A 115,343-nucleotide genomic window follows, 5' to 3' on the forward strand; every position below is an offset into this window, starting at 1 on the left:
CTGCTCACCTCGCAAATCGACCAGAACCTGGAAATTGATTTCAACATCAACGGCATTACCGCCGAGCAGTTGCAAGCGCTACAGGTGCGCCTCAGCTACTCGTTCCTGAACGGCCGCCTACGCGTGACGCGGGAGGGCGGCTTCACCAGCAATTCTAACCTGGTAAACAGCACAACGCCTGGCGGTTCTACCACACCTATCAGCACCGGCAATACCGCCGGCCAAGCCTCCCTGCTCGGCGACCTCAGCCTGGAGTATTACCTGCGGGCCGACGGCAAGTTCCGGGCAAAGCTGCGCTATGAGACCACCCCGCGCGACCTGGAAACCATCAACCAGCCCCGGGCGGGCCTGTCGCTGCTGCACACCGAGCAGTTTAATACCTTCGGCGAGCTGTTCACGCGCAAAAACCCGAAGAAGAAGGAGCGCAACACTCAGAAAGCCCGCGAAGGCAAAGAGGTGATGACCGTGGACGACGACCCACGCACGAACCTGTAGGTAGTAAAGTACCGGTCAACTCCCCTCCTTAGCCAAGGAGGGGAGTTTTTGCGCAGCACAAACGGGGGTGGTTGGATTCGTTGAACGACACCCGCACCTGGATTGCCGCCGCGCAGCACCTCCTGTTCGGGTGTTGTTCAACGAATTCAACCACCCCAGCCAAAGGCATCCCCTCCTTAGCTAAGGAGGGGAGTTGTCGTTCTACTAGCCCGGTTTGTTACCTTTGCCGGATATGGCTGCCCCAACCACTTCCCATTCCCGCAAGAAAAAGCTCGGCTCCTACCCTACTTTGCTCGTGGTGTTCAGCATTACGCTGGCTCTGGTGGTGATTGGCTTATTCGGCCTGCTGCTGGTGCACGCCCAAAAGCTAAGCGAAGTGGTGCGCGAAAACCTGGAAGTGCAGGTGTACCTCGACCGCGACCTGCCTGAAACTGAATTGCTGCGCCTGCAGCAGGACCTCGGCCAGCAGCCCTTCGTGGCCGAGCGCAACGGCAAGCCCCAGATTCGCTTCGTGAGCAAGGAAGAAGGTGCCCGCCAGCTGCTGCAAAGCACCGGCGAGGACTTCCGCCAGTTCCTTGGCGACAACCCGTTGCGCGATGCCTACGTGCTCAAAATCAAGCCCGAATTCACCGACACCACCCACCTTGGTCAGCTCAACCGCAGCATTTCAGCCCAGCGCGGCGTGTTTGAGGTGCAGTACCCGCAGGACTTATTCGCCAGCATCAACAACAACCTGACGCGGGTGAGCCTCGTGCTGCTGGGCTTCGCGGCGGTGCTGGTGCTGGTGGTGGTCATTCTGATTAACAATACGATTAAGCTGGCGCTGTTCTCGCAACGGTTTCTCATCCGGTCCATGCAACTGGTGGGCGCTACGCGGCTCTTTATACAGCAACCTTTTTTGCGGCGGGCTACGTGGCAGGGCCTCGCTAGTGGCCTGCTGGCCGCCCTGATTCTGGTGGCGCTGCTGCAATACGCCTACCTCGAAGTGGAGCCGCTACGCCTGCTGCGCGACGACCTGCGCCTCGGCTTGCTGCTGCTCGGCGTCATCGTACTGGGCGTGGTTATCGGCTTTTTCAGCTCGGCCCGCGCCGTGCACAAATACCTCAAAATGTCGCTCGACGACTTGTATTAACACCTTCAGAGCCTTGTGCTTTGCTTCCATTCAGCATCAGGTTCTAACCGACAACGAATAACTGACAATACTATATGCAACCCACCAAACCCGCCTTCCGCTTCGCCTTTGGTCCCCGCAACTACCGCCTGATGTGGGCGGGCCTGGCCCTGCTGGCCGCCGGCTTCATCACCATGATGTTTGGCGACAAGTCCAACTACGGCGAAGATTTCGTGGGTATTACGCTCGGGCCGCTGCTGCTCATCGCCGGGTTTATCGTGGAGTTTGCGGCCATCATGGTACGCGATAAGTCGGTGGTTGCGGCTCCTGAAGCTCACGCGGTCACGCCCGCTTTCACTGCCGATACGGTAGCTGCGACCAATGCGCCCGCTGCCGCGCCAGCCTACAAGCGCCCTTATTAGCACTTACGCTGAGCTGTTTATCCGTTTCCCTGAATCGGTACAGCTCATCAGCAATTGCTTTCTGACACCTGATTACCTGTTAAATGACCTATTGGCACGCGCTGCTCCTCGCCATCGTGGAGGGCATTACCGAGTTTCTGCCCGTTTCCAGCACCGGGCACATGATTATTGCATCGGCCCTGCTGGGCATTCCGCCCACGCCGTTTTTTAAGCTCTATCTGGTGGTCATCCAGCTGGGCGCGATTCTGTCGGTGTTTGTGGTGTACTACAAGCGCTTTTTTCAGAATATTGACTTCTACCTCAAGCTGTTGGTGGCCTTTCTGCCCATTGTGCTGGTGGGGTTGCTATTCAAAAAGCACATCGACGCGCTGCTCGAATCGGTGACGACCGTGGCAGTGATGCTCGTGATTGGCGGCGTGGTGCTCCTGTTCATCGACCGCTGGTTTCCGCAGGAAGACCCGCAGGAAGGCGGCCACCCCGTCACCAATCCCAGCTTCAAGGAAGCGCTGATTATCGGCCTGTTCCAGTGCCTGGCCGTGGTGCCAGGCACCAGCCGCTCGGCCGCTACCATCATCGGCGGCCTCACCCAGAAGCTCACGCGCAAGGCGGCGGCCGAGTTTGCCTTTTTCCTGGCCATGCCCACCATGGCGGCGGCGGCCGTGAAGGACATTTACGATTATTATAAGGATGCCAAAGCGCAGGGTGTAGACGTGGCGCACCTATTCTCGGGCACCGAGCTGAAAATGCTGGCGCTGGGCAATGCGGTGGCCTTCGTGGTGGCGCTGCTGGCCATCCGGCTGTTCGTGGGCTTTGTGGCCAAATATGGCTTCCGGGCCTTTGGTGTTTATCGCATCATTGCGGGCGGTATTTTGTTGATTATGTTGGCGTTGAAGCTGCCCTTAAATCTGGTATAATGACGAAGACCCTGGCCGATTTCGACTTTGAAACGGGGGAAGTCCTGCTCCTGGACAAGCCCCTGACGTGGACTTCTTTCGACGTGGTGCGCAAAGTAAAAAACACGCTGCGCATCAAGAAAATCGGCCACGCCGGTACCCTCGACCCTTTGGCAACCGGCCTGCTTATCCTCTGCACGGGCAAGAAAACCAAGGAAATCGACCTCATTCAGGCCCAGGAAAAAGAGTATACCGGCACCTTCCGCCTCGGTGAAACCACCCCCAGCTTCGACCTGGAAACGGCCGTGGACATGGCCCGCCCCTATGCCCACCTCACCGACGAGCAGATTACGGCTGCCACGGCCCAGTTCACCGGCCAAATCCAGCAAACACCGCCCATTTTCTCAGCCGTGAAAATTGACGGCAAGCGCGCCTACGAGCTGGCTCGCACCGGCCAGGAAGCCGAAATCAAAGCCAAAACCGTCGAAATCAAGGCCTTCGAGCTCACGCGTATTGCGCTGCCCGAGGTGGATTTCCGGGTGGTATGCTCCAAGGGCACCTACATCCGAAGCCTAGCCCGCGACCTGGGTGTGGCTCTGGGTTGCGGCGCGCACCTCACGCGCTTGGTCCGTACCCGTATCGGCGAGTATCGGGTGGAGGATGCCTTCACGCTGGATGCCATTGAGGCCCTGCGCCCGCCCCGGCCCGAGGGCGAAGCATCTACTCGCCCTCGCCATGAGCGGCCGAAAACGGCTCCTAACCGCGCTGGGCTGCAGTATTTTGCCGCGCTTCAGGCTGATGCTCTGGCGGCGAAGGAACACCAGGCGCACGAGGAAGCCCCTGAAGCCAGCCCGGAGTAGCACCGCCGGATTATTGCGTCGTTGCGGCGTCTCAGGCCCATGCCCGCTACCTTCGTGGCGGTTTTTATCCCTTCAAATACGCTTCTCCGGCGCCTTATGCACGTCATCCGCGACCCGGCCCAGTTTCCGTTTCTTGGCAACGCCGTTGTTACCAGCGGCACCTTTGATGGGGTGCACGTGGGGCACCAGCGCATTCTGGCGCGGCTGTGTGAGGTGGCCCAGACCAGCGGCGGGCCGTCAGTGGTGATTACCTACTGGCCACACCCGCGCCTGGTGCTGGGGCCGCCTCCCTCCCACCCCGAACTGCTGGATTTGCAGCTGCTTAATACACTGGATGAGCGCATTGCCAAGTTAGCCGAGCGGGGTGTGGATTACCTGCTCATTGTGCCGTTCACCAAGGAATTCGCGCAGTGGACTTCGGAAGAATACATCCAGAACCTGCTGCTGAAAACCGTAGGAGCCAAGCAATTGGTTATCGGCTACGACCACCGCTTTGGTAAAAATCGTGAGGGCGGTTTCGACTATCTCAGCCAAAATGCTGACCGCTACGGCCTGACCGTGGAGGAAATTCCACGCGAGGATGTGGATGCCGTGGGCGTGAGCAGCACCCGCATTCGGCAGGCCTTGCGTCAGGGCGATATCGCCACGGCCAACCGTTACTTAGGCTACCATTATCCGCTCACGGGGCTGGTGGAACACGGCCAGAAACTCGGCCGCACCATCGGGTATCCGACGGCTAATCTGGCTGTTCAGGAGCCGTTGAAGCTGGTGCCGGCCCGGGGCATTTATGCGGTGTGGGCCACTACGGCGGCGGGCACGCGGCATCAGGCCATGCTTAGTATTGGGGTGCGGCCCACAATTGGCACTGATTTGGCCCAGACGATTGAGGTGAACCTACTTGATTTCAGCGGCGATTTATACGACCAACTGCTGACGCTGGAGTTTGTGGCTTGGCTGCGGGCCGAAGAAAAATACGACGGTCTGGACGCGCTAATTGCCCAGCTGGCGTTGGATGAGCAGAACACGCGGGCCGCGCTGGCTTAGCCGGCCGTCATTATTTTACCTTATTATTTCATAATGAGATATTTGCAATTATTGCTAATTTGCTGCTTGCTGGGAATGGGGAGTGCGGCGCAGGCCCAGGGCAAGCTCACCGGCGTGGTCATGGATTCGGTGACGCACGAGCCGCTGGCGTTTTCCAGTGTTTTCTTGGCCAATACCACGCTGGGCGTGACCACGACCGAGCAGGGCAAATTTGAATTTCCCAAGGTGCCGGCCGGCACTTATGACGTGGTGGGCTCCTACGTGGGCTACCGCTTGGGCAAGCAATCGGTGACCATGACCGCGGCCGCGCAGCAGATTACGCTGCAGTTGGCACCTACCGGCAACCAGCTGGGAGAAGTGGTAGTGAAGCCGGAGCCCAACAAGCCCGAGGAGTATCAGAAATTCGCAAAGTTGTTTCTGGGCGGGAGCACGTTTTCGGCGCAGTGCCGCATCAGCAACCCCGATGATGTGCGCGTTTTCTTCGATGACTCGACCAAAACGCTGACGGCGCAGGCCAAGGAATTTGTGCAGATTGACAACGAGGCGCTGGGCTACCGCCTGAAATATTACGGGCTCTATTTCGCGGCCAATGACGAGGATGGTTCGATTTCCTACTACGGCCAGCCGGTGTTTGAGGAGCTGAAACCGCGCGATGAGCGCCAGCGCAAGCAGTGGATGGCCAACCGACTAACGGCCTACACGGGCTCCTTCATGCACTTTCTGCGGAGCGTGTACAACAACCGCGTGCAGGCCGAGGGCTTCCTGACCCAGCAGATTATTGTGGGGCCAAACCCACGCTTCGAGCGCGCCGACGAGAAGCGTCGCGCCCTGCTGGCTAGCCGGCCCGATAACAAATTCACGGCCGCCGAGCAGGATTCGCTCGACAAATGGGAGGACATGGCCCCGGTTATCGCCACGCTCAACCAGGCACCGCTGCCGATTGATAGCATCCGCCGGGTGGGGCCCAACGGCAAGCGCACGTTCCTGCGCTTCACGGGCGAGCTGCAGGTGGCGCACTTCGGCGAGGCTCCCGACCCGCTTTACAAGAGGCCGATGTCGCCGCTGGGCTACCCCAAAATCCCGTATCCGGTCAAGCGGCAGGTGTCGCGCCTGAAGCTGCAGGGCCGCGAGGCTGCCATTCAGGCCAATGGCTCGCTGCTGAATCCGCTCGACGTGTACAATGGCGAATACTGGGGCTTTGAGAAAATCGGGGAGTTTCTGCCGTTTGACTACATGCCGCCCACGGCATCCACGGCAGCGCCCCGGCGGTAAGGGACCAGTTTTATCTTCATTCTACTCTTGGTCTGCCCGAATGCGCTTCTTCCCGGTGCTTCTGCTGTTTCTGGCGTTGCTGGTGCGGCCCGATAGCATTCGGGCACAGGGCCGGCTGAGCGGCGTAGTACTGGATTCGGTGACGCGCCAGCCGCTGGCGTTTGCCAGCGTGTTTCTGGCCAATACCACGTTGGGCGTGACGACGACTGAGCAGGGACAGTTCAATTTCCCCAGCGTGCCGGCCGGTAATTATGACGTGGTGGGCTCTTACGTGGGCTACCGGTTGGCCAAGCAGTCCGTAATAGTCGGCTTGGCGGCGCAGCAGCTTACGCTGCCGCTGGCTCCCACGACCAACCGCCTCGGTGAAGTGGTGGTGCGCCCCAACCCGAACCGCGCCAGCGACTACCAGAAATTCACAGAGCTGTTTCTGGGTCGCACCACGTTTTCGAGCCAGTGCCGCATTCGCAATCCTGATGACGTGCTGGTCGACTTCGACCCGGAGGCCAACGAGCTGACGGCCACCGCCATCAACTTTGTGCAGGTTGATAACCAGGCCCTCGGCTACCGCATCAAATACTACGGGCTGCGCTTCAACACCAACTTTACGCAGCACGTCGTCAGCTTCTACGGCCAGCCGGTATTTGAGGAAATGACGGCCCGCAATGCTCGCCAGCAGCGCCGCTGGGAAGCCAACCGGGCGGCAGCTTACCACGGCTCGCTCACGCATTTTCTGCGGAGCGTGCGCACCGGCCAGATAGCCGAGGAAGGCTTCACGGCCCAGCGCCTGCGCATCGTGGCCAACCCGCGCTTCGCCCGCGCCGACAGCCTGCGCCGCCAGTTACTACGCGAGCATTTTAATTCGGCCTTTACGCGGGCCGAACAGGATTCCATCGGGCGCTGGGCAAAAATGCCCCGGGCGTTTTCGCTGCTCTACACGAAAGTGCTGCCCGTGGATAGCCTGCGCCGCGTGGCGGCTGGGGGCGAGCCGGTGTTCCTGCGCTTTCGCGACAACCTACAGGTGAGCTACTTGCGCGAAGGCCCCGACCCATTGTACCGGGTGCGCACGGCGCTGCCCACCAATGTGCCCTTCCCGCCGGCCGACCGGCAGGTGTCGCAGCTGGTGCTGATGGTGCGCGAAATTGAGATTCAACCCAACGGCCAATTGACGAACCCGCTGGCCGTATTTACCGACGAATACTGGGGGTTCGAAAAAATGGGTGAATTTTTACCCGTGAATTACCTGCCGCCGGCTTCGGCCGCCTCCCCCCAAACCCACCCATGATAGACAAAACCGTTCCCAACGTACAAGCCGCCCTGCAAGGCCTCGCCGATGGCATGACCCTGATGCTCGGCGGCTTCGGCCTGTGCGGCATCCCCGAAAACTCGATTCAGGAAATCCTGCGCCTCGGGGTGAAAAACCTCACCTGCATCTCCAACAATGCGGGCGTTGATGACTTCGGCATCGGCCTCCTACTACAAACCAAGCAGGTGCGCAAGATGATTTCCAGCTACGTGGGCGAAAACGCCGAGTTTGAGCGCCAGCTGCTGAGCGGCGAGTTAGAAGTGGAATTGATTCCGCAGGGCACGCTGGCCGAGCGCTGCCGGGCGGGCGGCGCGGGCATTCCGGCCTTCTTCACCCCCGCCGGCTACGGCACCGAGGTGGGCGAAGGCAAGGAAAGCCGCGAGTTCAACGGTAAAATGTATTTGCTGGAAACGGCATTGCACGCCGATTTCGCTTTCGTGAAAGCCTGGAAGGGCGACACGGCCGGCAACCTCGTCTACAAAGGGACGGCTCGCAACTTTAACCCGATGATGGCCACGGCCGGTAAAATCACGGTGGCCGAGGTGGAAGAGCTGGTGCCCGCCGGCGAGCTCGACCCCAACCAGATTCATACGCCGGGCATTTTCGTGCAGCGCATTTATCAGGGCGAGAAGTATGAGAAGCGCATTGAGCAGCGCACGGTACGGGCCGCCTCGTAAGCAGTGACGCTATGCATGTTGCACTGCGTATCCGCCTGATACTGCGACTGCTGGTGTTGCTACTGGCACTGCTGCCGGTGGCTTTGGGGGTGTACATTAATGAAACCAGCCCGGCCCCAACCACCGCCCGGCTTGCCGGCCGTTGCTCGCGCTACTGCGAAACATACGGCTGCCCGCACGCAACGCCTGTTAATAGCCCGGCCTACTTTCGGCTGCGGCCGCTGTTCGTGGCTACCATTCAGGGGCTGATGAAGGGCGGCCGGGGTTGGTATGCGGCCGTCAACATTGCCTTCTACCTGGGGTTGATTCCGCTGCTGTTGCTTGGCCTCACGTATGGGGCGTTGCGCAACATGGTCCTGATTCGGCAGTTTAAAGCCCTGCGTCGTGAATAGCCTGCTTGCGTGGGGTGCCCGCTTTATTCATTTCGCGTTTTGGTATTGCACTGATTTCATGGTGAATCTGGCCAACCGCACCCACACTTCCTACAACGAAGCCAATACCTGGGTACTGTTGCTGTTTATTCCAGGAGTGCTCGCACTGCTGGTCGGTGTGCGCATCGCCCAGTGGTTTCAGCTGCGCCGCCTTACGGCTGCCCGCCGGGCATCCCACTCCCTACCTCGCTCCTGAACCACATCAAACAACTTGCTTATGATGGCTTTACGCAAAAAATACCTGGCGCTGGTGCTACTACTGGGCAGCTATGGTGCGGCGGCCCAGGTGGCGGCCACCACCCGGAAAGCCCCGGCCCGCCCGGCAATCACGGGCAAGCTCCGGCCGGCCATCGTCGCCCCCGGCACTGTTGACCCGGCCGAGGCCCGGCGCATTGATGAGCTGCTGACTCAGTACACCGCTGACGTGGGTACGCGGGGCGCGTATGGCCCATTATCACTGCCGACGGCCGAAGGCTCCATCCGCCGCTACGACAAGCACGTGCCCGGTGCCCTGGCGCTGGTGCTGCGCGATGGCAAGGTGGTGTACCGCAAATCTTTCGGCGTGGACAATATGTTCACCCAAAGCCCGCTACGCACCGATGCCATCTTTCGCATCGCCTCCCAGACCAAGGCCCTCACCAGTGTAGGGCTGATGATGCTGTTTGACGAAGGTAAATTCCAGCTCGACGACCCTATTTCGAAGTACCTGCCGGCCTTTGCCAATGCGCAGGTGCTGGCCAACTTCAACCCGAAAGACTCGACCTATACCACCGTGCCGGCCAATGGCCCGATTACCATCCGGCAACTGTTTACCCACACCTCGGGCATCAGCTACCCGGTCATTGGCAGTAAGGAAGCCACGGCCATTTATGCCAAAGCGGGCATCCCGAGTGGTATTGGCACGCCTTCGGGCACCTTGGCTACCTCAATGGATGCGCTGGGCAAGCTGCCCTTGATGCATCAGCCGGGCGAACGGTTCACCTACGGGCTGAGCGTGGACGTGCTGGGCCGGTTGATTGAGGTGCTCTCGGGCCAGTCACTGGACCAGTTTCTGCGCCAGCGCCTGTTTCAGCCACTGGGCATGAAGGACACTTATTTCTACCTGCCCGCCGATAAGCAGGCCCGCTTGGTGCGGCTGTACACCGAAAACGCCGCCAAGCAAAGCGTAGAAATGGAGCCACAGGGCCGCATGATACCCAACTACCCCAAGGCCAAGGGCACGTACTTTTCGGGCGGCGCGGGTCTGTCGTCCACCATCGACGACTACGCCATTTTCCTACAGATGATGCTGAATAACGGCACCCACCAGGGCCGCCAGCTGCTCAAGCCCGCCACCGTGGCCATCATCACCCAGAACCAGATGGGGGCCGTGAGCCAGGGCGGCAATAAATTCGGCCTGGGTTTCAGCATCACCACGCCCGAGAATGCCAAGGTGCCGGGCCTGTCGGCCGGCTCCTACGAGTGGGGCGGCATCTTCGGCACTACGTATTGGGTCGACCCGCAGCAGAAGCTGGTGGGCCTGATTTACACCCAGAAATACCCCAACAGCACCGGCCGCGACCTGGCTGGCAAATTTAAATCCGCTGTTTATGAATCGTTTGTTCCTGACCAGCAAGCTCCGGCCAGCATGGCTGCGCCAGCCGCCTCGGGCACCCGGTAATTTCAGTTTTCCTCCTAACTCCCACCCACAAAATCCGCGAAATCCGACCAATCCGTCGAATCCGTGGTCCAGAAAATTATGTTAGACAAACACGGCATCGCCCGACGCATCGCCCAGGAAGTGAAAGACGGCTCCTACGTCAACCTCGGCATCGGCATTCCCACGCTGGTGGCCAACTACATCCCCGCCGGCATCAACGTCGAGCTGCAATCCGAAAACGGCCTGCTCGGCATGGGCCCCTTCCCCACCGAAGACCAAGTCGACCCCGACCTCATCAACGCCGGCAAGCAGACCGTGACCACGCTGCCCGGCTCCAGCATCTTCTCCTCGGCCGATTCGTTCGGCATGATTCGCGGCGAGCACGTGGATTTGACCATCCTCGGCGCGATGGAAGTATCCGAGCGCGGCGACATTGCCAACTGGAAAATTCCCGGCAAGATGGTGAAAGGCATGGGCGGCGCGATGGATTTGGTGGCTTCGGCCAAGAACATCATCGTGGCCATGCAACACGTGGCCCGCGACGGCTCCAGCAAGCTATTGTCTGACTGCACCTTGCCCATCACCGGCCTGCGCTGCGTGAAGAAAATTGTGACCGAGCTGGCCGTCATCGACGTGACGCCCGACGGCTTCGTGTTGCGCGAGCGCGCCCCCGGCGTGACTGTGGAGCAGATTGTGGCCGCCACCGCCGGCAAGCTGGTGGTGCCCGAGGGGGAGGTGCCGGAGATGGTGCTGTAATATCCCGAAACGAAGGCAGCAGGTGTATCTTCGTCACCACCCTTCACTGCTGACTCTATGCGCCAACTCTTACCCCTGCTGCTACTCGTTGCCCTGCCCGCGCTGGCCCAGGCCCAGGTTTCGCCCATCATCGACCGGACCGATATGCCGGCCACCACAACCACCGTGGATAGCCTGCGGCTGAGCGTGGCCAGCCCGGTGCTGCCCGCCACCGTGCCGCCCCTCACGCGGCGCGGGGCCAACCAAACCTGGAATTACAGCACCCTCATGCCCGCCTCGCAGCGGGTCGAATCCTTCGTATCGGTGAGTAGCGTGACGGCTACTTCGCTCACGTATGCCTTCATCTTTGGGCCGTTCGGCGGGGCCAACCGGGCCACGGTAGCCTCGCCGCAGGCGCTGCCGCTGCCCGTGGCGGTGCCCATTCCCATCACCGATTCTTACCAGTTCTACGCCACTTCGGTGGCGGGAGCGGCGCAACAAGACTTCCGTTCTGTAGGTTTTGGCGCGTCGCTCAGCGGCACGGCCATTCCCGTCACGTATGCCAGCGCGGCCCAGCAGGACGTCATTTATCGCTTCCCGCTGAGTTTCGCCAGCCTGCCCGATTCCAGCAATTCCTACTTTTCGACGCCGGCGGCTATTGCCACAGTGGGCTACCTGAGCCAGAAGCGCAAGCGCGTGAACAAGCCCGATGCCTGGGGCACGCTCACCACGCCCTTTGGCCAGTTCCAGACGGTGCGCGTAGTCACCACCCTCATCGACCACGACAGCGTGGCCTTCGGCGGCACGGCCGGCCAGGGCTTCGATATTCCGCTGACCCGCGAGTATAAGTGGCTGGCCAAAACCCAGCACGTCCCGCTGCTCACCATCACCACCCGGATGGTAGCCGGCACCGAAACCGTGACCGGCGTGGAGTACCGCGACATTTACCGCCGCATTATCCGCACCGCTACCCGCGACGCGGCCACCGACGCCGTGCTCACCGCCTACCCCAATCCCTCGGCCATCGGCACGCCGCTCACCCTAACGGTACCCGCCGGCAGCGGCCCGCTCACGGTTTCGGCCACCGATGTGGTGGGCCGGCAGCTGTTTCGGCGCAGCTTCAGCGGCCATTCGGGCAGTCTGCGCATTGATGCCGACGCCTTTGGCACCTTCCGGGGCGTGCTGCTGCTGACGGTGCAAACGGCCCAGGGTACCGCTACCCGCCGGCTGGTGCGCGAGTAGCTTTGGCGGAACATTGCACCGTTTTGACCGTTTTTCCGTTGAAGTACCCGTTGGCGAACGCCGCCAACGGGTTTTTTTACGGGTAATTTTGTTGGGCTGAGTCCATGACCGGCCACCGGGCCGGCTCGCGGCCCAATCCCTTACACAGCGCTTTTTCGATTTTATGGCAACTTCTTCCAACGGCAAACCTGCCGCGTCTGTGGCTTCCAACGGCAAGGCCGCGCCCGGCGGCGCGCACGCCAAAAAAGTGGGCAAGCCCGCCCCGGCCGCGGCCATCGAGCGCCTCACGCCCACCGCCGTGCCCGCCCATAAGTTGGTGCTGCGCACACTGCGCCGCTCCGATTTCAAGGCCATCAAGGACATCATGGACCAGGTGTATTCCAACATGGAAGGCGCGTGGTCGGCCGACGAGTTCAGCGCCCTCATCCGCAAGTTTCCGGAGGGCCAGATTGGCATCGAGGACAACGGCCGGCTGGTGGCTGCCGCGCTGGCCATCATCGTGGACTACGACAAGTACGGCGACAAGCACACCTACGCCAAAATCACGGGCAACGGCAAGTTCGATACCCACGACTCCGACGGCGATACGCTCTACGGCGTCGACGTATTCGTGGACCCCGAATACCGCAGCCTGCGCCTGGGTCGCCGCCTCTACGACGCCCGCAAAGAGCTGTGCGAGAATCTGAACCTGCGCGCCATGGTAGCAGGCGGCCGCATTCCCGGCTACGCCACCTACGCCAACGAGATGACGCCGGCCAAGTACGTGGAAAAGGTGCGCAATAAGGAGCTCACCGACCCCATTCTCACCTTCCAGCTCTCGAACGATTTTTACGTGCGTAAAATCATTCGCGGCTACCTGCCTTACGACTCCGAATCAAAGGCTTACGCCACGCTGCTGGAGTGGATTAACGTGTACTACGAGGAGACGGAAAAGCTCATCGGCAACACTAAATCCAACGTTCGCATCGGCATTGTGCAGTGGCAGATGCGCGCCACCCGCTCGCTGGAGGATTTGCTTCAGCAAATTGAGTTTTTCGTGGACACCGTGAGCGGCTACAAAGCTGACTGCGTGATGTTTCCGGAATTCTTCAACGCCCCGCTCATGGCCCTCACCAACGAGGACTCGCCGGCCGTGGCCATCCGGGCCATGGCAGCTTTCACCGAGCCCATCAAGGCCAAGATGATGGAGCTGGCCGTGAGCTACAACATCAACATCGTGGCCGGTTCGATGCCCGTTTATCTGGACGAGAAGCTACACAACGTGGCTTTCCTCTGCCGCCGTGATGGCACTGTAGATGAGCAGTATAAGCTGCACGTGACGCCCGACGAAGCCAGCTACTGGGGCATGCGCGGCGGCGACAAGCTGAAGTGCTTCGACACGGATTTTGGCAAAATCGGTATTCTGGTGTGCTACGACGTGGAATTCCCCGAGCTGTCGCGGATGCTGAGCGACGAGGGCATGAAAATCCTGTTCGTGCCCTTCTGGACCGACACCAAAAACGCCTACCAGCGCGTGCGCCTCTGCGCCCAGGCCCGCGCCATCGAGAACGAGTGCTACGTGGCCATCACCGGCTCGGTGGGCAACCTGCCCCGCGTCGAGAACATGGATATTCAATATTCGCAGTCGGCCGTATTTAGTCCTTCCGACTTCGCCTTCCCGCACGATGCCATCGTGGCCGAAGCCACGCCGAACACGGAGATGACGCTAATTGCCGACCTCGACCTTGACCTGCTCAAAGACCTGAACACCAGCGGCGCGGTGCGCAACCTGCGCGACCGCCGCAAGGACCTTTACTCGGTGAGCTGGGTGAAGAAAACAGAACGCGACGACGAGCTGCTGGCCCAGGGCGAGGAGCGGCTGCCCAAAACCAGCTCGCGCCGCAAGGCCATCGCGGCGGGGTAGTTTTCAGCATTTCGTTAGCTCAAAAGGCGGCAGTCATTCCGATGACTGCCGCCTTCTTTATTTAGCGGCTAATAATTTATAATACACCGCCGTAGCGTGCGGCTGCCCATCGAAGTTGATGAAATAAGCCGGGATAGCGCCCACAAACTGATAACCCATTGATTGATACAACTGCTCAGCAATGTCGCCCTGCCGGGTATCAAGCACCAGCGTGGTGCGGCCCAGGGTGCGGGCGTGGTCTTCCAGAGCCACGAGCAGTTGCCGGGCCAGGCCCTGGCGGCGCGCCCGGCGGTGCACCAGCAGCTTCGATACTTCGGCGCGGAGCAGGGAGTTGGGGCGGGTGGCCAGGTCGAGCTGTACAGTGGCGAGTAGGTCGCCAGTGCCGGGCTGGCGGGCCACCAGCAGCACCCGGTGCCCGGCTTCCACGGCTTCGATGACGCTTTGCCAATAGTCCTCCGACTCGGCGGCGGGTAATGGCGGCAGGAAACCGACGGAAGCACCCGAATCGACGGCATCGTGGAGCAACTCGTGGAGCTGGGGCAGTAGGGCACGAGCTTCAGAAGCCGAGAGACTGGAGATTATAGCGGCCATACAGGACAGTGATTTCGGGATTTCCGGTGGTTGAAAGAAATGCCAAATTAGGGCTGTTTTTAAAAAGCCTTTTGCGCAAACGTTGCCACAGGTTGGGCTTTTGTGCGTAAACTTCGGCCCCAAATCTTCAAGCTAAATCTTCAACTCACCACATGCGCGCTTTCATCACCGGAGCCAACCGGGGCCTGGGCCTCGAACTTACCCGCCAATACCTGGAGCGCGGCGACCAGGTATTCGCCGCCAGCCGGCAGCCCGCCCAGGCCGCCGAGCTGCAATCCCTGAAGCAGCAATATGCCGACCGCCTCGTGCTGCTGCCCCTCGACGTGACCGATGCGGCCTCCGTTTCGGCAGCCGTGCAAGCCGTGCAGGCCAATACCGATGGCCTCGACGTGCTCATTAACAACGCCGGGGTGTACCCGCACGCGGGCTCCGGCGATGCCCACCAACGCCTGGGCCAGCTCACCCACGACGATGCGATGGAAACCATGCAGGTGAATGCCATTGGGCCGCTGCTGGTGTCGCAGGCGCTGCTGCCGCTGCTGCGCGCCGGGCGCAAGGGGCGCATTCTTAGCATCTCATCGGGCCAGGGCTCGCTGACGTGGAAAGCCACCGGCGACCCCTATCACTACAGCGCCAGTAAGGCCGCTCTGAACATGTACATGCGCAGTCTGGCGGCCGAAATCGGTAAATACGGCCTAATTTCGGTGATAGTGGACCCCGGCTGGATGCGTACCGACATGGGCGGCGACCACGCTACCCAGGAGCCGGCCGACTCGGCCCGCGGCATCATCCGCCTGGCCGAGCAGCTGCACGCCGAGGAAAACGGCAGCTTCGTGACCTGGCAGGGCAAGCCCGTGCCGTGGTAGCCGCCGGGAACGCAGGGCTGGATATGCCCAGGTCATTTGCGAAGAATTAGAATACCAGGCAGCTTAATTGCTGAAGCCCGCCCAGTTGAGAAATCAACGGACGGGCTTTTTTTTATAGTCACTATCCTACTGCCGCCTCCTGACTGAGCCATCAGCACAACCTGACTTTATGAATAAATATTTTAGCAAATATTTTCACTGTCAATTTTTCCAAATTATGAGCACAATATTTATGCAAAAAATACCCAATTGGCATCATCACTGACAATAAAGCACCTTAATTAGAAAATCGTAATTACATTCGGCAATTCAGTTACTCCATTTATCACCAACCAATCACTCACATGACAAAACGCTTACTCTTATTTCTGTTCATGGTCCTGGGCCTCGCGGCGCACGACCTAAGGGCCCAGGACCGGACCATCACCGGCACGGTGGGCGGCTCGGATGGGGCTTCTATTCCGGGCGTGACGGTGCTCGTGAAAGGCACCAAACTGGGTACCTCCACCGATGCGGACGGCAAGTTTTCCCTGACCGCCCCCGCCACGGCCACCGCGCTGGTGTTTTCCTACGTGGGCTACGCCACCCAGGAAGTCGCCATCGGCAACCGGACATCTTTCAACGTCAGTCTGGTAACCGACACCAAGAGCCTCGAAGAGGTGGTGGTGGTGGGCTACGGCACCCAGAGCCGACGCGACCTTACGGGCAACGTGGCCACCATTACCGGCAAAGAAATTGCGACCGCGCCGGTACAGAGCTTCGACCAGGCCTTGCAGGGCCGCGCGCCGGGCGTGAACATCACCACGCCCAACGGCGTGCTGAACAACCCGCCCGTTATCCGCATCCGGGGGGTAAACTCCATCAACCTGAGCTCGACGCCGCTGATTGTGATTGATGGCATTCCGACTTTCACGGGCAATACCTCGGCCTTGGGCAGCGTGCCGAACAACCCGCTCAGCAACCTCAACCCGGCCGACATTGAGAGCATGGAAGTGCTGAAGGATGCCTCGGCCACGGCCATTTACGGGTCGCGGGCCGCCGGCGGGGTTATCCTCGTTACCACCAAGAAGGGCAAGAAAGGCCAGAGCCACGTGTCTTACGACACCTGGGCCGGCTGGTCGAAACCCGTGAAGCTGTACGACGTGATGAACGCCCAGCAATACGTGGACCTGAAAAATGAAGCCGTGCGCAACCTGAACGCCAACCGGCGTGCCATCGGCGCGGCGGCCACCAACGTGGAAGGCTTCAAGCTGGCCGATGCCAACGGCAACGCGGCCGACACCCGCTGGTATGACTACATCTACCGCACGGGCTTTTCGCAGTCGCACAACCTGAACTTCTCGGGCGGCACGGACAAAACCAGCTTCTATTCGTCGGTGGGCTACACCACCCAGAAGGGCATGATTGTGAACAACGAGTTCAAGCGCGTTTCGGCCCGCCTGAACGTGGACCACAAGGTGTTTAAAAACTTTACGGTGGGCATGCGCGTGGCCTACTCCAGCACCATGAACTCCTCGCCGAACACGGGCTCGGTGGGCGACAACTCCTTTGGCTCGGCGGGCCTGGGCCGGGTGCCCATTCTGCTACCGCCCAACCTGGCCGCCTACAACCCCGACGGCAGCCCCAACGTGAGCGGCACCAGCATCGGGCCCGGCCCCAACCTGAACCCGGCCAACGGCCTGCCCTTCGTGATTGGCTTCATCAACCCGGTGGTCGACATCAAAAACAACAAGTTCACCTCCGATGGTGCCCAGATTGAAGGCAGCGTGTACGCCGACTGGGAGCTCCTCAAAGGCCTGAACCTGCGCACCACCTACGGTGTCAACAACCTGAGCTTCGAGGACAAAGCCTTTTATACCTCGCTGGCCGGCTCGCTCACCCCCACCGGCGAAGCCGACAACTACTACCGCACCAATAAGCGCTGGAACTGGCAGAACACTCTGCAGTACGACCATACGTTTGGTGAAAACCACAACGTGTCGCTGCTGGTGGGCAACGAGCAGCAGAACACCGACGTGCAGCGCTGGGGTGCCTCGCGCACCGGGGTGGCCGACGACTTTTTCACCACTTTCCAGGGCAACTACACCAACATTGCGTCGTCGGGCCAGTTCCAGGGCACCAATTACCTGGTGTCGTTTTTCGGGCGCGTGAACTACAACTACGCCCACAAGTACCTGGCCACCGTGAACGTGCGCCGCGACGGCTATTCGGCCTTTGCCAAGAAGTACGGCAACTTCTACGGGGCTTCGCTGGGCTACGTAGTGTCGGAAGAAGAATTCTGGAAGAAATCGTCGTTTGGCTCGGTCTTCTCCACTCTCAAGCTCACGGGCAGCTACGGTGTGGTGGGCAACAACCAGGGTATTAACGACTTTGTAGCTCTTTCCACCTATACCTCGGGGCTTTACGCCGCCAATCCGACGCTGTATTACAGCAACGCCGGCAACACGAACCTGACCTGGGAAACGAGCAAGAAAACCGATGTCGGCTTCGCATTCGGCTTCTTGCAGGACCGCCTGCGCGGCAACTTTGCCTACTATGAAAACCTGGTCGACGGCCTGATTCTGGACGTGCCCCAGGCCCCCTCCAAGGGCATTCCCAACAACTCCATCTCCGCCAACGTGGGCTCGATGCGCAACACCGGCGTCGAAATGGATGTGTCGTACAACGTATTCCAGGACAAAGCCTTTAGCTGGACGGTGAGCGGCAACCTGACCACGCTCAAAAACCGGGTGCTAACCCTGGCCACCGAAGGCCAGCGCATCTCCACGGGCACGGGTGGTCTCGAATTCCCGAACTATACCCAGGTGGGCAACTCCGTGGGTGAAATTCTGGCCGTGCAATCCCTGGGCGTGAACCCCGACAACGGCCAGCGCATGATTCGGAAAGCGGACGGCACCGTGGTGCAGTACAACCACCTGGGCACCAATCCCGGCTCGTTGGGTACGCCGGGCTGGACCACGCTGGACGGCAAGCCCGCCTTCGCCCCCACGCCGCTCGCCGACGGTGTGTACTACGGCCCCGTGCTGCCCACCTGGTACGGCGGCTTCGACAACACTTTCCGCTACAAAAACATCGATTTGGGCTTGTTCGTGCAGTTTTCGGGCGGCAACTACATCTACAACGGCACCAAATCGGGCCTGCACGACCAGCGGTTCTGGAACAATGAAGTGGACATCCTCGACCACTGGACCGACAACAGCCGCACGGCCAAATGGCCCCGGGTGGTGTACGGCGACAACGTTTCCAACGGCTCGGCCCTGGTAATGTCGTCGAACGTGGAAAAGGGCGATTTCGCCCGTCTACGGCAGGTGTCGCTGGGCTATTCGTTTGGCCAGACGCTGCTGAGCCGCGTCAACGTGGCCAGCGCCCGCCTCTACGTGCAGGTGCAAAACGCCTTGCTGTTCACCAAATACTCGGGCATCGACCCGGAGATTTCGACCAACGGCACGAGCGGCGTCAACGCCGGGGCCAACATCGGGGCCGGCGTCGACCGCAACTCGGTGGGCCAGGCCCGGACCTACACCGTGGGCTTCAACATTGGCTTCTAATTCGTATTTATTCCGATGAAACTATTTCTTCAAACGAAAGCAACCGCCGCCCTGTGCGCGGCCTTGCTCGCGGCGGGTGCCTTCTCGTCCTGCCAAACCGATAAGCTCTCCCCGGTTCCCGTCACCCTGTTCTCCGACAAGGTGGTATTTGACACTCCCGCGCGAGTCGAGCTGCAGGCCAACGGCATGTACAGCTACGTGAAAGTGGGGACTTTCCTGGGGGGGCGCTTCCAGATTTTCAACGACATCCGGGCCGAAGAATTCCTCAACCGCGCCTCCAACCTAGTGACCGGCACGGCCGTGTGGAACCACACGCTCTACGAAGGCTCGCAGAACGATGTCATCAATACTTGGGGCGCGGGCTATGCCGCCATCAACCAAATCAACGTGTTTCTGACTGGCCTCGACGCCAATGCCGCGAAGTTCGTGCCCCCCATCTTTCCGGCTGATTACGCCAACAAGGTTAAAAACTACCGCGGCGAGGCCCAGTTTCTGCGTGCGCTGTGCTACTACTCGCTGCTACAGCTGTATGCCCGGCCCTACGCCGACGGCAACGGCGGCAAGCTGGGGCTGCCCCTGCGCCTGCGGGGTGAGGTCGACGATACCGGCAACGACCTGGCCCGCAGCTCGGTGGCCGAGGTTTATACCCAGATTCTGACCGACCTGGACGCTGCCGAAGGCAACCTGCCGCTGACCAACGGGGCCTCGCTTTTCACCAACACCACGCGGGCACACCGCAACACGGCTATTGCGCTGAAAACGCGGGTGTACCTGAGCATGGGCCGCTACGCCGATGTGATTCGGGAAGCCAACAAGCTGGTGCCCGCCACTGCTCCTTTTGTAGCTTCCAGCGGGGTGGCCAACGGGCTCAACTCGTCGGTAGTCACCGTATTCACCCAGGAAAACACGGAAAGTATTCTTTCCTCGCCTTTCACCACGGCGGATGGGCCCGGTACCCAGAACCAGCTGGCTTACTACTACCTCCCCCCGGGCTCCACCAACGGGGTTCCGAACGGTGGCAACGGCGAATACGGCCTGAACACCGCCGCCGGCGGCATCCTGGCCAGCCCCGCCTTTGCCGCCACCGATGCGCGCCGCACCAATTTTGTGCAGGTGGTGGGCGGAGAGTCTTTCCTGAAGAAATACCCCAACGGCTCCAACACCAGCACGCCATACGTCGACAAGGCCCCGATTATTCGCTACGCCGAGGTGATGCTCAACCTAGCCGAAGCCCGGGTGCGCTCCACCAACAGCGTCGACCCACAGGCGCTGCTGCTGCTCAACGCCGTGCGCACCCGCTCGAACCCCACCGGGGCCTACACCACCTTCGCCTCAGCCGCCGATATGCTGACGGCCATGCTGCTGGAGCGCCGCATCGAGTTTTTGGGCGAAGGCCTGCGTAACATCGACATCATGCGCCTCCTGGTCCCCATCCCGGGCAAAGGCTCAGTGTCGGCCGTGAACCCCACTGATTTGCTCTACGTGTGGCCCATTCCTGCCTCGGAATTGTCCACTAACAAGCTCATGGTCCGCAACTAAGCCGAGCTTATTAGCCGTCGTGCCGTAGCTGGTTCGGTTTCCATGCTACCCGGCTGCTTGCTTTCTGCCCTCCACTGCCCGGTTGCCGAGCGGTGGAGGGCTTTTTGTTTTGGGTAAAGTGGGAAACCAGGAACCGCCGTGTGATGAGGCAACTCACTGAATTAAAACGCTATTAAAATGAATCCGCTTTGGCGATGGGCGCGTACCTCATTTCCAAACACTTCACTGATTCTTCACAAACGTTTTACTTTTTACTCATGCAACACTTTTCCACTTCCTCCCGGCTGGCGGCCGCTGCAGCGCTGCTGCTGGCAACGTCCGCAGGTGCCCAGGCCCAGACGGCCTACGGCCTGCAAACTTCGGCTACCGCTACCAGCCTCGTCACGTTTCAGGTGACGGCCCCGGGCACGTACACGGCCACCGCGGCCATCACCGGCCTGGGTGCCGGCCAGACGCTGGTGGGCCTGGACAGCCGCCCCAATACCGGCCAGCTGTTTGCGCTGGGCTACGCCGCAGCCACCACGCAAGTGCAGCTCTACACCGTGAACGTGACCACCGGCGCACTCACGGCCGTGGGCGCGCTCCTCACCCTGAACCTGGGCACTAACACCGCCCGCATCGGCTTCGATTTTAACCCGACCGTGGACCGCATCCGGGTGACGGGCAGCAACAACACCAACTTCCGTCTCAACCCCAACAACGGCGCGCTGGCCGCCACCGACACCAACCTGGCCTACGCCACCACCGACCCCAACGCCGCCCAGACACCTGGCGTAGGCGCAGTAGCCTACACCAACAGCTACATTGGGGCCTCGGCCACTACGCTCTATAACGTGGACGAGGCCAACGCCCGCCTGACCACCCAAATTCCGCCCAACAACGGCACCCTGAACACGGTGGGCGCACTGGGCTTCGCAAATTTTGGCAGCTCCGACCTCGACATCTACTTTAATGCCAGCACAGGTGCCAATGTGGGCTACCTCACGGCCCTGCCCAACGTGACGCCGGGCACCACCACCAGCAACCTCTACACCGTGAACCTGACCACGGGCGCGACCACGCTGGTGGGTGCCGTGGGCGGCAACCTCACGCCGCCGGTCACGGACATTGCCCTGCAAATCACGCGCACGGTACCGGCTACCGTAACCGGCAACCTAGCCTACGCCCTGTCGGGCACCAATTTGCTTACGTTTGATACCGTCTTGCCGGGCACCATTCGCACCTCGCTGGGCATCACGGGCGTAGCCACTACCCAAACCCTGGTGGGCCTGGACGTGCGGCCCTTCACCAATACGCTCTACGCGCTGGGCTACGACGCGGCGCTGGCCACGCCTGGGCTGAATGCGCAGGTGTATTCGATAAGCGCCGTGACGGGCGTGGCCACGGCCGTGGGCTCGGCCATTCGCCTGGAGTTGGGCACGGGCAAAGTCGGCTTCGACTTCAACCCGACAGTGGACCGCATTCGCGTAACCTCCTCTAACCGCGCCAACTACCGCCTGAACCCCATCGATGGTACCATTGCCGCCACCGATACCCAGCTGGCCTACGCCACCACCGATGCCAACGCCGCCGCCACGCCCAACATCGGGGCCGTGGCCTACACCAACAGCGTGGCCGGCCCCCTCGCCACCGCCACCACTCTCTACAACTACGACCTGAGTCTGAACATTCTCACCACCCAGAACCCGCCGAACAATGGTACGCTGAATACGGTGGGAGCCTCAGGCATCACGGCTAACGCCACAGCTTCCAGCCTGGATTTGGATATTTATTCGCCCGTAGCTGGCACCAACACGGCCTACCTGGTAGCCAACCCCGGCACCACGGCCAACACCAACCTCTACACTGTGAACCTGACCACGGGTGCCACCACGCTGGTGGGGGCCATTGGTAATGGCCTGGCGGCCCGCGACATTGCCGTGGCCGGCCCGGCCGGCGTGAACACCGCCGTGCGCGACCGCGCCGACCTGGCTGCCGGTGTGAGCCTCTACCCCAACCCCACCAACGGCCGCACCGCTCTGGCCTTTAATCTGAGCCGCGGTGCCCGCGCCGAGCTGAATGTATTTGATGCTGTGGGCCGCCGCGTAGCTACCGTAACGTCGGCCATATTACCGGCCGGGCCGCAGGAGTTGCGCTGGGAAGCCGGCACGGCCAAGCCCGGCCTGTACCTGGTGCGCCTCGTGGTGGATGGCCAGCCCGCCGCCACCCGCCAACTGGTGGTAGAGTAGATTTGCTCAATAGCTTAAGTACTGCTATGGTCGTGCATAAGCAAGCCCCGTCGGAACCACCCGGCGGGGCTTTTCTTTATTCCCAAATAGGAAAAGCACGAGTTTCAGGCATTTTAACGCAATGGTTTGCCTGCCTTCATCGGGGAAGCCCTTGGGATGTTGTACTTTTAGTCTTCTAGTTTCAAATCGTTTCATCACCACATATTCTTTGCCCGTGAGCAAACCTTTTACGATTCAAAAGCTAAGCCTGGCCCTGCTTGGTCTGCTACCGCTGTCTGCATTACACGCGCAGTCCATCCCGCCCCAGCAGGCCATGGAAAAAGCCCTGGCCGTGCGCAGCCAGTGGGTCGGTCCCGGCTTCGCGCCCGCCGACCTGCGCATAAGCAGCGCCTACGCCGATGCCAACGGTCTGGAGCACATGTATGTGCAGCAGCTGTACCAGGGCATTCCGGTGTTCAATAAGATTCAGTCGCTGGCCTTTGTGGGCACGCGACTGGCCTCGCACACCGGGGCTTTTGTGCCGGCCAAGCAGCTGGCAGCCGTGTCTGCCACGCCGGCCATCACGGCTGCCGTGGCCGTGAGCCGCACCTTGCAACACCTGGAGCGGCCCTTTGGCGCTACTCCGCTCCGCGTTAAGGAGGAGAATGGCCCCGAAGCCCGCCAGACCTTCGCTGCCGACGGCGTGGCCCGACGCGACATTGTGGTTAGCCTGACCTGGGCTTTTGACGAGGCCGGCAAGCCCCACCTGACCTGGAACGTGAACATTGACCTGCTCGGCTCGCCCGACTGGTGGAACGTGCGCGTGGATGCCGCCACAGGTGCCATTGTGAGCCAGGACAACTGGACCGTGAGCGAAGCTGCCGTGCACCACGCCCGGCCCGCTGCCACGGCCACTCAAAGCGCAATAGCCAAGACGGCCAAGGCGGCGCAGTTTCTGCCCCCGCCCCCGCCGCCCACCACTACCTCGTCCTCGTACCTAGTAATTCCTTTCCCGCTGGAGCGGCCTTCGGCCAGTGGTTTTCAGACTGATACCGACCCGTGGCTGAAAGCCGGGGCTACCAACAACGCCACTACCTACGGCTGGAACTTCGACGGCACCACCAACTACGCCTTCACGCGGGGCAACAACGTGTCGGCCTACGACGATGCCGCCAACACCAACGCGCCCGGCAGCTACGCCAACTCGCAGACGGCGGCGCCGGCCCTCAGCTTCAACTACACGCCTAACTTCACCCTCGCCCCCAGCGCTGCCAATAACCGCAACGCGGCCGTGGTGAACCTGTTCTACTGGAACAACATCATCCACGACGTTACCTATCAGTACGGTTTCACGGAGGCTGCCGGCAACTTCCAGGCCGATAACCTAGGCCGGGGCGGCAGCGGCAACGACTACGTGAAGGCCGAAGCCCAGGACGGGGCCGGCACCAACAACGCCAACTTCAGCACGCCGGCCGATGGCAGCAGCGGCCGCATGCAGATGTACCTCTGGAGCGCCGCTACCCCAGCTTACTCGCTGACAGTGACGGCCCCTAGCACCGTAGCCGGTAGCTATCCGGCCGTAGAAGGCGGCTTCAGCACCAACAACAGCCTCGCCACGCTGGGCCCCATTTCGGGGCAGCTGGCGCTGTACAACGACGCAGGTAACCAGGGCTGCACGGCAACCACCACAGCGCTCACCGGCAAAATCGCGCTGATTTACCGGGGCAACTGCAACTTCTCGGTAAAGGTAAAATATGCCCAGCTGGCTGGGGCTATTGCCGCCATTGTGGTGAACAACGTGGCCGGTGCTCCTTCGGTAATGGGCGGCAGCGATAACACGGTGACCATTCCCTCGGTGATGATTTCGCAGGCCGATGGCGCCACCCTGGTGGCCCAGATTGCTAACAACGTCCAGGTAACGCTGCCCCGTGCGGCCGCATCCGGCCCGATGATTGACGGCGACCTCGATAACGGCGTGGTGGTGCACGAATACGGCCACGGCGTGAGCACCCGCCTCACGGGCGGCCCCGCCAACAGCAGCTGCCTCAACAACGCCGAGCAGGGCGGCGAAGGCTGGAGCGACTACCTGGCCCTGATGCTGACCACCGACTGGACCACGGCTGCCCTCGCCGACGGCCCTAACGCCCGCCCCGTGGGCACCTACGCCAACGGCCAGGCGGCAGGCGCCAGCGGCATCCGCCGCTACCCCTACTCCACCAACCTCACGGTGAACCCGCTGACCTACGCCAATGTGGCCACCAACCCCGAAGTCCACGCCATTGGCGAAATATGGTGCGCGGCCCTTTGGGACATGACCTGGAACATCATTCAGCAGCGCGGCCGCATCGAGCCCAACCTGTATAACGGGGCCGCCAACGGCGGCAACAACATTGCCCTGCAGCTCGTGTTGCAAGGCATGAAGCTCCAGCCCTGCCAGCCCGGCTTCCTCGATGCCCGGGACGCTATTCTGGCCGCCGATTCGCTACTCTACCAGGGCCAGTACCACTGCACCATCTGGAGCGCGTTTGCCCGCCGCGGCATGGGCTACAGCGCAGTGGAAGGCTCTTCGGGCAGCGCCACCGACCAAACGGCCGCCTTCGACATGCCGCCGCCCGTGACGCTGCAGAAGGTAACGCCGCTGGTTTCCGGCAACACCTTCACCAACGAGTACAAGCTGACATGTAATTGCAGCGTGCCCACCGCGCCCTACACTCTCACCACCGAGCTGCCCATGGGCATGCAATTCGTGAGCAGCACCACCGGCGGCACGCTGGTGGGCAACAAGGTGACATTCAGCAACCTCACGTTCACGGCTCCGGGCCAGACGCGCACGCTGCGCTTCCTGGGCCAGGCCGCCGCCGCCAGCGCCTGCGCGCCGGTTACGCCCGTCAACGACAACCGGGAGGCTAATACGGTCGGCGGCTTCGTGGCCGCGCCCATCACCAGCACTTCTACCTGGGCCACCAGCACGGCGCACGCCAACAGCGGCAGCACCTCGTGGTGGGCCACGGCGCCGGCCATCCCCACCGATTTCGTACTAACCTCGGCTCCGTTCACGCCCACGGGCCTGTCAGTGCTCTCGTTCTACCACTACTTCGACTTTGAGGGCAGCTACGACGGCGGCACCGTGGAAATCTCCACCAACAACGGCACCACCTGGCAGAACCCGGCCACCCTCTGGCTGCAAAACGGCTACAACAGCACCTTCGATGCCAGCACCACGGCCCCCGGCCAGAAATGCTTCTCGGGCCGGAGCGTGACGGGTACCGCCGGCTTCATCCGCTCGGCGCTCGACCTGCGTTCTTTTGCCGGCACGCCCATGCTCGTGCGCTTCCGCACCCGCACCGACAATGGCAGCCCCGGCACGTTTGAGGGCTGGTTTGTTGATGACATTCAGGTTATCAATGGCTGCGGCGGCAACCAGATTGTGGAGCTGCGCAACGGTGCCAACGTGCTGCAAGGCACCCAGACGGTGACCACCTACCTGACCAGCAATGCCGTAACAGCCTCGAAAGCCGGCTTGGCCCAGGCCAGCGAGTTCACGGCCCAACCCAACCCCTTCGGCGCGCAGGGCCTGCAGCTTCGCCTGAGCCTGCCTTCAGCCCAGCCGCAGATGGAGCTCAACCTCTACGACGTGGCCGGCCGCCTGCTGCTGCACCGCACCGTAGAGCGCGTGGCCGACGGCACCAGCACCCTCACCTGGAACGAAGCCGCCGCCCTGCGCGCCGGCCTCTACCTGGTGCGCCTGCAACTGCCCGACGGCAGCAGCACCATGCTGCGCGTTGAGCGGGAATAACCGCCGGTTAATCAGTTACAAAAAAGGCCCGCTGAAATTCAGCGGGCCTTTTTTGTGGGGTTTATTTCCGGAGCTTAAACGGAACCGTGCACTGCCAGATGGGCGTGGTCGCGCAGAATAGTTTTCAGAAACGGCTCATCCTGCAAGCTGGTTTGGATGCCGGTGATGGCCTTCACCTTATTCGCCACCTCATTCAGCAGCATATAATTCTCCTGCTTGCTGCCGTGGTAAAGCAGCTTGCGGATAAGCGCCACGTCGTGGTCGGACAGCGCGGCGGCCTGGGCAAATACCGGCTGGTAGCCCGCAATGGCGGCCACCTCCCCGGCCAGCGGCGTGGCATAGCCGGGCCGCTTTTTGAGGCTGATTACGGTGGTGCCGGCCGCGAGGTCGCCCAGGCGCTGGCCCCGGCCGTTGAGCAGGATAGTAACCAGGGCCACCACGCCCGACGTAGCCACGATTTCGATGGGCCGCAGCAGCCAGCGCAGCAGGTAGTCGCCGAGGCCGGCGCGGGTGCCGTCCAGCCGCACCACGCGCAGGCTGAGGGCTTTTTTGCCCAAGGTTTGGCCGTTGAAAAACACCTCGCAGGCCAGCATGTAGAACGTGGTGGGCAGCATGGGTATCACCTGGCCGGCCCGCCCGCCGGGGCTGAGGTGGTATTCGCCATTGAGCAAAGTCCAGGCGATAAACCACACGAAATACAGACCATAGTCGATAAGCGAGGCCAGGATGCGGTCGCCGGCACTGGCGATTTCATATTCCAGCGAAACGTTTTGGGTGGTCTGAATGCGGATGGTACTCATGAGCGGGCAGCAGCAACGGGATAATGTGGTGGTAAGGATTCGGCCGGGAAAAGTACGGCGGAGCCGGGCATATAACCAGCCGGGCGGCAAGCTGAGTTCGCCGCCTTTTTTTCTGATATTCTGCTACTATCGCCGCTTTTGCTACCTTTAAGGTCCTATTCCACGCCCCATGCGCGAAGCTCTTTTCCTGCGGCAAAACCAGGCCCGCTGGCAACAGTACGAAACCCGGCCCGCTGCCAATCCCGACGAGCTGGCCGCCCGTTTCGTGGCCCTGACCGATGACCTGGCCTACGCCCAAACCTTCTACCCGGAGTCGCCCACCACGGCCTACCTCAACGGCCTCACCGGCAAGCTGCACCAGGCTATTTATAAGAACAAATCCGAGGCCCGGGGCCGCTTCGGCAACTTCTGGGTGCGCGAGCTGCCGCTGGTGGTGAGCCGCCACCAGAATGTGCTGGCCTGGACGCTGCTGTTTTTCGTGCTATGCACGGCTCTGGGAGCCCTTTCGGCGGCGTATGACGACACCTTCGTGCGCAGCATTCTGGGCGACAGCTACGTCAACCAGACGCTGGAAAATATCCACCGGGGCGACCCAATGGCCATTTACAAGAGCGACGAGGAAACGTCGATGTTCCTATTCATCACCTTCAACAACATCAAGGTGGCGCTCACGGCCTTTGCCATGGGCATCACGGCGGGCTTGGGCACGGGCGTAGCACTGTTCTACAATGGCCTGATGCTGGGCTCGTTCCAGTATTTTTTCTACAAGCAGCACGTGTTGGCCGCCTCGGTGCTCACCATCTGGATTCACGGCACGCTGGAGATTTCAGCCATTGTGCTGGCCGGCGGCGCGGGCTTTGTCATGGCCAAAGGCATCCTGTTTCCGGGCACGCATAGCCGGACCGAGTCGTTCCGCCACGCGGCCCGCGAGGGCAGCAAGTTGGCGCTGGGCTTGGTGCCCATTTTCATGCTGGCCGGCTTTCTGGAGAGCTTCGTGACGCGCCACACCGAGATGCCGGTGGCGGCCAGCGTGGCCATCATTGGCGGCTCGGCGGCGTTTATTCTGTGGTATTTCGGCTGGTATCCGTGGCGGCTGCGGCAGCAGCAAAAAGCTGCACTCACAGCTCCCCAAACCTGATTCCCCCCCTTCCTTTTTCCGTTTTTATGCTCCCACGTACTACTGCGCGCTTCTCCCAGGAATCTGATTTCCGCCGGCAGCGCGATTTCGGCCAGAAGTTTTCGGCCGCGTTTGAATTCATCGGCGCTCATTGGCGGGGACTGGGCCGGGCGCTGCTCTACATTGTGCTGCCGGCCGCCATTTTGCAGGGCATCGTGATGGCGCTGATGCAAAAGGAGTTTATTTCTAAATCCCTCCACGTATCCGATACCGGCATTAGCAAGTTGCGGCAGCTGGCCATGTTCAATGAGATGTACCAGTCGCCGTTTTATTGGGTAAACATTGCCGTGAGTGGCATTTTTATTATGCTGTTGGTACTCACCGTGTACGGCTACGTGAAATGCTGCCTGCGCCCGGTGACTTCATCCGAGCCCATCACCGTGGGCCAGGTCTGGGAAGAAGTGAAGCAGGAATTTCTCGGCTCCTACCTGTCGTATTTCGGGCTGATGGTGCTGGTGCTCATCGGGTTTGTGTTTCTGGCCATCCCCGGCCTTTACCTGATGGTGGCCTTCAGCTTGTTTTATATTACGAAGGTGGTGGAAGGCACGGGCTTTAGCGATACCTGCCGCCGCTGCCTGCAACTGGTGCGGGGCAAGTGGTGGTCCACCTGCGGGCTGATTGTGGTGATGACCATGGTGCCGGGCATTGCCCTGGGCATCATCGGCAGCATGGTATCCTGGCTGGTGTATTATCTGGCCGATAATTTCGGCTTGTTCCATGCCACCGAAGCGGGCTCTTCGATGGGATTGTTTGCGGTTATTACGTCGGCGCTGAGCGGGTTATTAAATCTATTGATTTACCCGCCGCTGCTGCTGGCCCTTGCCTTCCAATATTTTAACCTGGTAGAGCGCCGAGATGGCGTGGGCCTGCGCCACATGGTCGACCAGCTTGGGCGGACTCCCGTTCCCGTTCACAGCACCAACTACCGGCCCGATGACGAAGGGGAATACTAGCTTTCACTCCGGCTGATAAATCGGCTTCTTTCCTACAACCTCCTTTCTTCGTGGCTGCTTTTTCTTCCTGGTTTCGGGCCTTGTTGCTGCTGCTGGTGTTGGCCGCCCCCGTCCGGGCCGCCCAGCCCGACGCACCCAAACACACCGTCGCCACCCGCCCCCTGCCGCCCGATGCCGGCCCGGCCCCGCAACAGCGCCGGCCCGATGCCGCCCGCCTGCGGGAGCTGCGCGGGCAGCGCGAGTTTCAGTACGTGGAGCCCGCCACCCGTGCCGAGCAAAGCGCCTGGAGCCTGTTCTGGGCGCGGGTGTGGCAGACGGTTTTGGATTGGCTGAACAGCCGCAGCTACAGCCACTTCTGGCGCTGGGTATTCTACGCGCTGTTTCTGGGTGCGGGCGTGTTTGTGGTGCTCAAGCTGCTGCAAATCGACTTTACGGCCCTGCTGGGCCGCTCGCCCCGGCGTGCGCCGCTGGCGTACGACACCGCCGCCGAGAACATTCACGAAGTGGATTTTGCCACCCGCCTGGCCGAGGCCGAGGAAGCCGGTAATTGGCGGCTGGCCGTGCGCCTGGGCTATTTGCAGCTGCTGAAAACGATGTCGGACCGCGGCCTCATCAACTGGCAACCCGACAAAACCAACCACGCCTATTTGACCGAATTGCCGCCCACTGGTTCAATTAAGGGCGATTTCCGCGAAATCACCCGGCAGTTTGAGTTTGTGTGGTACGGCGAGCTGGCCTTGTCGGGGCCGCTGTATGAGCGGGTGCGGGCCGGGCAGCGGGCTTTCCAAACGCTGGTGAGCAGCCCCGCCCGCCGCGCCGCCTGAGTTAATTTTCCTGTCTCATGACCTCGACCTTCCGCTGGTATCTGCTGGGTTTGCTGGCCCTGTTTGGGGCCTACGTGGCGCTGGAATACTACCGGCCCAAGCCGGTGGACTGGCGCCCTACGCTCATCAATAAGGACAAGATTCCCTACGGCACCTACGTGCTGTACGACCAGCTGCCGCGCCTGCTCGGCACCGATTCCGTCCAGACCACGCGCCTGCCCATTTACAACCAACTCACCGGCCTCTCGCTGGAAGAAACCGATATGCTGGCCGAGTCGCAGGCTCGCACTATCACCACCGAAGCCACCCAAGAGCCGGCTGCTGACTCGACGGCCACCAGTTCCGATTCAACTTCCTCAGAAACCACTTCCTCAACACCAGATTCGGATTCTGAAACTGATTCCGACGCTACGACCACGGCTTCGACCAACACGCCGGCTGCTTCGGAGGGAAACGCTGATGCCGACGAAACTACGGCGATGGACAGCACCGCCCAAAATGAAAATTCAGACGACGAAGAGGAGCCGGAACACGACTGGGTAGAAGAACACCTGCGCCAAGCCCGCGCCAACTATCTGTTTGTGAACACCGAATTTGCGGCGAGCAAGGCCGACGCACACGCCCTGCTGCGCTTCATCGCTAATGGCAACGACGTATTCATCGTGGCCGAGAATTTTGGCGATTCCACCAGCGCGCTGCTCGATACGCTGGGCATCCGCACGCGCCTGGTGAAGCTGCCCACCCACGCCGGCCCGCGCGGTCTGCCCGTGCCCGATTCGGTGACGGTGCGCTTCACCAACCCCGCGCTGGCGGGCCCGCGCTACCGCCTGCCGGGCGGCGATGCTAACGTGCGCTTCTTGGTAGATTCGGGCCGCGTGGGCCGCGCCCTGGCCACCGATGCGCAGGGCCGCCCCGTGTTTGTGCGCCTCGATTACGGCCGGGGGCACGTGTATATGTGCTCGGTGCCCATTGCTTTCACCAACCAGTTTGTGCTGCGGCCCGCCAGCAGCCAATTTTCGGCCACGGCTCTCTCCTACCTGCCCGCCCGGCCCACTTGGTGGGATGAATACCAGAAGCAGGGCCGCCTCGGCAACCAGTCACTGCTGCGTCTCGTGAGCGGCCACGAAGCCCTGAACACGGCCTGGTACCTGCTCATTATCGGCGGGATATTGTTTGTGTTGGTGGAGGCACGGCGGCGGCAGCGCATTATTCCCACACTCAAGCCACTGCCGAATACCACCTTGCTATTTACGCGCACTGTCGCCAGCCTCTACCGCCAGGGCAGCAGCCACGCGCTGATTGCGGAGAAAAAGGTCGGGCTGTTTATGGATTACCTGCGCACCCGCTTCCAGGAAACGAGCCCGGATTTTGGCGATGAGGACTTTCGGGAACGGCTCAGCCAGAAATCCGGCCTGACCCGTTCCCGCGTTGATGAGCTGCTGCGACTGGTGAATTTCGCCCGCACCGCCCCGCAGATGAACGACCAGCAATTGCTGCAATTGAGCAGGGCGCTAACTGATTTCAAACGCGAAGCCCGCCGCTAACTACTTTTCGTCATGCTTACCGTGGCCAAACTTGCCATCCTCATCAAGTACCGCTGGGATAATCACCTGTTCAAAAAACAAGCCCTGGCGCAGGAAAAGGAATTGCTGGCCGATATCGACTGGTACGATATCGGCGAATTATTGCAGGACCTCAAGCTTTACCATAAAAACCTCGTTGCGGCCGAATACGCCAAAAAAATTCTTACTGACCTACGGCAGGTTTGCGCCGACGACGAAACCGCTCAGACCTTACTTGGCTACGCCAGCACTTTGTAGATGGAACCCGAAAACCTCGACCTGACTCCCCAATCGCCCATCACGGCACCGCCTGAATCTGTTGCCGCTTCGGTAACCACCGAAACTGCCAGTGCAACAGCCGCCGCTCCCGAAGCAGCTTTCGCCCCGCGCACCGATTTCGCCCGCCTCACGGCCCAAACTGAAGCCATCCGGCAGGAAATCGGCAAAATCATCGTCGGCCAGACCGATTTGCTGGAGCTGCTGCTCACCGCCGTGCTGGCCGATGGCCACGTCCTGCTCGAAGGCGTGCCCGGCGTGGCCAAGACCCTTATGGCCAAGCTGCTGGCCCGTACGCTGGCCGTGCCGTTCAGCCGCATCCAGTTCACCCCCGATTTGATGCCGAGCGACGTGCTGGGCACCTCCGTGTTCCGGCAGAACAAGGCCGATTTCGAGTTTCGGCCCGGCCCCATTTTTGCCAGCGTGGTGCTGATTGACGAAATCAACCGCGCCCCCGCCAAGACGCAATCGGCTCTGTTTGAGGTGATGGAGGAGCGCACTGTGACCCAAGACGGCACCACTTACGCCATGCAGGAGCCCTTCCTGGTACTGGCCACCCAGAACCCCATCGAGCAGGAAGGCACCTACCGCCTGCCCGAGGCCCAGCTCGACCGCTTCCTGTTTAAGCTACACGTGGGCTACCCCACTTTGGCTGAGGAAGTGCAGATTCTGACCGGCCACCACGGCGGCCAGGGCAGCACCAACCTGGAGGCCGTGCAGCCCATCCTCAGCGCCACCGACCTGGCCCAGCTGCGCCAGCAAGTGCGCCAGCAGCGCGTGGAGGCTAATATTCTGGAATACATCGCCAAACTGGTGGGTCAGACGCGGGCGCACAAGTCGCTGTACCTGGGCGCGTCGCCCCGCGCCTCGCTGGCCCTGCTGAACGGCGCCAAAGCCCTGGCCGCCCTGCGCGGCCGCGACTTCGTGACGCCCGAAGACGTGCAATTCCTGGCCCCCAGCGTGTTGCGCCACCGCATCATGCTCACGCCGGAGCGCGAGATGGAAGGCGGCACGCCCGATGAGGTGGTGAAGCAGATTGTCCAGAGTGTGGAAGTGCCACGGTAAGCATGAAGTATTCCACCGAGTGGCTGCTAGACCAGCTGGCGCAGGATGTCCGCGTCAAGTACCTGTTCTTCTGGGGTAACCAGCCCAGCAAAGACGGCAGCATCACCAAATCCTGCCTGAGCCAATGGTGGCTGGCCGATTTTGTGGTTGCGGGTATCACCTACCGGTCAACCGAGCATTGGATGATGGCCGAAAAGGCGCGGCTGTTCAATGACGATAATACCTTGGCCCAAATTCTGGCTGCCAAAAGCCCGGCTGAAGCCAAAAAGCTGGGTCGCGAAATCCAGAATTTCGAAGCCGAAACCTGGGAGGCGCGCAAGGTAGAAATCGTGATAGCCGGCAACCTTCACAAGTTCGGGCAGCACCCGAATCTGGCGAAATTTCTGCTTTCCACCAATGACCGGGTGCTGGTTGAAGCCAGTCCGGTGGATACCATTTGGGGCATTGGGCTGGCCGCTGATGCGGCCGATGCCGCAAATCCTAGTCGCTGGCTGGGGCCGAATCTGCTAGGCTTTGCCCTAATGGAAGTGCGGGACGAATTGCGGCGGCGATAACCGGGGACGGCCGTCGCGGGTTATCCCTCATTCAGCCCGCATTTCGGCCGGCTATTCTAATCCCCACTCGCCGCATCATGGACGTTCAACTCACCGATAAAACCGTTCTCATCACCGCTTCCACCGGCGGCATTGGCCTGGAAATGGCCCGCGCCTATGCCCGCGAAGGAGCCAAAGTCATCATCAACGGCCGCTCCGAGGCCAGCGTGACGCAGGCCATTGCCGAGCTGCAACAGGAGTTTCCAAAGGCCCAATTGCTGCCCCTGGCCGCTGATAACGGCACGGCGGAAGGCACCGCCCGCACCATCGCGCAATACCCTGAAGTGGACGTGCTCATCAACAACCTGGGCATCTACGAGGCCACCGATTTCTTCGACACCACCGACGAGGCCTGGCAGCGGCTGTTTGAGGTGAACATGATGAGCGGCGTGCGCCTGAGCCGCCACTACCTGCGCGGCATGCTGGCCCGCAACACCGGCCGTATCCTGTTCATCAGCAGCGAATCGGCCCTGAACCCGGCTCCCGAAATGGCCCACTACAGTGCTACCAAGCTCATGCAGCTCTCCATTTCGCGCAGTCTGGCCGAGCTGACAAAAGGCACCGCCGTGACGGTGAATACGCTCATGCCCGGCTCGACGCACACGCCCGGTGTGGAAGAATTCATCCGCCAGGTATTCCCCGACGAAACTGACTACGCCGCCGCCGAGCGCCGCTTCATGGCCGAAAACCGGCCCACGTCGCTCATCGGCCGGCTCATCCAGCCCAAAGAAATTGCTGATTTTGCGGTGTTCGTAGCCAGTCCGCTCGCCGGCGCCATCAACGGCGCGGCGCTGCGCGTGGACGGCGGCATCGTGCGTAGCGCGGTGTAAAGTATTATCGTGTAGACTTGAGGTGAAATTGCCGAATATTGCCTTTCCCTTCACCCCGGCTACCCTTGACGCTCTTTCTTACTTCCCGATTTTTCCAGGTGCTGGGGGCTATTGCCACCGGTTTCGTGGTGGCTTTTTTTCTGCCGTGGCTGCTGGGACCGATGAAAATCGCGCTCGGCCTGTTTGTAGTGTTGGCGCTGCTCGATGCGCTGCTACTCTATGCACCGGCTAAAGGGCAGACTGCGCCGGTATTTGGCCGGCGGGTGCTGGGCGAGAAGCTGGCCAACGGCTCGGACAACGACGTGCGGATTTACCTCGAAAACCGTTACCGGTTTCCCATCCAGACCGAGACGATTGACGAGATTCCGCACCAGTTCCAGCGGCGCGATGTGCTATTTAAAACTAGTATCCGGCCCGGCGAAACGCAGATTATCGACTACCAGCTGCGCCCTACCAAGCGCGGCGAATACGAGTTTGGGGCGCTGAATATTTACGCGGCCTCGCCGCTGGGGCTGGTGCGGCGGCGGTTTCGCTACGCGCAGGGCAAGGTGGTGCCGGTGTACCCTTCCTTCCTGCAAATGCGGCAGTACGAGCTGCTGGCCATTCACAACCGCCTCACGGAGGTGGGCGTGAAGCGCATCCGGCGCGTGGGCCACAGCATGGAATTTGAGCAAATTCGGCCCTACGTGGCTGGCGACGACCCGCGCAGCATGAACTGGAAGGCTACCGCCCGCCGCGCCGGCACCGGAGCCGATGACGCGCTGGTGGTGAACCACTTCCAGGACGAGCGCGCCCAGCAGGTATATTGCCTGATTGACAAAGGCCGCGTGATGCGCATGCCGTTTGACGGGTTGAGTTTGCTCGACTACGCCATCAACGCCACGCTGGTCGTCAGCAACATTGCCCTGCTCAAGCACGACAAGGCTGGCCTGCTCACCTTCTCGAACCGCCCCGGTGCCGCGCTGGCCGCCGACCGTCGCCCCGGCCACCTGCTGAAGCTGCTCGAAATCCTCTACCGCCAGAAAACCAAGTACCTCGAAACCGATTTCGAACTGCTCTACGCCACGGTGCGGGCCAAAATCAAGCAGCGCAGCTTGCTGATTCTGTTCACCAATTTCGAAACGCTGCACGGCATGCAGCGCCAGCTGCCCTACCTGCGCCGCCTGGCCAAGGACCATCTGCTGCTGGTGGTGTTCTTTGAGAATACCGAGCTACGGGCCTTCCTGGAAACTCCAGCCGCCACTACGGAAGAAGTGTACAACCAGACCATTGCCGAGAAATTCGCCCAGGAGAAACACCAGATTGTGCTCGAATTGCAGCGCTACGGCATTTATTCGCTCCTGACCGCGCCAAAGGACTTGACGGCGAATACCATTAATAAATACCTGGAATTCAAAGCCCGGGGACTAATATAGACCACGAATTCGCTCGGATTTTCGCGGATTTTACAGATTTTAGCTTGCGCTGACCTGCGGTTGTGGACGACTATTTGTAGGCGGTGGGGAAATCATAGATAACTGAATACAATGTGGAAGGCCGGTAAAGCAAGCGAATGGATGAAATGGCTGGTGCTACTGCTGGTGCTGACGACGCGCCCAATTGCGGCCCAAACTGCGCCCACTACCCTGCTGCCACTGCCCGCCGAAGCCAATTACGGTCAGGGCCGGCTGCTACTGAAAGCGACTTTGAAACCGCTGTTGCCAACTCCTGTGGACCCGGCGGTGGCAGATGCGGTGAGACGTACCATCGGCCGCCTCTCGCCAGCCACGAAAGTGATTGGTTCGGCCACACTGCAAATCCGCTATGGCCGCGTGGGCCGGCCCGAGCTGTTTGACGAGGAACGGTATTCGCTGCGCGTGACGCCGATGGGCGTGAGCATCGACGCCCCCACCAGCCTGGGGGTGCTGCGGGCGCTGGCCACGCTGGAGCAACTGCCGCGCACCGATAAAAAAGTGCGCTATTTGCCCGAAGTCGACATCCGCGACCAGCCCCGCTTTGCCTGGCGCGGGCTGTTGATTGACGCGGCGCGGCACTTCATGCCCGTGGCCGTCATCAAGCGCAACCTCGACGGTATGGCGGCCGTGAAGCTGAACGTGCTGCACTGGCACCTCACCGATGACCAGGGCTTCCGCATCGAGAGCAAGGTTTTTCCGCGTTTGCAGACGGTGGGCAGCACCGACGGGCTTTTTTACACCCAAGCCGAAGTGCGCGAGGTGGTGGCCTACGCGGCGGCGCGCGGTATTCGGGTGGTGCCGGAGTTCGACATGCCCAGCCACACCACCAGCTGGATTGTGGCCTACCCGCGCCTGGCTTCCAACGACTCAGTGTACGCGCCTTACACGCGCTGGCGCACCACCAACGTAGCCATCGACCCCACCCGCGAAACGACTTACACGTTCATCGATTCGCTGCTGACGGAGATGACGACGCTGTTTCCGGACCCTTATTTCCACGCCGGCGGCGACGAGAACGACGGCCGCAACTGGCGGCGCACCCCGCGCATCGTGGCCTGGATGCAGGCCCACAAAATGGTGAAGGCCGACGGCAAAACCGTGGACAAGCACCAGCTGCAAACCTACTTCAACCGCCGCGTGATGGTGCTACTGCAAAAGCGCGGCAAAACCATGATTGGCTGGGATGAAATCCTCGGCCCCGACCTGCCGAAAGAAGCCGTTATCCAAAGCTGGCGCGGCAAAAAAGGCCTGAACGATGCCGCCAAACTCGGCCACCCGGTACTGCTCTCGAGTGGCTATTATCTGGATTTGAACCTGACCGCGGCCAGTTCCTACACCACGGACCCGCTGCCACCCGACACGCCCCTCACCCCCGCCGAGCAAAAGCTGGTGCTGGGCGGTGAGGCCGCTATGTGGGCCGAATACGCCGACTCGGTGGTGCTTGATTCGCGTATCTGGCCCCGGGCGGGGGCCGTGGCCGAGCGGCTGTGGTCGCCGCAAGCGGCTACCCAGAGCGTAGCCGATGTGTACCGTCGACTGAACATATTGTCGCCCCAGCTGGAAACGCTGGGATTGCGCCATCGGCGCGTGCCTGAGCTACTGTTGAAGCAAATGGCCGGCAGCAGCAACGTGGTTCCTCTGCGCACGCTGGCTGAAGTTATTGAACCGGTGAAGGAGTACAAGCGCAATTTTCAGGGCTTCAACTACACGACGGCTACTCCGCTAAACCGCCTAGTGGACGCGGCCCCGGCCGAGTCTGAAGTGGCCCGCCGCTTTGCCGGGCTGGTGGATAGCGTGGTGGCTTTCAAGCCGGCTGCGCCGAACTGGCTGCCCGCCTCGCTGCGCCAAATGGCCACATTGCGGGCCCAGGCCGTGCGCTGGCAGGCGAATGATGTATTGCTCCAACCCCTGCTCGCTGCTAATCCAAGCCTGACCGAGTACGGCCCTCTCTCCACCCGGCTTGCCGCCGTGGCAACTGTTGTGTTGGAGCGCCTCACGCAACTGCAAACTGGCCAGACGCCCTCCTTGGCCTGGCTGGCCGCCGCCCGCGCCACGCTGGATGCCACGCAGGCCCCCGCCGGCCAAGCCGAGCTTGCCGTGGTGAAAGCCGCCCGCAAGCTGGCGGGGCTGTAGAGACGCATATTTGCGTCTCGTCGTTGAACGGCGACGTCTGTATAGTGCCCCCCATCGTTCGACGACGAGACGCAATTATGCATCTCTATACCAATCTTGCTTTGCCTACTTCTCCGTTACGTTTAGTACTTCCGCGCCTGGGCATCATCTTGGCGCTGATGCCCTTCCTGCTGCTCTGCGCCTTCAATCAGCCGTTTTTCGACGACTTCCGCAATGGGTACTGGATGCGGGAGCACGGCACCTGGGGCGTGCAGCTGTGGCTGTTTCAAACCTGGACCGGGCGCTTCACCACCACCTTCATCATGACGGTGCTGAACCCGGTGGCCTATGGCTGGCTGGGCGGCGTGAAGGTGGTGGCGGCTGGTGCGTTTGCTGCGCTATGGACTAGTCTGGCGCATTTGCTGCGGGCGCTGTGGCATACGGCTTTGCGCCGCGCCTGCTCTTGGAGCCAGGCACTTTGGGCGGCGGGGCTGCTATTGGCACTGTTCTGCAATGCTGCGCCCTCGCCGTTCTCGTTCCTGTACTGGTTTTGCGGCATAGTGGCCTATCAGTTGCCTCTGATGGGTTTGCTGAATTTCACGGCGCTGGCCCTGCGGGCGGGCTGGGGCCCGGAGGCAGCGAGGTGGCGTAATGCAGGACTGGCCTGCCTACCGCTGGTGCTGGCCCTCACTGGCAATGAGCTGACGCTGGTGCAGGCCGTACCCGTGCTGGCGCTGCTGGGTTTCGCCCTGCCAAAGGTGGCCCGGCCCAAGCTGGTGCTATGGCTGGGCATCGGGGCAGCGGCTACGGCGCTGGCGGCGGCGGCCCCCGGCAACTGGGCGCGCATAGCCGCCATGGCCCCGCCCTCTGACCCCTACCACACCTACCGCTGGCTCGTGCTGCTCCCTCGCGCCGCTTATTCGATGCTGCAGTTTCTTGTCAAGCCGCTGATTGTATCGAGTATGCTGGCTGCTGGGCTAACCGGGGCATGGATTGGCCGACATCAATTAAAGTATAGCCAAGCCTTGGTTTCGCTTTCCCGTTGGCAATGGGTCGCGATAATGTTGGCTTTTGGCACAGTGAATTTTATCGGTTTTCTGCTGTTCCGTCACCTTGTAGTTGGGCCTCCGCTGCCCCGGGCACAGAACGAAATTTTGCTTGTGCTCCTGCTCTCAACGGCTGGGCTGGGGTGGCTAGTGGGGCAGCAGCTTCTGTCTTCATCTAGTGGGGACAAGGCCCGGCAGCTACCGCTGCAACTGCTTTCACTCCTGCTTTTCATCGGCTTGTTCGGGGCCGGCCATACCCCGGAAGCCTGGCGGGAGCTGGCCACTAGTGCTGCTCCATTTGATGCTCAGATGCAGGCCCGCTTTGGCGCGTTGCGGACGGCGCACCGCGCTGGCACGCCTCAAGTAACGCTGCCGCCGCTACGCCTGCCCTACGGCCGGGTGCTGGCTCCGCTCCGGCAATTCAGCTCCGATATTGAGTTTGATATCGACCTCACGCCGGGCTGTGCGGGCAATATTAACGGCGTGATGGAACGCTACTTCGAGGTGCCCAATGTGTGCTGCGACGCGGCCACGCCGCCCCTGCCCGCCGCTCAATTACCTCGGGTCAATAGCTCAGATTAGCCCCGCAACGGCTAACTTGCCTATTATGCAAGCAGAAATTACCCGGGCGCTGGCCAACCTTGACTTTACGGCCATCGACTTTGAAACCGCCAACGAGCGCCGCGACAGTGCCTGCGCCGTGGGCGTAGTGCGGGTGCGCGGCGGTCAGATTGTGGAAACCTACGCCACCCTGCTCCGCCCCCGCGTGCTACGCATGGACTGGCGCAACCAGCAGGTGCACGGCATCTCGGAAGCCGAGCTGCACCACGCCCCCAGCCTGGCCGATGTATGGGCCCAGCTCCTGCCCTACCTGCACCAGCAGCCCGTGGCGGCTCACAATTCGGCCTTTGACGTGAGCGTGCTCGAATACACTTGCCGCGATTTCGGCCTGCCCATTCCCGCCTTCCACGCCCTGTGCTCGGTGAAGCTGGCCAAGGTGTGCTGGCCCCACTTCGAGCGCCACAAGCTCGACCACGTAGCCGGCCAGTTCGGCATTCCCCTCAGCCACCACGATGCGCTGAGCGACGCCCGCGCCTGCGCCGAAATCACAGTGCGGGCCTTCCGTTCGGGCACGGCCCTGCCGCTGTGCTTCAAGCAGCGTGAGCTCACGGCCGGGCTGGCGGCCCGGGCGGCGAAGCAGCGCATGGCTTTGGCCCGCTAGTTTTTCGGCTTTAAAACAGCACGGCCACCTGCATGCGGCCGGTGTGCACGGTGTTGAGGTTGCTGGCTTTGCGGCCGTCGTAGGCCAGCGTGATGTTGAGGCCGTTGCTGAGGCGCTGCTCCACGTTCAGGTTCCAGGTGAAGTTGCTGCCGGGGCGCAGGGCATTGAGGATTTCAATGGCCACCACGGAGTTGAGCGCGGCGGGGTCCACGTCGAACTGCACGCGGGTGAAGTGTGTGGCGGCCGAAATGGTGCGCTTACTTACCTGACTCAGGCGGGCTTCGAGGCCGAGGTCATCGAAAAGGCCGGGATGGGTTTCGGCCGGCGTGGGCGTAGGCAGCGTGGCCAGGGGCGCATCGAGGGTATTTTGCTTGAAGGTGTGGGCGTAGGTGCCCGTCAGGCGCAGGGAGGGCGTGGGCTGGTAGCTGATTTCGGGCTGGATGGCGTAAATCAGCAGGCGGTAGTTGCGGGCCAGCAGGTAGCTGCTAGTGGCTTCGCGAATGTCGCGCGAGCCAGTGAGCCGACCCGTGAACGAGGTAGCCAGCGTGCGGCGCAGCAGCAGGCTCTGGGTGGTGAGGTTGCGCAGGTCGGAACCTTGCGCCAGCAGCGTCTTCTGCTGCGTCTGCTGCACCGTGAATTCAGCCCCGAAAATGGGGTTCGACCGATTAAAATACAGCGTATTCCGAAACAGCTGATTGAAGGCCAGCAGCTGGTTATCCTCTTTATCGAAGCTAAACGGGCTGAGCCGTTTGAGCACCGACGGGTCGGTGGTGCGGCGGTCCACGGTGATGCTGGTGAGTGTGGCGAAGCGTGAGGCCGCGGCCCGCCAGCCGCCGGCTTCGCGCCAGCCGCGCGGGGCGGCCGTGGTGAGGCGGTAGGCCAGCCGGTTGGTGAAGGCGGTGATGTAATCGGTGGTGGGCAGGTACACTTTGATGTAGGTGCGGTACTGCGCATCCGGCGTCTGGGCCTCGAAAAACTCGTCCTTATCCTCGCGGTTGTTGCCGTTGAGGTCGCCGGCGTAGTAATGCGTGCCCTGCCCCGCCGGCACGGCCAGAAACGAGTAGTCGCGCTTCAACTCGCGGCCGGTGGCCACGCTGTAGTTCAGCTCGGAGCGAATCTGGTTTTGCAGCAGGCCGGCGTTGTAGAACACCTGGCCGAGGACGGTGCGGTTGCGGGCCAGCCCTAGGGAATCAAGGTCGCGGAAGGTGCCCAGTACCCGGATGTCCTGCGTTTTTCCTAAGCGCGAGGCCAAGGTGCCCTGCCAGGTTTGGGCGGTGCCGCGCCGTTGCAGGGCGTTTTGCTCGGCGTTGGGGGTTTGGTCCCGGCGGTAGGTATAGTCGAGGCGGAACTGGGTGCGGGCCGAGTCGCGGCTCTGGATAAACACGTCGTGCTCATCGAAATAATTGGCCGAGCGAATCGTATCCGTGGTGGCCGACGTGACCCGGTTTTTATCGAACCGATAGGCGTAGCCCGGCACAATTCTACCGCCCACGAAGCGGCCCGTAGCCTCCCCCCGCGCCCAGTTGGAATGGAAGCGGCCGGCATCCGAATTCAGCAGAAACAGCGAGCCGCGCATCTCCAGGTTGCCCACTTTCTGGGCCGCGTCCAGCCAGTGCTGCAGCCCGTTCACCTCGCCCGGCCGGAAGCGGCGGCTCAGGCGGTAGTTCACGCCATTGTTCGCGTCTTTATTAACCCCCGCGCTGAAATTGAAGATATTATCCTCCCGCGCCACCGGGGTGGTGCCGGTAGTGGCCGTGGTGCTTACGTTGCTCCAGTTGCGGTCAAACTCAATGTCGCGGTAGCGGTCTATCGGCGAAAAACGCTTGCCCGTGTACTCATAATCCAGGGTCGAGCGCAGGCGGTAATCCTTCAAAATACCCGTGACCAGCGCGGCGGGCAGGCGGCGGTCCTGCACCGCGTAGCCCACGTGCATGGCCCCGTCCTGGTCGCTCTCGGTCGAGAAGCGGTTGCGGTCGAGGCGCGAGCGGGCCACGTCGGCGAAAACCGTGGTGCTGCTGTCCAACTGGTAGCTGAGGCCGGCGGTCACCATCTGTTTCAGCAGCGGCGTGGGGATGAGGCGCACCGGGCGGTAGCGGCCCAGGCCCGGCCCCAGATACTCGTACACGGTGCCGTTAGTGGTGAGGAAGCGCGGGTTAGTACTACGGACATAATCGCCGTTGCCCTGGCCCACGTCGGTGAAGCGCACCGTGTAAGAGCCGCGCAGCGAGTCAATCGGCACATCGGCCCCCACGTAGGTAAACACCGGCACGCGCTGGCTGCCCGATACGCGCAGCTCGCGGTGGTACTGCACAATGCGGCGGTCATAGGCCACCGAATCGCCGCCGGTGGCGGTGGCCACGGCCACGTTGCCGGCCCGGCGCAGGGCGGCGCGCAGGGTGTCGTTCAGGTTGAGGTTGGGGGCATTGTCGGGGTTGTCGGCTTCCTGGTAGAGGTTGGCATGCACGTTCAGGCGGCCCAGCTGCTGGTAGTGGCTGGCGGCCACCAGCGAGCGGGAATAGTTGAGGTCGGAATACTCGAAATCAATCTTGATGCGCGAGTTGCGGGTGATGAGGTGGCGCGGCGTGAACGTGACTTCGGCCAAATTGTAGTCGATGGTGTAGTCGGCATCGAAGCCCCGGGTTTGCAGGCGGCCATCCAGATACACCTTCTCCGAGTTGGCCAGCACGATGATGAACTGCTCCCCATTCGGCCCATTGAGCCGGTACGGCCCCTGCACGTTCTCGATGGGCGGCACCTGAATACTGGCAAATTTGCCCTTCGCCACTCCGCCCGCTATCGACGTGGAGGAGCGCCACGCCAGCCCCTTGCGTACCCCGGCGCTGCTCACCGTCGTGCCCGTCACACCGGTCTGGTCGCCTCCAAGCGGCGCGCCGGTGCCGGGCACCTGCCGGTTAGGGTCCGTGAGCTGGGGCTGGCTGATGGCCGGCGGGTTGAGCGTGGCCGGCGACGGCCCGGCCACCCCACTGCCCGGCACCTGCCCGGCCACGCCGTTCAGAAACACCGCGTTGGCCACGCCCTGCGTTGCCCCGAAGCCGCTCAGCCCCACGATGGGCGGGCCGAAATTGGCCTCCACGGCCGCGCCCTGGATGTTTTTGTAGTAGCGCAGGAAGTAGTCGGGCTTGTTGCGCAGCACCACGTCGCCGGCCGTCAGGTTCCAGTTGGGGTTGGTGAGGGTGATGTAGATTTTGTCGAACTGCTGGAGCTGTTGGGTATTTCCTTCGGGCTGAAAGGGTACGTTCTGGTCAGAAATAGCGGCCGTGAGGTGAATATTCTCGGCCAGCTGGCCTTCCAATTGCAGGTTCAGGGCCGAGTTCACAAACACGTTCTGGGTATTGCCAAAGCTCAGCCCCCGGCTCAGATTCCCCGTTTTACTCACGCCCGGCGTGTTCAGAATCTGCTCTTTTACCGAGAAATCCTCGAACCGCGAAATCACCTGCCGGAAGCCCAAACTGTCCATCAGGCTGCGGGGCCGCCGGAAGCGGGCCGCCGTGAGCCGTAGCGGCAGCACCCGATAGCACACCAGAATGGAATCGGGCCGCGCCGCGCCGCTTCTGTCGCGCGGCGCGGCGCGCACCCAGCGGTAGCGGTCGGTGCGCCCGTCATAGTCCGCCCCGCGTCCATTGATGACCACCGACGACGGCACCACCGTGAGCGAATCCAGGAGCGCGAAGCTGGTCGTATCGCGGCCCGGCGCGAGGCGCACCCAGCGGCAGCGCCGGGTGCTGGGCGGCGGCGCTTCGCCCGTTTTAGCCGGCCGCGCCTGCGCCCACGCCTCCCGATTCATAAAAAACAGCGCCGCGACGAGCAGGCCCACCAGGGGGAAGCACAGGCGTAAGCGACGAATCATGTGGTAAAGGTCGGGGTTGGCAGGCGCACAACGCTCCACCCGAGAAGTTTGGTGCCCGGCCCCTGCGCACAGCTTGCCGGGCCTTTCCGCCGGCTTGCCCGGCTCTCCCGATGCCTTGCCGGCTTCATCCGACCACTTGCCGGGCCTGTCGGACGACTTGCCGGAGCTTCCGGATGCCTTGCCGGCGGCATCCACAGGCTTGCCGGGCCTTCCGGATGGCTTGCCGGGCCTTCCGGACGACTTGCCGGGCCTGTCGGATGCCTTGCCGACGGCATCGGACGACTTGCCGGAGCTTCCGGACGACTTGTTGCCAGCACCCGCTTACCCCGCCAGCGGCAGCTCGATGAAGAAGTCCGTCCCCTCCCCCACTTCGGTTTCAAACCAGATTTTGCCCCCCGCGCTCTCAATGCCGCGCTTGGCCACCGCCAGCCCAATGCCCGAGCCGCTGGCCTTGGTAGTGAAGTTGGGCACGAACACCTTCTCGCGCACCTCCTCCGGAATGCCCGCGCCATTGTCGCGGATGGCCACCCGGACACTGCCCGCGCCGGCCGCTTCCAAACTCACGTCGATGTGCGGGGCGCGGCCTTCGGGCACGGCCTGGCGGGCGTTTATCAGCAGGTTGTTGAAGGTACGGACCAGCAGGTTTTCATCGGCAAACACCACGTAGCGGCCGGTTTCGGCATCAGGCGGCAGGTGCAGGGCCAGCGCGCCGTCGTCGGTATCGGGCTGATGCAGGCCGGCGCAGCGGCGCAGCACGGCGGCCACGTCCAGCCGCTCGGGGCGCATGGTAGGCAGGTTGGTGAAGGTGCTGAAACTAGTGGCGATGTCGCTCAGCACGTCAATCTGGGTGATGAGCGTCTGGCTGATGCGCCCGATGAGCTCCTCGGCATTGGGCCGGCGCTCGGCAATGGCTTTTTGCAGGAATTGCAGGCTCAGCTTCATGGGCGTGAGCGGGTTCTTGATTTCGTGGGCCACCTGCCGGGCCATTTCGCGCCAGGCCGCCTCTTTTTCCTGGGCGGCCAGCTCGCGCTTGCTGGCCTCCAGCTTGGTGAGCATGGCGTTGTACTCGCGCACCAGCAGGCCGATTTCGTCGTCGGAGCTACGGTAATCCAGCAGCTCGTTTTCGCCGGTAAGCGTGGTCTTCGTAAGCTTCTCCGTAATGAGCTTGAGGGGAGCCGTGAGCTGCCGCGCCGCCACATACGCCAGCCCCAGAAACAGCAGAAACATCAGCGTGAAGATGTTCAGAATAGTCGTAAACAGCTCCGTCAGCTTGGTATTCAGTGCCTTTTCCGAGTCGAAAAACGGAATGCCCACGTACCCCAGAATCGGGCCGGTCGGCATGTCCATCTCATCAGCCGCCGACCCATCATCGTCGTCAAATGGCGAGCTGACCGAATATTTCACTGCCTTATCAGTAGCTGCGCCCGCCGGCAGCCCATGCCCCAGGGCGTGGCCCGCCAGGTCGGTTGCCACCTTTTCGCTAGCCCCGGCCCGCACCGGTAGGTACAGCGCATTGAACGACAGCGACCCGGCCCGCTCCGTGAGCAGCGCCCGCGGCCGGTTGCGCTCGCGCAGCGCCACCATGGCCTGCGGGTTCACCAGCGGCCCCAGCAGCCCGGCATCGAAAATGAGGGGCTGACTGCTGGCCAGCAACTCGCCGTGGGCATCGTAGAGGTTGAGGTCGGTTTCGGTGAGCGCGGCCACGTTTTTGGCTAGCGCGGCCAGCGTGGGGCGGGCAGTACTGTCGGAGAGCAGGTGGCGCTGCCGGCGCAGGCTTTCCAGCGCCAACTGCCCGCGCCGCTCGTAGGTCCGGGCCAGGTCGCGCTTGTACGAGTCGATGAGCTGGCTGGCCGTGGCCACGCTCACCACCAGCAACGGCACCACAATGCCCACGTTTAGAAGCAGCTGAATGCGGGTGCTGAAATTGAGCCGGGGCAGCGCCCGGCCGCGCACCAGCAAAGCCGCCCCACCCAGCAGCAGCCAGAAAAACGTCGACAGCAGAAACTGAAACGAAAAATTAGCCAGCCAGTCGCCCGCCGAATAGGTCGCCGTGGTCACCACCACGGTGCGGTCCAGGGAGCCGCGCACGGCAAACTGATGGAAGCCCTTGCGCGTAATGCCCGTTGTGTAGAGGCGCGGCTCGGCCAGCAGGGCCGTGGGCAGGCGGTTGGCGTAGTCGAAATCACCTTCGCTGTACACCAGCCGGCCGTGGTTGTAGCCGGCGTAGCTCAACTCAGTAGCCAGGCCAGGCTCGAAGAACTTCTGGTCCACCAGCAGCTCCGGCAGCACGCTATAGGAGGTGAGCTTTTTGAGTGTCAGCTCTACCCGCACCGCGCCCAGCGGCAGGCCAAAGCCCCCTACGCGCTGCCCCGGCACGGTGATGTGCGCCACGTAGCGCCGCGAGCCAAACGGATTATCGGACTGCACCAGAAACACGCCCGCCTGCCCCGTGGGCGTGGCAATGCGGGCCGTGGCCGCGCGGGCTTCGCGCAGGCTGGGCGTGCCTTTGGCGGCCCCCACCGGGTCGCCGGCCGCGTCATACAGCGTGATATTGCTTTCGTACTTGTCGAAATAGTGGCTCAGGTATTGCCGGGCAATGCGCTCGCGCACCGCCTCGGGCCGCCCAAAAGCGGCGGTGAGAGCGCGGCGCACAAAGGGGTCGACCGCAATTTTGTGCATCTGCTCACTCAGTAGAAACTCTCCCTGAAAATCGTTATCCACGAGCAGATTACCCGCCAGACGCTGCTTATCAACCAACACCTGCTTTTCGAAACAGGAATATAAAGCCAGCGCCCCGGTGGCCGACGTGAGGGCCAGCAGCAGCACCAGCAGCACCGAGGACTGGTAGTTGCTGATAGTGGACTCGGCCCGCAGGTTCACGGCCCGCACCAGTGCCGCAAACATTAACAAAACGCCCACCAGCAACAGCCACGGCTGCCCCAGTACCAGGCCCGCGCCCAGCACCGGCAGCGTAGCCAGCGCGGGGGCCAGCAGCAGCAGGCGGCGCGGCACGTGTTGGAGCAAGGCCCCCGCCAGCTGCGTCAGGCCGAACAGCCCCACCAGCCACGCGGCCGTGTGCAGCAGCACCGCCAGCGCCAGCACCACCCAGAAACCCGTAATCTGCACGCTCCGGCTCACATCAAGGCTCAGCTGCGAGCTACCAAAAACCGTGGTGTAATAGCTGAACAACAGCCCCAGCCAAACACAGAAAGCGCCCCCCACTACCACGGCGACCACCACCTGCCGGCTCAGCGCACGCGGGGCCCGCACCCGCAGCGGCACCTGAAAGTACCGCCACAACGCCCCGCCTCCCACGGCGGCGAGCAAGGCCAATAAGGAATCCAGCAGCAAGTCCCCCAGCGAAGGAGCCCACCACGCCGCCGCATACACGCGCGGGTCAAACAACGGCAGCTCAATAAAAGAATAAGGCAGCCCCAGATACAGCAGCAGTGCCCGCAACACCACCAACGGCAGCACCAGCGCGGCCACGGCAGTAATAGCCCGTCCGGCCCGCCAGCAGCGCCACGCCAGCAGCAGCCACCCCAAAGCATACAGCAGGCTGCCCAACGCCAGCAAACCCAGCGGCACGTACTGCCCGGTGAGCGGGTTGGGCTGCAAGCTCCTGATGGAAAACAGGTAATGCCCATCGGGAGCTTCAAACCGAGCCGGGCCGTGGGCCGCGCTATCCGCCACCACCTTTAGCTCCAAGCCCCGAAACAGCGCCTGCTCGCCGCCCTCCCGCAGGTAGCGGTTGCTGATGCTGTAGTGCCGTTCCAGGGGCAAATAAATGAGAATCAGATACCGCCCCGCCAGTCGGCGCAATTGCAGGAAATGCCCTCCCCGCGTTTCTACCAGCCGTTCGGCGGCAGTTGTAGCCGCTTCCGCCTCGGGCCGCAGTGTAGCATCGGACCAGTAGCGTAGTGCTCCGTTTTCCAGCACGCAGGTGGGGTACGTAGTTTGGGCAATGAGCTTTTGGAAGCTGTAGTTGCCGCGTGGCAGCTCGGCGGCTACCGTATCAGCTTCGCGGCGGGCCGTGGCTTCGGCGTTGCGCACCAGCTGTTGCAGGCGGGCCACGTCGGTGCGCTGCACCACGCCCGGCGTTTGCGCGTAGCGGCTGGCCAGATATCCGCCCACAAAGCACAAAACAGCCCCCAGCAACAACAGCCAGGGCAGCCGCCGCCACGAGGAAGCTGATTTTACGGATGGGCCAAGGGCAGAAGTCGGGCGCAAAAAAGAAGAGATGAAATCGTTAATCCGGCGCACCGTCGGCAGCACGCCCAAAGTAAACACGTTACCTAGTCACGAAGCCCCTCTATTCTCCGAAGCATCATCATTATTCAAATGAAATGCCTGATGCGGAAGGGCTGCAATGTAAGGAACCTGCAAAATCCAAGCCTAATAAAAAATGCTGCCCTTCGGCAGCATTTCCACAATCCACAATACTTTTATTTCTACCGACTTAGATAGCGGGGGTCGAAGCTAGCGCCGCCAAAACCGTAGAGCATCACGGCCCGTGAGTAACGGAACAGCAGCGGCGTTATGACCAGCACGGCCGCCGCCACCGTTGTCACATACACCCACAGCGGCGGGTCGCTGGCGAAATAATAGAGCAAAAATCCAATAGCCAGCAGCACGCCCGTCGAAAAACCCGAGCTGATGTACATCGCGCCGTAATAAAAACCTGGCTCCGGCTCATAGGTCTGCCGGCAGACCGGGCAGGCTTCGGGCATTTCCATAAACTTGGTGCTCAGCGCCGGGTGCGTAAACAGCTTACCGGTATGGCAGCGCGGGCAGCGCAATTCCAGCAGTGCCCGGCCCGTCGATGGAATAGCCGTAGTGGGGTGCTCCACTAGGCTTTGGCCGCCTTGGGATGCGTGCGACGGTACCAGAAATAACCTACCGCCCCCATCAGGATGTAGGGCACGGTCATCATGTACACGATACCCTTGTTAAGACCGGCCACATCGTAGTCGTCGCGCTCCTGCCGGGCCGCTTCTACCTGTGATTTACACATGGTGCATTGCGCCCGGGCCGCTAATGGGGCCAAACTCAACATCACGCCCAACAGCAGGGCCAAAGCAGCAGCAAAAAAAGGCTTTTTCATAACTAAATCAACACGAGGATTAGCGCAAAGTTTCTTGGTATCAGGCATAATACGGCGAAATCATGAAATACACGATAACGCCCGTCACCGACACATACAGCCACACCGGAAACGTCCAGCGCGCAATGGCCTTATGCTTGGTATATTGCCCCGTGAGGGCGAAATAAAGCGTAAACAGCACCAGCCCTACCGTGACTACCGCCAGGCTGATGTGTGTGAGCAACAGAAAGAAATAAACAGTCCGAATAGCCCCAACCCCGCCAAAATGCGTGCTCTCCACCTGTGAATGGTAGGCCACATAAGATAGCAGAAACAGCCCACCCAAGGCAAAGGCAGTGCCCATGGCCGTGCGGTGCGCCAGCACATTCTTCTGCCGGATAAAGTAAAAGCCCACCAGCAGCGCAACGGCGGTCAGCGAATTCAGGCCGGCATTAACGGCCGGCAGCATGCGCAGGTAAGCATCGGCCCCTTCAATCTTGAAAATTCCTTTGAAATAGAAAAGCACTGCGACCAGCAGCGGCACCACTATTCCCAAGCCACCAAGGATGATTTTATAGCGCGTATAATCGCCGGGAGCCATCACCGGCGGATGCAGTTGTTCAGTGGGGGTGTTCATAATCGTAAAGCTGCACGGTTACTTCCGTGAGTAAGCGGTCTATTTCGCGTCCGTCGGTACCATCGTAAATGCCCCGCACCCGGCGCTGATTGTCAACCAACAACAGCCGGCCAGCGGGGATGTTGGCCGTGTACACGGCCCCCGGCAGCCGCTTGGGGTCCGCCGTCAGGCGGAACTCCTGTTGGGTAAGTCGTTTGAGGGTGTCGGCGGCACCAGTCAGGAAAAACCATTTGCCGGCAATGGTCCCGTATTGCTCAGCCAGTTGGGCAAGCGCGGTGGTTTGGCCGGGGTTACCATTGAGCACAAAGGTTACCAGGCGCACGCGGGGCTCGTGCCGAAATTTCTCCTGCACCCGCAGCAATTGGCGGGCTACACGGGCACTGGCCTCATCTGCACCAAAGAACTGGGCGATGTAAAGCCCCTTACCTAGCTCCTGACTGCTCACCTCACGCCCATTGGACGAAGGCAGCTGAAAAGGTGCGATTTGGTGGAAAACAGTATCGCGCTGCCACTCCCCGCCAACCTGTGTGGAATCCACACGGTCGGGCAGGTAAGTTGGCAGCGCGTAACGGTTGGTACCGAAGCGGAACAGGAATAGAAAAGCCAGTACCGGCACCAATAGCAGCAGCCCCAGCAAAAGGGTTTGGCGGGGCCGCATCCGCTATTTAAACATGTTTTGCAGGACTTCGCCGATGAACGAGCCTTCGGTAATCAGGGCCACAAGCAGCCACACCAGCAGCGCAACTGGTACCAGAATGGTCCAAATTAGACCTTTGGTCTCGTGCTTCAGGTGCATGAATTCGCCCACGATGAAGAAGGCTTTCATGATGGTGAGCACGATGAAAATGCTGTTGCGCAGCGTGCTCGGGTGCATCAGGAATACGAAAACGAATTCGACAGCTGTGATGCCAACCAGAATACCAAATACACGCCAAATCCAGGCGGTGTTCGGCTTGGCAATTTCGCCCGGAGCGAGGGCATGTTCAGTAGTTGCGTGAGAAGCCATTTAGGGGAGAATTATAAATTCTGATTTATTAATTATGGGTTGGGCTGATTGCCGTTCCCATAATTCGAAAGTCAAAATTCAAAATTTGTAATTGTGATTAAACGAGGTAGAAGAAGGTGAATACGAATACCCACACCAAGTCTACAAAGTGCCAGTAGAGGCCGATTTTCTCAATCATCTCGTAGTGACCGCGCTTTTCGAATGTGCCGTTGGTGGTGGCAATGAAGCACCAAATCAACAAGCAGACGCCCGAGAATACGTGGGTACCGTGGAAGCCGGTGATGAAGAAGAACAAGTCGGCAAATAGTACCGGGCCGTATTGGTTCATCGCCAGGTTAGCACCGTGGAACACGGTGCCGTCGGCCATTACCGTGCCTTCGGTGTGGCCGTGGATGAAGTGGCTCCACTCCCAAGCCTGGCTGGCCAGGAAAGTGCTGCCGAACAGGATGGTCCAGAGCAGCCATTTCTGCACATCGGCTTTGTCCATGCGGTGGCCGGCTTCTACGGCCAACACCATCGTTACCGAACTCAGAATCAGAATCATGGTCATTAAGGCCACGAAACCGAGGGGGACGTTTGCCTCGCCCATGCCGGGGAAGGCGTTGAATACGTGGTCGGGAATGGGCCACCACCGCGTGCTGAACACAAAGTCTTTGGCTTCGCCGGTGAATACCTCGTGCTTATGGCGAATCATGCCATAGGTGGTGAGGAAGGCTGCGAAAGTAAATGCGTCAGAAAGCAGGAAGAACCACATCATCAGCTTGCCGTAGCTCGCTTTGAAGGGTTCGTTGCCGCCATCCCAGTTGCCGGTGCGCGGGGCGTCTTGGGTAGCGGAAGCCGCGGGGTGCGGCAAAGTGGTCGATTGGGCCATAGCAGACAGCGTAACGTCGTTTTAGTGGTTCAAAAGTAAGAACAAATACAGGTACAGCCAAAGCCCACCCAGGAAGTGCCAGTATAAGGTAGCGTTGCCGATGGAGAGCAGGGCACGCGAATGCACCTGATAATTAAGCGTCCGCTTGAGGACGACGGCCAGAAAAATAAGCCCCGTGACTAGGTGAAAAGCGTGCACACCCATCAATACGTATACGAACGAACCGGAAGGATTGGCATCAGCGCCACCAAAGTAGGTGTTGCCCGCCACCAAATCGCCGAAGCTGTGGTACTGCCCCACCAGAAAAGCCAGACCCAGTACCAGCGTGATAATCAGGCCGGTTTTGACTCGACTAATTTCGTCCTTACGGGCTGAAAAATAGGCCCATTGCATGCTGGCACTGCTCAGCGCAATCAGGATGGAGTTGATGAGCAGCGAACCGGGCAAATCAAATTCGCGCCAGTTGCCTTCATCACGGCGCACAATGTAGCCGCTGGTGAAAGCCGCGAACATCATCACAATACTGAAAATAAGCAGGATGAGCAGCACCCGCTTAGGGTGCCAGCCAAGTCCAACTTCCTTTTCGGATAACGTTTCAGAAGGATTCATAAGCTAATTATTAGGTATTGGTTGTCCGTTTTTAGGTGCCGATTGTCTGATTTATCCAAGTCCACCTGGCGACAAACTATCAACAACTGACGGCTATATTTTGTCCAGCACCAAAGCAATTTGTACGATGGGCAGGTATAGAAAAGAGGCAAACATGATGCGCAACGCCGCCTTGCGCGACTGGGTGCGCATGAGCTGCACAGTGAGCAGCAAAAACAACACCCCAGCGACTACGGCCACCAACGCCGAAATGCGCCCCGAAATATTAAATTCCAATGGCAACAGGCTCAGCGGAATCAGCAGCAACGTGTAAGTCATTATCTGGAACGCGGTGCGCAGGTCGCGATTGCCAGGCGTAGGCAGCATCTTGAAGCCGGCCCGCTTGTAGTCGTCATCGGCCACCCAAGCAATGGCCCAGAAGTGCGGAAACTGCCACATGAATTGAATTCCGAACAGTACCCAGGCTTCCACGCCGATATAGCCGGTAGCGGCTACCCAGCCAATGAGCGGCGGCAAACCACCCGGGATGGCCCCTACCGCCACGCAGATGGGCGAAATAGTCTTCAACGGCGTGTAGATGAAGCCGTAGAGAATGAGTGACAGCAACGACAGGCCGGCGGTGAGCGGGTTGAAGAAAAACCACAGCAGTGCAAATCCGGCCACGCCCAGCAACACGCAGAACACCCACGCCTCCGCTGGCGATATAATGCCTAGCGGCAACGGGCGCTTGGCCGTGCGGGTCATTAGCTTATCCAGTTCCCGCTCGTGCACCTGGTTGATGATGTTGGCCGAGCCGGTGACGAGCAGGCCGCCCAGCATCACCAGCAGCGCCCGGCTCCAGCTAAGCTCGTGCGCGCCCAGCATGTACCCAATGGCGCTGGAAAACGCTACCGTGAGCGAAAGCCGGAATTTGAGCAGCTGAAAATAGGCGCGGGCCTTAACCATCAATCGTACTTATAATTTCGTCGCCCGGCCCAACTTGTCGAAGCTGGGCCCAACGGGGCCGCAAAGTTACGCAACAACCTGCCGGGGTGCATCTGTGGGCGCAATAGTTTCCGAGCTTTTGCAGGCGCGGGCCACGGCCAGCAGCGTCAGGAACTGCACGCCGAATAATACAGTAGCCAATGTGAGGTGCACCGGCTGCACTGCCGCTGGCAGCGCAAATGACGCCAACACGATACCCGCCAGTATTTCCAGCCCAATGAGAATCAGCGTCGCGGTAACCAGCTTGCGCAGACGTGACTGGGCTAACTGCCATAGTTCGTAGCCCACATAAACGTTTAGCAGCAATACTGCGGCCGACATCGTGCGATGCAAGCTGAACACGCTACCAAGCTTAGCAACCCAGTTTTCGCGCCCCACATAGCCCACCGCAGCTGATACAATATCAACCTGCTCCCGTACTTGCGTCCCGAGCACAATCTGCCAGAAGGTGAGCAGGAGTGTTGCCCAGAGCCAGATTTGTAATCTCGCGGCCGGCCGTGCTGCTTCTGACGAAGTACTGACTGGCGCTGCATTCGATATTCTCGATGCAGTGTTGCCTTGCCCCTTGCGCGCCCGGTCAACCGCATACAGCAGCAACGCGACTATCACCAGCGCAAGCGCCATGTGCACCGTCACCATCACGGGCAGCAAGTTGGTAGAAACGACCAATGAGCCTAAATAGCCCTGCACACCTGTCAATAGAAACGAGGCAAAAGCCAACCAAAAGATGACCCGGTCCCACCGCCAGTACGGCCAGGCGAACACAACCGTGAGAAAAACGAACACCCCAATCAGCGCCCCTAACAAACGGTTCACATATTCAATCCAGGTTTTCACCGGGTTGAAATCAGTTTCGATGTATTGCGTGGGATGCGCGAAGATGCTTCCCGCAACTTGGGCAAAGCCCATTTTTTGCAACGTGCGAGCTAGCTTCTGATTCTTGGCGACCCGCTGGGCAGTGTATATCTCTTTGTAATTGGCAGGCAACTGGCTGGCTTCTGTGGGAGGCACCCAGCTACCGAAGCATTTGGGCCAATCGGGGCAGCCCATGCCGCTACCGGTACTGCGCACGACGCCACCCACCAAAATCAGCAGGTACACGCTCACAACTGTGAGAATACCAACAAAGCGGAAACGTCGGACAGCAAGGCTCAGGTGAAAATTATCCATGATATAAAGGTGGCTGCTACTATTTGCACAAAACAGCTAGCGCATAGAATTGAAGTGGGCTAGTAATACCCGTGAAACAAAAACGGGCCGCCGGTTAGGCGGCCCGCTTCGGGACTTTACCAATTGAATTGGTTAATCAACCATTTCCTAGCTAGTCAGCCAGTTCTTGCTCGTATGGCAGGTTCGACGACTGCGTCTGCGAGTACGGAACGTTCTGCGGAATGAAATCCACATCCGAGCCGGGCTTGCTGTAGTCGTAGGGCCAACGGTATACAGCGGGAATCTCACCGGGCCAGTTGCCGTGGCCGGGCTCGATGGGCGTAGTCCACTCCAGCGTAGTCGAGTTCCAGGGGTTCTGGGTAGCACGACGGCCACGGAAGATGCTGTAGAAGAAGTTGAAGATGAAAATGAACTGACCAAGGAAGGCGATGATGGCCGCAATCGAGATGAACTTGTTCATGTCAGCGAACTGCGAGAAAGCATCAAAGCCGGTCCAAGCGTAGTAACGACGGGGGAAACCGGCGATACCAACGTAGTGCATCGGCATGAACACCAGATAAACACCGCAGAACGTCAACCAGAAGTGGATATAACCCAGCTTCTCGTCCATCATCCGACCGAACATCTTCGGGAACCAATGATAAACCCCGGCAAACAAGCCGAAGAATGCCGAGCTACCCATTACCAAGTGGAAGTGAGCTACCACGAAGTAAGTGTTGTGCATCTGGATATCGAGCGTAGCGTTACCAAGGATAATACCCGTCAGACCACCCGAGATAAACAGCGACACGAAGCCGATAGAGAACAGCATAGCGGCTGTGAAACGGATGTTACCGCGCCACAGCGTGGCCAGCCAGTTGAACACTTTCACGCCCGAAGGCACGGCGATAATCAGCGTCAGGAACATGAAAACCGAACCCAAGAAGGGGTTCATGCCCGTCACGAACATGTGGTGAGCCCACACAACGAACGACAGCAGTGAGATACCAATCAGCGAACCAATCATGGCGCGGTAGCCAAAGATGGGCTTGCGAGCATTGGTCGACAAGACTTCCGATACCATGCCCATAGCCGGCATGATTACGATGTATACCTCGGGGTGCCCCAGGAACCAGAATAAGTGCTGGAACAATACCGGCGAACCACCCTGGTTGCTCAACGCCTGACCAGCGATATAGATATCCGACAGGAAGAACGAGGTACCAAAAGAGCGGTCGAACACCAGCAGCAGAGCCGCCGAGAACAGAACCGGGAACGACAGAATACCGAGGATAGCCGTCAGGAAGAAGGCCCAGATGGTAAGCGGCAATTTGCTCATGCTCATGCCACGGGTACGCAGGTTGATAACCGTAGTAACGTAGTTAACACCACCTAGCAGCTGCGATACGATGAAGAACACCATGCTCACCAGCCACAGCGTCATGCCCGCGCCGGAGCCGGGGATGGCTTGCGGCAGTGCGCTCAGCGGCGGGTAGATTGTCCAGCCAGCTGCTGCTGGGCCGGTTTCAATGAAGAGTGAGGAGAACATGATAACGCTCGACAGGAAGAAGAACCAGTACGAGAGCATGTTCATAAAGCCCGAAGCCATGTCGCGGGCACCCACTTGCAGCGGAATGAGGAAGTTCGAGAATGTACCGCTCAAGCCAGCAGTCAGCACGAAGAATACCATGATGGTACCGTGCATCGTCACCAGTGCGAGGTAGAACTCAGGGTTCAGTTTACCAGCCTGAATCCAGCCACCGAGGACCGGCTTCAGCCACTCCATCGTGCCTTCGGGCCAGCCGAGCTGCAAACGGAAGAGGCTAGACAGGGTACCACCAAGGATGGCCCAGAACATACCCGTAATCAGGAACTGCTTGGCAATTTGCTTGTGGTCCTGGCTGAACACGTACTTCCACAGCCAATGCTGGTCGTGGTGCTCGTGGTCATGGTCATCGTGGTGCAGGTGGTCGCCGTGCTCGGTAGCCGGCACCGGAGCGGAACCAATACCGCCTTGCGTTTGCACGCCCGGAGAAAGATTGGGTTTGGGTGTCATGTCTGACATAGCGGAATACCGTTAGTAGTTATTAGTAAGAAGCGGCCAAAGGCACGGGAGCAGCTTCTATTTCCTTAGGCGCGGCAGCAACAGGAGTAACCATCGTTTTGGCCTTCTGTTTGAAAGCAGCCAGCACATCAGGATTCTTTTGAGCGAATGATTGCTGAGCGGCATACCAGTTCTGGTAATCGTCTGGCTCATCCACAATCACAGTAGCTTTCATGGCGAAGTGGCTACCACCGCACACCTGGTTGCAAGCCAGTTCATAGTTGAACTTGGGGTTGCCCAGTTTAGCACGCATCTCATCGGTCGTGGTAGTGGGTGTGAACCAGAAACGGGTCGGCATACCGGGCACAGCGTACATCTGCACGCGGAAATGCGGCATGTAAACAGCGTGCAGCACGTCGCGCGAACGAATCTTAATCAACACCGGAACGCCTTTGGGAACGTGGATTTCGTTGGTCGTGAAGTCGTCCAGCGAAGACTTGTCGCTCAAGTCGAAACCCCACTCGTTCACGGCATCAATCATGCGGTAGTTGATTACACCCAGCTTCATGTCGCGGCCGGGATAGCGCACCAGCCAGTTGAACTGCTTGCCCATTACTTCAACCACCACCGAGTTCTTCGGTGCGGGGCCGGTGATGCGGGTCCAGGCCTTCCAGCCGGCGAAAATCAGCGAAGCCATAACGATGGCCGGGATAATCGTCCAGATAACTTCAATCGTGTTGTTGTGCGCGAAGAAGTACGCGCGACGGCCTTCCTTGTGCTGATATTTATAGGAATACCAGAACAGCAACGCCTGCGTGATAGCAAATGCCACCCCAATCACTGCCATCGTAATCCAGAACATGCGCTCCATCTGGTGGCCATGCACCGAAGCAATGGGCGGATTCATTTTGCTGAAATTCTCAACAAACGAATAGGCAAACCACGCGCCGCCACCAATCAGGAAAACCAGCATCAGAATAGCGTTAACGCTATTGCTCATGCCAATGTCGCGGGTGAAAGTCCCCGAGAAAATAGAGGTAAAAATCTGCAGGCGAAACAGCAGGCCGAATACGACCAACAGCAGCACCAACACCAGCAAAATGGTAAGAGCAGTCATTGAGTTTTAGTATGGAGTACTAAGTATTAAGAACTGAGCGTAAGTTTTGTTAATGGCTCGCGCTCAGTTCTTCAATCTAAAGTCTAGGTAGTGTGGTGAATGCTCTCGTCGAGGAACGGGTGATTAACCGGAACCAGGGAAGCCGAAGCCAAGCGGCGCGTGAACAGAATCAGGAAGGCGCCCAGGAAAATGGCAGCAATGCCAATCTCAATCAGGAACCCGTTATCACCACGCAAAGTGCCCGGCATGAGCATCAAATAGAAATCGGACCAGTGACCGCACAGGATGGCGATAGCCACGATTTTCATGATAATCATCTGACGTTTAGCATCGCGCGTCATCAAACCCAGGAAAGGGAAAACGAAGTTGATGGCGATGTTGAAGAAGAACAGGAACGTGTAGCGGCCTTCAAAACCACCCAAACGCTGGTTGAAATACACTGCTTCTTCGGGAAGGTTTGCATACCAAATCAGCATGAACTGGGCGAACCATACATAGGTCCAGAAGATGCTGAAACCGAACATCAGCTTACCCAAATCGTGGATGTGGCTTGCGTTCAAAGCACGCAGGTAACCGGCTTGCTTCAGGAAAATAGCCGTCAGTGCGATAGCGGCGATGCCGGACACCCACCACGAAGCGAATACGTACCAGCCAAACATGGTGCTGAACCAGTGCGTGTCAACCGACATCACCCAGTCCCAAGCCGACATCGACGAGCTCACAGCGTACAACACCAGGAACAAAGCCGAAGCATTAATGCTCTTGTGGAACCAAACGGTACCGCCGTTCAGGTCCTCCTGCAACGACAGCTGACGCAGCTTCCAGCTGAAGTAAGCCCAGATGGCGAGGTAAACGATGGTGCGGATGAGGTAGAAAGGCAGGTTCAGGAAACCGCTTTTGCCAGCGATGATGGCATCGTAGTTTGGGCTGTTCTTATCCATGATACCCTCGTGGGTCCAGTGGAAGATGTCGTGACGACCAACCAGGAAAACGATGAGCATAATCACACCGCCTGGAATAACCCAAGCGCTGAGGGCTTCCGAAATGCGCTTTACCATCACCGACCAGCCGGCGTAGGCTACGTAGTTGATGGCCATAAACACCGTACCAACGGTGGATACGCCGAGGAAAAACAGGTTGCTGTGCCAAAGGCTCACAATCACGCGCTTAATTAGCACGGAATGGCCTTCTTCGTGAGCAGCACCGTGCACTGCGGCGGCATGGCCGGCAGCTTCGCTGTGCTCGGCAGCGCCCCAGCCCAATACTTGGGCAAGAATACCGAGAATGAGTACTACCACACCGGTGACGATGATGGCAATAAAGGTTTTACGGGCGCCATCCGTAACGACGAGCTGTTCAGCCGTGGCGCTTTCGTGGTGCGTCAGAGTTGCCATAGTGCGTTAGTTGGCGGTGCCGTTAGTTGCTTTGGTTTTGCCTTCGCCGGGAGTCTCGGCGCCGGTGCCAGCCTGGGCCTGCCCTACTGGGGCAGTATTGGCGGCATCTTTCGTTTCAGTCGAGTCGCTGGTGACCGTGTTTGTCGGGCCTTTAGCAATCAGCTTGCTGAGTGCGTCAGGACCTTCGCCACGCTGCAACACGTGCACATACATGGCAATTTTCCAACGCTCCTCGGGATTCACCTGCGAGCCGTGAGGCATCATGCGGTTGCGGCCCCATTCGATGACGTGGAAGATGTGACCATCGTTCATCGTCTTGTAAGCGCCCGTCGAGTAGTTCGGCACACCTTTGAAAATCTTGCCAACCGGACCTTGACCGTCACCGGCCTCACCGTGGCAGTGCATACAAATGCGCGTGTAAAGCACTTTTCCTTCTTCCAAGTTAGCCTTGGTGTATGGGAAAGGGTTGTGCAATACCCGCTCAGCAATCCGCACACTATCCTTGGGGATGTGGTCGAAATAGCTAAGTTTGCCGCGAGGGATGGTACCGTTGGCGGGAGTGCGCTCATTGATGCCGAACGAGTTCACGGTGTTAAACGTGGTTTGGCGCAACGGCTCGTAGGGGATGGATTCGTACATCTCCGGGGCGTATTCTACGCCGGGGTCGTTTCCGTCGTGGGTGCAGGCCGTGGTGGCCAGTCCCAGGGACAGCAGCAGCGCCGAAACGCGCAGGCTCAGGGTCAGCGGATGCGTCATTAGTTGTTGGTCATTTCTTTTTGGTTGACTTCCGAAGCGCCGTTGTCGCGCAGCAGTTGGGTCAGCCGGGGAAATTGCGAGCTGGTTTCATCCAATTCGATGGCCATTACGAACTTGTCGTCGGTGGCGCGTACATCCATAACCGGCACTTTGAAGCGCGGATACAGACCCGTAATCGTGAAGAAGGTGATGGCCATGCCGTGGCAGGTAAAGAACACCGTCAACTCGAAGGCTACGGGTACGAAGGCCGGTAGCGAGATGTGTGGCTTGCCACCGATAATCATCGGCCAGTCGAAACCGAGCATGTAAATCTGCATCCACAGCGCGAAGGCCAAGCCCGTCATGCCAAAGAAGAAGGCGGCGATGGGCAGGCGCGAGCGCTCGATGCCGAGGGCATCGTCAATCCCGTGAACAGGATAAGGCGAAAACACGTCGTGGATTTTCACGCCGGCGGCGCGCACGTTCTCAACGGCGTGCAGCAGTACATCCTCGTCTTCGAAGATGCCAAGGGCGAAGCGCTTAGTCATGCTGGTTGTAAGTTACGGGAGCCGAAGCAGGAGCCCCGTGGATGGCAGATTGATGAGCGTGAGCGGCGTGAGCCTTCTCGGGGTTGTAAGTCGGGCCGTTATCAACGGTGTACTTCAGGATGGTTTTCACCTCAGCCATGTTAATCACAGGGAAGAACTTGGCGAAGAGCAGGAATAGCGTGAAGAACAGGCCGAGCGTACCAACGTACAGGCCGATGTCGATAATCGAAGGCGAGAACATGGCCCAGCTCGAAGGCAGGTAGTCGCGGTGCAGCGAAGTCACGATGATTACAAAGCGCTCGAACCACATACCGATGTTCACGATGATGGACAGGATAAACGTGAGCGGGATGCTGTAACGCACGCGGCGGAACCACACCAGCTGCGGCGTAATCACGTTGCAGGTCATCATCGAAGCGTAAGCCCACCAGTAAGGACCAGTAGCACGGTTGATGAAGGCGTACTGCTCAAACTCAACCTGCGAGTACCAGGCGATGAAGAACTCCGTGATGTAAGCCACACCTACGATGGAGCCGGTTACCATCATGATTTTGTTCATCAGCGCGATGTGCTCCAGCGTGATGTAGTCTTCGAGGCGGAATACCACACGGGTAATCAGCATCAGGGTAAGCACCATGGCGAAACCCGAGAAGATAGCACCAGCCACGAAGTAGGGCGGGAAGATGGTGGTGTGCCAGCCCGGTACAACCGAGGTTGCAAAGTCCATCGATACAATGGTGTGTACCGAGAGTACGAGCGGAGTCGAAACACCAGCCAGAATCAGCGAAACGGTTTCGTAGCGCGACCAGGCTTTAGCCGAGCCTTTCCAACCGAAGCTCAGCATCGAGTAGCTGAACTTGGCGATGGGGCCTTTGGCGCGGTCACGAATCGAAGCGAAATCAGGAATCAGACCGATGTACCAGAACACCAGCGATACCGTGAAGTAAGTCGAAATGGCAAATACGTCCCAGAGCAGCGGTGAATTGAAGTTAGCCCACAGCGAACCCAGCGTGTTTTGCAGCGGGAAAACGTAGAATGCCAACCACGGACGGCCCATGTGTAACACCGGGAACATGGCGGCGCAGATTACGGCGAAGATGGTCATAGCCTCAGCCGCGCGGTTAATGGAGCTGCGCCATTTCTGACGGAACAGCAGCAGAACTGCCGAAATCAGCGTACCGGCGTGGCCGATACCTACCCACCACACGAAGTTGGTAATGTCCCAGGCCCAGTTCACGGTTTTGTTCAGGCCCCACTCGCCGATGCCGTACCATACGGTACGGTACACGGAGTAGAAGAACACCCCCAAGAAGAACAGCGCCACGCTCAGAGCAGCCATCCAACGGAGGTTGGGCTTGGCTTCGACCTGATAGCAGATGTCTTGCGTTACGTCGTGTAACGTCTTACCGCCAGTTACGAGCGGCTCGCGTACGGCTGATACGTGCTGCATAGTTGATATAGATTAAGCGTTTTCTTAAGCTTCTTTGCCGAAGAACTCCGACTCGGAATTCCGAATCTTCGTCAGGTACGTCACGTTCGGCTGCACGTTGATGGAGTCGAGCGAGTGGAAGGCGCGCTCACCATCTTCACGACGGAGGAGCTTGCTGATACGGCTGTTGGGGTCTTTCATATCACCGAACACGATGGCATCGGTGGGGCACGACTGGGCGCAAGCAGTTACAATCTCGCCATCCACCGGACGGCGCTTCTGCTTCTTGGCTTCGAGTTTGCCGAGCTGGATGCGCTGCACGCAGAACGAGCATTTCTCCATCACACCACGGGCACGCACCGTCACGTCCGGGTTCAGCACCATGCGGCCGAGGTCGGTGAACATATGGCCGTTCACGATTTCGAACTTCTCATTCGAGTAGTACGAGAACCAGTTGAAGCGACGCACTTTGTACGGGCAGTTGTTAGCGCAGTAGCGCGTGCCGATGCAACGGTTGTAGGTCATCTGGTTGAGACCTTCTGAGCTGTGCGTAGTAGCCAGTACCGGGCACACCGTTTCGCAGGGCGCGTGGTTGCACTGCTGGCACATCATCGGCTGGAAGATAACCTGCGGGTTTTCCGAAGGGTCTTCCATGGCGGCGTAAGTAGCCACCTTGCCTTTGCTCTCGAAATCAGTCTTGTGCGTGTCCGAACTGTAGTAGCGGTCGATACGCATCCAGTGCATTTCGCGGCGGTTGATGACCTGCTGCTTGCCCACTACGGCGGTGTTGTTTTCGGTCTGGCAGCCAATCACGCACGAGCCGCAGCCGATGCACGAGTTGAGGTCCACGGCCATGCCCCAGTGGTGGTTGTTGTACTGGTAGTCCTGCCACAGCGAAACTTTGCTGGGTGCTTCCATGCCGTCAGGCGTGGAAATTTTCTCGTACTCCGTTACCTCTTTGGGATTCTTTTTGTAGTTCGCCAGCGTGTTTTCCTGTACTACCGGGCGACGGTCCATCAGCGTCTGGTGCGTCTGGGTCTGCGCGATGGGCGAGGTTGCGCTCGTCTTCTCCAGCGTCACCACATTCATGTACTGAATGCCGTTGGCCGTCATGGCAAGCGGGGCAGCATTCTCCCCTACCTTGTCGCCAGCTTTGCCCGCCATCGTACGGCCGTAGCCGAGGGCGATGCTCACCGTGCCGTTGGTCTGGCCGGGCTGAATCAGCACGGGCAGTTCGATGCTGTGACCGTTAGCAGTCACTTTCACCACGTCGCCTTGCTCCCACTTATTGGCAACGGCCATGGCGCGGGGTACGGCCACATAGTTGCCCCAAGTTGCTTTCGAAATCGGGTCGGGCAGTTCCTGCAGGAAGGGGTTGTTGGCACCGCAGCCATCAGCGCTCAAGCCTACTTTTTCGTACAGGGCGAGCTCAACACCGTTCGGCTTGGCGGCACCGCTCAACTGCGAGGCAGCGGCAGCGGCGCTCATAGCCGTCATGGCGGGAGCGGCGGGCAGGGCAGTGCCCATGGCCACGCCATCGTGCACTACTTTGTCCCAGGCAGCATCCGTGGGAGTGATGCCACGCCAGTTAGCGCGCAGAAAGCGGTAATAAGTCGTGTTGTTGCCAGCCCAATGCAGCAGGCTTTCCTGCGCCTGGCGGGTGGTGAACAGCGGCGTAATCACCGGCTGCGACAGGCTGAGATAGCCGGCTTTGGGCTCGAAGTCGTTCCACGACTCCAGCCAGTGGTTGTCGGGAGCAGCGTACTGGCAAAGGCTGCCGGTTTCGTCCAGACGGTCATTGAGCGAGATGGTCAGCGGCACTTTGGCAATGCCAGCCTTCACCTTGTCGCCCATCGGGTGGTTGAACACCGGGTTAGCGTTGTAGAAAATCACGGCGCCTACGCTGCCGTTGTTCATGTCATTCACCAGCGCAGCCATACGGGCGTCGTCGCCCTGGCGAACGTTGCTCGAAGCAGCACTGATGGTGGTTCCAGCATTACCAAGGGCTTGGTTGATGGCAGTCACCAACGACTGTACGGCCGGGTCATTCGAACCAGAAACCACGAGGCCGGTGCTACCGCTGGCCTTCAGCTCAGCAGCGGCGATGGCCAGTTGCTTGCCATAAGAGGCAGAAGTTGGAACGCTGCCACCGCTGACCACGGCATTGTACAGCGCGAGAGCTACGGCACCCTGTTCCGAAGGCTTCACCGGCACGCGCACATCGGCGTTGGAGCCGGTGAGCGACATGATGGTTTCGAACTGGAAATGACGCGACATCGTGCGCTTGTCCGTGCTCACCTTGCGGTTTACTACGTACTGCTTGGCGTATTCTACCGGCGAAATCCAGGTACCGAGGAAATCGGCGTCGAGGCTCACGATGACGTTAGCCTTGCTGAAATCGTAGCCGGGAACCACGCCGCCGTTGGCTTGCAGCAGGCCGGTGGCCGACTGCGCGTCATACATTACGTGGGTGGTGTTAGGGTAGCGGGCGGCGAACTCGGCAATGGCCTTCTTCGTGCTCGGGCTGATAATTGTGTGCGACACGATGGCAATGCGGCCCGTGGTGCCCGCCAGCTTCGTGCGGATTTCCTGGTCAACCTGCTTCACCTCGGCCTTTTGGCCTTTAATGGCAAAGTGCTGCAAACGGCCACCGTCGTACAGGCTAAGCACGGCGGCTTGAGCGCGGGCCGACAGGCCGCCTTTAGTGATGGGCGACTCGGGGTTGCCTTCCAGCTTAATCGGCCGGCCTTCGCGGGACTTTACCAGTACGGCGTTGTAGTCCGAGCCAGTGAAGTAGGTGGAAGCGTAGAAGTTGGAAATGAGCGGGTCAATTTCCTCGGGCTTGTTCAGGTACGGGATGGCCTTCACTACCGGCGTTTCGCACGAAGCGAGTACGGCGGCACCTACGCCAAAGCCCATTAGCTTGAGGAAGTCGCGACGGGGAGCCGAAGTATCGTCCTTGCTCTCGTGGCTTTCCTTAACCGGCATGAACTCGGCAAAGGCCGATTGCATGAACTCCGGGGCGCTTTCCAGTTCCTCAATTCCTTTCCAGTACTTCATTTGGGAGGGTAATCAGTAATCAGTATTGGGTAGTCAGTAGTTAATAACGAGCAGGCTAGAATACTGACTACCCAGTACTCCCTACTGAAATCAGCTTATTTTAGTAGTGGCACTTCGAGCACTCGGTACCGCCGTTCGATGACACGGTGAAGGGAGCACCGGCGTTTTTCGAGTCGTGCAGCTTCACGAGGTTGTCGTAGTACTTGTTGTCCTTCGTGTTGAGTGGCATCTCGCGGTGGCAGTTGATGCACCAGCCCATGGTGAGGGCCGAATACTGGTACACCACTTCCATGTTCTGGATTGGACCGTGGCAAGTCTGGCACTGGAGGCCAGCAACTTGCGTATGCTGCGAGTGGTTGAAGTAAGCCAGGTCAGGCAGGTTGTGAATACGAACCCACTGAATCGGCTGCTTGCGCTCGATGGCGCGGTAGATTTTCTTGATTTCGGGCGACTCCGTCTTAATCTGCGAGTGGCAGTTCATACAGATGTTGGCCGAAGGAATGTTAGCCGACTTGCTCTTGTACACCGAGGTGTGGCAGTAGGCACAGTTAATCTGGTTGGTGCCGGCGTGCAGTTTGTGCGAGAAAGCAATGGGCTGCGTAGGCTGGTATCCTTGGTTCAGGCCAACGGCCATTACGCTTTGCACACCTTCATAAAGTAAAACGAGGGCGAAAACGACACCTACAATACCACGCAGCACGGGCGAGCGGTAAAACTTACCCCAGTCGAAGCGCTGCTCCAGAATTTCGATGTCGCGACCGTCGAGGTCCTTGCGGCCACGCAGCACATCCTTCATCAGGTTACCAATGATAACGAGCGTTACCACCAGCACAATCAGCACTACTACGAGGACAATCAGCAGAATGTCAACGTATTTGCCAGCACCAGCTTCGGCACCACCAGCGGCAGCCTGGCCATCAGCGGCGGCGGCATTACCAGCAGTTACACCACCAGCTACTGCAGTTGGTGCACCTTCCTGCGAAGTGATATAAGCTACAATCGAAGTCACTTCCTTGTCCGAGAGGGCGAAGGAGGGCATCTGCTGCTTGTTGAACTTGTTGAAGAGAGCTACAGCATACTCATCGCCGCTGGCTACTACTTTGCTGGAGTTCTTTACCCAAGGCAAAATCCAGGAGATGGGACGGCGCTTGGTGATGCCACCAAGGGCGGGGCCAACTACCTGCTCATTCACGGCGTGGCACTGGGCGCAGTTGCCTTTGAAAAGGGCATCGCCAGCGGCGATGGCAGCGGCGTCACCGCCACCGGCGGCCGGAGCAGCAGCGGTTGCAGGCGTAGCGGCAGCCGTGGCACCGGGTGCTACCCCTTCTTTTTTCACGGCGGCGGCATCTTGGGCCGAAGCCTGCTGGATGCCGGCAAACGTGAGCACAAACGCCAGCAACAGATGAGGTAAGGAACGGAGTCGAATGCTATTCATAAGAAAATAGACGGTAAAACGAAACGCTAGGGCATTTCAAGGCCACAAATGTAGGTCAGGAATCGTAGGCGGCAAAAACTGAAATACAATTTCCGGGCATCGGCAGCCGTTTGGATTGGCCCTTTTGCGGGCTTTTGACAATCAGGCAGACAATATTGAGCGGCAAATAGCTGAGCCGTAACGGCAACAAAAAACAACCCGCAGCCACAGGTTAGGCGGTGATTTCTAAAGCCCTAAATCGGAACTACCGGCAGCAGCTTTTGTTAACTTACGCCAGCTATTTCGATGGATATTTCTTCTTAGCTAGCGGAGTCGAACGCTTGATTTTTACCTTCCCTCCTACTCCTTATATATAGGTAGCATCGGCTGCAGTCCTTGGCAACGGAGTAGATGAGGATGTAAGTGAGTATCGGAAGCGGGATGGCTATTCGGGCAGATGAATGCATTGGCCTTGGCAATGTGCCGGAAAGTCAGTACCTTTGCGCCCCAATCATTTTTTTCACCCACAATTCACCCCCATCGTAATGGAACAAAGAAATTACGAGACGGTCTTCATCGTGACTCCCGTTTTGAACGAGAGCCAGGTGCAAGAAACGGTCGAGAAGTTCACTCAGGTGCTTAAGGAAAATAGCGCCGCCCTTTTATCCACCGAAGCCTGGGGCCTGCGCAAGCTGGCTTACCCGATTCAAAAGAAGAGCACAGGCTACTATTTCTGCCTGTCCTACACTGGCGAAGGCAACATCGTGGACGTGCTCGAACTGGCTTTCCGCCGCGACGAGCGCATCATTCGTTTCCTCACGACCGTGCTCGATAAGCACGCCGTGGAGTACAACGCCCGCCGCCGCAACGGCGAAATGAACCAGCAGAAGGCTGCCAAAGAAACCGAAGCCGTAGCCCAATAATTTAGCAACGACATGGCATCTCCCGCATTCAACCGCAACAACGACCGGTCGGCTATGAACAAGCCGCAGGACACCCGTAAGAAATACTGCCGCTTCAAGAAGAACGGTATTAAGTACGTGGACTACAAAGACCCGAACTTCCTGCTGAAGTTTGTGAACGAGCAGGGCCGCGTGCTGCCCCGTCGTCTCACTGGCACCAGCCTGAAATTCCAGCGCAAAGTGACCCAGGCCATCGCGAAGGCCCGCCACTTGGCTCTGATGCCGTACGTAGCCGACGCCCTGAAATAGACCTTAGACCTGAGAATTGAGGACTGGGGATTTAAGCGAGCAACTGCTTCCGCTGAATTCTAAGTCCTCCGTTTTCACATCTTAATCAAGACATGGAAATTATCCTCAAAGACGACGTTAAGGGCCTCGGGTACAAGAACGACATCGTGACCGTGAAATCGGGCTACGGTCGCAACTTCCTGTTGCCGCAGGGTCTGGCCATGCTGGCCGACAAGACGAACAAGAAAATCACGGCCGAAAACGTGCGTCAAGCCGCTCACAAAGCCGACAAAATCAAAGGTGACGCTCAGGCTATTGCTGACCAGATTGGTGGCATGGTGCTGGACATCCCCGCTAAGGTGGGTGAGAGCGGCAAAATCTTCGGTCGCGTAACCACCCTGCAATTGGCCGACGCGCTGAAAGCCAAGGGTGTGGACATCGACCGCAAGCGTTTGTCGTTCGACCAGGAGCCTGCTTCGGCTGGCGACTACACCGCTACGGCTAACCTGCACAAGGAAGTGAAGCACACGATTAACTTCCGCGTAGTAGCCGAGTAGTCTCGGTTTCTATTGCTAGTTTGAAAAAGCCCTGCCTGCTGGCGGGGCTTTTTTTATTCCGGTTCTCGGGCCATAGCCCGGTTACGGGCTATTTTTGCTTTAATGTTTAGAACTGAATTGACAATTGCCCCGGCCACTGGCCAGCTGGCGCGCACGGCGCGGGTGCTCACCATGGGCTCGTGCTTCGCCGACAGCATTGGCTCGCGGCTGGTGGCCAACAAGGTAGAGGCGCGGGTGAACCCGTTTGGCACGGTGTTTCAGCCGTTGGCGCTGGTTCGGCTGCTGCGTGCTGCCGCTGGCGAAGACATGGACTGGCAGCGGCACCTTGTGCAGGCCCGCGGGCGCTGGCAGAGCTACGACCTGCACGGCAGCGTCGGGGCCGATTCGCCGGTGGAACTGCTCCAGTACATCCAGGAAGTGGTGCGGCAAACGGGCGAGTTTCTGCGCAATACGGACGTGGTGATGCTAACGCTGGGCACGGCCTGGGCCTACCGCCTGCGCGAAACCGGTGAGCTGGTGAACAATTGCCACAAGCAACCGAGCGACTTGTTCGTGCGCGAATTGCTGACGCCGGATGAAATCATTAATGCGCTGGCGGAAACGCATGCTTACCTGCGTCGCATCAACCCTGATTTGCGCTTTGTGCTGACGGTGAGCCCGGTGCGGCATTTGAAGGATACCTTGCAGCTGAATGCGGTGAGCAAGTCGGTGCTGCGGCTGGCTACGCACATTGTGAGCGACTTGCTACCGGGCGTGGCGTATTTTCCGGCTTACGAGCTGCTGGTGGATGATTTGCGTGACTACCGCTTTTATGCGTCGGATATGCTGCATCCGTCGGAAGTGGCGGAGGATTATATCTGGGAGAAATTTGCCCGGGCGTATTTCGATGCTGATTTTGGGCGTTTCCGCAAGGAATGGGCGGCAGTGCGGCAGTCGCTGGGCCACCGGCCTCTGCACGAGGGTGCGCCTGAGCATCGACAATTCCTGGAAAGCACCCGCGAAAAGCTTGAGCAGCTGAGTTTGCGTAAGGTGGATGTGGCTGATGAATTGCGCACGGTGCGGGCGCGTATTGCGGCGCTGCCGGAGCCAATTCAACTTCCGCTAGTGGCCGAAGAATTGGAGGACGATGAAGAACGGATTGACATTGGCGAAGGCGCTGAAGTTTCGGCAGTGATGCGTGTTGCACAGGTTAATGCGGCGGTATCAGTTGAGCAACCAAGCAGCAGCGCTGATACCAGCCGGCAGCCACGCTTGTCGCCCGAAGAGTTCCGGGCGCAGCGCTCAGGCCGTTCGGGACGGCCTGAGCGCGGGCGGCGCGATGGCCGGGGCAAAGGTCAGGTGGCTGCTCCTACCGAAACGGAGGCATTTCAGGCTGCAAGTTTTGGAGAAGCAGATGAATTTGCGCAGCAACCATTTATAGATGATGATGCTTCACAAACTGAGCTAATTCCTGTTGCCGCTGCTCCCGAAGCAACTATTGGCGCACCAGTTTCGGCGCAGGACGCAGAGGCTGCGGAACAAGAGCAAGGTCGTAAGAAAAAGCGCCGTTCACGGGGCGGAGCCAAGCGTACAGCGCGCAAGCACGCGTTGCGCCTCGCCGCCGAATTGGGCATGGATGAAAGCCAGTTGCCGGCATCGGAAGCAGCTTTGGAAGTAGCGGCTAGCGCATTGCCTGCTGAACAGGGTGGCCGTCCGGAAACGCAGAAATCCAGCGTTATCACCAAATCGCAGCCGGTGAAGCGGGTTGGGCGGCGCAACGAGCCGGGCCGGGTGCCGCGCGTGGAGCTGTTTGCAGCTCCGGCAGCTACCGAAGGCTCTGCTCCAGAAGTATCAATGGTTGATGCGGAAGCATTTGCCCCCGGTGATTTTGAAGCAGTAGTCGCATTGTCGGATTCGGGGACAATCAGTGCCGAATTTGATTCCAACATTGCGGCCACCCCTTCCCGCAGTAGCCGCAATCGGAAAAAGAAAAAGGCCAAGAAACTAGCTGCTAATATTGATGAAGCCGGTACTGCAATCCCAGAAAATCCAGTAACTGATGCGCATCAAACCCTGCCGATAGCCAGCGCAGAGCAGCTTTCTGGGCCATCAGAACCAGTTGATGAGAACCGACGCGGAAATACACGCCGGCCACAGGAACCGGTGGCGGCGCTTCCGGTAGGCGGGCAAGCTACAGCTGTCGTTTCGACGACAGTAGTAGCTAATGCGGTGGATGCCGCCGTAGCAAATCCAGTTCCAGTCAAACAAGGTGGACGTAAGCGACGGGCCGCAGTTGGTGGCCGGGCGGTGAAGCCGGACATCGATACGCCGGTAATTCCAGTGGTTGACACTTCGGTTGTTCGTACGCAAGTGGCTGCCGGGCGCATGATGGGCACATCGGCCACGCTGGTGGCTCCTACTTCCGAGCCGAAAGCGGCCGTTACCAAAGCAGTGACGGCGAAGATTGCCGTTGTTAATAAAGCCGCTCCGAAAGCTAAAACGGCTAAAGCGCCTGTAATACCGGCAGTTCCATCACCAAGCGCACCAGTGGTGACGGAAACCTCGCCTGCTGACACGCCCCCAACGCCGAAGCGCAAGGTAGCAGCGAAAAGGAAGGCCGTAGCTGCTCCGGCCCTGCCTGAAGCTCAGGTTCCGGTTGCTACTACGGAAACAACCCCGGCAGCTGTGATGAAGCCGGCACCGACTAAAAAGGCCGCTAAAGCTGTTCAAAAGCCTGCGGCCCCGGTTGCAGAGACGCAAGTAACGGCAACAGCTAAGGCGGCTCCCAAGAAAGCTGCTCCGAAAGCGGCAGCCCCGAAGCCAGCAGTCCCGAAAAAACCGGTAGCTAAATCTGATAAACCAGCGAAAGCGGCCACTAAGCCAGCGGCCAAACCTAAAACGCCGAAAAAGTCAGCTTAGCTTTTAGCTAAAGCCTGCTGAAATTCGGCGAGTTGCGTTATTTATTTCCCAAGCCCGGCCTTTTTCGCCGGGTTTGGTGTTTCAGCACCTCCCCTACTCTGCTTCCCCATGGCCCACGCTGCTTCGCACACCAACCGCCTCGCTCAAGAAACTAGCCCTTACCTACAACAGCACGCCCAAAACCCCGTGGACTGGTACCCGTGGGGACCGGAGGCGCTGAACCGCGCTAAGGCTGAGCAAAAGCCTATTCTGGTGAGCATTGGATATGCGGCCTGCCACTGGTGCCACGTGATGGAGCGGGAATCGTTTGAGAACGAGGCGGTGGCGGCGGTAATGAACGCGCACTTTGTGTGCATCAAAGTTGACCGCGAGGAGCGGCCCGATGTGGACCAGATTTACATGGATGCGCTGCACGCCATGGGCTTGCAGGGTGGCTGGCCGCTGAACGTGTTTCTGACGGCTGACGCCAAGCCTTTTTACGGTGGCACTTATTTCCCGCAGGGCAACTGGACCAAGTTGCTGACCAATATAGGCCAGGCCTATGCTGGTGAGCACCGCGCCGAGTTGGAGCAGTCGGCTGAGCGCTTTATGGAGGTGATTGGCAAGAGCGAGCTGGCCAAGTACGGTAGGCACAACCGCAATGCGGCCCAGGAAGCCGATTACGCGGCGCTGGAAGCCATTGGTGTTGCGCCGGAAACCGGCCCGGCCGGCGTTTCCGATGATGAATTCAAGCTACTGGTGTACAATCTGAGCACGAATTTCGACCGCGAGCGCGGTGGCATGAACCGCGCCCCGAAGTTCCCGATGCCTAGCATCTGGCGGTTTTTGCTGCGGGCACACGCTATCAGTGGCAGCCGGGCAGTCCTGGACCAAGCCGTGCTGACCTTGCGCGAAATGGCCTGGGGCGGCATCTATGACCAGGTGCACGGTGGTTTCGCCCGCTACTCGGTGGATGGCGAGTGGCTGGCTCCGCACTTCGAGAAAATGCTTTATGATAATGGGCAGCTGGTGAGCCTTTACAGTGAGGCCTTTCAGCTGACTCAGGACGAGCTTTTCCGAGAAACGGTGTATGATACCATCGAGTTTATCCGGCTGGAACTGACGAATGATGAGGGCGGGTTTTACTCTTCGCTCGATGCGGACAGCGAGGGCGAGGAAGGCAAATTTTACGTCTTCACCAAAGAGGAATTGCGCACAATTCTGGGCGACGAGGAGCCGCTGTTTTCCGACTACTACAACTGCACGGCCGTGGGCAACTGGGAGCACGGCCGCAACATCCTGCACCGCCGCGAAACCGATGAAGCCTTTGCCGCCGCCCACCAGCTGGCCCCCGGTGTGCTGCCGGAAATTGTGACGGGCTGGAAGCAGAAAATCATGGCCGTACGCGCCACCCGCGTGCGCCCCGGCCTCGACGACAAAGTCCTCACCGGCTGGAATGCACTCATGCTGCAAGGCCTCACGGATGCCTACCGGGCCTTCGGCGAGCCCGAGTTCCTAGTGATGGCCGAGCACAACGCCCGCTTCATTGAAGCCAACCTGCGCGACGGCATGGGCCTATTTCGGACTTGCAAAAACGGCCGCGCCAGCATCAGCGGCTTCTTGGAAGACTATGCGCTGGTTATTCAGGCTTATATCAGTCTCTACGAAGTGACCTTTGCCGAGAAGTGGTTACGCGAGGCCGAAGTGCTGACAGAGTACGTGCTGGCCAATTTCTTCGACCCGACCGAAACGCTGTTTTTCTACACCGATAGCCGCGCTGAGCCACTAATCGCCCGTAAAAAAGAGCTGTTTGATAACGTCATTCCGGCCTCAAACTCCATCATGGCGCATAACCTGCGCCGCCTGGGCCGCCACCTCGAAAAGGCCCAATACTCCAATCTTGCGGCTGATATGCTGGCCCAGATACGCCACCTCGTGGTGAAGGAGCCCCAGCACCTCACTAACTGGGCCTCGCTCTACGCCGCGCTGCTCCGGCCGGGGGCCGAAATTGCCATTCAAGGCCCGGCGACGGAGGAATTCCGCGAAGAACTTAGCCGACATTTTTTGTTTGATACCGTGCTGACCGGCACCGATGCCACTTCAGAACTGCCGCTACTGAAGCTGCTGCCCACGCCAACGGACGGCCGCACCGCGCTGCATGTATGCCGCGATTACGCCTGCCAGGCCCCGGTGTATAACGTGACGGACGCGCTGGCAGCGCTGTAACGGCGGCGCGATGGTTCGCGTCACTGCCCTGCTATCTTTACTATCCGCCCCTACGCTATACCTGTTTTGAGTCTCACGCTTGATTTTATTGCTCCCGTGGCAGCGCCCGCAGCCGACCGGGTGACGCTGTTTGCTGACGTTATTCTGCCGCTGCCGCTGCCCCGGCTCTACACCTACCGGGTGCCGTATGAGCTGAACGACAACGTGGTAGTTGGCGGGCGCGTCATCGTGCAGTTTGGGGCCAAAAAGACGCTCAGCTGCATTGTGGCGGCCGTGCACGAGACTGCGCCCAAGGATTATCAGGCCAAGTACATTCTCGAATTTATTGACGACGCGCCGGTAGTCACGCAGGCACAGCTCAAGCTGTTTCGCTGGATGGCCGACTACTACATGTGCACCATCGGCGAGGTGATAAACGCCGCGCTGCCCTCGGCGCTGAAGCTCAGCTCGGAGTCACGCATTCAGCTGCACCCGGGCTTTTCGCGGGAGGAAAACGAGTACCCGCTTTCCACTCAGGAAGAACTGATTGTGGACGCGCTGGGCGTGGTGGAAGATGGCAAAGCTCTGACCTTTACCGAAGTCGGCGACCTGCTCGGCATCACGTCCTTCCACAAAGTCATCAAGTCATTGATGCACAAGGACGTCATCTTCCTTTTCGAGCACACGGCCGACAAGTACGCGCCCAAGGTGGTGAAGAAGGTGCGGCTGGCACATCATTTCGTGGCTGAAGCCTCGCTGGAGCAGCTGTTCGAAACCCTCGCCACCAAGCCCAAGCAGCTCGATGTGCTGCTGAAGTACCTCCAGCGCGTACCCGTGCACCAGAACGAGCACGCCAACCAAAACGGCATCGAGAAACCTTACCTCACCAGCAGCCCGCATCTCTCGGCCTCGGCGGTGAATACGCTCATTAAGAACGGCGTACTTGAGCAGTTCGATGTAATTGTGAGCCGCTTCCCGCTCGAAAACGAAGGGGCCATTCACCTGAATTTTGCCCTCACCGAGGCCCAGACGGCAGCGCGGGATGAAATCATGGCGCACTTCGGCGAGAAGGAAATTGTGTTGCTACACGGCGTGACGGGCGCGGGCAAAACCGAGATTTACATCGACCTCATCCGCAAGGCCATGGAGGGCGGCGGGCAGGTGCTGTACCTGCTGCCCGAAATTGCCCTCACCGCCCAGATTGTGACGCGCCTCATGCGTGTGTTTGGCTCGCGACTGGGGGTTTATCATTCTAAATTCTCCGACAACGAGCGGGTGGAAGTGTGGAATGGCGTGCTCTCGGGCCGTTTCCAGGTGGTGGTGGGCGTGCGCTCGGCGGTGTTTTTGCCGTTTGATAATTTGTCGCTGATAATTGTCGACGAGGAGCACGAATCGAGCTACAAGCAGTACGACCCCGCCCCACGCTACAACGCCCGCGAAGTGGCTTTAATGATGGCCAATTTCCAGGGGGCCAAAACCCTGCTGGGTTCGGCCACGCCGGCCGTGGAAACCTACTACCAAGCCAAACAGGGGCGCTACGGGCTGGTGAGCCTCACCAAACGCTTTGGCGAAGCCGGGATGCCGGATATTGTGTTGGTAGACACCCGCAAAGCTCGTGAGCAGAAAACCATGCATAACCACTTCACCGCCGATTTACTGGGTGAAGTGGAGCGCACCCTGGGCCGCCAAGAGCAGGTGATTCTGTTCCAGAACCGGCGCGGCTACGCGCCCGTGGTGGCCTGCCAGGACTGCGGCTGGATACCGAAATGCACCAACTGCGCCGTGAGCCTAAGCTACCACAAGCACAGCCACGAGCTGCGCTGCCACTACTGCGGCTACCACGACAGCATGGTGACCAAGTGCCCCGCCTGCGGCTCCCGCGCCGTGAAAACCCAAGGTTTCGGCACCGAGAAGATTGAGGACGACCTGAAAATCATGCTCCCGCAGGCCAACATCCAGCGGATGGATTTGGACACTACCCGCGCCAAAAACAGCTACCAGCAAATCATCGGCGACTTTGAAAAGCAGACCACCAACGTGCTGGTAGGCACCCAGATGGTGACCAAAGGCCTGGACTTTGCCAATGTGAGCCTCGTGGGCATCATCAACGCCGACAGCATTATTCACTATCCCGATTTTCGAGCGCACGAGCGGGCCTACCAGATGTTTGTGCAGGTGAGCGGCCGGGCCGGGCGCAAGGGCAAAAAGGGCAAGGTCATCATCCAGACCTCGGACCCTACGCAGGTGATTTTCGACAAGGTCATTCGCAATGATTACATCGAGTTTTACAACTACGAAATCGTGCAGCGGCACGAGCACGGCTACCCGCCCTTCATGCGCGTCATCAAAATGACAGTGAAGCACATCGACCAGAACGTGGGCGAAGCCGCCGCCATCCTGCTGACGCAGGAGCTGGTGGACCGCCTAGGCCGCGCCGCCGTGCTGGGGCCGGAAGCGCCCTACATCTTCCGCATTCGCAATTTCTATTTGCAGGAAATCACCATCAAGCTCGACCGTGCCCACACCGTACTCAAGCAGGCCAAGCAGATGATTTGCGAAGCCATGGACATTGTGAAGGACCAGAAGGAATTCAAGCAGGTTCGCCTCGTGGCCGATGTCGACCCGATGTAACAGCCAGACCAGGTAACAACAAAAAAGGCCCGCTCAATATTGAGCGGGCCTTTTTTATGGCCAGAAATCGGGCCGAAATTACATCTGGTCGAGCAACCAGAGGATAATGAAAATCAAGCCGATGATGGCGATGATGGTACCAATCAGACCATTCAGCAGACCCACGAGCAAGCCCACGAGCAGCAGGATAATACCGATGCGCAGGTTGCCGCTGATGGCAGCTGTGTTGGAGGTCGAGGCCGTGTTATCGTGCTGGCGAACCGAACCCGATTTCTGCATCAGCTTATCCATTTTGCGGGTCACTTTGCTCAGGGCCATGCGCTGCACCAAGTTCAGCTTGGGCGCGGGAGCGGTGGCAATCGCAGTCGGAGCCTCAATAGCTACGGCGGACGTTGCTACGCGGGCAGTGGTTTTGGCGGCTGGAGTAGCGGCAACTGCTGGAGCTTCCACCACTACAGGGGCAGTAGCTACAACAGGCTCGGCGGCGGGCGCAACGGCCGTTGCGGGCGTGGCAGCGGGCACGGGCGTGGCTACGCGGGTAACGCCGTAGGAGCTACCCTTGGGCAACATGGCATACTCGGAGCGGCTGCAGCTGCCCAGCGACAGGGCACAGGCGGCGAGCGCAATGAGTTTGGCGAAGGGAGGAAAAAAATTCTTCATAAGGGTGCGGGGTAAGAGAAAACTTGAATGCCCATTCTACGGCGAAAATTGCAAATAGGCGATTCTTTGGAATCACTTTATTTGTTCCACCGATTTTTAAGAATGGTTTTTAGCGCGGTTCCTGCTACGGTTCAGCTCGTTTCAAGCCAGGCACCGGCTGAACGCAGCGCAACAAATTGCTGTTGAACAGCCCGTATGTGCTTACTTGCAAACCGTATGAAATACTGTTTTTCGACCTGGCAACGGGCTTTGGGCGTAGTGGGAATAGGGACGGGAGCCGGAGTTCTGGTGATGAGCTGCACGCAGCTACCCGCCGAAACCCGCCCCTCGATGAGTAACGAGCGGCGCATGCAGGCCATGATGGTGGCCGATACCAGCGGCTACGAAACCGCCTCGCCCCGCGACCCCAACGGCATTGGCACATACTACCTGGGCCGCCAGATTGCCCACGTAATGGGCCACGAAGGCGCGAGCTGGCTGGAGCGCAAAGGCCGCCGCCAGGAAGAAGGCACCGACCTTTTGCTGAAGGAGCTGAAGCTGAAACCCACCGACGTGGTGGCCGACATCGGTGCCGGCACGGGCTTTTTCTCGTTTCAGCTCGCCAAGAAAGTACCCAAAGGACAGGTGCTGGCCGTTGATATTCAGCCCGAAATGATTGCAGCGCTCCAGGAAAACAAGCGCCGGCAGAAGGTGACCAACGTGCGCCCGGTGCTGGGCACCACCACCAACCCCAGCCTGCCCGCCGACAGCGTGGACCTGGTGCTCATCGTGGATGCTTACCACGAGTTCGACCACCCGCGCGAGATGGGCCGCGCCATCCGGCGGGCCTTGCGCCCCGGCACCGGCCGGCTGGCGCTGGTCGAGTACCGCGCCGAAGACCCCAGCGTGCCCATCAAGCGTATTCACAAGATGAGCATCAGCCAGGCTCGCAAGGAAATGGCGGCCGTAGGCATGGTCCTGGCCGATTCCATCGAGACGCTGCCGCAGCAGCACCTGCTGCTCTTTAAGAAGCCATAATGGCACCAGTACCCCGAAATGTTATTTCGGGCCGCCAGAACATCAATCGTTCAACGGCCCGAAATGAAATCTCAGGATACCCGTTCTGTCCGACCTTTGCGGGATGAATCCCGACCCGCGCCAGCTCTCCATCCACGATTTCACCTACCCACTGCCCGCCGAGCGCATTGCGCCGGAGCCTCTCCCCGACCGCGCCGCCAGCAAGCTCTTGGTGAGCCGCCACGGCCAGCTCACCGATAAAAACTTCCGCGACCTGCCCGGCGAGTTGCCGGCCGGCGCACTGCTCGTTTTCAACGACACCCGCGTGGTGCGGGCCCGGCTGCTGGCCCGCCGCCCCACCGGGGGCCAGGTCGAGCTGTTTTGCCTGGAGCCCGTGGCCCCGCACCGCAGCCTGGAGCTGGCCCTGCAGCAAACCGGCCACTGTACCTGGCGCTGCCTGGTGGGCAACGGCCGCCGCTGGAAAGAAGGCCCGGTGATGCTGGATTTCACGTCCACTGATGGCCGGCCCGCCACACTATACGCCGAGCGCCAGTTGCAGGAAGCCGGCACTGCCCTCATCGATTTCCGCTGGGAGCCGGCCGAGTTGCCGTTTGCCGAGGTGCTGCGGGCCGCCGGCCACCTGCCCCTGCCGCCTTACATCGACCGCCCCGATACGGCCACCGACGCCGTGCGCTACCAGACGGTATACGCCGCGGCTGAAGGTGCCGTGGCCGCCCCCACCGCCGGCCTGCATTTCACCCCCGAAATCCTGACTGAATTACAGGAAAAGGGCTTTTCGACGGGCCACGTTACGCTGCACGTGGGCGCGGGCACCTTCCAGCCCGTGAAGGCCGACCGCATGGCCGACCACCCCATGCACACCGAGCCCATTCTGGTCACGGCCGGACTGCTGCGCCAATTGCTGGCCCACCGCCCCCAGCCGGTGATAGCAGTGGGCACCACCAGCCTGCGCACCCTAGAAACGCTGTATTGGCTGGGCGTGGGCCTGCTGCACTCCGCAGAAGCAGCATCTGAGCCCATCGCCCCCAAATTGCTGGTATCGCAATGGCAGCCCTACGAAATGGCCGAGATGGCCGCCCGCATCAGCCCCGAAATGGCCCTGACGGCCCTGCTCCAGTACCTCGAAGCCACAGGCACCGATACCCTGCAAGCCAGTACGCGCCTGCTAATTGCGCCGGGTTACCAGTTTCGGTTGGTTGGTGGCCTTATCACCAATTTTCATCAGCCCGAAAGCACCTTGCTCCTACTGGTAGCGGCCCTGCTGGGGCCGGACTGGCGCGCAGTATATGAGCACGCGCTAAGCCATGATTACCGCTTCCTGAGCTACGGCGACAGCTCCCTGCTGCTACCGTAAAGCGGTTGGAATCCCTATTTTCAGCCGCGGCCCAACTGCGGCACACTCCTTGCACCAACCTTTGCCCGTAGGGAGCGTACAAAGCTCTCATAACCCTTTTTCTTTCTCCTGACCCCATGAAAAAAGTAACCCTGTTGCTCGCATTTTCCGCTTTTGCTACTGCTGCTTTTGCGCAAACCACTCCTACCACGGAAGTTAAAGTGCGCGACAATGGCACCACCAAAGTGGTAACCAAAACCGGCAAGACCAACGTTGGCCAAGCCCTCGAAAACACGAAAGATGCCGCCGGCAACGTGGCCCATAAAACGGGCAGCGCTGTGAAGCGTGGCGCTAAGAAAACCGGCCATGCCGTGAAGCATGGTGCCAACAAAGTGAGCGCCAAAACCAAAGAAGGCGCTGAGAAAATGGAGGCCAAAACCGAATAGTCCTTTCCAAGAGCTGTTCCTTTCCGCTTTCCAGCAAGAAGAAACCCCGGCCCAGGCCGGGGTTTTTTTCTTGCCTGATTGCGAAGGAAAGCTTCTACTCCGCGCTGGGTTTTTCCCGCACTTCATGGAGCACTTTTTCTACCACGCCGCGCCCAAACAGGCTGAGGCCCGAATTGAGCACGACCAGGGCCGCCGTGCCGGCCAACAGCCACTTGGAAGCAGGCTGGCGCTGGTCTTTCAGGCTGCCGGCCCAATGCACCATACTAGCGCCCGCGCCGATGGTAGCCAACCCCAGCGGGGCAAAAATCAGCCATTTGGATTTATGCGTCATCGAAAAAAAGGATGGAGTGTAATGCTGGGCCACGCGCGTCGATTCAGCTTCTGGGCTTCCATCCGCACGTACCTTTCGGCTTTCTGCTTACGCACCGTGCCGGGCCGTGTTTCGGCTACGGATTCCGCCTTCGCTTTATGACACCTTACGAACAACTGCTGCACCTCGCCTTCACCGCGCCCAACGACGTGAAGTATTACCTCACCCCCAATGCCTTGCAGGCCTACGACCTGCTGCGCAAGGCTCCGCCCGCGCAATTGCCCTTCCGCTTCGAGCAGGTGCGCCTGGGCCTGGCCATGGGACTGCTCAAGCTGGTTTCGGAACTGGGCGACCACGACGAAAGCCGGCAGGTGCTCGATGTGCTGCACCGCGCCCTGAACGAGGCCCGCTCGCCGGAGGACATCGACCGCATCATCGGCCGCGAGGCGCGCCTGTTCGACCGCCTCTACGAAAACCTGTACGTGAATGAAGAAGGCGAAGAACTGCTCAACCTCTTCGGCCGCACACTGGATGCTGATGCGCCCGAGTTGCTGGAAGAAGTGGCGCAGGAAGGCGCGGACCTGGCCCGCACCTTGGATTTCAGCGCTGACGAGGACGAGTAGAACGTCATGCCATGTCGTCTGTCATGCTGAGCGCCGTCGAAGCATGACGCGCTAATGTGATTCAATTACCATAAAATCCCCTCCCCATGTTTCTCAGCATTCTCGGTTTTATCATTCTGGTGCTGGGGCTGAATGCCTCCCGCTTCTCGGAGCGACTGGAGCGCCTGCGCGGCGGCCTCGTTTTCCTCGGCGGCGCGTTTCTGATTCTGGGGCTGGCCCTGAGCACCATCGTGCAGGTGGGCGTGGGGCAGGTGGGCGTGCAAACGCTGTTTGGGCAGGTGCAACCGCGCGTGCTGCAACCCGGCCTGAGCGTGGTGAACCCGCTGGTGGACGTGACTCGCTTCGACACCCGCACGCAGAACTACACCATGTCGGCGCAGCACGGCGAGGGCGCGCAGTCGGGCGACGACGCCATCCGGGTGCTCTCGGCCGATGGGCTGGAGGTCGTGATTGACCTCACCGTGCTTTACCACGTGGTGCCGGCGCAGGCCCCGCATATTCTGGCCACCATCGGCGAGGATTATCAGGATAAAATCGTGCGCTCCATTTCGCGCACCCGAATTCGGGATAATGCCGTTTATTACGATGCCGTAGCGCTTTATTCCACGCGCCGCGAGGAATTTCAGGCCCGCATTCTGGCCGCCATCGAGAAGGATTTTCGGACCAATGGCCTGCAGCTCGACCAGCTCCTCATCCGCAACATCCAGCTGCCCGAGTCGGTGAAGCGCAGCATCGAGAGCAAGATTTCGGCCGAGCAGGACGCGCAGAAAATGCAGTTTGTGCTGCAAAAGGAAAAGCAGGAAGCCGAGCGCAAGCGCGTAGAGGCCCAGGGCATTGCCGACTACCAGCGCATCGTGAACACCGAACTGAGTGACAAGCTATTGCAGTACGAAACCATCAAGGCCAACCAGGCCATTGCCACTTCACCTAATGCCAAGGTCATCATCATGGGTGGCGGGCGCGGCGCGGTGCCGCAATTGCTGATTGGCGATAAATAGTTGACAGGAGTGGCGAGGAGTGCATTTTGAACGATGATTTTGCCACAATTGGGGCATAATCCTGCTTGGCGTGCCATGCGTACCTACCTTTACCGCGCTATCGGCAGCTTTGCATATCGCCAGCGCCGCTGACTCTTTCTTCGCTTCTCAATGCCCACCATTCATTACCTCACCACGGCCGAACCCATTGCCGCTGCCGCCGCGCACTTTGCCACCTTGCCGCGCATCGGCATCGACCTGGAGTTTGATGACATGCGTCACCGTTACGGCCGCCACCTGGCACTTATTCAGGTATTTGACGGCGTTGAAGTATACCTGATTGACCCCCTGCCCCTGCCCGACATGGCTGCCGACCTGGAACCGCTGTTCGCGGTGCTCCGCGACCCGGCCGTGGCCAAGGTGTTCCACTCCTGCAAGTCGGATATCCTGCTGCTCGACGAGGTGTTCAGCGTCAATTGCCGCAACATCGTGGACACCAGTGTCCAGTTTACTTTATTGGCCGCCGAGGACAATAATATTTCGCTGGGCCGCCTCATTCAGGCCGAGTTGGGCTTTGAAGTCGACAAAGGCGAGCAGAAATCCAACTGGCTGAAGCGCCCCCTCACCGAAGCCCAAAAGGAATACGCCGCCAACGACGTGCTCTACCTCTTTGAGCTGACTGACCGCCTCAGTGCCCGCCTCCTGGAGCTGGGCCGCGCCGACTGGGCCACCCAGGAAAACCTAGCCCTCGAAGCCGTGCGCTACGGCCGCGACGACCCGCGCCCGTGGTCGCGCAACGCCGCCAAATACAAGATTACCGCGCAGGAAATGCCCATTTTCCGGGAGCTGTACATGTTGCGCGATGCCGTGGCCCGGCAGCTCGACCGCCCGCCCTACCACGTCCTCAGCAACGACCGGCTGGCCGAGCTGGCCCGCAACCCGCTCGAAACTGCCCTGCAGCTGCGCGGGGCCAACGGCCTACACCCCGAGCTGAAACGCTCGCCCTATGCCGAGCAGCTCCTCGCCATCGGCACCACCGATTTGGAGCCGGACGCCCCCATTCCGGCCGAGCAGCGCAAGTTTCCGTTCCGCCGTCGCCTGAGTGGCCCCGCCGCCGCCCGCGCCGATGCCCGCGAAGCCTTGCTCATGGCCCTCAAAGGCCACCTCGCCACCGACCACGGCAGCACCATGGCCAACATGGTACTCAGCAACCGCCTCATCGCCGACATCATCGAGCTGGGTACCGAAGCCGCCCTGCGCCCCTGGCAGCAGCAGTTGCTGAAAGATTCGGCCGAGAAGCACGGCGAGGATTACGCCTCGATTGAGCAGCCTTTTTAGCTTTTTTTGATGAGATAAAAAAGAACGTCATGCTGAGCGAAGTCGAAGCATCTCTGCCGCAGAAGTAATTAATTTACTCTCACGGTAGAGATGCTTCGACTTCGCTCAGCATGACGTTCTGGCTTTTTCGCCAGCCTCCGCTAATTCGCTAAAACTGCGCCTCCTCGGTGCTGCCCACCAGAGCGGCGGTGCTGGTCTGGTTGCTGGTCACCACATTCTGCACGGCATCAAAATAGCCGGTGCCCACGAAGGACTGGTGCTTCACGGCCTGATAGCCGTCCTTTGCCAGGGCAAATTCCCGCTCCTGCAACTCCGAATAGCCGGCCATGCCGCGCTGGCGGTAGGCCTGAGCCAGCTCGAACATGCTGGTATTGAGGGCATGGAAGCCAGCCAGCGTGATAAACTGGAATTTGTAGCCCAGCGCGGCCAGCTCTTCGCGGAAGGTTTCCATCTGCTCCACGCTCAGCTTTGAGGCCCAGTTGAAGGACGGCGAGCAGTTGTAGGCCAGCAGCTTGCCGGGGTATTTGGCATGAATGGCTTCGGCAAATTTGCGGGCATCGCCCAAGTCGGGTTGCGAGGTTTCCATCCAAATCAAGTCGGCATAAGGCGCGTAGGCCAGGCCGCGGGCAATGCCGGCCTCCACGCCGCAGCGGATGCGGTAGAAGCCTTCGTTGGTGCGCTCGGCTTCCTGGAGGATGAACGGCTGGTCGCGCGGGTCCACGTCGGCCGTGAGCAGGTCGGCCGCGTCGGCATCGGTGCGGGCCACAATCAGGGTGGGTACGCCCAGCACATCGGCGGCCAGGCGGGCGGCCACCAGCTTATTGACGGCCTCCTGCGTGGGCACCAGCACCTTGCCGCCCAAGTGACCGCACTTTTTGGCCGATGACAGCTGGTCTTCAAAATGTACGCCGGCGGCCCCGGCCTCAATCATCATCTTCATCAACTCAAACGCATTCAGGTTGCCACCAAAACCGGCCTCCGCATCGGCCACGATGGGCGCGAGGTAGTGCACATCATTCCGCCCGTCGAGGTGCTGAATCTGGTCGGCCCGCAGCAAGGCATTGTTGATGCGCCGCACCACGGCCGGCACGCTGTCCACGGGGTACAGGCTTTGGTCGGGGTACATGTGGCCAGCGCCGTTGGCATCGGCCGCCACCTGCCAGCCGCTGAGGTAGATGGCCAGCAGCCCGGCCTGCACCTCCTGCACGGCCTGGTTGCCGGTGAGCGCGCCCAGCCCGGCCACGTACTCGCGGGTTTGCAGCAACTCCCAGAGCCGCTCGGCGCCCTGACGGGCCAGCGAGTATTCGATGTGCACGGAGCCTTGGAGCTTCACCACGTCCTCGGGCGAGTACGGGCGCTGAATACCAATCCAGCGGGGATTGTGGGCCCAGTCGAGGGCAATTTCGGCGGCGCGTTGGGGTTGCGTTTTCATGGGAGTTGGGGTTGGGGTTTTAGGTTGGGGTACTGATTTGCAGGATGGAAATGGGCAAGGCGTGGCCCGGCTGCCCGGTAAGCGGCTTTTTTGGAACTCAGGAAATGGGGTATTGGGAGCTTACGCCAGCTGCTCGTAGGCCGGCACGGTCAGGAATTCGATGAACTGCTCGCTCATCACCAGCTTATCAAAAAGCCGGGCCGCGGCCAGGAAATGGCCTTTCTCATAAGCCTCTTCCCCTACCAGCGCTTTGATTTTTTCCAGCTGGCCGGGCACCAGTGAGCGGTACAGTTCGGTGGTCACAGGGCGGCCATCGGCCAAAACGGTGCCCGGCGTGTGCAGCCATTGCCATACCTGCGCCCGGCTGATTTCGGCCGTGGCGGCATCCTCCATCAGGTTGTAAATCGGCACGCAACCGTTGCCGCCCAGCCAGGAGGCCAGGTACTGAATGGCCACGTCGATGTTCAGCTTCAGACCATCTTCAGTGATATTACCGTGCGGCGCTTTCACCAAATCGGCGGCGGTCACGTGCACGTCCGGGCGCTTGTTTTCGATTTGGTTGGGGCCGGGCATGAGGCGGTTGAAGACTTCGAGCGCCACCGGCACCAGGCCAGGGTGGGCTACCCAGGTACCGTCGTGGCCGTTGGTGGCTTCTCGGATTTTATCCTGGCGCACCTTTTCCAGGGCCGCGTCGTTGGCGGCGGGGTCATTTTTGATGGGAATCTGGGCGGCCATGCCGCCAATGGCGTGCACGCCCCGGCGGTGGCAGGTTTGCACCACCAGCGCCGAGTAGGCGGCCATGAAGGGCACGGTCATCGTCACCTCGGCGCGGTTGGGCAGGCGGAATTCGGGATTCAGGCCCAGCCGCTTGATGTAGCTGAAAATGTAGTCCCAGCGCCCGCAGTTCAGGCCCGCGCTGTGCTCGCGCAACTCGTACAGGATTTCATTCAGCTCGAAAGCAGCCGGCAGCGTTTCAATCAAAACCGTGGCTTTAATAACACACTTGGGCTGTTTCAACGACCATTGAGCGAAGCCGAAAACGTCGTTCCACAGCCGGGCTTCGAGGTGGCTTTCGAGCTTGGGCAGGTAGAAGTAGGGCGCGGTGCCCCGGGCGCACAGCTCATGCGCATTGTGGAAATAGTAGAGGCCGAAATCGAGCAGCGCGGCGCTGATGGGCTCACCATCGACCAGAATATGCTTCTCAACCAGATGCCAGCCCCGCGGGCGCACCATCAGCACGGCAGTTTTCTCGTTCAGCTTATACTCTTTGGTGGGCGTGCTGAGCGAGATGGTGCGGCGCACGGCATCGCGCAGGTTAATCTGGCCCTGAATGACGTTGTCCCAGGTCGGCGAGTTGGAGTCCTCTAAATCGGCCATGAACACGCTAGCCCCGGAGTTCAGCGCGTTGATAATCATCTTCCGCTCCACCGGGCCGGTGATTTCCACGCGGCGGTCGAGCAGGTCCTGCGGCAGCGGGGCTACGGTCCACTCCTGCTCGCGCAGGCGTTGGGTTTCGGGCAGGAAATCGGGCAGGATGCCGGCGGCGAAATCGGCCTGGCGCTCGGCGCGGCGGGCCAGTAGGGCCTGGCGGGTATGGTCGAAACGGCGATGCAGCTCGGCCACGAAGGCCAGAGCCGAGGGCGTGAGGATTTCGGCGAAGGCCGGCGAATAGGTACCAAGAACCTTCACCCGCTCGGGGGTGAGGTAGGTGGGCGGCGGGGCGGGGGCAACGTTGGTGAAAGTCATGGCTTGGTCAGTTAATGGTGGGCAATGAGTAGCAGGGGCTGGTTTTCAGTTGAGTTGCGCCGGTTGCCGGTGGTTCGGGGTAAGACTTTGGGCCGGGCTTGACACAAACATACATTGCGAATTTTATTTTATTAGCGAATATTCGCTAATAAAATAAAATTCGCTTTACCCACGCATTTAGCTGGGCTGCCGTAGCTTCGTCAAAACGATGTCTGCGGCAAATGGCGGCGGTTTTTGCAATAGCACTACCAAGGCACAATGCCAAAATATTATTTCCTCTATGCTCAATCACGGTCAGGTCGTTCGCCTCATTTTTGGTCTGAAGCTGCGCGAGCTGCGGCAGGAGCGCAGCCTGAGCCCAGCCGAGCTGGCGCGGGTCTGCGACGTGTCGGTGAGCTATTTGAACGAGATTGAGAAGGGCAAGAAGTACCCCAAGGCCGATAAGATTCTGAGCCTGAGCAAGGCCCTGGACGTGCGCTACGACCAGCTCACCTCGCTGGAGCTGCCGCGCCGGCTGGAGCCCATTGGCGAACTGCTGAACTCGAAGCTGCTGAAGGAATTTCCGCTGGAGATGTACGGGCTGGAGCCGGCCCGCATCATCGAGCTGATTGCCAACGCGCCGGCCCGGATGAATGCTTTCATCAGCACGATTTTTGAGATTGCGCGCAACTACGAGATGCGCCAGGAGCACCTGTTTCTGGCCGCGCTGCGCTCGTTTCAGGAGATGCACGACAACTACTTCGAAGACCTGGAGCAGGACGTGCGCGCCTTCGTGGGCAGCCACCAGCTGAGCACCGCCGCGCCGTTTGACCTTAGCCAGCTGGAGCGTGTGCTGACCGGGGAATACGGCTACACGCTGGACCGTGAGACGCTGGGCCGGCACGCCGTGGCCACCCAGGCGCGGCTACGGAGCGTGTTTCAGCCCAAAACCAAGCGCCTGCTGCTGCGGCCGGGGCTGAGCCGGGGCCAGCAAGCCTTCGTGCTGGGGCGCGAGGTGGCCTTCAATTATCTGAAGCTGACGGAGCGGCCCTACGTGAGCAGCAGCTTGCAGGTGCGGTCCTTTGATGAGGTGCTGAACAACTTCAAGGCCTCCTACTTTGCCGGGGCGCTGCTGATGGAGGAGGAAAGCCTGCTGCGCGACGTGAAGAAGTTTTTCGGGGCTAAGAAGTGGCAGCCGGAGCTGCTGCTGAACCTGATGACGCAGTATGACGTGAGCCCCGAGATGTTTATGCAGCGCCTTACCACGCTGCTGCCGCGCCATTTTGGGCTGCAAAGCCTGTTCTTCCTGCGCTTCGACCAGGCCGATTCGCTCGCGCCCTATGAGCTGACCAAGGAACTGCACTTGGCCCGCCTGCACAACCCCCACGGCAACGAGCTGAACGAGCACTACTGCCGCCGCTGGGTGAGTTTGCGCCTGCTGAACGAGGCCCGCGCCCTGCCCGTGCCCGACACCGCCGCCGCCCCCGTGACCGTGGCCGGGGCGCAAAAATCCCGCTACTTCGGTACCGACGACGAGTACCTCTGCTTCACGCTGGCCCGCGCCGGCACGCCTACCCAGGTGGCGCTGAGCGTGACCATCGGCCTGCGCTGCGACGATAATTTGAAGCAACACGTCCGTTTCCTGGCCGACCCGGCCCTGCCCTTCCGCATCGTGAACGAAACCTGCGAGCGGTGTCCTATTGAGGATTGCGAGTCGCGCGCAGCGGCCCCGACGGAGATTGTGCGGCTGGCCGAGCGGGCAGCGTTTGAGGCGGCCGTGGCGGAACTTGTCGAAGGAAAAGTCTGATGCGGCGCGGCTATTTAATCGGTGGGATTTTACTGTTGTTGCTGCTCGTGGCGGGCTACGTGGGGTGGCGCGTGGCCTACCGGCCCAACGTCACGGCCTTTCCCGAAGGCCCGGCCTACCTCTATATCCGCACCGGCACGGGCTACGCGGCGGTGCTTGATTCGCTTCAAAAACACGAGCTGCTTATCGAACCCGCCACCTTCCGCTGGATGGCCGAGCACCACGACTACCCACCCCACGTGAAGCCCGGCCGCTACCGGCTCGACCCCGGCATGGGCAACATCGACCTGCTGAAAATGCTGCTATTCGGCCACCAGGACACGGTTAAATTTGAGCTGAAGCCCTTTCATTACATTGAACAGCTGCCGCGCAAGGTGTGCGGCCGGCTCGAAACCGACTCTTTCAAGCTGGAGCTTTTGCTGGGCGATAACGAGGGCCTGCAACGCCGCTACCACCTCGATACCTGCACCATTCGCACGATGTTTATCCCCGGGCAGTACCGGCTGCTGTGGAACACCAGTGCCCCGGTTTTCCTGGATACCATGGCCGCACGCTACCGCCGGTTCTGGACAGCGGAGCGCCAAGCCCGGGCCGATTCGCTGAAAATGACCCGCGTGCAGGTGAGCGTATTGGCCAGCATTGTGCAGCGCGAAACGGCCCAGCCGACGGACAAGCCCCTCATCGCCGCCGTCTACCTCAACCGCCTGCGCAACGGCCAGCCCCTGCAAGCCGACCCCACCCTGCTCTGGCCCCTGCACGGCCTGGGCACCCGCAAGCGCGTGCTGAACGTGGACAAAAAAGTGGATTCGCCCTACAACACCTACCGCCACAAGGGCCTGCCGCCCGGCCCCATCACCACGCCCCTGCCCGGCTCGCTGCTGGCCGTGCTGAAACCGGTCCACAACAACAACCTGTTCTTCTGCGCCCGCCCCGATGGCAGCGGCTTCTCCGACTTCGCCGAAACCTACGCCCAGCACAAGCTGAATGCCCGCCGCTACCAGCACCGGCTGGATAGTTTGGGGGTGAAGCGCTGAAAAATGTTTTTGGCGGGTCAATTTTGCACTTTACCAGAACAAAATTCTCTCTTAAGCACACTGGTCGAGCCCGGAGTGCTTGCGAGAGCTCTCTAAAGGGGTCCGGCCGAGTCGGGAGGGCTTGCGAGAGGTCTCGCAAGGGGTCCGGCCGAGTCAGGAGGGCTTTAGAGAGCTCTCTAAAGGGGGCCGGCCGGGACCGGAATGCTTGGGAGAGCTCTCTAAAGCCCTCCCGCTTGTACTTGGGTGCTTGGGAGAGCTCTCCCAAGGCCACCACTGGGTACTGGAGCATCGGTGGTGTCAATTCATTTCTTAACCTGGGCCCCGGGCCGGGGGCTGGCCTGCTACCCGGCGGCTGTGTACATTTGTTTCCCAATTTTCCGCAAAACCGCCCGTATGCGCCAACCTCTTCTTTTCTTGATTCCTGTCTTCTGTGGTTTAACGGCTTCCTCGGCCCTGGCTAGCGGCTACGACGGCGGCCCGCAGGGTGCCCGCGTGCTGGGCCTGGGCGGCGCCAGCACCGCCTACATCAACAGCATTGCCGGCCTGAGCACCAACCCCGGCCTGCTGGGCCAGTGGGCCGATTCGCTCACCCGCATCAGCATCGGCGGCATCGGCCAGGTGCGGCGCGGCTCCTTTGTGGGCCAGGATACCTACCAGCGCACCGACCAGGACCTGGTGGTGCAGCCCGGCGGCTATCTCTATGCCACCCACGCCCTCAACAAGCGCGTGGCCCTGGGCCTGGCCATCACCACGCCCTACGGCTACCACACCAAGTGGCCCAGCACGTGGGAAGGCCGCTCCGTGATTCAGGAAAGCCAGCTCAATACCTACTTCGTGCAGCCCACGCTGGGCTTCCGGCTCAACGACAACTTCAGCGCCGGCGTGGGCTTCGTGTATGCCTTTGGCAAGTACAGCCAGCACCGCGCCCTGGGCCAGTACGACGACCCGAACGCCCAAACCGGGCTCAGCGCCAGCGGCTCGGGCTATGGCGTGACGGCCGGCCTGTACGGCCGCAGCGGCGATAACCTGGCCTTCGGCATCAGCTACCGCAGCCCCGTGAAGCTGAAAATGAACAACGGCAGCCTCACCGCCACCGGCGTGCCCGCCCGCGACGCCAGCCTGGTGCCATCCGCCCTGGACTTTGGCACCCAGATTACCACGCCCAGCGTGCTGGCCGTGGGCATCAGCGACCGCATCACCAAAAAGCTGCTGCTCACCTTCGATTTCTCGCTGAGCGGCTGGAGCGTGGTCGACTCGCTGAAGCTGAACGTGGCCGCCACGGCCACCGCCCCCGCCCGCACCCAGAGCAGCATCCGCCGCTACGAAGACGCCCTGAGCTTCCGCGTGGGCACCGAGTATCAGGTGAACCCCAAGCTGACCGTGCTCGGCGGCTTTCACTACGACGAGACGCCCATCCGCGACGAGTACATCAACCCCGAGTTCATCGATGCCAACCGCGTGGGCGTATCGGCCGGCCTGTGCTACCAGCTCAGCAGCCGCCTGAGCCTGGAAGGCGCGTATTCCTACGACTACGGCCAGCTGCGCACCGCCCGCGTCAACCCCACCAACGCGAAGGTATCCAACGTAGCCGGCACCTACCGCCTGGCCGTCAACACGGCCTCGGTGGGCATTTCGGTGGCCTTCTAGGGCCGCCGCGCCTCCCCTCATTCTGCATTTTCGATTCCGATTTCCGCGATGAAGCATTTTTCCGTTACGCTTGCCGGCCGCACTGGCTTAGCCGCCGCTGCTGCCCTGCTGCTCAATGCCTGCGCCCCGGGCCAGGATATCCCCACCCCCACTACCGGCATCGACCTGAGCCACTACCTGGCCGTGGGCGACTCCTACACGGCCGGCCTGAGCGCGGGCGGCCTCACCCGCACCAGCCAGGAATATTCGTTTCCGAACCTGCTGGCCCAGCAGTTTGCGCTGGCTTCGGGCGGGGGCAGCTTCGGGCAGCCGCTGCTCGAAGCCGGCACCGGCACGGGCTATCTCAACCTGGTCGATTTCACGGACACCGGCGTGCCCCGGGCGCGCCGGGTAGCCGGCAGCGCCGTGCGCCGCTTCGTGGCTGACCGCAACGCCTGCGGCGGCCCCGATACCGTGCGCCTGTACACGCGCAGCACCACGGCCGGCACCCTGCCCCAGAACCTGGGTGTGCCGGGCCTCAAGCTCAGCCAGATTGAGGTGGCCGGCCTCGGCAACGAAGTCAATGCCACCCCCGGCGGCGCGTTCAACCCCTACTTTGAGCGCCTGCTGCCCGCGTCCGACAACCGCACCTACCTGGCCGCCGTGACCACGGCCGCCACTTCGGCCACCTTCTTCACCTTTTTCCAGGGCCTGGATGAGGTGATGCCCTACATCCGCAGCGGCGGCACCTGCGGCACGCTCCCCTTCAACCTCTCCACGTTGATGACCAACAACGCCAAGAAAATGCTTGACGTGTTGACGGCCAACGGGCACAAGGGCATCATCTTCCGGCTTCCCGACATCACGAGCCTGCCGTTGCTGCGCCAAGGCAAGGGCAATCTTGTGCAAGCCCGCCTGCAAGCCTACTACCACGACAAGGCCCTGATTTATATCGAAGACCCGTTCCTGCCCGGCAACGCGCAGCCCATCTCCGACGGCGACTATATTCTGGCCACGGCCCTGCCGCGCGTGGGCCAGCTCACCCCGGTGCAGGTGGGTGCCAACACGCTGATGCTGCCCTACGGCCGCGACGAGCGCAACCCCATTCGCAACGCTGATGTGCTGGACAAGGCTTCCGAGCTGAACACGCTTTCGGGCTTCATTACCGAGTACAACAGCGGCAAGACCTCGCCCAGCGGGGCCGTCATCACGCCCGGCCTCGAAGGCCTGGCCAAGGCCTACAAACTGCCCATCATCGACCCGGCCCAGGGCCTGAACACGCTCGATACGGGTGCACTGTTCACCAAAGTGAGCAATTCCGTGTCCCTCAGCGGCGTGGTCTACTCGGCCGAGCCGGTGCGGGGCAATTTCTTCTCCCTGGATTATTTCACCCTCACGCCCCGGGGCAATGCCCTGCTGGCCAACACCTGCATCACGGCCATCAACACGGCCTACCGCGCCAACATCCCAGCCATCGACGTGAACAAGCTGCCCGCTACGGCGCAGTAGTTCCGGCCCAGCCGGCTTTGTGCCGATATTACCCCGAGGCCGCTGGCCGCTGCTCCCGATGGTTCGCCATCGAAGGGCCGCGACCAGCGGCTTTGTTTTTGTTGAGGTTATTGCAGCCGGTACAGCCGCAGGGGCAGTGTGTCGGCCTGCGCGGCCCGGCAGGCGGCCAGGGTTTCGGCGTAGCCCAGCCCCGTGTACTCGGAATGTTCCAGAAACAGCAGCGGCCGGTGCAGCGCCGGCTCGGGCCAGGCCGCCACCGGCCGCTGCGCCGCCAGCGAATCGAACCGGGCCACGCCCGCCACGTGCCGGTAGCCATCGAGCAGCACGTACTGTACGCCCTGGCGGCGCAGGGCCGGCAGTTGCCGCTCGTCGGTGATTACGGTTAGGATTTGCTGGTTGTCCAGATACGGGGTCAGGTTAATGCTCACGGTGCTGGCGATGCGCGTGGCCCCGTGCTGCCGCAGCCACGCCGCCACCTGCGGGTAGTGCGTGGGCAGCGGCGCATACAGCTCCCGCTGGATGCGGAACAAATTCTGGCCCACTGCGGCCAGTAGCACTCCGGCCAGCGCCCAGCCGGGCAGCACGCGCCGGCCGCTCAGCACGGCCAGCGCCGCCAGCGGCAGGTAGGCAAACAGCAGCCCCCGGGGCGCTTTCACCACCAATGACATGCCGCCCAGCAGCAGCGCGGCCCACACCAGCAGGTAGGGCAATACCGTCCACCGCCGGGTGGCGGCCCACCCGCCGGCCCGCCACTGGCGCAGCACCAGCCACGCCGCCAGCCCCAGCCCCAGCAGCAGCAGCGGCGACTCGAAGCTGCCCAGATAACGCAGGTAGTAGGTGCTATCGAGGCTCATGGTGGCCTGCCGGCCCGCCAGGTTGGCGGTTTTGGGGAAGGCCACGCGCACGTAGAAGGCCAGCCAGCGGTACCACGGCAGCCCCACCAGCCACCCCAGCGCCCCGAACAGCACGTAAGGCGCGGCCAGAATGCCCAGCACCCGCCGCCAGGTGCGCGGCTGCCGCCACAGGCCATCGGCCTGCCACCACTCCAGCACCACGAGGATGGGAATGGCGAACAGAAACTTATAGTCCACGCTCAGGGCCAGCGCCAGCCACAGCGCCACGCGCGGCAAGGCGGCCGGGCCGGGCTGCTGCAAGCGCGCCAGATGGCTACGCAGCAGCCCCGCAAACAGCACGAGGTTGAGCGAGCTCATGGTGAAATCGCGCCCCGAAAACGTGAGCAGCAGTGAGGTGCCGCCCAGCAGCGCCAGCCCCGCCGTTTCGGGGCCGCTGAGGCGGGCTTGGCGGCCCACCCAAGCCACGAAAAATCCCAGTCCGGCCACGCCCAGCAACGCATTGATGGTTTGCAGCACCACAAACCGGTGCGCAATCAAGGCCACCGGCAGGTAGAAAACACTAAACCCTGGGCTGCCGTGGTGAAACAGCTGGGAGAAATCGCCGTGCGCCATGTCCTGGGTTATCTGCCAGTCGTGCACCGAGTCGGAGTCGGGCGCGCCGACCTCGGCCAGCCGCCACAGCCGGCTGATGGCCACGAGCAGCAGCGCCCCCAGCAGCCACCAGCGGCGGCTAGCAGAGAAGCGGGCGTTATTTGCAGGGTCAGATGGAAGCATGGGCATTGGCGCAGACGGCCGCGAAGGTCGGCACGCCCGCCGCAACATTCAGCGCAACCTCCGGCTTTACCCGTTTCACTCAAAAAAATATGCGTCTCGTTATTCAGCGCGTCAGCCAGGCCTCGGTCACCGTCGAGGGTCAGGTTACGGGCCAGATTGGCCCGGGCCTGCTGGTGCTGGCTGGCTTCGCCCCTACCGATAATCAAACCTCCCTCGCCTGGATGTGCCGCAAGCTGGTGCAGCTGCGCATTTTTGGCGACGAAAACGGCCAGATGAACCGTAGCGTACAGGATATCGGCGGGCAGGTTTTGGTGGTGAGCCAGTTCACGCTGCTGGCCGATGCCCGCAAGGGCAACCGCCCCAGCTACATCGGGGCCGCCCCGCCCGCCGTGGCAGAGCCGCTCTACGAGCAGTTTGTGGCCATGGTGGCCGCCGAGCTAAACCAGCCCGTGCCCACCGGCATCTTCGGAGCCGATATGAAAGTCAGCCTGCTTAATGACGGCCCGGTAACCATCGTGCTAGATTCCCCGGCTTAAATCCCACCTAATTTACGTTATTAATATGACCCTCGAAGAAGCCCAGAAAACCGTCGATACCTGGATTACAACTACTGGCGTCCGCTATTTCAATGAACTGACCAACATGGCTATCCTCACGGAGGAAGTGGGCGAAGTGGCCCGCCTCATTTCCCGACAATACGGCGAGCAGTCGTTCAAGGAATCGGACAAAGGCCGAGAGATGGGTGATGAATTGGCCGATGTACTGTTCGTCGTCATCTGCCTGGCCAATCAAACCGGCGTCAACCTCACCGAGGCCATGACCCGCAACCTGGCCAAGAAAACCCAGCGTGACAGCCAGCGGCATCAGGATAATGAGAAGCTGAAGTAGCTGTGCGCCTTGTCATCCTGAGCGCAGCGAAGGACCTTGTCACGTCTGAACAATTTGCTGTAAAACAGCCGATGCAGACGTGATAAGGTCCTTCGCTGCGCTCAGGATGACAAATTCCTTACCCCGATACCAGCCGGTCCTCCCGCCACACCGGCAGCACAGCATCATAAGAATCAATCCGCAAGCAGAACTCAAAATCCTTGCTGGCTTCCAGCGAATTGAGCCGCCGAACGTGGGCCGATTGCAGTAAGTACGCCGACAAATCACCCTTGCCCTGCTCCCATAAATTCAGGGCCGCCAGCGTGGCATCGGAACCGCGCACGTCAAAATCTGCGCTCAGCCGTTCGGCCAGCGCGCCACCAAACACAGTGTCTTCGAGGCAGAACTGACCTTTCCAGCCGGCGCACACCACCAGCACATCGCGCTGCTGGCGGCGGGCAAAATCAGCCACGGCCGCTAGGTTCAGAAAGCTACCGATTATTACTGATTCCGCTGCCAGCGAACGGCGCAGTGCCGCTGTGCCGTTAGTCGTGCTGATGGTGAGGGCGCGGCCGCGCACCGGCCGCGCCGCATCGAGAAAGCCAAAGGGCGAATTGCCCAAATCGAAGCCGGGAGCGGCCAGGCCGTCGCGCTCGGCGGCGGTCAGGCAGCCGTGCTCCTGCCCGTAAGCCGTGCATTCATCCAGCGAAGCCACCGGGAAAACGTGGGTTACGCCCTCCCCCAATGCAGTGACGATGGTGCTGGAAGCCCGCAGAATATCCACGATAACGGCCACCTTGCCGCGCAAATCATACAAAGGCAGCAGCTCGGGCGAAAAACAAATATCAAGTTTGGGCATGGTACTCGTGCCAGGCGGCTTACTCTTCCGTGCCTTTCGTGAGTGGCAGTTTGCTCACCGTGGCGGGCAGGTTTTTGCCGCGAATCTGCACGAAAATCTGGGTGCCGGGGGCAGCAAATTCGGTCTTCACGTAGCCTAGGCCAATGCCTTTGCTGAGCGAGGGCGACTGCGTGCCGCTGGTCACGTCACCGATTTTCTCACCGTTGGCATCTACCAGTTCGTAGTGGCCGCGCGGGATGCCGGGGCCGTCCATCACGAAGCCCACCAGCTTTTTGGTCACGCCGGCTTCCTTCTGCTTTTTGAGGTTTTCGGAATTGGTGAACTCCTTGGTGAACTTGGTAATCCAGCCCAAGCCGGCTTCGAGGGGCGAGGTCGTATCATCGATGTCGTTGCCGTAGAGGCAGTAGCCCATTTCGAGGCGCAGGGTGTCGCGGGCACCCAGGCCGATGGGCTTGATGCCATAAGGCTGGCCGGCGAGCATGATTTTATCCCAGACCATCGCCGCGCTTTCGTTCGGAATATAAAGCTCGAAGCCGCCCGCGCCGGTGTAGCCGGTGGCCGAGATAATCACGTCGGGGGCACCGGCGAAAGTGCCTTGCACGAAGGAGTAGTACGGGATGCTGCTCAAATCCACATCGGTCAGCGACTGCAAAGCGGCTTGTGCTTTCGGGCCCTGCACGGCAAACAGGCTGGTGCGGTCCGAAATATCCTCCATTTCCACGCCCTGCGTATTGTGGTGCTGAATCCAGTTCCAGTCTTTTTCGATATTGGAGGCATTGACTACCAGCAGGTAATCCTCATCGGCCAGCTTGTACACCAGCAGGTCGTCCACGATACCGCCGTCGTGGTTGGGCAGGCAGGAGTACTGGGCTTTGCCATCGGTGAGCTTGCTAGCGTCGTTGCTGGTCACGCGCTGAATGAGGTCAAGGGCCTGGGGGCCGCGCAGGCGGAACTCGCCCATGTGCGACACGTCGAAGATGCCCACGGCGCGACGCACGGTGTGGTGCTCGTCGAGGTCGGAGGAGTAGCGCACCGGCATGTCGTAGCCGGCGAAGGGCACCATTTTGGCACCCAGCTCGCGGTGCTTGCTATCGAGGGTAACGGTTTTCAGGGAAACGGTCATAGAGGAGTGACTGAGTAGCGGAGTGGCTGAGTGAGTGGGAATGCGTTTGGAGCTGCAAAGGTGGGGCAAAAAAGAAAAGCCGCTTCATTGTGAAGCGGCTTTTCCTGTAGCGTGGACTCTGCGAGTCCGCGCATCGGCGGTTTATTCGGGCGCGGACTCGCAGAGTCCACGCTACAATTACACAGCCACCATCCAATTATGCACGTCGGCACCCTCGCCGGTGCGGATGGCGTCCAAGGCTGCGCCTACGCGCTTCGAGAAAGCGTTAGGGCCCACTTCGGGCAGCTCGTAGTCGTGGCCTTCGTAGCCAATAACGGAGATGGGCGCGATGGTCGCGGCCGTGCCGGCCCCGAAGGCTTCTTCCAGCTTGCCGGCAGCTAGAGCTTCCATGATTTCGCGGCTGCTCACTTTGCGCTCTTCCACGGGCAGGCCCATGTCGTGAGCCAGCTCCAGCACGCTGCGGCGTGTGATGCCGTCGAGGATGCTGGTGCTGAGGGCGGGCGTTACTACGCGGCCGTCAATCACAAAAATGGCGTTCATCGTGCCCGATTCTTCCACGTAGCGGTGCTCCGAGGCATCGGTCCAGATGAGCTGGTTGTAGCCTTCCTGCTGGGCCAGTTTGGTGGGGTACATGGCCGCGCCGTAGTTGCCGGCGTTCTTGGCGTAGCCCGCGCCACCTTCGGCCGAGCGCACGTACTTCTGCTCGAAGCGCACGCGCAGCGGCTTGTTGTAGTACAGGCCTACGGGGCAGGTGAAAATCACGAAGCGGTACGCCTCCGACGGCCGCACGCCGATGAAGCCATCGGTGGCAAACATGAAGGGACGGATGTAGAGCGAGCTGCCGGCAAACGTGGGCACCCAGCCCGCATCGAGCTTGATGAGCTCGCGCAGGCCCTGCATAAACAGCTCTTCCGGGATGGTGGGCATGCACATGCGCTCGGCCGAGGCATTGAGACGCGCCCAGTTATCGAGGGGGCGAAACAGGGCCACGCCACCATCATTCTGGTGGTAGGCCTTCATGCCTTCAAAAATGGCCTGGCCGTAGTGCAGAGCCGAATTGGCAGGGCTCACCGAGAGGTCGCCGTAGGGCAAAATCTGGGCGTCCTGCCACTCGCCGTCGCGGTAATCCACCACGAACATATGGTCAGCGAAAACTTTGCCGAATTCGAGGTGCTCGAAGTCCTGCGTGGCCAGCCGCGAAGCCGTGGTTGGCTGCGTGTGAATCGGAAGAGTGTCTATCATAAAAAGGCAATTAGGCGGTACGCGTGGGTGGGATTTTCCGAGTACGGAATTGGAGAGGGTGAGGGTAATTAAAAAGCAAAGGTCGGCAGTTGCCCGGAATCAGTCAGCTCACCGGCTTTGTCGAAGACTGGAGTGGGGTTAGCCGGGCTTCTTTCTGCATGACGCTCAAAGGGGTTGTTTCAGTTCACAGCCGGGCTTGCCAGGTCACTTCTTCCACGCCCAGCTCGTGGGCCATGGCCCGGCTCAGCACAAACAGGAAATCGGACAGGCGGTTCAGATACACCACCACCAATTCAGCCACAAAAGCGTCTTCGGCCAGGTGAATGACGAGGCGCTCGGCGCGGCGGCACACGCAACGGGCTACGTGGGCGTGGCTTACGGCCGGATGCCCGCCGGGCAGAATAAAGGCACGCAGCTCGGGCAAATCGAGGTTGAGACGGTCCATTTCGTCTTCCAGCAGCGTCACATCAGCGGCGTGCAGGTCGGGTAGCTTCATTTTCGACTTCTCGGGGTCGGCCGCCAGGGCCGAGCCGATGGTGAACAGCCGGTCTTGGATTTCCTTCAACAGCGGTCGGCGGCCGGCATTCACCTCCTGGTCGCGCACCAGTCCGATGTGGGAGTTTAGCTCATCTACCGTGCCGTAGCACTCGATGCGCAGGCTGCTCTTGGGTACGCGGGTGCCGCCGATGAGGGACGTGAGGCCTTTGTCGCCGGTTTTGGTGTAGATTTTCATTTGGCTTGAAAACGGTTTATAACGGTAATACCGACCGTTTTTAGTGGCCGACGACGGCGTGCTTCATCACGTCATGGTTGATTTCATCCGTTTCCACCAGCCCGTCGCGCAGGCGCACAATGCGGTGAGCATAGCGGGCGATATCCTCTTCGTGCGTCACCATGATGATGGTATTGCCTTTAGAATACAGCGCCTCAAACAGGTCCATGATTTCGTGGCTGGTTTTTGAGTCGAGAGCACCGGTGGGTTCATCGGCCAGCAGCACGCTGGGGTTGTTGACGAGGGCGCGGGCAATGGCCACGCGCTGGCGCTGGCCGCCGCTCAGTTCGTTGGGACGGTGCGAAGCGCGGTCGGCCAGGCCTACCGAGCGCAGGCTTTCCATGGCGCGCTCCGTGCGGTCGCGCTTGCTCAGGCCGGCGTAGATGAGCGGCAGGGCCACGTTATCCAAGGCCGAGGCGCGGGGCAGCAGGTTGAAACTCTGGAAAACGAAGCCGATTTCTTTGTTGCGCACTTCGGCCAGCTGGTTGTCGCTCATACGGCTCACGTCCTGCCCGTTGAGGATGTACTGGCCCTTGCTGGGTGTATCGAGGCAGCCCACGATGTTCATCAGCGTCGACTTGCCCGAACCCGACGGCCCCATAAACGCCACGTACTCGCCGCGCGGAATCTTGATGCTCACCGAGCGCAGCGCGTGGATTTCCTCCGTGCCCATCACGTAGGTTTTGGCGATGTCCGTGGTTTCAATAACGTTCGGATTCATGGAGCAAAGGGGCTTATTGCAGAGGTGAGGGAGCGGGCGCTTGGGAGAAGGACGCCCCGGCCGCCGCGCGGGCTGCCTGATGGGCGGCGTACTCCGTTGCTAAAGTAGCATAAGTATCGGGCGGCAGCTGACTGCGCAGCTGGGCCAGAGCATCGGCGGCGTACTCGGTCAGGCCGGCATCGGCGGCAGCCAGCACGTAGGCCCTCAACAGCGGCAGCGACTCCGGGTTTTCGTCAAGCCCGGTACGCAACGCCGAGTAGGCCGCCGTGTAGTCATGTCGGCGCGTGTAGAAGTTAGCGGCAGCGAGGATGGCCGGGGCATTAAAAGGAGCTTCGCGCACGATGCGCTGGTAGCTTTTGGCGGCGGCAGTTGCGTTGCGCTGCTGCTCAGCACGCCGGGCCTCGGCCAGCCAGGCCATACCCACGCGGCCGGTCGTATCGGCAGCCGGCATCGGGCGGCCAGCCGCCAGCAACTGCTGTGCCTGCCTCCCCTGCCGCTGCTGGACCGAATCGGGTGAAGCCAGGAGCCGCGCCGTGGCCACCCGCACCGAGTCGGTATTGCCGCTCAGGGCTAAGGCATATATCCGCATTTCGGCGGACTGGGGAGCTCCGTGCGACGAGGCAAAAGCCAGTTGGTCAGCGGCAGTAGCATATTGGCCCTGCTGGAGCTGCCACAGCGCCAGCAGCTGCTGGAAATAGCCCGAGGTAGCCGTATTGCCCGCCGCCAGTGGCAGGAGCAGCTGCCGCGCCACCAGCTCCTGCCCCAGCGCGTGCCGCGCCAGCGCCTGCAGAAACAGGAGCTGCTCGTAGTAGTCGGCGTTGGCCGACTGCGTGGCCAGGCGGTTGAGTTGAGAGAGTAAGGCAGGCGTGAGTTGGGCTTTGCGCCGGGCCACGTCCCACAGCACCGCGTGGTAGAGCTGGGCAAAGCTGGCATCGTCCAGCACCTGCACATTGACGGCCGGGGCGGTAGGTGAGGGCTCCATTGGTGTAGCGGTACGGAGCTGGAGCAGCGCGAAGTTGCTCATCAGGGCCGGCTCAGTGGTTTTCAGATTCAGTTGGGCGCCGCGTTTGCGAGCTTCGGCCAGTAGGTTTTGGCTGAGTAAAAAGGCCAGCTGATTGGTGCGACTGGCATAGCTGCCGGGGGCCAACTGCTCGGCTTTGTCGAGGTAGAAGGCGACGGAATCGGTTATCGTGGTGCGGGTGAATAGCTGGGCCAAATCGCCGGCCAGTGCCGCGCTGCGCGGGTGTGATTTCAGGCCGCCGCGCAGGATGTCGAGGCCTTCGAACAGGTCATCCGGGTCGTTATAAAGCGTGGCCAGGCGCAGCGAAACCTTCTCATCCGGTCCGCGCAGCAGGGCACGGCGCAGGGAGATTATTTCATTACGACGCTGCTGACGGAAGCGGAAAATCGCCGCCCGGCCAAATTCGGCGTGGCGGTTGGCGCGGTACAGCACGTCGCCGCTTTCGGCGTAGTAGCGCTCGGCCAGGCCGGCGAGGCTGAGGTCGTCGGGAGCAGCTTCGCTTTGCTGGCGCGTAAGGTCGCCGAGGTTATTGTACTGGCCGGCCATCACCTGGTTGGGCAATGGGAAATCCTGGCGCGACTGCACCAGCACCAAGCCCCCTATCGACAAAATATAGACCGAATAAAAAGGCAGTCGGCGCGGCTCAAACACCACCCGATAAACCCGCAGCCGCTGCCGGATGAGCGGCGCAAAATTCACCAGCACATACAGCAGAAACGGCGCGCCCAGCAACAGCAGCGCCAGCCCCGTGAAGCTGCGGGCCGCCACCAACAGCGGCGTATTGGCCGTGGCAAAGGCATAGCCCAGCGCTCCGGCCGCGCCCAGCACCACCAGCGGGTAGAGCTGCGCCATTCCTGGGGCATACGGCACCCAGGCTGCGTAGCTGGGTGCCCGCAAGCGCAGGCCCAGCCAGCTAGCCACCACGGCCGGCAGCAGCAGCACCAGCGGGTCAAGGTTCAGCCCCGGCAGCAATTGCAGCGCGTCATCATTCCAAACGTAAAGCGCGAGTACGCCCAGATAGAGCAGGCTGGCCGCCACAAACGGCAGCAAGCCAAACCGTCCGCCCGGCTGCTCCGCCTGCGTATTAAACCACATCAAAGCCCGGATATTCTCAATGCCCACCCACAACACCAGCAGCACCACCAGCACCGCGCCGCCCGGCGTGGCATAAGCCGCCAGCTGCAACACAGTATCCACAACGGGTAACTGGCTTTGGGCAAGTAGCAACGCGCTCAGCCCAGCCACCACGCAACCCATCACCACGGCCCGCCGCCGGAGCGGCCAGCCCTCGGCAAAAGCGTGCAAGGCGAAGCCAATGCCGCCCACCAGCCCCAGCATCAGGTACAGGAAATACCGCTCACTGGTATTGAAAATGCCCAGCGACTCGGTATTGAGCGACAGCAGCAGGAAGATAATGGGCACCATGCCCGCCACAAAAGCCGTGCGCGCCAGCGTACTCACCACCGCCACCCAGCCCGCCAGCACCACCGCCAGCAGCACCAGAAACACGCCCGCCGCCACGGGCTGCGTAAACGGCCCCGCCACGTCGTGCGTCAGCGTCACGATGAAGCCGCTGGCCTGCACCGGCAGGTGTACCGGGCCGGCCGCTACGCTGTCCAGCGTCAGCGGCGTGGCTTGCAGGTGCGCCACTTCGCGCACGGGCAGGGTGCTGTTTTCGCCCGTGAAATAATAAAAGATGGTCAGGCCCACGGCCAGCGCGGCCAGCCAGACCAGCCAGCCGGGCCGCGCGACGGCGCGACGGCTTATAGATTGCGGCGTCACCAACTATTCCAGCACTTTGGGCACCCGGAAGTAGTCCGAATCCTTGCGGGGCGCATTGCGCAGGCCATCCTGATGGCTCACGGTGTTGCGGGCTTCATCGTCGCGCAGCACGTTTATTTCCTGCGACAGGTGCACCAGCGGCTCCACGCCCGTCGTGTCGAGGCCTTCGAGCTGGGCCACAAAATCGAGGATGTTATTCAGGTCGCCGAGCATTTGCTGCTCGCGGGTTTCGTCAAATTCGAGGCGGGCCAGGTGGGCCAGGCCGCGCAGGGTACCAAGGTCGGTGCTCATGCTAATTATGAGTTTTGAATTATGAATTATGAGTTGGTGGGCTGCCGTGGTTCCGGCGAAGCGGAAACGGCAGCCGGGGCGCGCCAGGTGCTGCGGCCGGGCTTCACGGCACCTTCGGGCAGGAAATCGGCGGCCAGCTGGGCATATACCCGCGCCTTCAGCTCGGGTATATCGGCCAGGGTGAGGCCGGCAGTGGGAATGGGTGGATGAAAAACGATTTTGAGCCGGTGGTAGCGCACGCGCAGGTCCTTCTCCACGTCGGGCATAAACATATGGTTCAGCGGCATCCCTACCGGCACAATGGGCACCCCAGCTTCGATGGCCATCTGAAACGCGCCATCCAGAAACGGCAGCAGTTCCTTACCCGGCGTGGGCGAAATGCGGCCTTCGGCAAAAATGGCAATACTGTTGCCAGCGGCAAGGGTGCGCCGGGCCGCCACCATGGCCCGGCCCCGGCTCACGGCACTGGCCCGGTCCACGGTAATATAGACGTTGCCAAACAGTGGGCCCCACACCGGCACGCGGGCCAGCGAGGCCTTGCCCATCATGTTCAGAAAGCCCGGGATGTACTTAAACAGCATCATGATGTCGATGTACGAGCCGTGATTGGCCACGTACACGCAGGGCTGTGGGTTGGGGCCTTTGCTCTCGCGCACCACTTCCACCGGCACGCCCCACATCGTAATAGAGAGCCACGACCAGAAGCGGTTCAGCGCGTGCACCACCCCGCCCCCCGTGGGCCGCCGGCTGAAATACCATTGAAAAGGGTAAATCAGCACGAATGGAATAATGAACCACACCACCGCCCAAGTGGTGTAAAGGCGCTGGCCGAGGTAACGAAGCATATGGCGCATGGCAGCAAAGTTAGGCTAGTTGGCCGTTGTGCGTTGCGCAAAGCCATTGGGCCAGGCCGCGCCAGCCCCCAGGCAGTGGCAAAAGTCTTCTGCTGAAGCGCTACTACGTGCGGGCGGCCAGCACTTTCTCCGCCTTCAGCAGGCCGGCTACGCTGATGCCGTCCGTAATCCGGTCGTCCATCACCATCCGAACGGCTTCGGCCAGCGGCAGCTTCCACAAGCGTAGGTCTTCGGTTTCCTCGGGCTCCAATTCGCCTTGGGTCAGGTCTTCGGCCAGGTACACGAAGCCTTCCTCATCCGTCACCGAATTGGAGGTGTGCAGGCGGGCAATGCGCGTCCAGCGGGCCGCCGTGAGGCCGGTTTCTTCCTTCAACTCACGCTGAGCCGATTCCAGAATGTCCAGCTCTACCAGGCCGCCGCCCATCGGAATTTCCCAGCTGTACTCATTCAGCGGGTAGCGGTACTGGCCCACCAGCCAGGTATTGCCCTCGGCATCGACGGGCACAATACCCAGCGCCTTGTTCTTCATCGTCACCACGCCGTAGATGCCCCGGCCGCCGCCGGGGTTCTGCACCTGGTCTTCGCGCACCGAAATCCACGGGTTATGGTATTTGATTTCGCTGCTGAGCGTGTGCCAAGGGTTGTGGGTTTCGTCCACGTCGGGGCGGGCTGCGGATTGCATGGCTATTTGCGAGAAATTGATGGAGTAGGGAATGCAAAACTACGCTTACCGCTGCTTTACCCGAGTTACCGTTCGGCGATGTTTACCCGTCATCCGCCGTGAAAAACATGCCGTTGGCCGCTTAAATGTCCAGATTAATCTAGTAGCACTTGCGTTGCCCCCTTTTGATTTCGTAGCTTTGACCCATAAGTACCCCCGCACGGGCTGGAAATGTGGAAAGGAAGGACCTCTCGTGCGGCGGCGCTCTGGCTGAAAAGGTGGGGTAGACACCTCCAAAGCCGGACCCGCCACTTTAAGGTCGTCACCCTCGGGTGGCGACCTTTTTTTGTGCCCTGACCGTGCCCAAATGCGTTTCTGGTGGGCAGTTGAGCTTCCGTCGGGCTTAACCCTGACGGGCGGGCCGCCGTACCACCATCATCTGGCTGCATACATCCCGGCCGGCACCTTCCCCTATGGCTAAGCCCAATTCCAACTCCAAGCAAAACCCCACTCCGGAAGAACACGACCCGCTTTTCAACCTGAAGCACGCGCAGGCCGAAGCCGACCTAGCCCAGAACACGCAGGGCCTCGGCCCCGTCACCAACGAATACATCTCGACCGACGAAGACACGGAAATCGATGAAGGCCCCCGCGACAGCCAAGGCCAGCGCCGGGGCGAAACCACGCCTACGGACCTGGGCAGCGCCGCCGGCAGCCACTAGTCAGCCGCAACCACCACAAAGGGAGCGGGGGAAGAAAGTAACTTTGCACAAAAGTTATTCTCTTCCCCCGTTCCCTTTTCTTTTGCTAATAGCTACTTACACCGGCCACGCCCTCGAAGCGGGCCTCGATGAAGCCGGACGCGGCTGCCTGGCCGGCCCGGTTTTCGCGGCCGCCGTTATTCTGCCGCCCGACTTTGCCCCGCAATTCCTCAACGATTCCAAGCAACTCAGCGCCAAACGGCGCGACGCCCTGCGGCCCATCATCTGTGCCGAAGCTGTGGCGTGGGCCGTGGGTCAGGCCTCGGTAGAGGAGATTACCAGCATCAATATTGCGCAGGCCAGCTACCTGGCCATGCACCGGGCAGTGGCGGCACTCAATATTGAACCCGCGCATCTTTTAGTAGATGGCAACCGCTTTACGCCAATGGCGGGTTTTGCGCACACCTGCATTATTGGCGGCGATGGCCTTTACCGCAACATTGCCGCCGCTTCCATCCTAGCCAAAACCTTTCGGGACGAGCATATGATGGCCCTGGCCGAAGAATTCCCGGAGTATGGCTGGCAGCAGAATGCGGGCTACCCGACGGCCAGTCATCGGGCGGCCATTCGGGCGCACGGCACTAGCCCGCACCACCGAATGGGGTTTCGGCTGCTGTAATAGCCTCCACTCTAAATACGGAGCTAGTCCTTGAGCTTGAGCAGGTCCAGAAACAGGCTGAATCCGTCCACGCTGGTTCCCCCCTCGCCAAATGTATCGAAACTAAGGGGCTTGATAATGTAGCCACTCACGGCCAGCTCCTGCGCTTTCAGGCGGTCCGACTCGAGGTCGGAGGTCGTCATAATGAAGACGTTCAGATTCACGAATTCGGGGTCGGAGCGCAGCACTTCCAGCAGTTCCAGGCCATTCATGCGCGGCATGTTGATGTCGAGCATCACCAGGCTGGGCTTGGCTATTTTGGGTTCATCGCCCTCGCCGCGCAGCATACGGAGGGCATCACGGCCATTGCGGGCGTGGATGAGGGGCACGTTGATGTTTTGGCGGCGCAGCTCGCGCTGCACGTTCATCACGTCCATCTGGTCGTCTTCCACGAGCAGGATGCTGGGCGTGGGATGGTCGGCGGACATAGGCTTGGCAATTGGCAACAGCGGGAAAATGCCCGCAAACAGCAGTTCGAAGCTGCTATGAAGTAGCGGTTGATACGGTAGAAATGACTGGCGTGGCTACCGTAGCAGCCACATTTTTGGTTTTAGGCGGGTGCTTGGGCCAGGTGAAAATGAACTTAGCGCCCTGACCTTCGGCCGATTTGACGCTGATGCGCCCCCCTTGCCGCTCCACAATTTTTTTCACGATGGCCAGCCCCACGCCGGTGCTTTCGAAGGTATCACGTTCCGTCAGGGTCTGAAAGATGACAAAAATACGGTCGTGGTATTCCGGGTCAATACCCGGTCCGTCATCGGCCACCGAAAACGAGTAGAACTCGCCGGCATCGTCGCAGCCGATGTGCACGGTGCCCGTCGCGGGGTGGTCGTGGTACTTCACCGCATTGCTGATGAGGTTGGTGAAGACCTGCTGGAGCTGCACGGCATTGGTGGTGAGCGTGGGCAGAAAGAAAGGAAGCTCGACCTTAAAGCCAGTGGGCAGATGCAAGCTGTCGATGATTTCGCGCAGCAAGGTGCGCACGAATACTGTTTCGTTTGCCTGCGTGGTCCGGCCCACGCGCGCCAGGTCCAGAATACCGCTGATGAGCTTCTCCATGCGATGCACCCGCTGGCGCATCATGCCCAGAAACTCGCGGATATGCGGCGGCAGCGCGTCCTTGCCCATGTCCTCCTCAATCCAGCGCGAAGCACTTTCAATGCCGCGCAGCGGGGCCTTCAAATCGTGCGATACGACGTAGGCAAACTGGTCGAGCTCCTGATTGCGGCTTTCGAGCTGGTTGATGTTGGCTCCCACGGTGCGGGCCATCACGTTCAGGGCGGCCGTGAGCTCGCTCACTTCGTCCTGTTCATTGTCGACAATCTGGGTGTCGTAGTCGCCGTCGGCCATGCGCCGGGCCAGGTTCAGCATACCGCGCAGCCGCCGGGCAAACGTCCGCACGATGTACAGCGCCCACAGCAGCCCCAGCACCAGCGCCATAATAGCCAGCCCGACCGACAGCCATTCGGCCCGGGTAATGCTGTCGTTCAGGCGTTGGCGCATGGCCTTGCGCGAGGCCGCTTCCGTCAGCTCAAATTTATTGAGCCGAAACCGGATATTGTCCATCAGCTGCTTGCCCGTGAGGGTTTCGGCTAGGCGGTGGTGCGGCATGTCGTCCAGGCCGCGCTGCAATGGGTTGCGGCGGCGGGCCTCACGCTTTTCAGCAATCAGCAAATGGCTGTATCCCAGCCACTGCTGAAAAAGCCGCTGGGTCTGGTCAATCAACTGCACCTGCTCGGGGCTTTCTTCAGCCAGCGTGCGCAGCTGCGCAAACCGGCCAATCAGGTCGCGCTCCCCCGCATAGTAGGTGTCCAGCGTCAGCTCATTGCCGATGAGGACGTAGCCCCGAAATCCGGTTTCCATGTCCACGATATTGCGCAGCATGCTCACGGCCTCGTTCGAAACGTGCTGAGACGCTTCTACCTGCCGGGAGTTGCGTAGCACCTGGCCCGCCAGCTTGTATGAGAACAGGACAATCACCGAAAACAGCGCCAGCAAAAGCACAAATCCGGCAAACAGCTTCGTGGTAAGGGTTATTTTCATGCACTGGTGCGCGGGCGCATCACTTCGGGTCAGGAGGCCCTGGTACGGAGCTTGGCTTCCATGGTTTGGAGCAGGCCCATCATTTCATCGGCGATGACCTGCAGCGGGGCGTAGCCTGCCCCCGCCTCTTCTACGTTGCCGGCGAGGTAGAGGTCCATCAGCCGGTTGGCTTCTTTGTGAATCAGCACATGCTGTTGGTCAAACTGCCGAGCTTCGGGCAGGTGCGCGTACACGCCGGTTCCGCGCATGCGGGTGGCTATCCACAGGCCCAGGCCACATTGCTCGGGGTCCCGCAGCGGGCCTTCGCTGCCCCCATTGCCAAAGAGAAAGGAGCGCAGCTTGCTCTTAAAATGTACGTGCTTGATGCGGGCAGAATCAAAATCCTGTTTCAGGTCTTCCGTGGTCATGGACAAATTTATACCGGTAGGCAAGCGTATGGTGCAAACCACCTGTCGCAAAACCGGGAGCTGCCCCTGTAAGATGGGGATATAAGGCCGAGCAGCTCGGCTGGTTCCATAGGTACGCCGCAGGGCCGGGGTCGGTTGCCGCTTTGGAATTCGGTACTTTCGCGGTTCACTTATTCTCCTGGGTGAGCCTTCGGCGCTGCCACCGGCCACCTTTCACCATTTCCCCCACCATGACCCAAGACCAGATTAAGGACTTGAAGGGCCGCGCCGAGGCCCTGAGGAGGTATCTTTGACTACGATGCCCGCAAAGAACAATTAGCCGCTTACGAGGCTAAAACCACGGCCCCCGGCTTCTGGGACGACTCCAAAGCCGCCGAAGCCACGCTCCGCGAAATCAAGCCCATCAAAACCTGGACCGACGATTTTGAGGCCGTGCAGCAAGCACTGGCTGACACCGAAGTGCTCTACGACTTCTATAAAGAAGGCGACGTGACCGAGGCCGAAATACAGGCCGACTACGACACCACTCTCAAGAAACTGGAAGCGCTGGAGTTTAAGCGCATGCTTTCGGACGAGGAAGACCAGTTGTCGGCCATCATCGATATCAACCCCGGGGCCGGTGGCACCGAAAGCCAGGACTGGGCCGAAATGCTCATGCGCATGTACATCATGTGGGCCGAAAGCCACGGCTTTGGCGTGAAGCAAATCAGCTATCAGCCTGGCGAAGGCGCAGGCATTAAGTCGGCTTCCCTCGAAATCGACGGCGACTTCGCCTATGGCTACCTGAAGAGTGAAATCGGCGTGCACCGTCTTGTGCGGATGTCGCCGTTCGACAGCAGCGGGCGGCGGCACACGTCATTCGCGTCCGTGTTTGCCTACCCGGTGATTGATGACACTATCAACATCGAAATCAACCCCGCCGACATCTCCTGGGACACGTTCCGGGCCGGCGGCGCGGGCGGCCAGAACGTGAACAAGGTGGAAACCGCCGTGCGCCTCACCCACGCGCCGTCCGGCATCATCATCGCCGTGCAGATTGAGCGTAGCCAGCTCATGAACAAGGAGCATGCCCTACGCATGCTCAAATCGCGCCTCTACCAGATTGAGATGGACAAGCGCCATGCTGAGCGCGACAAGGTGGAAGCCACCAAGAAGCGCATCGACTTCGGCTCCCAGATTCGCAACTACGTGCTTCACCCCTACAAGCTCATCAAAGACCTCCGTACCGGCATCGAGCGCACCGACGTGCAGAACGTCCTCGATGGGGATTTGGACGAGTTCATCAAGGGCTTTCTGATGCAGAGCTAGGTAAGATAACGCAGCTACTTTCTTCTTAGCCGCTCCATCTCAACAGTTCACAAAAAAAGGGCTACCCGAATCGGGTAGCCCTTTTTTGTGAACTGCGGACTTACTAGAACTTGTCCCAGAAAATCTTCGTCGTTACCTGGTCGCCACCAATTGCAGCAGATGCTGCAGAGTAGTTGGCACCGTTCAGGTTCTGCTCAACTATGGGGTAGGTGAAACGGAGGGGCAGTGCGCTCAAAGCACCCGTTGGTGCAGTCAGCGTAGGCGAATCGAGGCGACGGTACTCTCTCCACGAATCAACCGGCTGGCCGTACAGGGCAATCCACTTCTGCACACCAATTTTCTGCTTGTAAGTACCCGTAGCAGTAGCGTATGCCACGGTAGGCTGTGCCAGGTACGTAGCGGCCTCGGCCGTGGTACCACCCCACTCCAGAATAGAAGCGGTTACAGCATTTTCGTAGTGCGCAGCAGCGGTGCCACCAACGGCAGTATAGCCACGCTCAACGGCTTCGGCCAGCAGGAACTCAACCTCGCTGTACGACAGTAGTACACCGGGCATAGTTGGGTCTTCCAACTTAACACCGGGGGCCGAGTAACTAGCGTAGCTGTTGTTGGTGCCATACACCCCACCACGGTACGTACCGTTGGCAGCCAGCTTGAAGTAATCGTTGCGACGCGGGTCGTTTAGGGTGTTCAACCGGTTAATGAACGTATTGGCACCCACGAAGTCATAACGGCCGCTCTGAATCAGGTCTTCCCAAACCGGGTTGGTGTTAGGGGCGGTCGACAGGAAGTTCACCTGCGCATTTTCGCTATTGCTTGTAAACACACCGGCAGCAGCCTGACCAGCCATCTGGCTGGCTTTGGTGCTATTTGCGTCAGCAAGTGTCAGGGCAAAACGAAGCTTCAACGAGTTGGCAAACATTTTCCAGGCATCCATATCGCCTTTGTAGAGCAGGTCGCCTTTTTCAAAGGCACCACTCCCAGCAGTATTGTCCATTTGAGCAATGGCTGCATCAAGGCGGACAATCAGGTCATTGTAGATAGTAGCCGCATCATCGTAAGATGGTTGGGCATTGGTAATGTCCAGGGCCTTGGAATAAGGCACATTGCCAAAAGTGTTCACGAGGGTCGACCAGGTGTACACCTCCAACACTTCCACGATGGCATTTTGGTTGGCCCGAACACCCGATGAGATGAGCTGGTCAGCCGCGATAATCTTTCTCGATTCGCGCAGGTCAGCCAGTACATCGCGGTACAGTGCGGTCCAGAAAGTACCGGGAATGGGACGCGTGGTGATGTTGTAGATGCTCTCGTCGAAGTAGGTCGTTTGGGCCCAGTACTGAACGAACAAGCGGAAAGGGTTCAGGTTGACGTTTGTGCTGGCCACCGTGCGGGCAAGGCTACGCTCAGCATTCGACACCAGGGTTACACTGAGAACTTTGGTAGCGCTTTTAGGGTCGACGTTATAAGTGTCAAGGCTATCCACGCAGGACGTCGCTAAAAACAGCGCCGTTGAGCAAAATAGAAGAGTCTTTTTCATTCGGGTAGTTAATTGAAAGCTATGGGATTAGAACCGGAAGCGCAGGTTAGCACCCATGCTACGCACTGCGGGGAAGGACCCTGAAGAGTAGCCTTGGCCCAAGTTGCCGGAGCTCAAAGCATCTTCCGGGTCAGCGTCAGGCAGGTTCTTGTGGATAATCCACAGGTTGCGACCAATCAGCGAAATATCAATGCCTTTCACACCACCCATCTTCGAAATCAGCGTGTTTGGGAGCGAATACGTCAGCGAAACCTCACGCAGTTTCACGAAGCTGGCATCGTACACGAAAGTCGAGTTAGGATTACGCAAGTAGCCATACAGACCGTATTCGGTGTTGGGGCTGCGAACCGTGTTCTTTTGGCCCGAAACATCCTGACCGCCAATGGTGGTTCCGTTGGCATACACACCCGGCAGAATTACGCCACCGCTGGTAGCGGCATAGGTACCGTCCGAATTGCGGGTAATGGGTGTGCGGCTCGGGTTGCCCAGTTCGTTGTTGGTAGCAGTCTCGGGCTGCAGGCCGGTAGCCAGGCCGTAGTAGCGGTCGAGCGAGAATACATCACCACCCTTACGGATGTCAACCAAGAAATACAGCGACAGGCCTTTGTAGCTCACCGTGTTCGAAACACCACCTTTCCAATCGGGGTTAGGGTTGCCGATTACGTTGTTGGCACCGGTCTGAGCATAATAAGCAGCCGTGGGCAGGCCCGTGGAAGCGCTCTTGGTTACGTTCAGGATGCGGTCGCCGCTGGCGCTATAGCGGTAGTCCGAGCCACGCAGCATGCCGAAAGGCTGGCCTACCGTAGCATTAGAAGTTACACCACCCTGGTACGAAGCCAGTACGATGTTGTCGAGGCCTTCAGCCAGCGAAATAACCTGGTTCTGGTTCTTGTACCAGTTCAGGTTCACCGTCCAGGTCACGTTCTCGTTCTTAATCGGGGTCAAGTAACCACCGATTTCAACACCACGGTTGCGAATTTCGCCGGAGTTTACGTAGCGCTGGCTGTAGCCGGTAGCAGTCGAAAGGTTCAGCGGGATAATCTGGTTGATGGTGTTCTGCTGATAAACCGTAGCATTCACACCGAGGCGGCTGTTGAGGAAAGCCAGTTCAACACCAGCTTCAATGCTCTTGGTGCGCTCGGGCACCAGCTTATCGCTGTTTTTAATGTTCGGCAGGCTGAAGAGGGCCGTCGAGCCGAAGGCAGTGGGCTTGGAGTAGTAATCGTATACGACCTGTGACGGCGCATCCGAGCCTACTTCAGCGTAGTTAACCAAGGCTTTGCCATAGGACAGCCACGGGGCCGACTCTTTGGTCAGTTCCGAGAAAGCAAAGCTGAGTGCTGCCGAAGGGTAATAGAAAACGTTGTTGGCGGAGGGCAAGGTAGTCGACTTATCCCGACGCAGGGTCAGGTCCAGGAATACCATGTCGCGGAAGCCAAACGTGCCGCTACCGAAGATGCCGTCAACACCGATTTTGGTCTCGCTCTCAATTGGGGGAGTCAGCGGGTCAACCGAGTTAGAAAGCGAGTACAGGCCGGGTACCGACAGGCCATTGTTGGTGAAAGCACGAATGCTGCTAACTGCATTGCGACGCATGTTAGCGCCCACCAAACCTTTGAAAGTCAAATTACTGGCGATGTTAGCCGAGAAGTTGCCAATCAGGTCAAAGTTGGCTTCACGCGAAGTGCGGTTGAAGCGGCTGTATTCCGAAACCCCTACGCTGCCTACGGCAAGACGCTCTTCCTGCACTTCGCTGTAGGTATCCAGCGTCACGCGGCCCAGTACGTTGAACCAGTTGGTGAACTTGTAGGTAGCAGCTACGTTGCCGAAATAGCGGTCACGCGAATCGGTTTCGTAGTTCTGCTCGCGCACCCAGTAAGGGTTGTTCCAGTAGATGGGCGACAGGTTGTCCGGGTCAGCGTAGTTCCAGGTAGCATGGTAGCCACGGCCGATGTTGCGCTCATAGGCAGCCTTCTGGTCCTTGATGTCCACGTTGGTCTGCCACCACTGACGCATGTTGGTGATGATGTTGCCATCGCCGTAGCCCGTGCCGTAGCGGCCCTGGCCCTTCACGTTCGTGTAGTTGATGGAAGCACTGGTGGTGAGGCGGGGCGTCAGGTTCAGCGAACCGGCGAAGTTGATGATGTTCTTGGCGATTTTGCTGTTCGGCATTACTCCACGGTCATCAACGCGGTTGTAGCCCAATTTGAAATAGCCGTTGTCATTGCCACCATCAATGGTGACACTGTTGTTCAGCGTGCTAGCCGTTTCGAAGAAGGTTGCGGCGCCATTGGCGGCATTTACCCACGGCGTGGCTTTGCGGTAGTTAGGGGAAGTTGGGTCGAAAGAGTCCCACTGATAAACGAGCAGGCTCGGGTTGAAGGCACCACCGTACGAAGCATCCTCCGACAAGGGAGCTACCAGCTCTTCTTTGCCGTTGCCCTGAACGTCGCGGAGCAGGAAGTAGCCCGTGGGGTCTTCGTAGTAACGGCCGTAGCCAGCACCGTAACGGTCCTGGTACTTAATGAAGGTGCTCTTGTCGATGCGGCCGAGCGTAGCGCCGGCGTTTATCGTTACCCCGAGGCCACGACGGCCTTTTTTGGTGGTAATCAGAATTACACCGTTGGCAGCCCGCGAACCGTAGAGGGCGGTGGCCGCAGCGCCTTTCAGCACCGTGGTCGAGGCAATATCATCGGGGTTGATGTCAGCAGCCGCGTTACCGTAGTCGTAGCCACCGCCACCGGTAGCCTGCGTAGCAGTGTTCGTATTGGCGTTGCTAATCGGCACACCATCCACTACGAACAGCGCTTGGTTGTTACCAAACAACGACTTCGTGCCGCGGATAACCACGTTCGAAGAGCTGCCCAGACCGTTGTTCTGCTGGATGTTCAGACCGGCAACTTTACCTGCCAGGCCATTGACGGCGTTGGGGTTACGGGCTACCGTAATGTTGTTGCCTTCAATCTGCGTTGCAGAGAAAGGCAACGAGTTGCGGGTACGCTCCACGCCAAGGGCGGTCACCACTACTTCACCGAGCTGTTTGGTATCAGCAGCCAGCGAAACGTTGAACGTAGTGTTGGCACCGATGGGCTGCTCAATGCTGGCGAAACCAACGGAGCTGATGCTGAGGGCCGTAGCGTTAGCGGGCACACTCAGCGAGAAAGAACCATCGGCATTGGTTGATGCACCGATGGTGGTCCCTTTTACCAGAACCGTTGCACCGGGCAAACCTTGCCCATTGGAACGGTCCGTCACGCGACCCGAGATAGTTCGGTCTTGTGCATTTACCTGCTGCAACAGGCAAGTCATCAGTAAGACGACCATGAAAAAGAAGTGTTTCATGTAGTAATGAAAATGGTGAGTGAATTGAAAAAAAGTGGCAGAAATGAAGGAAAAAAGAACTTAACGATACCAATCTAATGGCAAGGTATTACAAGTTTTTTTGTTACGCCAATGCTAAGCAATTCATTTCACCTACATCTATTAATAATTTATATATTTTACTTTTTTAATATAAAAGTCGTCCAATTCGCTGCATTGTCTCTGACTAAACATCGCATTAGATTGTTAAAAACATTGTTTTTCATTGCCTTAAGTGATTCTCCAAAGAATTCAAGAACTAGTTGGCAATGATTTCATAAAAGGACGAAACTTGAAGTAAATTTCATTAAAGGCACTTAAACAGCAAGGGCTGCCCCATGGGGCAGCCCTTGCTGTTTAAGTGCCTTTAATGAAATTTAGTCCACCACATCCCAGAAGATTTTCGTGTATTGGTCCACATTTGGCGGGATGTTGGCCGCGTTGGTGCTCACTTCGCTCAGCGGGTACAGGAGGCGGGTGGGCAGCCTGTCGGGGCGGGGCGAAGCGGATTCCAGCGAAGGCTGGAATTTGGGCTGGGCGGTGCGGCGGTAGTCATCCCAGGCTTCGGTGCTGGCAACGGAATTCATGGCCAAGTACTTCTGGTAGATGATGACCGACTGTTTGCCCAAGGCTCCTGAGGATGGGGCCAGGTCGTAGTTCACGAGGGGGTTGGTGGCATTGGCGGCAATGTAGGTCGTGTATTCGGCCACGCCGGTGGTTGAGCTGGCCAAGGGGTTGACGCTGCCCGTGGCCGGCCGATAGAAATACACGAAGGAAGCCTTAATGCCATCGAGGAAATCGGCTTTGGCGGCAGCGTCGCCGCCCGTGAACAAGCCCCGGGTTTCGGCTTCGGCTTTGGCAAATAAGTGTTCGGCCAGCAGCATTAGCGGCGTTGGGGCATTGAAGCCTTTCAGAATCCCGCCGTTGAGTAGGAAGCGCGAAGCCACCACGTTGCCGTTGAAGGAGGGCGGGCCACTTTCGCCGGCATCGGTGCCGACGTAAGCATCGGTCGTCACACCGTTTACCGTCCGGCTGCCTAAGGCGTAGAGCTGGGAAACGCGTGGGTCGTTGTTGCTGACGTATTGGGCGATGATGTAGTTGGTCGGAATCTGGTAGCTCCGTTCCGTGGTGTTCGAGCCCGAGGGCGTGAGCCCGTACCGGTTGTAGAGCGGGTTTTGCTGGTTGGTGCTTTGGGCGTAGCCGGGCTGCACCACTACATCGGCATCAATGAAGCCATCGGGTGCGGCTTGTAGCCGGGTCATTTCGGTGCGCACGTAGCCATCCAGGGCCGGCACCTGCGACTGGCGGAGTAGCACGCGCAGTTTGAGACTGTTGGCAAACTGCTTCCACTTGGTCATGTTGCCACCGAATACAACGTCCTCCGCCCCTACTACCCGCGAGCCGCTGGCGGCCGTGGCCTTGTTGATGTCATCGATGGCCCCATCGAGCTGCACGATGAAATCTTTGTAGATGGCATCGGCTTTGTCGTAAGCGGGGGTGACGTTGCCGGCGGCCTGCAAGGCCTGCTTGTATGGAATGTCGCCGTACTCGTCCACCAGCAGCTGGAAGTTATACACCTTCATGATGCGGGCAATGGCGGCGTGGAACGGGTAGCCCTGCGCGGTGCCCTGCTGCTGGATGAGGTTGTAGTCGTTCAGGTTGTCGTAAGTGAAGCTGAACAGGTTACCGTAGTACGAAGACGAGTAGTTGTA

At 60.1% G+C, this 115,343-nt stretch carries 94 protein-coding genes (2 of these 94 running past the window's edge); 53 read left to right on the forward strand and 41 right to left on the reverse strand.

The features are described 5' to 3' along the window. The 15 genes from ACYU70_RS11395 to ACYU70_RS11465 form a co-directional block, all read left to right on the forward strand. Positions 1–495: the 3' end of a translocation/assembly module TamB domain-containing protein gene (locus ACYU70_RS11395; protein WP_342296533.1), read on the forward strand. 4,125 nt of this gene lie to the left of the window's left edge; the window shows 495 of its 4,620 coding nt (coding positions 4,126–4,620); its start codon lies off the left edge, out of view; the stop codon is at positions 493–495. Positions 496–727: 232 nt separating this feature from the next. After that, positions 728–1,627, forward strand: a complete 900-nt coding sequence (locus ACYU70_RS11400; RefSeq protein WP_342296532.1) for a cell division protein FtsX — start codon at positions 728–730, stop codon at positions 1,625–1,627. Positions 1,628–1,701: 74 nt separating this feature from the next. Continuing rightward, complete coding sequence (locus ACYU70_RS11405; protein ID WP_342296531.1) at positions 1,702–2,028, forward strand: DUF3098 domain-containing protein; 327 nt, start codon at positions 1,702–1,704, stop codon at positions 2,026–2,028. 83 nt (positions 2,029–2,111) lie between these two features. Then, the gene (locus ACYU70_RS11410) at positions 2,112–2,942 is read left to right on the forward strand and encodes an undecaprenyl-diphosphate phosphatase (RefSeq protein ID WP_342296530.1); all 831 of its coding nucleotides are present in this window, start codon (positions 2,112–2,114) and stop codon (positions 2,940–2,942) included. Beyond that, positions 2,942–3,781 carry a tRNA pseudouridine(55) synthase TruB gene (gene truB / locus ACYU70_RS11415; RefSeq protein ID WP_342296529.1) on the forward strand — a complete coding sequence of 280 codons (840 nt, stop codon included), beginning with the start codon at positions 2,942–2,944 and terminating at the stop codon, positions 3,779–3,781. The genes ACYU70_RS11410 and truB overlap by 1 nt, the downstream gene beginning before the upstream one ends. A 96-nt stretch (positions 3,782–3,877) precedes the next feature. After that, complete coding sequence (locus tag ACYU70_RS11420; RefSeq protein ID WP_342296528.1) at positions 3,878–4,825, forward strand: bifunctional riboflavin kinase/FAD synthetase; 948 nt, start codon at positions 3,878–3,880, stop codon at positions 4,823–4,825. A 42-nt stretch (positions 4,826–4,867) separates the two neighbouring features. Further along, positions 4,868–6,097 carry a carboxypeptidase-like regulatory domain-containing protein gene (locus tag ACYU70_RS11425; protein WP_342296527.1) on the forward strand — a complete coding sequence of 410 codons (1,230 nt, stop codon included), beginning with the start codon at positions 4,868–4,870 and terminating at the stop codon, positions 6,095–6,097. 40 nt (positions 6,098–6,137) lie between these two features. After that, entirely contained in the window at positions 6,138–7,379 is a 1,242-nt protein-coding gene (locus ACYU70_RS11430) for a carboxypeptidase-like regulatory domain-containing protein (RefSeq protein ID WP_342296526.1), read from the forward strand. After that, positions 7,376–8,077, forward strand: a complete 702-nt coding sequence (locus ACYU70_RS11435; RefSeq protein ID WP_342296525.1) for a CoA transferase subunit A — start codon at positions 7,376–7,378, stop codon at positions 8,075–8,077. The genes ACYU70_RS11430 and ACYU70_RS11435 overlap by 4 nt, the downstream gene beginning before the upstream one ends. A gap of 11 nt (positions 8,078–8,088) precedes the next feature. After that, positions 8,089–8,469 carry a hypothetical protein gene (locus ACYU70_RS11440; RefSeq protein ID WP_342296524.1) on the forward strand — a complete coding sequence of 127 codons (381 nt, stop codon included), beginning with the start codon at positions 8,089–8,091 and terminating at the stop codon, positions 8,467–8,469. Continuing rightward, positions 8,462–8,704: a hypothetical protein gene (locus ACYU70_RS11445; protein WP_342296523.1), complete on the forward strand. Its 243-nt coding sequence runs from the start codon at positions 8,462–8,464 to the stop codon at positions 8,702–8,704. Before ACYU70_RS11440 ends, ACYU70_RS11445 begins: the two co-directional genes overlap by 8 nt. A 21-nt stretch (positions 8,705–8,725) precedes the next feature. Beyond that, positions 8,726–10,168 carry a serine hydrolase domain-containing protein gene (locus ACYU70_RS11450; RefSeq protein ID WP_342296522.1) on the forward strand — a complete coding sequence of 481 codons (1,443 nt, stop codon included), beginning with the start codon at positions 8,726–8,728 and terminating at the stop codon, positions 10,166–10,168. Positions 10,169–10,246: 78 nt separating this feature from the next. Then, positions 10,247–10,903 carry a 3-oxoacid CoA-transferase subunit B gene (locus tag ACYU70_RS11455; RefSeq protein WP_342296521.1) on the forward strand — a complete coding sequence of 219 codons (657 nt, stop codon included), beginning with the start codon at positions 10,247–10,249 and terminating at the stop codon, positions 10,901–10,903. Positions 10,904–10,960: 57 nt separating this feature from the next. After that, positions 10,961–12,124 (forward strand): hypothetical protein, encoded by a 1,164-nt coding sequence (locus tag ACYU70_RS11460; protein WP_342296520.1) that lies wholly within the window; start codon positions 10,961–10,963, stop codon positions 12,122–12,124. 364 nt (positions 12,125–12,488) lie between these two features. Then, on the forward strand, positions 12,489–14,027 hold the full coding sequence (locus ACYU70_RS11465; protein WP_425293349.1) for a carbon-nitrogen hydrolase family protein: 1,539 nt from the start codon (positions 12,489–12,491) through the stop codon (positions 14,025–14,027). Positions 14,028–14,084: 57 nt separating this feature from the next. Here ACYU70_RS11465 and ACYU70_RS11470 read toward each other — a convergent pair whose 3' ends face one another. Then, complete coding sequence (locus ACYU70_RS11470; protein WP_342301114.1) at positions 14,085–14,618, reverse strand: GNAT family N-acetyltransferase; 534 nt, start codon at positions 14,616–14,618, stop codon at positions 14,085–14,087. A 152-nt stretch (positions 14,619–14,770) separates the two neighbouring features. Between ACYU70_RS11470 and ACYU70_RS11475 the strand changes: the two genes are divergently transcribed. The 5 genes from ACYU70_RS11475 (at position 14,771) to ACYU70_RS11495 (ending at position 26,574) form a co-directional block, all read left to right on the forward strand. Further along, the gene (locus ACYU70_RS11475; RefSeq protein WP_342301112.1) at positions 14,771–15,484 is read left to right on the forward strand and encodes an SDR family oxidoreductase; all 714 of its coding nucleotides are present in this window, start codon (positions 14,771–14,773) and stop codon (positions 15,482–15,484) included. A 344-nt stretch (positions 15,485–15,828) separates the two neighbouring features. Next, positions 15,829–19,032, forward strand: a complete 3,204-nt coding sequence (locus ACYU70_RS11480) for a SusC/RagA family TonB-linked outer membrane protein (protein ID WP_342301110.1) — start codon at positions 15,829–15,831, stop codon at positions 19,030–19,032. A 15-nt stretch (positions 19,033–19,047) separates the two neighbouring features. Beyond that, on the forward strand, positions 19,048–20,571 hold the full coding sequence (locus tag ACYU70_RS11485; protein WP_342301108.1) for a RagB/SusD family nutrient uptake outer membrane protein: 1,524 nt from the start codon (positions 19,048–19,050) through the stop codon (positions 20,569–20,571). A 257-nt stretch (positions 20,572–20,828) separates the two neighbouring features. After that, positions 20,829–22,799 (forward strand): DUF4394 domain-containing protein, encoded by a 1,971-nt coding sequence (locus ACYU70_RS11490; protein WP_342301107.1) that lies wholly within the window; start codon positions 20,829–20,831, stop codon positions 22,797–22,799. Between the two features lie 214 nt (positions 22,800–23,013). Then, positions 23,014–26,574 carry a M36 family metallopeptidase gene (locus tag ACYU70_RS11495; RefSeq protein WP_342301105.1) on the forward strand — a complete coding sequence of 1,187 codons (3,561 nt, stop codon included), beginning with the start codon at positions 23,014–23,016 and terminating at the stop codon, positions 26,572–26,574. A gap of 74 nt (positions 26,575–26,648) precedes the next feature. Here ACYU70_RS11495 and ACYU70_RS11500 read toward each other — a convergent pair whose 3' ends face one another. Next, a complete protein-coding gene (locus ACYU70_RS11500) occupies positions 26,649–27,374 on the reverse strand; it encodes an RDD family protein (RefSeq protein WP_342301103.1) in 726 nt (241 codons plus the stop codon). Positions 27,375–27,543: 169 nt separating this feature from the next. On the opposite strand from ACYU70_RS11500, the gene ACYU70_RS11505 reads away from it, so the two are divergent. From ACYU70_RS11505 to ACYU70_RS11560, 12 genes are all read left to right on the forward strand, one after another. Beyond that, positions 27,544–28,512, forward strand: coding sequence for a stage II sporulation protein M (locus tag ACYU70_RS11505; RefSeq protein ID WP_342301101.1), 969 nt, complete (start codon positions 27,544–27,546; stop codon positions 28,510–28,512). A gap of 26 nt (positions 28,513–28,538) precedes the next feature. Beyond that, positions 28,539–29,504, forward strand: a complete 966-nt coding sequence (locus ACYU70_RS11510) for a hypothetical protein (RefSeq protein WP_342301099.1) — start codon at positions 28,539–28,541, stop codon at positions 29,502–29,504. Positions 29,505–29,554: 50 nt separating this feature from the next. Next, entirely contained in the window at positions 29,555–30,328 is a 774-nt protein-coding gene (locus ACYU70_RS11515) for a DUF4129 domain-containing protein (RefSeq protein ID WP_342301098.1), read from the forward strand. A gap of 17 nt (positions 30,329–30,345) precedes the next feature. Further along, entirely contained in the window at positions 30,346–31,872 is a 1,527-nt protein-coding gene (locus tag ACYU70_RS11520) for a DUF4350 domain-containing protein (protein ID WP_460615991.1), read from the forward strand. 12 nt (positions 31,873–31,884) lie between these two features. Continuing rightward, positions 31,885–32,148 carry a hypothetical protein gene (locus tag ACYU70_RS11525; protein ID WP_342299901.1) on the forward strand — a complete coding sequence of 88 codons (264 nt, stop codon included), beginning with the start codon at positions 31,885–31,887 and terminating at the stop codon, positions 32,146–32,148. Continuing rightward, positions 32,149–33,231 carry an AAA family ATPase gene (locus tag ACYU70_RS11530; protein WP_342299900.1) on the forward strand — a complete coding sequence of 361 codons (1,083 nt, stop codon included), beginning with the start codon at positions 32,149–32,151 and terminating at the stop codon, positions 33,229–33,231. It abuts the gene before it with no gap. Between the two features lie 2 nt (positions 33,232–33,233). Further along, on the forward strand, positions 33,234–33,785 hold the full coding sequence (locus ACYU70_RS11535) for an NADAR family protein (RefSeq protein WP_342299898.1): 552 nt from the start codon (positions 33,234–33,236) through the stop codon (positions 33,783–33,785). Between the two features lie 77 nt (positions 33,786–33,862). Further along, positions 33,863–34,654 (forward strand): SDR family NAD(P)-dependent oxidoreductase, encoded by a 792-nt coding sequence (locus tag ACYU70_RS11540; RefSeq protein ID WP_342299896.1) that lies wholly within the window; start codon positions 33,863–33,865, stop codon positions 34,652–34,654. A 65-nt stretch (positions 34,655–34,719) separates the two neighbouring features. Beyond that, positions 34,720–36,069, forward strand: a complete 1,350-nt coding sequence (locus tag ACYU70_RS11545) for a DUF58 domain-containing protein (RefSeq protein WP_342299894.1) — start codon at positions 34,720–34,722, stop codon at positions 36,067–36,069. Positions 36,070–36,180: 111 nt separating this feature from the next. Further along, on the forward strand, positions 36,181–38,241 hold the full coding sequence (locus tag ACYU70_RS11550; RefSeq protein WP_342299893.1) for a beta-N-acetylhexosaminidase: 2,061 nt from the start codon (positions 36,181–36,183) through the stop codon (positions 38,239–38,241). A 101-nt stretch (positions 38,242–38,342) separates the two neighbouring features. Then, a complete protein-coding gene (locus tag ACYU70_RS11555) occupies positions 38,343–39,848 on the forward strand; it encodes a hypothetical protein (RefSeq protein ID WP_342299892.1) in 1,506 nt (501 codons plus the stop codon). Positions 39,849–39,873: 25 nt separating this feature from the next. Further along, complete coding sequence (locus ACYU70_RS11560) at positions 39,874–40,488, forward strand: 3'-5' exonuclease (RefSeq protein WP_342299890.1); 615 nt, start codon at positions 39,874–39,876, stop codon at positions 40,486–40,488. Between the two features lie 10 nt (positions 40,489–40,498). Here ACYU70_RS11560 and ACYU70_RS11565 read toward each other — a convergent pair whose 3' ends face one another. The 19 genes from ACYU70_RS11565 to ACYU70_RS11655 form a co-directional block, all read right to left on the reverse strand. Continuing rightward, on the reverse strand, positions 40,499–44,356 hold the full coding sequence (locus ACYU70_RS11565) for a hypothetical protein (RefSeq protein WP_342299889.1): 3,858 nt from the start codon (positions 44,354–44,356) through the stop codon (positions 40,499–40,501). A gap of 321 nt (positions 44,357–44,677) precedes the next feature. Further along, a complete protein-coding gene (locus ACYU70_RS11570; protein WP_342299887.1) occupies positions 44,678–48,586 on the reverse strand; it encodes a sensor histidine kinase in 3,909 nt (1,302 codons plus the stop codon). A 221-nt stretch (positions 48,587–48,807) separates the two neighbouring features. Further along, a complete protein-coding gene (locus ACYU70_RS11575) occupies positions 48,808–49,206 on the reverse strand; it encodes a DUF983 domain-containing protein (RefSeq protein WP_342299885.1) in 399 nt (132 codons plus the stop codon). Then, complete coding sequence (locus ACYU70_RS11580; protein ID WP_342299883.1) at positions 49,206–49,460, reverse strand: hypothetical protein; 255 nt, start codon at positions 49,458–49,460, stop codon at positions 49,206–49,208. Before ACYU70_RS11580 ends, ACYU70_RS11575 begins: the two co-directional genes overlap by 1 nt. A 40-nt stretch (positions 49,461–49,500) precedes the next feature. Continuing rightward, positions 49,501–50,076, reverse strand: a complete 576-nt coding sequence (locus ACYU70_RS11585) for a DUF420 domain-containing protein (RefSeq protein WP_342299881.1) — start codon at positions 50,074–50,076, stop codon at positions 49,501–49,503. After that, positions 50,060–50,734: a hypothetical protein gene (locus ACYU70_RS11590; RefSeq protein ID WP_342299880.1), complete on the reverse strand. Its 675-nt coding sequence runs from the start codon at positions 50,732–50,734 to the stop codon at positions 50,060–50,062. The genes ACYU70_RS11585 and ACYU70_RS11590 overlap by 17 nt, the downstream gene beginning before the upstream one ends. Before the next feature lie 3 nt (positions 50,735–50,737). Further along, a complete protein-coding gene (locus tag ACYU70_RS11595) occupies positions 50,738–51,082 on the reverse strand; it encodes a cytochrome C oxidase subunit IV family protein (RefSeq protein WP_342299878.1) in 345 nt (114 codons plus the stop codon). 97 nt (positions 51,083–51,179) lie between these two features. Continuing rightward, on the reverse strand, positions 51,180–51,953 hold the full coding sequence (locus tag ACYU70_RS11600; protein ID WP_342299876.1) for a cytochrome c oxidase subunit 3: 774 nt from the start codon (positions 51,951–51,953) through the stop codon (positions 51,180–51,182). A gap of 21 nt (positions 51,954–51,974) precedes the next feature. After that, positions 51,975–52,562 carry a cytochrome c oxidase subunit 3 gene (locus tag ACYU70_RS11605; RefSeq protein WP_342299874.1) on the reverse strand — a complete coding sequence of 196 codons (588 nt, stop codon included), beginning with the start codon at positions 52,560–52,562 and terminating at the stop codon, positions 51,975–51,977. Between the two features lie 93 nt (positions 52,563–52,655). Beyond that, positions 52,656–53,507 carry a heme o synthase gene (gene cyoE / locus ACYU70_RS11610; RefSeq protein WP_342299872.1) on the reverse strand — a complete coding sequence of 284 codons (852 nt, stop codon included), beginning with the start codon at positions 53,505–53,507 and terminating at the stop codon, positions 52,656–52,658. 66 nt (positions 53,508–53,573) lie between these two features. Further along, positions 53,574–54,716, reverse strand: a complete 1,143-nt coding sequence (locus ACYU70_RS11615; protein ID WP_342299870.1) for a COX15/CtaA family protein — start codon at positions 54,714–54,716, stop codon at positions 53,574–53,576. A gap of 151 nt (positions 54,717–54,867) precedes the next feature. After that, entirely contained in the window at positions 54,868–56,751 is a 1,884-nt protein-coding gene (locus ACYU70_RS11620) for a cytochrome c oxidase subunit I (protein WP_460615992.1), read from the reverse strand. A gap of 31 nt (positions 56,752–56,782) precedes the next feature. Further along, positions 56,783–57,856 (reverse strand): cytochrome c oxidase subunit II, encoded by a 1,074-nt coding sequence (locus ACYU70_RS11625; RefSeq protein WP_342299868.1) that lies wholly within the window; start codon positions 57,854–57,856, stop codon positions 56,783–56,785. An 83-nt stretch (positions 57,857–57,939) separates the two neighbouring features. Further along, positions 57,940–59,250, reverse strand: coding sequence for a quinol:cytochrome C oxidoreductase (locus ACYU70_RS11630; protein ID WP_342299867.1), 1,311 nt, complete (start codon positions 59,248–59,250; stop codon positions 57,940–57,942). A 6-nt stretch (positions 59,251–59,256) separates the two neighbouring features. Further along, on the reverse strand, positions 59,257–60,006 hold the full coding sequence (locus tag ACYU70_RS11635) for a c-type cytochrome (RefSeq protein ID WP_342299866.1): 750 nt from the start codon (positions 60,004–60,006) through the stop codon (positions 59,257–59,259). Then, on the reverse strand, positions 60,006–60,533 hold the full coding sequence (locus ACYU70_RS11640; protein ID WP_342299864.1) for a DUF3341 domain-containing protein: 528 nt from the start codon (positions 60,531–60,533) through the stop codon (positions 60,006–60,008). Before ACYU70_RS11640 ends, ACYU70_RS11635 begins: the two co-directional genes overlap by 1 nt. Then, positions 60,526–61,983, reverse strand: coding sequence for an NrfD/PsrC family molybdoenzyme membrane anchor subunit (nrfD, locus tag ACYU70_RS11645; RefSeq protein WP_342299862.1), 1,458 nt, complete (start codon positions 61,981–61,983; stop codon positions 60,526–60,528). Before nrfD ends, ACYU70_RS11640 begins: the two co-directional genes overlap by 8 nt. Positions 61,984–62,007: 24 nt before the next feature. Beyond that, the gene (locus tag ACYU70_RS11650) at positions 62,008–65,022 is read right to left on the reverse strand and encodes a TAT-variant-translocated molybdopterin oxidoreductase (protein WP_342299861.1); all 3,015 of its coding nucleotides are present in this window, start codon (positions 65,020–65,022) and stop codon (positions 62,008–62,010) included. A 100-nt stretch (positions 65,023–65,122) separates the two neighbouring features. Beyond that, complete coding sequence (locus tag ACYU70_RS11655) at positions 65,123–66,457, reverse strand: cytochrome c3 family protein (RefSeq protein ID WP_342299860.1); 1,335 nt, start codon at positions 66,455–66,457, stop codon at positions 65,123–65,125. A 524-nt stretch (positions 66,458–66,981) separates the two neighbouring features. Here ACYU70_RS11655 and rpsF point away from each other — a divergent pair. The 6 genes from rpsF (at position 66,982) to priA (ending at position 75,896) form a co-directional block, all read left to right on the forward strand. Further along, positions 66,982–67,359, forward strand: a complete 378-nt coding sequence (rpsF, locus tag ACYU70_RS11660) for a 30S ribosomal protein S6 (RefSeq protein WP_342299859.1) — start codon at positions 66,982–66,984, stop codon at positions 67,357–67,359. A 54-nt stretch (positions 67,360–67,413) separates the two neighbouring features. Continuing rightward, positions 67,414–67,647, forward strand: a complete 234-nt coding sequence (gene rpsR, locus ACYU70_RS11665) for a 30S ribosomal protein S18 (RefSeq protein ID WP_035561439.1) — start codon at positions 67,414–67,416, stop codon at positions 67,645–67,647. A 92-nt stretch (positions 67,648–67,739) separates the two neighbouring features. Continuing rightward, the gene (gene rplI, locus ACYU70_RS11670; protein ID WP_460615993.1) at positions 67,740–68,183 is read left to right on the forward strand and encodes a bL9 family ribosomal protein; all 444 of its coding nucleotides are present in this window, start codon (positions 67,740–67,742) and stop codon (positions 68,181–68,183) included. A 171-nt stretch (positions 68,184–68,354) separates the two neighbouring features. Continuing rightward, complete coding sequence (locus tag ACYU70_RS11675; protein WP_342297350.1) at positions 68,355–71,081, forward strand: GSCFA domain-containing protein; 2,727 nt, start codon at positions 68,355–68,357, stop codon at positions 71,079–71,081. A gap of 108 nt (positions 71,082–71,189) precedes the next feature. Then, positions 71,190–73,286 (forward strand): thioredoxin domain-containing protein, encoded by a 2,097-nt coding sequence (locus ACYU70_RS11680; protein WP_342297352.1) that lies wholly within the window; start codon positions 71,190–71,192, stop codon positions 73,284–73,286. A gap of 66 nt (positions 73,287–73,352) precedes the next feature. Then, a complete protein-coding gene (gene priA / locus ACYU70_RS11685; protein ID WP_342297354.1) occupies positions 73,353–75,896 on the forward strand; it encodes a replication restart helicase PriA in 2,544 nt (847 codons plus the stop codon). 78 nt (positions 75,897–75,974) lie between these two features. Here the strand turns inward: priA and ACYU70_RS11690 are convergent, their stop codons facing one another. Continuing rightward, positions 75,975–76,556, reverse strand: a complete 582-nt coding sequence (locus ACYU70_RS11690; protein WP_342297356.1) for a hypothetical protein — start codon at positions 76,554–76,556, stop codon at positions 75,975–75,977. Between the two features lie 216 nt (positions 76,557–76,772). Between ACYU70_RS11690 and ACYU70_RS11695 the strand changes: the two genes are divergently transcribed. The 3 genes from ACYU70_RS11695 to ACYU70_RS11705 all read left to right on the forward strand — a co-directional run bounded on the left by ACYU70_RS11695 (position 76,773) and on the right by ACYU70_RS11705 (position 79,352). Further along, complete coding sequence (locus ACYU70_RS11695; protein WP_342297358.1) at positions 76,773–77,573, forward strand: class I SAM-dependent methyltransferase; 801 nt, start codon at positions 76,773–76,775, stop codon at positions 77,571–77,573. A 103-nt stretch (positions 77,574–77,676) separates the two neighbouring features. Further along, positions 77,677–78,927: an S-adenosylmethionine:tRNA ribosyltransferase-isomerase gene (locus ACYU70_RS11700; protein WP_342297360.1), complete on the forward strand. Its 1,251-nt coding sequence runs from the start codon at positions 77,677–77,679 to the stop codon at positions 78,925–78,927. Positions 78,928–79,043: 116 nt separating this feature from the next. Continuing rightward, the gene (locus ACYU70_RS11705) at positions 79,044–79,352 is read left to right on the forward strand and encodes a hypothetical protein (RefSeq protein ID WP_342297362.1); all 309 of its coding nucleotides are present in this window, start codon (positions 79,044–79,046) and stop codon (positions 79,350–79,352) included. 94 nt (positions 79,353–79,446) lie between these two features. Here ACYU70_RS11705 and ACYU70_RS11710 read toward each other — a convergent pair whose 3' ends face one another. Next, positions 79,447–79,683 carry a hypothetical protein gene (locus ACYU70_RS11710; RefSeq protein WP_342297364.1) on the reverse strand — a complete coding sequence of 79 codons (237 nt, stop codon included), beginning with the start codon at positions 79,681–79,683 and terminating at the stop codon, positions 79,447–79,449. Positions 79,684–79,820: 137 nt separating this feature from the next. On the opposite strand from ACYU70_RS11710, the gene ACYU70_RS11715 reads away from it, so the two are divergent. The 3 genes from ACYU70_RS11715 (at position 79,821) to ACYU70_RS11725 (ending at position 82,600) form a co-directional block, all read left to right on the forward strand. After that, a complete protein-coding gene (locus ACYU70_RS11715; protein ID WP_342297366.1) occupies positions 79,821–80,285 on the forward strand; it encodes a hypothetical protein in 465 nt (154 codons plus the stop codon). 86 nt (positions 80,286–80,371) lie between these two features. Continuing rightward, positions 80,372–81,283: a prohibitin family protein gene (locus ACYU70_RS11720; RefSeq protein WP_342297368.1), complete on the forward strand. Its 912-nt coding sequence runs from the start codon at positions 80,372–80,374 to the stop codon at positions 81,281–81,283. Positions 81,284–81,433: 150 nt separating this feature from the next. After that, on the forward strand, positions 81,434–82,600 hold the full coding sequence (locus tag ACYU70_RS11725) for a ribonuclease D (RefSeq protein WP_342297369.1): 1,167 nt from the start codon (positions 81,434–81,436) through the stop codon (positions 82,598–82,600). A 148-nt stretch (positions 82,601–82,748) separates the two neighbouring features. On the opposite strand, the gene aceA is transcribed toward ACYU70_RS11725, so the two are convergent. Beyond that, complete coding sequence (aceA, locus tag ACYU70_RS11730; protein WP_342297371.1) at positions 82,749–84,032, reverse strand: isocitrate lyase; 1,284 nt, start codon at positions 84,030–84,032, stop codon at positions 82,749–82,751. A gap of 120 nt (positions 84,033–84,152) precedes the next feature. Next, entirely contained in the window at positions 84,153–85,778 is a 1,626-nt protein-coding gene (gene aceB, locus ACYU70_RS11735; protein WP_342297373.1) for a malate synthase A, read from the reverse strand. 280 nt (positions 85,779–86,058) lie between these two features. Here aceB and ACYU70_RS11740 point away from each other — a divergent pair, with 280 nt between their 5' ends. The 4 genes from ACYU70_RS11740 to ACYU70_RS11755 all read left to right on the forward strand — a co-directional run bounded on the left by ACYU70_RS11740 (position 86,059) and on the right by ACYU70_RS11755 (position 91,733). Next, complete coding sequence (locus ACYU70_RS11740) at positions 86,059–87,564, forward strand: helix-turn-helix domain-containing protein (RefSeq protein ID WP_342297375.1); 1,506 nt, start codon at positions 86,059–86,061, stop codon at positions 87,562–87,564. Next, complete coding sequence (mltG, locus tag ACYU70_RS11745; RefSeq protein WP_342297377.1) at positions 87,564–88,598, forward strand: endolytic transglycosylase MltG; 1,035 nt, start codon at positions 87,564–87,566, stop codon at positions 88,596–88,598. Before ACYU70_RS11740 ends, mltG begins: the two co-directional genes overlap by 1 nt. A 414-nt stretch (positions 88,599–89,012) precedes the next feature. Continuing rightward, positions 89,013–90,245 (forward strand): OmpP1/FadL family transporter, encoded by a 1,233-nt coding sequence (locus ACYU70_RS11750; RefSeq protein ID WP_342297379.1) that lies wholly within the window; start codon positions 89,013–89,015, stop codon positions 90,243–90,245. Positions 90,246–90,293: 48 nt separating this feature from the next. After that, positions 90,294–91,733 carry a hypothetical protein gene (locus tag ACYU70_RS11755; protein ID WP_342297381.1) on the forward strand — a complete coding sequence of 480 codons (1,440 nt, stop codon included), beginning with the start codon at positions 90,294–90,296 and terminating at the stop codon, positions 91,731–91,733. 107 nt (positions 91,734–91,840) lie between these two features. Here ACYU70_RS11755 and ACYU70_RS11760 read toward each other — a convergent pair whose 3' ends face one another. Continuing rightward, positions 91,841–93,361, reverse strand: a complete 1,521-nt coding sequence (locus tag ACYU70_RS11760) for a hypothetical protein (protein WP_342297384.1) — start codon at positions 93,359–93,361, stop codon at positions 91,841–91,843. Positions 93,362–93,450: 89 nt separating this feature from the next. Here ACYU70_RS11760 and dtd point away from each other — a divergent pair, with 89 nt between their 5' ends. Continuing rightward, the gene (gene dtd, locus ACYU70_RS11765; RefSeq protein ID WP_342297385.1) at positions 93,451–93,897 is read left to right on the forward strand and encodes a D-aminoacyl-tRNA deacylase; all 447 of its coding nucleotides are present in this window, start codon (positions 93,451–93,453) and stop codon (positions 93,895–93,897) included. 25 nt (positions 93,898–93,922) lie between these two features. Then, complete coding sequence (locus ACYU70_RS11770) at positions 93,923–94,249, forward strand: nucleotide pyrophosphohydrolase (RefSeq protein WP_342297388.1); 327 nt, start codon at positions 93,923–93,925, stop codon at positions 94,247–94,249. Positions 94,250–94,367: 118 nt separating this feature from the next. Here ACYU70_RS11770 and ACYU70_RS11775 read toward each other — a convergent pair whose 3' ends face one another. The 9 genes from ACYU70_RS11775 to ACYU70_RS11815 all read right to left on the reverse strand — a co-directional run bounded on the left by ACYU70_RS11775 (position 94,368) and on the right by ACYU70_RS11815 (position 103,575). Next, on the reverse strand, positions 94,368–95,087 hold the full coding sequence (locus ACYU70_RS11775) for a 2-phosphosulfolactate phosphatase (RefSeq protein ID WP_342297390.1): 720 nt from the start codon (positions 95,085–95,087) through the stop codon (positions 94,368–94,370). Between the two features lie 19 nt (positions 95,088–95,106). Further along, entirely contained in the window at positions 95,107–96,210 is a 1,104-nt protein-coding gene (gene gcvT / locus ACYU70_RS11780; protein WP_342297391.1) for a glycine cleavage system aminomethyltransferase GcvT, read from the reverse strand. Between the two features lie 177 nt (positions 96,211–96,387). Beyond that, positions 96,388–97,452 (reverse strand): branched-chain amino acid aminotransferase, encoded by a 1,065-nt coding sequence (locus tag ACYU70_RS11785; protein WP_342297393.1) that lies wholly within the window; start codon positions 97,450–97,452, stop codon positions 96,388–96,390. Between the two features lie 184 nt (positions 97,453–97,636). Continuing rightward, positions 97,637–98,185 carry a cob(I)yrinic acid a,c-diamide adenosyltransferase gene (locus ACYU70_RS11790; RefSeq protein WP_342297395.1) on the reverse strand — a complete coding sequence of 183 codons (549 nt, stop codon included), beginning with the start codon at positions 98,183–98,185 and terminating at the stop codon, positions 97,637–97,639. Between the two features lie 40 nt (positions 98,186–98,225). After that, a complete protein-coding gene (locus ACYU70_RS11795) occupies positions 98,226–98,945 on the reverse strand; it encodes an ABC transporter ATP-binding protein (protein ID WP_342297397.1) in 720 nt (239 codons plus the stop codon). Positions 98,946–98,958: 13 nt separating this feature from the next. Further along, complete coding sequence (locus tag ACYU70_RS11800) at positions 98,959–101,748, reverse strand: tetratricopeptide repeat protein (protein ID WP_342297399.1); 2,790 nt, start codon at positions 101,746–101,748, stop codon at positions 98,959–98,961. A 3-nt stretch (positions 101,749–101,751) separates the two neighbouring features. Next, positions 101,752–102,039: an Asp-tRNA(Asn)/Glu-tRNA(Gln) amidotransferase subunit GatC gene (gene gatC, locus ACYU70_RS11805; protein WP_168671800.1), complete on the reverse strand. Its 288-nt coding sequence runs from the start codon at positions 102,037–102,039 to the stop codon at positions 101,752–101,754. Positions 102,040–102,065: 26 nt separating this feature from the next. After that, positions 102,066–102,884 carry a lysophospholipid acyltransferase family protein gene (locus ACYU70_RS11810; protein ID WP_460615994.1) on the reverse strand — a complete coding sequence of 273 codons (819 nt, stop codon included), beginning with the start codon at positions 102,882–102,884 and terminating at the stop codon, positions 102,066–102,068. A 112-nt stretch (positions 102,885–102,996) separates the two neighbouring features. Continuing rightward, on the reverse strand, positions 102,997–103,575 hold the full coding sequence (locus tag ACYU70_RS11815; RefSeq protein ID WP_342297404.1) for an NUDIX hydrolase: 579 nt from the start codon (positions 103,573–103,575) through the stop codon (positions 102,997–102,999). A gap of 452 nt (positions 103,576–104,027) precedes the next feature. On the opposite strand from ACYU70_RS11815, the gene ACYU70_RS11820 reads away from it, so the two are divergent. Beyond that, positions 104,028–104,276: a hypothetical protein gene (locus ACYU70_RS11820; RefSeq protein ID WP_342297406.1), complete on the forward strand. Its 249-nt coding sequence runs from the start codon at positions 104,028–104,030 to the stop codon at positions 104,274–104,276. Positions 104,277–104,358: 82 nt separating this feature from the next. Further along, positions 104,359–104,934, forward strand: coding sequence for a ribonuclease HII (locus ACYU70_RS11825; RefSeq protein WP_342297407.1), 576 nt, complete (start codon positions 104,359–104,361; stop codon positions 104,932–104,934). A 23-nt stretch (positions 104,935–104,957) separates the two neighbouring features. Here the strand turns inward: ACYU70_RS11825 and ACYU70_RS11830 are convergent, their stop codons facing one another. From ACYU70_RS11830 to ACYU70_RS11840, 3 genes are read right to left on the reverse strand one after another with little or no spacing between them, the layout of a single operon-like run. Continuing rightward, a complete protein-coding gene (locus tag ACYU70_RS11830; RefSeq protein WP_342297408.1) occupies positions 104,958–105,401 on the reverse strand; it encodes a response regulator in 444 nt (147 codons plus the stop codon). A gap of 55 nt (positions 105,402–105,456) precedes the next feature. Beyond that, on the reverse strand, positions 105,457–107,016 hold the full coding sequence (locus tag ACYU70_RS11835; RefSeq protein ID WP_342297410.1) for a sensor histidine kinase: 1,560 nt from the start codon (positions 107,014–107,016) through the stop codon (positions 105,457–105,459). Positions 107,017–107,045: 29 nt separating this feature from the next. Further along, positions 107,046–107,423 (reverse strand): CZB domain-containing protein, encoded by a 378-nt coding sequence (locus ACYU70_RS11840; protein WP_342297411.1) that lies wholly within the window; start codon positions 107,421–107,423, stop codon positions 107,046–107,048. A 230-nt stretch (positions 107,424–107,653) separates the two neighbouring features. Between ACYU70_RS11840 and prfB the strand changes: the two genes are divergently transcribed. Further along, a protein-coding gene (gene prfB / locus ACYU70_RS11845; protein ID WP_342297413.1) for a peptide chain release factor 2 occupies positions 107,654–108,731 on the forward strand; the annotation gives its coding sequence in 2 pieces (ribosomal slippage) (positions 107,654–107,713 and positions 107,715–108,731; 1,077 coding nt in all). Positions 108,732–108,834: 103 nt separating this feature from the next. Here the strand turns inward: prfB and ACYU70_RS11850 are convergent. The 3 genes from ACYU70_RS11850 to ACYU70_RS11860 form a co-directional block, all read right to left on the reverse strand. Then, positions 108,835–110,271 carry a SusD/RagB family nutrient-binding outer membrane lipoprotein gene (locus ACYU70_RS11850; RefSeq protein ID WP_342297415.1) on the reverse strand — a complete coding sequence of 479 codons (1,437 nt, stop codon included), beginning with the start codon at positions 110,269–110,271 and terminating at the stop codon, positions 108,835–108,837. A 27-nt stretch (positions 110,272–110,298) separates the two neighbouring features. Continuing rightward, positions 110,299–113,613 carry a SusC/RagA family TonB-linked outer membrane protein gene (locus tag ACYU70_RS11855; protein ID WP_342297418.1) on the reverse strand — a complete coding sequence of 1,105 codons (3,315 nt, stop codon included), beginning with the start codon at positions 113,611–113,613 and terminating at the stop codon, positions 110,299–110,301. A 395-nt stretch (positions 113,614–114,008) separates the two neighbouring features. Then, positions 114,009–115,343: the 3' portion of a SusD/RagB family nutrient-binding outer membrane lipoprotein gene (locus tag ACYU70_RS11860; RefSeq protein WP_342297420.1), read on the reverse strand. The gene runs 276 nt beyond the window's last position; the window shows 1,335 of its 1,611 coding nt (coding positions 277–1,611); its start codon lies off the right edge, out of view — the gene reads right to left on this strand; it ends in the stop codon at positions 114,009–114,011.

Source organism: Hymenobacter segetis (assembly GCF_054776495.1).

Excerpts from the sequence above, each read along its gene's own strand:
- truB (WP_342296529.1), top strand. The coding sequence starts at position 2,942 with ATGACGAAGACCCTGGCCGATTTCGACTTTGAAACGGGGGAAGTCCTG.
- ACYU70_RS11480 (WP_342301110.1), top strand. The coding sequence starts at position 15,829 with ATGACAAAACGCTTACTCTTATTTCTGTTCATGGTCCTGGGCCTCGCG.
- ACYU70_RS11760 (WP_342297384.1), bottom strand. The coding sequence starts at position 93,361 with ATGCTTCCATCTGACCCTGCAAATAACGCCCGCTTCTCTGCTAGCCGC.
- mltG (WP_342297377.1), top strand. The coding sequence starts at position 87,564 with ATGCGGCGCGGCTATTTAATCGGTGGGATTTTACTGTTGTTGCTGCTC.
- ACYU70_RS11530 (WP_342299900.1), top strand. The coding sequence starts at position 32,149 with ATGGAACCCGAAAACCTCGACCTGACTCCCCAATCGCCCATCACGGCA.
- ACYU70_RS11420 (WP_342296528.1), top strand. The coding sequence starts at position 3,878 with ATGCACGTCATCCGCGACCCGGCCCAGTTTCCGTTTCTTGGCAACGCC.
- ACYU70_RS11700 (WP_342297360.1), top strand. The coding sequence starts at position 77,677 with ATGAATCCCGACCCGCGCCAGCTCTCCATCCACGATTTCACCTACCCA.
- aceB (WP_342297373.1), bottom strand. The coding sequence starts at position 85,778 with ATGACTTTCACCAACGTTGCCCCCGCCCCGCCGCCCACCTACCTCACC.
- rpsR (WP_035561439.1), top strand. The coding sequence starts at position 67,414 with ATGAACAAGCCGCAGGACACCCGTAAGAAATACTGCCGCTTCAAGAAG.
- ACYU70_RS11725 (WP_342297369.1), top strand. The coding sequence starts at position 81,434 with ATGCCCACCATTCATTACCTCACCACGGCCGAACCCATTGCCGCTGCC.
- ACYU70_RS11510 (WP_342301099.1), top strand. The coding sequence starts at position 28,539 with ATGCTCCCACGTACTACTGCGCGCTTCTCCCAGGAATCTGATTTCCGC.
- ACYU70_RS11850 (WP_342297415.1), bottom strand. The coding sequence starts at position 110,271 with ATGAAAAAGACTCTTCTATTTTGCTCAACGGCGCTGTTTTTAGCGACG.
- ACYU70_RS11405 (WP_342296531.1), top strand. The coding sequence starts at position 1,702 with ATGCAACCCACCAAACCCGCCTTCCGCTTCGCCTTTGGTCCCCGCAAC.
- ACYU70_RS11810 (WP_460615994.1), bottom strand. The coding sequence starts at position 102,884 with ATGCTTCGTTACCTCGGCCAGCGCCTTTACACCACTTGGGCGGTGGTG.
- dtd (WP_342297385.1), top strand. The coding sequence starts at position 93,451 with ATGCGTCTCGTTATTCAGCGCGTCAGCCAGGCCTCGGTCACCGTCGAG.
- ACYU70_RS11470 (WP_342301114.1), bottom strand. The coding sequence starts at position 14,618 with ATGGCCGCTATAATCTCCAGTCTCTCGGCTTCTGAAGCTCGTGCCCTA.
- ACYU70_RS11695 (WP_342297358.1), top strand. The coding sequence starts at position 76,773 with ATGAAATACTGTTTTTCGACCTGGCAACGGGCTTTGGGCGTAGTGGGA.
- ACYU70_RS11520 (WP_460615991.1), top strand. The coding sequence starts at position 30,346 with ATGACCTCGACCTTCCGCTGGTATCTGCTGGGTTTGCTGGCCCTGTTT.
- ACYU70_RS11620 (WP_460615992.1), bottom strand. The coding sequence starts at position 56,751 with ATGACACCCAAACCCAATCTTTCTCCGGGCGTGCAAACGCAAGGCGGT.
- ACYU70_RS11840 (WP_342297411.1), bottom strand. The coding sequence starts at position 107,423 with ATGACCACGGAAGACCTGAAACAGGATTTTGATTCTGCCCGCATCAAG.
- ACYU70_RS11450 (WP_342296522.1), top strand. The coding sequence starts at position 8,726 with ATGATGGCTTTACGCAAAAAATACCTGGCGCTGGTGCTACTACTGGGC.
- ACYU70_RS11775 (WP_342297390.1), bottom strand. The coding sequence starts at position 95,087 with ATGCCCAAACTTGATATTTGTTTTTCGCCCGAGCTGCTGCCTTTGTAT.
- ACYU70_RS11455 (WP_342296521.1), top strand. The coding sequence starts at position 10,247 with ATGTTAGACAAACACGGCATCGCCCGACGCATCGCCCAGGAAGTGAAA.
- ACYU70_RS11630 (WP_342299867.1), bottom strand. The coding sequence starts at position 59,250 with ATGGCAACTCTGACGCACCACGAAAGCGCCACGGCTGAACAGCTCGTC.
- ACYU70_RS11440 (WP_342296524.1), top strand. The coding sequence starts at position 8,089 with ATGCATGTTGCACTGCGTATCCGCCTGATACTGCGACTGCTGGTGTTG.
- ACYU70_RS11690 (WP_342297356.1), bottom strand. The coding sequence starts at position 76,556 with ATGAAGAATTTTTTTCCTCCCTTCGCCAAACTCATTGCGCTCGCCGCC.
- ACYU70_RS11565 (WP_342299889.1), bottom strand. The coding sequence starts at position 44,356 with ATGATTCGTCGCTTACGCCTGTGCTTCCCCCTGGTGGGCCTGCTCGTC.
- ACYU70_RS11430 (WP_342296526.1), top strand. The coding sequence starts at position 6,138 with ATGCGCTTCTTCCCGGTGCTTCTGCTGTTTCTGGCGTTGCTGGTGCGG.
- ACYU70_RS11835 (WP_342297410.1), bottom strand. The coding sequence starts at position 107,016 with ATGAAAATAACCCTTACCACGAAGCTGTTTGCCGGATTTGTGCTTTTG.
- ACYU70_RS11790 (WP_342297395.1), bottom strand. The coding sequence starts at position 98,185 with ATGAAAATCTACACCAAAACCGGCGACAAAGGCCTCACGTCCCTCATC.
- ACYU70_RS11550 (WP_342299893.1), top strand. The coding sequence starts at position 36,181 with ATGTGGAAGGCCGGTAAAGCAAGCGAATGGATGAAATGGCTGGTGCTA.
- gatC (WP_168671800.1), bottom strand. The coding sequence starts at position 102,039 with ATGAGCACCGACCTTGGTACCCTGCGCGGCCTGGCCCACCTGGCCCGC.
- ACYU70_RS11490 (WP_342301107.1), top strand. The coding sequence starts at position 20,829 with ATGCAACACTTTTCCACTTCCTCCCGGCTGGCGGCCGCTGCAGCGCTG.
- ACYU70_RS11650 (WP_342299861.1), bottom strand. The coding sequence starts at position 65,022 with ATGAAGTACTGGAAAGGAATTGAGGAACTGGAAAGCGCCCCGGAGTTC.
- ACYU70_RS11485 (WP_342301108.1), top strand. The coding sequence starts at position 19,048 with ATGAAACTATTTCTTCAAACGAAAGCAACCGCCGCCCTGTGCGCGGCC.
- cyoE (WP_342299872.1), bottom strand. The coding sequence starts at position 53,507 with ATGGTTAAGGCCCGCGCCTATTTTCAGCTGCTCAAATTCCGGCTTTCG.
- ACYU70_RS11410 (WP_342296530.1), top strand. The coding sequence starts at position 2,112 with ATGACCTATTGGCACGCGCTGCTCCTCGCCATCGTGGAGGGCATTACC.
- ACYU70_RS11560 (WP_342299890.1), top strand. The coding sequence starts at position 39,874 with ATGCAAGCAGAAATTACCCGGGCGCTGGCCAACCTTGACTTTACGGCC.
- ACYU70_RS11605 (WP_342299874.1), bottom strand. The coding sequence starts at position 52,562 with ATGAATCCTTCTGAAACGTTATCCGAAAAGGAAGTTGGACTTGGCTGG.
- ACYU70_RS11820 (WP_342297406.1), top strand. The coding sequence starts at position 104,028 with ATGGCTAAGCCCAATTCCAACTCCAAGCAAAACCCCACTCCGGAAGAA.
- ACYU70_RS11795 (WP_342297397.1), bottom strand. The coding sequence starts at position 98,945 with ATGAATCCGAACGTTATTGAAACCACGGACATCGCCAAAACCTACGTG.
- ACYU70_RS11815 (WP_342297404.1), bottom strand. The coding sequence starts at position 103,575 with ATGCAATCCGCAGCCCGCCCCGACGTGGACGAAACCCACAACCCTTGG.
- ACYU70_RS11400 (WP_342296532.1), top strand. The coding sequence starts at position 728 with ATGGCTGCCCCAACCACTTCCCATTCCCGCAAGAAAAAGCTCGGCTCC.
- ACYU70_RS11655 (WP_342299860.1), bottom strand. The coding sequence starts at position 66,457 with ATGAATAGCATTCGACTCCGTTCCTTACCTCATCTGTTGCTGGCGTTT.
- ACYU70_RS11435 (WP_342296525.1), top strand. The coding sequence starts at position 7,376 with ATGATAGACAAAACCGTTCCCAACGTACAAGCCGCCCTGCAAGGCCTC.
- ACYU70_RS11580 (WP_342299883.1), bottom strand. The coding sequence starts at position 49,460 with ATGAAAAAGCCTTTTTTTGCTGCTGCTTTGGCCCTGCTGTTGGGCGTG.
- gcvT (WP_342297391.1), bottom strand. The coding sequence starts at position 96,210 with ATGACCGTTTCCCTGAAAACCGTTACCCTCGATAGCAAGCACCGCGAG.
- rpsF (WP_342299859.1), top strand. The coding sequence starts at position 66,982 with ATGGAACAAAGAAATTACGAGACGGTCTTCATCGTGACTCCCGTTTTG.
- ACYU70_RS11770 (WP_342297388.1), top strand. The coding sequence starts at position 93,923 with ATGACCCTCGAAGAAGCCCAGAAAACCGTCGATACCTGGATTACAACT.
- ACYU70_RS11475 (WP_342301112.1), top strand. The coding sequence starts at position 14,771 with ATGCGCGCTTTCATCACCGGAGCCAACCGGGGCCTGGGCCTCGAACTT.
- ACYU70_RS11615 (WP_342299870.1), bottom strand. The coding sequence starts at position 54,716 with ATGGATAATTTTCACCTGAGCCTTGCTGTCCGACGTTTCCGCTTTGTT.
- ACYU70_RS11505 (WP_342301101.1), top strand. The coding sequence starts at position 27,544 with ATGCGCGAAGCTCTTTTCCTGCGGCAAAACCAGGCCCGCTGGCAACAG.
- ACYU70_RS11465 (WP_425293349.1), top strand. The coding sequence starts at position 12,489 with ATGGACCAGGTGTATTCCAACATGGAAGGCGCGTGGTCGGCCGACGAG.
- ACYU70_RS11715 (WP_342297366.1), top strand. The coding sequence starts at position 79,821 with ATGACACCTTACGAACAACTGCTGCACCTCGCCTTCACCGCGCCCAAC.
- ACYU70_RS11710 (WP_342297364.1), bottom strand. The coding sequence starts at position 79,683 with ATGACGCATAAATCCAAATGGCTGATTTTTGCCCCGCTGGGGTTGGCT.
- ACYU70_RS11720 (WP_342297368.1), top strand. The coding sequence starts at position 80,372 with ATGTTTCTCAGCATTCTCGGTTTTATCATTCTGGTGCTGGGGCTGAAT.
- aceA (WP_342297371.1), bottom strand. The coding sequence starts at position 84,032 with ATGAAAACGCAACCCCAACGCGCCGCCGAAATTGCCCTCGACTGGGCC.
- ACYU70_RS11540 (WP_342299896.1), top strand. The coding sequence starts at position 33,863 with ATGGACGTTCAACTCACCGATAAAACCGTTCTCATCACCGCTTCCACC.
- ACYU70_RS11680 (WP_342297352.1), top strand. The coding sequence starts at position 71,190 with ATGGCCCACGCTGCTTCGCACACCAACCGCCTCGCTCAAGAAACTAGC.
- ACYU70_RS11635 (WP_342299866.1), bottom strand. The coding sequence starts at position 60,006 with ATGACGCATCCGCTGACCCTGAGCCTGCGCGTTTCGGCGCTGCTGCTG.
- ACYU70_RS11585 (WP_342299881.1), bottom strand. The coding sequence starts at position 50,076 with ATGAACACCCCCACTGAACAACTGCATCCGCCGGTGATGGCTCCCGGC.
- ACYU70_RS11705 (WP_342297362.1), top strand. The coding sequence starts at position 79,044 with ATGAAAAAAGTAACCCTGTTGCTCGCATTTTCCGCTTTTGCTACTGCT.
- ACYU70_RS11625 (WP_342299868.1), bottom strand. The coding sequence starts at position 57,856 with ATGACTGCTCTTACCATTTTGCTGGTGTTGGTGCTGCTGTTGGTCGTA.
- ACYU70_RS11755 (WP_342297381.1), top strand. The coding sequence starts at position 90,294 with ATGAAGCATTTTTCCGTTACGCTTGCCGGCCGCACTGGCTTAGCCGCC.
- nrfD (WP_342299862.1), bottom strand. The coding sequence starts at position 61,983 with ATGCAGCACGTATCAGCCGTACGCGAGCCGCTCGTAACTGGCGGTAAG.
- ACYU70_RS11675 (WP_342297350.1), top strand. The coding sequence starts at position 68,355 with ATGGGCTCGTGCTTCGCCGACAGCATTGGCTCGCGGCTGGTGGCCAAC.
- ACYU70_RS11600 (WP_342299876.1), bottom strand. The coding sequence starts at position 51,953 with ATGGCCCAATCGACCACTTTGCCGCACCCCGCGGCTTCCGCTACCCAA.
- ACYU70_RS11855 (WP_342297418.1), bottom strand. The coding sequence starts at position 113,613 with ATGAAACACTTCTTTTTCATGGTCGTCTTACTGATGACTTGCCTGTTG.
- rplI (WP_460615993.1), top strand. The coding sequence starts at position 67,740 with ATGGAAATTATCCTCAAAGACGACGTTAAGGGCCTCGGGTACAAGAAC.
- ACYU70_RS11740 (WP_342297375.1), top strand. The coding sequence starts at position 86,059 with ATGCTCAATCACGGTCAGGTCGTTCGCCTCATTTTTGGTCTGAAGCTG.
- ACYU70_RS11785 (WP_342297393.1), bottom strand. The coding sequence starts at position 97,452 with ATGATAGACACTCTTCCGATTCACACGCAGCCAACCACGGCTTCGCGG.
- ACYU70_RS11500 (WP_342301103.1), bottom strand. The coding sequence starts at position 27,374 with ATGAGTACCATCCGCATTCAGACCACCCAAAACGTTTCGCTGGAATAT.
- ACYU70_RS11460 (WP_342296520.1), top strand. The coding sequence starts at position 10,961 with ATGCGCCAACTCTTACCCCTGCTGCTACTCGTTGCCCTGCCCGCGCTG.
- ACYU70_RS11525 (WP_342299901.1), top strand. The coding sequence starts at position 31,885 with ATGCTTACCGTGGCCAAACTTGCCATCCTCATCAAGTACCGCTGGGAT.
- ACYU70_RS11535 (WP_342299898.1), top strand. The coding sequence starts at position 33,234 with ATGAAGTATTCCACCGAGTGGCTGCTAGACCAGCTGGCGCAGGATGTC.
- ACYU70_RS11595 (WP_342299878.1), bottom strand. The coding sequence starts at position 51,082 with ATGGCTTCTCACGCAACTACTGAACATGCCCTCGCTCCGGGCGAAATT.
- ACYU70_RS11640 (WP_342299864.1), bottom strand. The coding sequence starts at position 60,533 with ATGACTAAGCGCTTCGCCCTTGGCATCTTCGAAGACGAGGATGTACTG.
- ACYU70_RS11590 (WP_342299880.1), bottom strand. The coding sequence starts at position 50,734 with ATGCGGCCCCGCCAAACCCTTTTGCTGGGGCTGCTGCTATTGGTGCCG.
- ACYU70_RS11830 (WP_342297408.1), bottom strand. The coding sequence starts at position 105,401 with ATGTCCGCCGACCATCCCACGCCCAGCATCCTGCTCGTGGAAGACGAC.